The organism is Streptomyces sp. NPDC055013 (assembly GCF_053608645.1).
This window is the reverse complement of the sequence record NZ_JBSGVW010000001.1, coordinates 457477-570067: the sequence shown is the minus strand read 5'-3', so window position 1 is coordinate 570067 and position 112591 is coordinate 457477. Positions and strand designations below refer to the sequence as shown.

At 70.8% G+C, this 112591-nt stretch carries 104 protein-coding genes and 1 riboswitch (1 of these 105 cut by a window edge); of the genes, 53 read left to right on the top strand and 51 right to left on the bottom strand.

The features are described 5' to 3' along the window. Window positions 1-76: 76 nt before the first annotated feature. Window positions 77-916 carry a DUF1206 domain-containing protein gene (locus tag ACWGDB_RS02475; RefSeq protein WP_453820684.1) on the top strand — a complete coding sequence of 280 codons (840 nt, stop codon included), beginning with the start codon at window positions 77-79 and terminating at the stop codon, window positions 914-916. 28 nt (window positions 917-944) lie between these two features. Next, window positions 945-1379 carry a hypothetical protein gene (locus ACWGDB_RS02470; protein WP_453820683.1) on the top strand — a complete coding sequence of 145 codons (435 nt, stop codon included), beginning with the start codon at window positions 945-947 and terminating at the stop codon, window positions 1377-1379. An 82-nt stretch (window positions 1380-1461) separates the two neighbouring features. Here ACWGDB_RS02470 and ACWGDB_RS02465 read toward each other — a convergent pair whose 3' ends face one another. Then, window positions 1462-2130 carry a TetR/AcrR family transcriptional regulator gene (locus ACWGDB_RS02465; protein ID WP_453820682.1) on the bottom strand — a complete coding sequence of 223 codons (669 nt, stop codon included), beginning with the start codon at window positions 2128-2130 and terminating at the stop codon, window positions 1462-1464. Window positions 2131-2194: 64 nt separating this feature from the next. Between ACWGDB_RS02465 and ACWGDB_RS02460 the strand changes: the two genes are divergently transcribed. Next, window positions 2195-3808 (top strand): FAD-binding oxidoreductase, encoded by a 1614-nt coding sequence (locus ACWGDB_RS02460; RefSeq protein WP_453820681.1) that lies wholly within the window; start codon window positions 2195-2197, stop codon window positions 3806-3808. A gap of 42 nt (window positions 3809-3850) precedes the next feature. On the opposite strand, the gene ACWGDB_RS02455 is transcribed toward ACWGDB_RS02460, so the two are convergent. Continuing rightward, complete coding sequence (locus ACWGDB_RS02455; RefSeq protein ID WP_453820756.1) at window positions 3851-5365, bottom strand: monooxygenase; 1515 nt, start codon at window positions 5363-5365, stop codon at window positions 3851-3853. A gap of 64 nt (window positions 5366-5429) precedes the next feature. Between ACWGDB_RS02455 and ACWGDB_RS02450 the strand changes: the two genes are divergently transcribed. Both ACWGDB_RS02450 and ACWGDB_RS02445 read left to right on the top strand, forming a co-directional pair. Beyond that, on the top strand, window positions 5430-6095 hold the full coding sequence (locus ACWGDB_RS02450) for a TetR/AcrR family transcriptional regulator (RefSeq protein WP_453820680.1): 666 nt from the start codon (window positions 5430-5432) through the stop codon (window positions 6093-6095). A 169-nt stretch (window positions 6096-6264) separates the two neighbouring features. Next, window positions 6265-8154: a propionyl-CoA synthetase gene (locus tag ACWGDB_RS02445; RefSeq protein ID WP_453820679.1), complete on the top strand. Its 1890-nt coding sequence runs from the start codon at window positions 6265-6267 to the stop codon at window positions 8152-8154. A 43-nt stretch (window positions 8155-8197) separates the two neighbouring features. Here the strand turns inward: ACWGDB_RS02445 and ACWGDB_RS02440 are convergent, their stop codons facing one another. After that, window positions 8198-8698 carry a PaaI family thioesterase gene (locus ACWGDB_RS02440; protein WP_427845636.1) on the bottom strand — a complete coding sequence of 167 codons (501 nt, stop codon included), beginning with the start codon at window positions 8696-8698 and terminating at the stop codon, window positions 8198-8200. Between the two features lie 93 nt (window positions 8699-8791). On the opposite strand from ACWGDB_RS02440, the gene ACWGDB_RS02435 reads away from it, so the two are divergent. Beyond that, window positions 8792-9259, top strand: a complete 468-nt coding sequence (locus ACWGDB_RS02435) for a winged helix-turn-helix transcriptional regulator (protein WP_383602272.1) — start codon at window positions 8792-8794, stop codon at window positions 9257-9259. Window positions 9260-9302: 43 nt separating this feature from the next. Here the strand turns inward: ACWGDB_RS02435 and ACWGDB_RS02430 are convergent, their stop codons facing one another. Beyond that, on the bottom strand, window positions 9303-10118 hold the full coding sequence (locus ACWGDB_RS02430; RefSeq protein WP_453820678.1) for a DUF899 domain-containing protein: 816 nt from the start codon (window positions 10116-10118) through the stop codon (window positions 9303-9305). Between the two features lie 368 nt (window positions 10119-10486). Between ACWGDB_RS02430 and ACWGDB_RS02425 the strand changes: the two genes are divergently transcribed. Further along, window positions 10487-11134 carry a dihydrofolate reductase family protein gene (locus ACWGDB_RS02425; RefSeq protein WP_453820677.1) on the top strand — a complete coding sequence of 216 codons (648 nt, stop codon included), beginning with the start codon at window positions 10487-10489 and terminating at the stop codon, window positions 11132-11134. On the opposite strand, the gene ACWGDB_RS02420 is transcribed toward ACWGDB_RS02425, so the two are convergent. Then, a complete protein-coding gene (locus ACWGDB_RS02420) occupies window positions 11115-11702 on the bottom strand; it encodes an NUDIX hydrolase (RefSeq protein WP_453820676.1) in 588 nt (195 codons plus the stop codon). The two genes, ACWGDB_RS02425 and ACWGDB_RS02420, sit on opposite strands and share 20 nt — an antisense overlap. A 203-nt stretch (window positions 11703-11905) precedes the next feature. Between ACWGDB_RS02420 and ACWGDB_RS02415 the strand changes: the two genes are divergently transcribed. Continuing rightward, the gene (locus ACWGDB_RS02415) at window positions 11906-12049 is read left to right on the top strand and encodes a hypothetical protein (RefSeq protein ID WP_383602260.1); all 144 of its coding nucleotides are present in this window, start codon (window positions 11906-11908) and stop codon (window positions 12047-12049) included. 98 nt (window positions 12050-12147) lie between these two features. Here the strand turns inward: ACWGDB_RS02415 and ACWGDB_RS02410 are convergent, their stop codons facing one another. From ACWGDB_RS02410 to ACWGDB_RS02390, 5 genes are all read right to left on the bottom strand, one after another. Next, the gene (locus ACWGDB_RS02410) at window positions 12148-12438 is read right to left on the bottom strand and encodes a DUF6355 family natural product biosynthesis protein (protein WP_383602257.1); all 291 of its coding nucleotides are present in this window, start codon (window positions 12436-12438) and stop codon (window positions 12148-12150) included. Between the two features lie 216 nt (window positions 12439-12654). After that, entirely contained in the window at window positions 12655-13212 is a 558-nt protein-coding gene (locus ACWGDB_RS02405; protein ID WP_383602254.1) for a TetR/AcrR family transcriptional regulator, read from the bottom strand. Between the two features lie 10 nt (window positions 13213-13222). Further along, entirely contained in the window at window positions 13223-13804 is a 582-nt protein-coding gene (locus ACWGDB_RS02400; protein WP_453820675.1) for a sugar O-acetyltransferase, read from the bottom strand. Window positions 13805-13884: 80 nt separating this feature from the next. Further along, on the bottom strand, window positions 13885-15090 hold the full coding sequence (locus tag ACWGDB_RS02395; protein ID WP_453820674.1) for an MFS transporter: 1206 nt from the start codon (window positions 15088-15090) through the stop codon (window positions 13885-13887). Window positions 15091-15185: 95 nt separating this feature from the next. Next, window positions 15186-15626, bottom strand: coding sequence for a MarR family winged helix-turn-helix transcriptional regulator (locus ACWGDB_RS02390; protein ID WP_453820673.1), 441 nt, complete (start codon window positions 15624-15626; stop codon window positions 15186-15188). A 111-nt stretch (window positions 15627-15737) separates the two neighbouring features. Between ACWGDB_RS02390 and ACWGDB_RS02385 the strand changes: the two genes are divergently transcribed. Beyond that, entirely contained in the window at window positions 15738-16151 is a 414-nt protein-coding gene (locus ACWGDB_RS02385) for a DUF1398 family protein (RefSeq protein ID WP_453820672.1), read from the top strand. A gap of 85 nt (window positions 16152-16236) precedes the next feature. Beyond that, complete coding sequence (locus ACWGDB_RS02380) at window positions 16237-16881, top strand: DNA alkylation repair protein (protein WP_453820755.1); 645 nt, start codon at window positions 16237-16239, stop codon at window positions 16879-16881. Here the strand turns inward: ACWGDB_RS02380 and ACWGDB_RS02375 are convergent. From ACWGDB_RS02375 to ACWGDB_RS02365, 3 genes are all read right to left on the bottom strand, one after another. Then, on the bottom strand, window positions 16878-17039 hold the full coding sequence (locus tag ACWGDB_RS02375; RefSeq protein ID WP_453820671.1) for a hypothetical protein: 162 nt from the start codon (window positions 17037-17039) through the stop codon (window positions 16878-16880). The two genes, ACWGDB_RS02380 and ACWGDB_RS02375, sit on opposite strands and share 4 nt — an antisense overlap. Before the next feature lie 41 nt (window positions 17040-17080). Beyond that, a complete protein-coding gene (locus tag ACWGDB_RS02370) occupies window positions 17081-17539 on the bottom strand; it encodes an SRPBCC family protein (RefSeq protein WP_453820670.1) in 459 nt (152 codons plus the stop codon). Window positions 17540-17611: 72 nt separating this feature from the next. Next, window positions 17612-18706 carry a carboxylate-amine ligase gene (locus ACWGDB_RS02365; protein WP_453820669.1) on the bottom strand — a complete coding sequence of 365 codons (1095 nt, stop codon included), beginning with the start codon at window positions 18704-18706 and terminating at the stop codon, window positions 17612-17614. A 216-nt stretch (window positions 18707-18922) separates the two neighbouring features. Between ACWGDB_RS02365 and ACWGDB_RS02360 the strand changes: the two genes are divergently transcribed. After that, window positions 18923-19792 (top strand): polysaccharide deacetylase family protein, encoded by an 870-nt coding sequence (locus ACWGDB_RS02360; RefSeq protein ID WP_453820668.1) that lies wholly within the window; start codon window positions 18923-18925, stop codon window positions 19790-19792. A gap of 60 nt (window positions 19793-19852) precedes the next feature. On the opposite strand, the gene ACWGDB_RS02355 is transcribed toward ACWGDB_RS02360, so the two are convergent. The 8 genes from ACWGDB_RS02355 to ACWGDB_RS02320 form a co-directional block, all read right to left on the bottom strand. Then, a complete protein-coding gene (locus ACWGDB_RS02355) occupies window positions 19853-20524 on the bottom strand; it encodes a hypothetical protein (protein ID WP_453820667.1) in 672 nt (223 codons plus the stop codon). A gap of 167 nt (window positions 20525-20691) precedes the next feature. Next, window positions 20692-21831, bottom strand: a complete 1140-nt coding sequence (locus tag ACWGDB_RS02350) for a PP2C family protein-serine/threonine phosphatase (protein WP_453820666.1) — start codon at window positions 21829-21831, stop codon at window positions 20692-20694. Between the two features lie 10 nt (window positions 21832-21841). Beyond that, window positions 21842-24007: an FUSC family protein gene (locus tag ACWGDB_RS02345; RefSeq protein WP_453820665.1), complete on the bottom strand. Its 2166-nt coding sequence runs from the start codon at window positions 24005-24007 to the stop codon at window positions 21842-21844. Continuing rightward, window positions 24004-25422 (bottom strand): MFS transporter, encoded by a 1419-nt coding sequence (locus ACWGDB_RS02340; protein WP_453820664.1) that lies wholly within the window; start codon window positions 25420-25422, stop codon window positions 24004-24006. The genes ACWGDB_RS02345 and ACWGDB_RS02340 overlap by 4 nt, the downstream gene beginning before the upstream one ends. A gap of 201 nt (window positions 25423-25623) precedes the next feature. Beyond that, window positions 25624-26829 (bottom strand): glycoside hydrolase family 64 protein, encoded by a 1206-nt coding sequence (locus tag ACWGDB_RS02335; RefSeq protein ID WP_453820663.1) that lies wholly within the window; start codon window positions 26827-26829, stop codon window positions 25624-25626. 189 nt (window positions 26830-27018) lie between these two features. Next, complete coding sequence (locus ACWGDB_RS02330; RefSeq protein WP_453820662.1) at window positions 27019-27453, bottom strand: hypothetical protein; 435 nt, start codon at window positions 27451-27453, stop codon at window positions 27019-27021. Next, window positions 27422-28126 (bottom strand): hypothetical protein, encoded by a 705-nt coding sequence (locus tag ACWGDB_RS02325; RefSeq protein WP_453820661.1) that lies wholly within the window; start codon window positions 28124-28126, stop codon window positions 27422-27424. The genes ACWGDB_RS02330 and ACWGDB_RS02325 overlap by 32 nt, the downstream gene beginning before the upstream one ends. A 70-nt stretch (window positions 28127-28196) precedes the next feature. Beyond that, window positions 28197-28907, bottom strand: a complete 711-nt coding sequence (locus ACWGDB_RS02320) for a DinB family protein (protein ID WP_453820660.1) — start codon at window positions 28905-28907, stop codon at window positions 28197-28199. 171 nt (window positions 28908-29078) lie between these two features. Here ACWGDB_RS02320 and ACWGDB_RS02315 point away from each other — a divergent pair, with 171 nt between their 5' ends. The 11 genes from ACWGDB_RS02315 to ACWGDB_RS02265 all read left to right on the top strand — a co-directional run bounded on the left by ACWGDB_RS02315 (window position 29079) and on the right by ACWGDB_RS02265 (window position 42692). Continuing rightward, complete coding sequence (locus ACWGDB_RS02315; RefSeq protein WP_453820659.1) at window positions 29079-29735, top strand: TOPRIM nucleotidyl transferase/hydrolase domain-containing protein; 657 nt, start codon at window positions 29079-29081, stop codon at window positions 29733-29735. 132 nt (window positions 29736-29867) lie between these two features. Further along, entirely contained in the window at window positions 29868-31877 is a 2010-nt protein-coding gene (locus tag ACWGDB_RS02310; protein WP_453820658.1) for a spermidine synthase, read from the top strand. 168 nt (window positions 31878-32045) lie between these two features. Then, window positions 32046-32489, top strand: a complete 444-nt coding sequence (locus ACWGDB_RS02305; protein ID WP_453820657.1) for a DUF6325 family protein — start codon at window positions 32046-32048, stop codon at window positions 32487-32489. 91 nt (window positions 32490-32580) lie between these two features. Next, window positions 32581-32871 (top strand): SHOCT domain-containing protein, encoded by a 291-nt coding sequence (locus tag ACWGDB_RS02300; RefSeq protein ID WP_453820656.1) that lies wholly within the window; start codon window positions 32581-32583, stop codon window positions 32869-32871. An 18-nt stretch (window positions 32872-32889) separates the two neighbouring features. Next, the gene (locus ACWGDB_RS02295) at window positions 32890-34338 is read left to right on the top strand and encodes a chloride channel protein (protein WP_453820655.1); all 1449 of its coding nucleotides are present in this window, start codon (window positions 32890-32892) and stop codon (window positions 34336-34338) included. A gap of 321 nt (window positions 34339-34659) precedes the next feature. Further along, window positions 34660-35610, top strand: a complete 951-nt coding sequence (locus ACWGDB_RS02290; RefSeq protein ID WP_453820654.1) for a cyclase family protein — start codon at window positions 34660-34662, stop codon at window positions 35608-35610. Between the two features lie 126 nt (window positions 35611-35736). Continuing rightward, window positions 35737-37317, top strand: coding sequence for a GMC oxidoreductase (locus ACWGDB_RS02285; protein WP_453820653.1), 1581 nt, complete (start codon window positions 35737-35739; stop codon window positions 37315-37317). Between the two features lie 163 nt (window positions 37318-37480). Further along, a complete protein-coding gene (locus tag ACWGDB_RS02280) occupies window positions 37481-38320 on the top strand; it encodes an SDR family oxidoreductase (protein WP_453820652.1) in 840 nt (279 codons plus the stop codon). A 99-nt stretch (window positions 38321-38419) separates the two neighbouring features. Beyond that, window positions 38420-39853, top strand: coding sequence for a cytochrome ubiquinol oxidase subunit I (locus ACWGDB_RS02275; protein ID WP_453820754.1), 1434 nt, complete (start codon window positions 38420-38422; stop codon window positions 39851-39853). Further along, window positions 39850-40887, top strand: coding sequence for a cytochrome d ubiquinol oxidase subunit II (locus ACWGDB_RS02270; RefSeq protein ID WP_453820651.1), 1038 nt, complete (start codon window positions 39850-39852; stop codon window positions 40885-40887). Before ACWGDB_RS02275 ends, ACWGDB_RS02270 begins: the two co-directional genes overlap by 4 nt. 26 nt (window positions 40888-40913) lie before the next feature. Beyond that, a complete protein-coding gene (locus tag ACWGDB_RS02265; protein WP_453820650.1) occupies window positions 40914-42692 on the top strand; it encodes a cation:proton antiporter in 1779 nt (592 codons plus the stop codon). Window positions 42693-42701: 9 nt separating this feature from the next. Here ACWGDB_RS02265 and ACWGDB_RS02260 read toward each other — a convergent pair whose 3' ends face one another. The 5 genes from ACWGDB_RS02260 to ACWGDB_RS02240 all read right to left on the bottom strand — a co-directional run bounded on the left by ACWGDB_RS02260 (window position 42702) and on the right by ACWGDB_RS02240 (window position 47029). Next, window positions 42702-44552 (bottom strand): glycoside hydrolase family 15 protein, encoded by a 1851-nt coding sequence (locus ACWGDB_RS02260; RefSeq protein ID WP_453820649.1) that lies wholly within the window; start codon window positions 44550-44552, stop codon window positions 42702-42704. A gap of 121 nt (window positions 44553-44673) precedes the next feature. Next, window positions 44674-45621 carry a DUF389 domain-containing protein gene (locus ACWGDB_RS02255; protein ID WP_453820648.1) on the bottom strand — a complete coding sequence of 316 codons (948 nt, stop codon included), beginning with the start codon at window positions 45619-45621 and terminating at the stop codon, window positions 44674-44676. A 58-nt stretch (window positions 45622-45679) separates the two neighbouring features. Beyond that, on the bottom strand, window positions 45680-46174 hold the full coding sequence (locus ACWGDB_RS02250; protein WP_453820753.1) for a gluconokinase: 495 nt from the start codon (window positions 46172-46174) through the stop codon (window positions 45680-45682). A gap of 131 nt (window positions 46175-46305) precedes the next feature. Beyond that, window positions 46306-46578 (bottom strand): hypothetical protein, encoded by a 273-nt coding sequence (locus ACWGDB_RS02245; RefSeq protein ID WP_453820647.1) that lies wholly within the window; start codon window positions 46576-46578, stop codon window positions 46306-46308. A gap of 190 nt (window positions 46579-46768) precedes the next feature. Beyond that, window positions 46769-47029: a GAP family protein gene (locus ACWGDB_RS02240; RefSeq protein ID WP_453820646.1), complete on the bottom strand. Its 261-nt coding sequence runs from the start codon at window positions 47027-47029 to the stop codon at window positions 46769-46771. Between the two features lie 230 nt (window positions 47030-47259). Between ACWGDB_RS02240 and ACWGDB_RS02235 the strand changes: the two genes are divergently transcribed. From ACWGDB_RS02235 to ku, 3 genes are all read left to right on the top strand, one after another. After that, window positions 47260-48204 carry a YhjD/YihY/BrkB family envelope integrity protein gene (locus tag ACWGDB_RS02235; protein WP_453820645.1) on the top strand — a complete coding sequence of 315 codons (945 nt, stop codon included), beginning with the start codon at window positions 47260-47262 and terminating at the stop codon, window positions 48202-48204. Between the two features lie 64 nt (window positions 48205-48268). Further along, complete coding sequence (locus ACWGDB_RS02230) at window positions 48269-50383, top strand: GAF domain-containing SpoIIE family protein phosphatase (RefSeq protein WP_453820644.1); 2115 nt, start codon at window positions 48269-48271, stop codon at window positions 50381-50383. A 111-nt stretch (window positions 50384-50494) separates the two neighbouring features. Then, window positions 50495-51478 (top strand): non-homologous end joining protein Ku, encoded by a 984-nt coding sequence (gene ku, locus ACWGDB_RS02225; RefSeq protein ID WP_453820643.1) that lies wholly within the window; start codon window positions 50495-50497, stop codon window positions 51476-51478. Window positions 51479-51521: 43 nt separating this feature from the next. Here the strand turns inward: ku and ACWGDB_RS02220 are convergent, their stop codons facing one another. Together ACWGDB_RS02220 and ACWGDB_RS02215 are read right to left on the bottom strand one after the other, a co-directional pair. Beyond that, complete coding sequence (locus tag ACWGDB_RS02220) at window positions 51522-51737, bottom strand: hypothetical protein (RefSeq protein WP_453820642.1); 216 nt, start codon at window positions 51735-51737, stop codon at window positions 51522-51524. 67 nt (window positions 51738-51804) lie between these two features. Further along, complete coding sequence (locus ACWGDB_RS02215; RefSeq protein ID WP_453820641.1) at window positions 51805-52278, bottom strand: DUF6194 family protein; 474 nt, start codon at window positions 52276-52278, stop codon at window positions 51805-51807. Between the two features lie 21 nt (window positions 52279-52299). On the opposite strand from ACWGDB_RS02215, the gene ACWGDB_RS02210 reads away from it, so the two are divergent. Both ACWGDB_RS02210 and ACWGDB_RS02205 read left to right on the top strand, forming a co-directional pair. Further along, window positions 52300-53097 carry a MerR family transcriptional regulator gene (locus tag ACWGDB_RS02210; protein ID WP_453820640.1) on the top strand — a complete coding sequence of 266 codons (798 nt, stop codon included), beginning with the start codon at window positions 52300-52302 and terminating at the stop codon, window positions 53095-53097. After that, a complete protein-coding gene (locus ACWGDB_RS02205; RefSeq protein WP_453820639.1) occupies window positions 53090-53926 on the top strand; it encodes an alpha/beta fold hydrolase in 837 nt (278 codons plus the stop codon). The genes ACWGDB_RS02210 and ACWGDB_RS02205 overlap by 8 nt, the downstream gene beginning before the upstream one ends. An 80-nt stretch (window positions 53927-54006) precedes the next feature. Here ACWGDB_RS02205 and ACWGDB_RS02200 read toward each other — a convergent pair whose 3' ends face one another. Further along, complete coding sequence (locus ACWGDB_RS02200; protein ID WP_453820638.1) at window positions 54007-57381, bottom strand: pyruvate carboxylase; 3375 nt, start codon at window positions 57379-57381, stop codon at window positions 54007-54009. A gap of 258 nt (window positions 57382-57639) precedes the next feature. On the opposite strand from ACWGDB_RS02200, the gene ACWGDB_RS02195 reads away from it, so the two are divergent. Then, complete coding sequence (locus tag ACWGDB_RS02195) at window positions 57640-59718, top strand: SpoIIE family protein phosphatase (RefSeq protein ID WP_453820637.1); 2079 nt, start codon at window positions 57640-57642, stop codon at window positions 59716-59718. A 151-nt stretch (window positions 59719-59869) separates the two neighbouring features. After that, on the top strand, window positions 59870-62317 hold the full coding sequence (locus tag ACWGDB_RS02190) for a SpoIIE family protein phosphatase (RefSeq protein WP_453820636.1): 2448 nt from the start codon (window positions 59870-59872) through the stop codon (window positions 62315-62317). 51 nt (window positions 62318-62368) lie between these two features. On the opposite strand, the gene ACWGDB_RS02185 is transcribed toward ACWGDB_RS02190, so the two are convergent. After that, entirely contained in the window at window positions 62369-62890 is a 522-nt protein-coding gene (locus ACWGDB_RS02185; RefSeq protein WP_453820635.1) for a PadR family transcriptional regulator, read from the bottom strand. An 85-nt stretch (window positions 62891-62975) separates the two neighbouring features. On the opposite strand from ACWGDB_RS02185, the gene ACWGDB_RS02180 reads away from it, so the two are divergent. Further along, window positions 62976-64415: a carotenoid oxygenase family protein gene (locus ACWGDB_RS02180; protein ID WP_453820634.1), complete on the top strand. Its 1440-nt coding sequence runs from the start codon at window positions 62976-62978 to the stop codon at window positions 64413-64415. A gap of 27 nt (window positions 64416-64442) precedes the next feature. Here ACWGDB_RS02180 and ACWGDB_RS02175 read toward each other — a convergent pair whose 3' ends face one another. After that, window positions 64443-64994 carry a cytochrome b gene (locus tag ACWGDB_RS02175; RefSeq protein WP_453820633.1) on the bottom strand — a complete coding sequence of 184 codons (552 nt, stop codon included), beginning with the start codon at window positions 64992-64994 and terminating at the stop codon, window positions 64443-64445. Between the two features lie 34 nt (window positions 64995-65028). Continuing rightward, a complete protein-coding gene (locus ACWGDB_RS02170) occupies window positions 65029-65823 on the bottom strand; it encodes an SDR family NAD(P)-dependent oxidoreductase (RefSeq protein WP_453820632.1) in 795 nt (264 codons plus the stop codon). Window positions 65824-66077: 254 nt separating this feature from the next. On the opposite strand from ACWGDB_RS02170, the gene ACWGDB_RS02165 reads away from it, so the two are divergent. The 4 genes from ACWGDB_RS02165 (at window position 66078) to ACWGDB_RS02150 (ending at window position 70331) form a co-directional block, all read left to right on the top strand. After that, the gene (locus ACWGDB_RS02165; RefSeq protein ID WP_453820752.1) at window positions 66078-66977 is read left to right on the top strand and encodes a DMT family transporter; all 900 of its coding nucleotides are present in this window, start codon (window positions 66078-66080) and stop codon (window positions 66975-66977) included. Between the two features lie 185 nt (window positions 66978-67162). Next, window positions 67163-68629, top strand: a complete 1467-nt coding sequence (locus ACWGDB_RS02160) for an aldehyde dehydrogenase family protein (protein ID WP_453820631.1) — start codon at window positions 67163-67165, stop codon at window positions 68627-68629. Window positions 68630-68721: 92 nt separating this feature from the next. After that, on the top strand, window positions 68722-68847 hold the full coding sequence (locus ACWGDB_RS02155) for a hypothetical protein (protein WP_453820630.1): 126 nt from the start codon (window positions 68722-68724) through the stop codon (window positions 68845-68847). After that, entirely contained in the window at window positions 68844-70331 is a 1488-nt protein-coding gene (locus tag ACWGDB_RS02150) for an APC family permease (RefSeq protein ID WP_453820629.1), read from the top strand. Before ACWGDB_RS02155 ends, ACWGDB_RS02150 begins: the two co-directional genes overlap by 4 nt. 48 nt (window positions 70332-70379) lie before the next feature. Here ACWGDB_RS02150 and ACWGDB_RS02145 read toward each other — a convergent pair whose 3' ends face one another. Both ACWGDB_RS02145 and ACWGDB_RS02140 read right to left on the bottom strand, forming a co-directional pair. Then, window positions 70380-71876, bottom strand: a complete 1497-nt coding sequence (locus tag ACWGDB_RS02145) for a HEAT repeat domain-containing protein (protein WP_453820628.1) — start codon at window positions 71874-71876, stop codon at window positions 70380-70382. 83 nt (window positions 71877-71959) lie between these two features. Next, window positions 71960-72961: a winged helix-turn-helix domain-containing protein gene (locus ACWGDB_RS02140; protein WP_453820627.1), complete on the bottom strand. Its 1002-nt coding sequence runs from the start codon at window positions 72959-72961 to the stop codon at window positions 71960-71962. A gap of 186 nt (window positions 72962-73147) precedes the next feature. On the opposite strand from ACWGDB_RS02140, the gene ACWGDB_RS02135 reads away from it, so the two are divergent. Both ACWGDB_RS02135 and ACWGDB_RS02130 read left to right on the top strand, forming a co-directional pair. Next, window positions 73148-73591 (top strand): peptidase inhibitor family I36 protein, encoded by a 444-nt coding sequence (locus ACWGDB_RS02135; RefSeq protein WP_453820626.1) that lies wholly within the window; start codon window positions 73148-73150, stop codon window positions 73589-73591. A gap of 19 nt (window positions 73592-73610) precedes the next feature. Next, window positions 73611-73997 (top strand): peptidase inhibitor family I36 protein, encoded by a 387-nt coding sequence (locus ACWGDB_RS02130; RefSeq protein WP_453820625.1) that lies wholly within the window; start codon window positions 73611-73613, stop codon window positions 73995-73997. 94 nt (window positions 73998-74091) lie between these two features. On the opposite strand, the gene ACWGDB_RS02125 is transcribed toward ACWGDB_RS02130, so the two are convergent. Next, window positions 74092-74784 carry a YoaK family protein gene (locus ACWGDB_RS02125; RefSeq protein ID WP_453820624.1) on the bottom strand — a complete coding sequence of 231 codons (693 nt, stop codon included), beginning with the start codon at window positions 74782-74784 and terminating at the stop codon, window positions 74092-74094. A gap of 549 nt (window positions 74785-75333) precedes the next feature. On the opposite strand from ACWGDB_RS02125, the gene ACWGDB_RS02120 reads away from it, so the two are divergent. Then, entirely contained in the window at window positions 75334-76914 is a 1581-nt protein-coding gene (locus tag ACWGDB_RS02120; protein ID WP_453820623.1) for an MFS transporter, read from the top strand. A gap of 86 nt (window positions 76915-77000) precedes the next feature. On the opposite strand, the gene ACWGDB_RS02115 is transcribed toward ACWGDB_RS02120, so the two are convergent. Continuing rightward, complete coding sequence (locus ACWGDB_RS02115) at window positions 77001-77444, bottom strand: hypothetical protein (RefSeq protein ID WP_453820622.1); 444 nt, start codon at window positions 77442-77444, stop codon at window positions 77001-77003. Window positions 77445-77585: 141 nt separating this feature from the next. Here ACWGDB_RS02115 and ACWGDB_RS02110 point away from each other — a divergent pair, with 141 nt between their 5' ends. Beyond that, window positions 77586-78071, top strand: a complete 486-nt coding sequence (locus ACWGDB_RS02110) for a cation:proton antiporter regulatory subunit (RefSeq protein ID WP_453820621.1) — start codon at window positions 77586-77588, stop codon at window positions 78069-78071. A 5-nt stretch (window positions 78072-78076) separates the two neighbouring features. Then, window positions 78077-79336, top strand: a complete 1260-nt coding sequence (locus ACWGDB_RS02105; protein WP_453820620.1) for a cation:proton antiporter — start codon at window positions 78077-78079, stop codon at window positions 79334-79336. 33 nt (window positions 79337-79369) lie between these two features. Here ACWGDB_RS02105 and ACWGDB_RS02100 read toward each other — a convergent pair whose 3' ends face one another. The 4 genes from ACWGDB_RS02100 to ACWGDB_RS02085 all read right to left on the bottom strand — a co-directional run bounded on the left by ACWGDB_RS02100 (window position 79370) and on the right by ACWGDB_RS02085 (window position 83971). Continuing rightward, window positions 79370-80419 carry a PucR family transcriptional regulator gene (locus tag ACWGDB_RS02100; RefSeq protein ID WP_453820751.1) on the bottom strand — a complete coding sequence of 350 codons (1050 nt, stop codon included), beginning with the start codon at window positions 80417-80419 and terminating at the stop codon, window positions 79370-79372. A 112-nt stretch (window positions 80420-80531) separates the two neighbouring features. Continuing rightward, complete coding sequence (locus tag ACWGDB_RS02095) at window positions 80532-81749, bottom strand: cation:proton antiporter (RefSeq protein WP_453820619.1); 1218 nt, start codon at window positions 81747-81749, stop codon at window positions 80532-80534. Window positions 81750-82347: 598 nt separating this feature from the next. Beyond that, a complete protein-coding gene (locus ACWGDB_RS02090) occupies window positions 82348-82635 on the bottom strand; it encodes a DUF3040 domain-containing protein (protein WP_453820618.1) in 288 nt (95 codons plus the stop codon). A 226-nt stretch (window positions 82636-82861) separates the two neighbouring features. Continuing rightward, entirely contained in the window at window positions 82862-83971 is a 1110-nt protein-coding gene (locus ACWGDB_RS02085; protein ID WP_453820617.1) for an acyltransferase family protein, read from the bottom strand. Window positions 83972-84162: 191 nt separating this feature from the next. Here ACWGDB_RS02085 and ACWGDB_RS02080 point away from each other — a divergent pair, with 191 nt between their 5' ends. Next, on the top strand, window positions 84163-84618 hold the full coding sequence (locus tag ACWGDB_RS02080) for a tellurite resistance TerB family protein (protein WP_453820616.1): 456 nt from the start codon (window positions 84163-84165) through the stop codon (window positions 84616-84618). 103 nt (window positions 84619-84721) lie between these two features. Here ACWGDB_RS02080 and ACWGDB_RS02075 read toward each other — a convergent pair whose 3' ends face one another. The 3 genes from ACWGDB_RS02075 to ACWGDB_RS02065 form a co-directional block, all read right to left on the bottom strand. Next, on the bottom strand, window positions 84722-86080 hold the full coding sequence (locus ACWGDB_RS02075; RefSeq protein WP_453820615.1) for an LCP family protein: 1359 nt from the start codon (window positions 86078-86080) through the stop codon (window positions 84722-84724). A 196-nt stretch (window positions 86081-86276) separates the two neighbouring features. Then, entirely contained in the window at window positions 86277-87209 is a 933-nt protein-coding gene (locus tag ACWGDB_RS02070) for a M56 family metallopeptidase (RefSeq protein ID WP_453820614.1), read from the bottom strand. 6 nt (window positions 87210-87215) lie between these two features. Next, on the bottom strand, window positions 87216-87626 hold the full coding sequence (locus ACWGDB_RS02065) for a BlaI/MecI/CopY family transcriptional regulator (protein ID WP_453820613.1): 411 nt from the start codon (window positions 87624-87626) through the stop codon (window positions 87216-87218). A gap of 157 nt (window positions 87627-87783) precedes the next feature. On the opposite strand from ACWGDB_RS02065, the gene ACWGDB_RS02060 reads away from it, so the two are divergent. Next, entirely contained in the window at window positions 87784-88359 is a 576-nt protein-coding gene (locus ACWGDB_RS02060; RefSeq protein ID WP_453820612.1) for a TerD family protein, read from the top strand. 89 nt (window positions 88360-88448) lie between these two features. After that, on the top strand, window positions 88449-88673 hold the full coding sequence (locus tag ACWGDB_RS02055; protein WP_453820611.1) for a twin-arginine translocase TatA/TatE family subunit: 225 nt from the start codon (window positions 88449-88451) through the stop codon (window positions 88671-88673). Between the two features lie 129 nt (window positions 88674-88802). On the opposite strand, the gene ACWGDB_RS02050 is transcribed toward ACWGDB_RS02055, so the two are convergent. The 3 genes from ACWGDB_RS02050 to ACWGDB_RS02040 form a co-directional block, all read right to left on the bottom strand. Then, entirely contained in the window at window positions 88803-89444 is a 642-nt protein-coding gene (locus tag ACWGDB_RS02050; protein WP_453820610.1) for a superoxide dismutase, read from the bottom strand. Between the two features lie 72 nt (window positions 89445-89516). After that, window positions 89517-90674, bottom strand: coding sequence for a HoxN/HupN/NixA family nickel/cobalt transporter (locus tag ACWGDB_RS02045; RefSeq protein WP_453820609.1), 1158 nt, complete (start codon window positions 90672-90674; stop codon window positions 89517-89519). A gap of 449 nt (window positions 90675-91123) precedes the next feature. After that, window positions 91124-92539 carry a short-chain fatty acyl-CoA regulator family protein gene (locus tag ACWGDB_RS02040; protein ID WP_453820608.1) on the bottom strand — a complete coding sequence of 472 codons (1416 nt, stop codon included), beginning with the start codon at window positions 92537-92539 and terminating at the stop codon, window positions 91124-91126. A 386-nt stretch (window positions 92540-92925) separates the two neighbouring features. Between ACWGDB_RS02040 and aceA the strand changes: the two genes are divergently transcribed. The 5 genes from aceA to ACWGDB_RS02015 all read left to right on the top strand — a co-directional run bounded on the left by aceA (window position 92926) and on the right by ACWGDB_RS02015 (window position 101145). After that, window positions 92926-94209: an isocitrate lyase gene (aceA, locus tag ACWGDB_RS02035; RefSeq protein ID WP_453820607.1), complete on the top strand. Its 1284-nt coding sequence runs from the start codon at window positions 92926-92928 to the stop codon at window positions 94207-94209. Window positions 94210-94312: 103 nt separating this feature from the next. Continuing rightward, window positions 94313-95911, top strand: a complete 1599-nt coding sequence (gene aceB / locus ACWGDB_RS02030; RefSeq protein WP_453820606.1) for a malate synthase A — start codon at window positions 94313-94315, stop codon at window positions 95909-95911. After that, entirely contained in the window at window positions 95908-96777 is an 870-nt protein-coding gene (locus ACWGDB_RS02025) for a 3-hydroxybutyryl-CoA dehydrogenase (protein WP_453820605.1), read from the top strand. Before aceB ends, ACWGDB_RS02025 begins: the two co-directional genes overlap by 4 nt. A 218-nt stretch (window positions 96778-96995) precedes the next feature. Next, window positions 96996-97219, top strand: a riboswitch (cobalamin riboswitch). A gap of 168 nt (window positions 97220-97387) precedes the next feature. Continuing rightward, window positions 97388-99706, top strand: a complete 2319-nt coding sequence (metE, locus tag ACWGDB_RS02020) for a 5-methyltetrahydropteroyltriglutamate--homocysteine S-methyltransferase (RefSeq protein ID WP_453820604.1) — start codon at window positions 97388-97390, stop codon at window positions 99704-99706. A 221-nt stretch (window positions 99707-99927) separates the two neighbouring features. Next, entirely contained in the window at window positions 99928-101145 is a 1218-nt protein-coding gene (locus ACWGDB_RS02015; RefSeq protein WP_453820603.1) for a serine hydrolase domain-containing protein, read from the top strand. 22 nt (window positions 101146-101167) lie between these two features. On the opposite strand, the gene ACWGDB_RS02010 is transcribed toward ACWGDB_RS02015, so the two are convergent. The 5 genes from ACWGDB_RS02010 to ACWGDB_RS01990 form a co-directional block, all read right to left on the bottom strand. Beyond that, complete coding sequence (locus tag ACWGDB_RS02010) at window positions 101168-102892, bottom strand: dolichyl-phosphate-mannose--protein mannosyltransferase (RefSeq protein ID WP_453820602.1); 1725 nt, start codon at window positions 102890-102892, stop codon at window positions 101168-101170. A gap of 17 nt (window positions 102893-102909) precedes the next feature. Further along, window positions 102910-103758 (bottom strand): MBL fold metallo-hydrolase, encoded by an 849-nt coding sequence (locus tag ACWGDB_RS02005; protein WP_453820601.1) that lies wholly within the window; start codon window positions 103756-103758, stop codon window positions 102910-102912. Further along, window positions 103719-103901, bottom strand: coding sequence for a hypothetical protein (locus ACWGDB_RS02000; protein ID WP_453820600.1), 183 nt, complete (start codon window positions 103899-103901; stop codon window positions 103719-103721). The genes ACWGDB_RS02005 and ACWGDB_RS02000 overlap by 40 nt, the downstream gene beginning before the upstream one ends. A 20-nt stretch (window positions 103902-103921) precedes the next feature. Next, window positions 103922-104701: an enoyl-CoA hydratase/isomerase family protein gene (locus ACWGDB_RS01995; RefSeq protein ID WP_453820599.1), complete on the bottom strand. Its 780-nt coding sequence runs from the start codon at window positions 104699-104701 to the stop codon at window positions 103922-103924. A gap of 61 nt (window positions 104702-104762) precedes the next feature. After that, window positions 104763-105734 (bottom strand): NAD(P)-dependent oxidoreductase, encoded by a 972-nt coding sequence (locus ACWGDB_RS01990; RefSeq protein WP_453820598.1) that lies wholly within the window; start codon window positions 105732-105734, stop codon window positions 104763-104765. 72 nt (window positions 105735-105806) lie between these two features. Here ACWGDB_RS01990 and ACWGDB_RS01985 point away from each other — a divergent pair, with 72 nt between their 5' ends. The 6 genes from ACWGDB_RS01985 to ACWGDB_RS01960 all read left to right on the top strand — a co-directional run. Beyond that, window positions 105807-106505 carry a TetR/AcrR family transcriptional regulator gene (locus ACWGDB_RS01985; RefSeq protein ID WP_453820597.1) on the top strand — a complete coding sequence of 233 codons (699 nt, stop codon included), beginning with the start codon at window positions 105807-105809 and terminating at the stop codon, window positions 106503-106505. Between the two features lie 107 nt (window positions 106506-106612). Next, entirely contained in the window at window positions 106613-108286 is a 1674-nt protein-coding gene (locus ACWGDB_RS01980; RefSeq protein ID WP_453820596.1) for a purine-cytosine permease family protein, read from the top strand. A gap of 371 nt (window positions 108287-108657) precedes the next feature. Next, complete coding sequence (locus tag ACWGDB_RS01975) at window positions 108658-110247, top strand: ABC transporter substrate-binding protein (protein WP_453820595.1); 1590 nt, start codon at window positions 108658-108660, stop codon at window positions 110245-110247. Between the two features lie 26 nt (window positions 110248-110273). Continuing rightward, on the top strand, window positions 110274-111242 hold the full coding sequence (locus ACWGDB_RS01970) for an ABC transporter permease (protein WP_453820594.1): 969 nt from the start codon (window positions 110274-110276) through the stop codon (window positions 111240-111242). A gap of 5 nt (window positions 111243-111247) precedes the next feature. After that, entirely contained in the window at window positions 111248-112138 is an 891-nt protein-coding gene (locus ACWGDB_RS01965; protein WP_453820593.1) for an ABC transporter permease, read from the top strand. After that, window positions 112135-112591: the start of an ABC transporter ATP-binding protein gene (locus ACWGDB_RS01960; RefSeq protein ID WP_453820592.1), read on the top strand. 509 nt of this gene lie beyond the right edge of the window; 457 of the gene's 966 nt are visible here — the first part of the coding sequence; the start codon lies at window positions 112135-112137; its stop codon lies off the right edge, out of view. The genes ACWGDB_RS01965 and ACWGDB_RS01960 overlap by 4 nt, the downstream gene beginning before the upstream one ends.

Here is a 112591-nt window from a genome sequence, read left to right as displayed (position 1 = left end):
GGAAATTCCCCTGGCCGGCGGCATGGCAGCGTGTGTGACGGCCTTGCCGGGGCATTCGGTCTGCCGGGAGGTCTCCATGGACACGAGTGCGTTGGCACGGACAGGACGGTTTCGGGCGGAGCGGGCCGCGCGAGGTTCGGTCACCGAGGGAGCGGCGCGGGCGGGTCTCGCCGCCCGGGGAGTGATCTACCTGCTCGTCGGTGCGCTGGCGCTGCAGATCGCCTTCGGCAACACCGGCGAACAGGCCGACCGCGGCGGGGCGTTGGAGGAACTGTCGCACCAGCCCTTCGGTGCGGTGCTGCTGTGGGCGCTGGGCATCGGCCTCGTCGGGATGGCCCTGTGGCGGCTGTCCGAGGCGTTGTTCGGCTCCATCGGGAAGGACGGCCGTAGCGCGCGCAAGCGAGCGCTGGCGACCGTCCGCTTCGCCTTCTACGTCTTCGTCGCCTACTCGGTGCTGTCCTTCGCGGCGACCCGGAATCAGAGCGGCGGCGGATCCAGCGACCAGCAGTCACGGGACGCCACCGCCAGGGCACTCGAGATTCCCGCCGGTCAGTGGCTGGTCGCGGCGGCCGGCATCGGCGTCGTCGCGGCCGGCGGCTGGATCGCCGTACGGGCCGTCCTGCGCAAGTACCACGACAAGCTCAAGCTCGGGCAGCTGAGCCGCCGGGCACGGCAGCTGGTGGACGTCACCGGTGTGGTGGGTGGTGTGGCGCGCGGGCTGGTGTTCGCCGTGGCGGGAGTCTTCGCCGTCCGAGCGGCGATCGACTACGAGCCCGACCAGGCCAAGGGGCTGGACGACACTCTGCGTACCTTCGCCGACACTCCGCTCGGCCCCTGGCTGCTGGCCTGCGTCGCGACCGGTCTGGTGCTGTTCGGTGTGTTCTCGTTCGCCATGGCTCGCTGGCAACGTGTGTGAGCGGCGTCGTGCTGGAAACACGAAGCAGATGAGCGATTCCGAGATTCCGAATGACGACGGCCGGCCCGTGGACGCGTACCTGGACCTCCTGCGCATCCGGATGGACACGGAGGACTACCGTCTTCTGCGGCGCCTGGTGGAACCGGTCCTCCAGGCGATCGCCGAGGAGCGCCTCTCCGGCCTCGACGTCGCGCTCGACTCCGGGGGCGGCGACGAGCTGCCCCAGGAGGTGCGCGACGAGGCCGCGCTGGTCATCGCCACCGCCGTCACCGGTCGTATGGACAACGAAGTCGTCGAGATCGACGTCGACGACACCGGCCCGGTCCGCATCGTCACGGACGCGACCACCGCGGCCGACCCCGCCCGCCTCAGCGAGATCGCCGACTACATCAGGGAACGACACAGGGAGACAGAAGAGCTGCGGGGCATTGCCGAGGCAAGCGGGCTGCCCACGGACTTCTGAGCAGCGGCGACAGCGGCGGGCACCACCCGATCGGGCCATGCCCGCCGCACCGCCGCACGGTCCCGGAGCCCGAGTGCGCGCACTACGAGTCAGGTGCGCCCGGTGACGAGGACGATCCGCTGTCGCCCCCCGCGCCCAGGACGCCACGTCCGACGGCAAAGAGCCGCGCACACCGTTGCGCCATGGCCTCGGGCGACTGGTCGGGGTGTTGGATCCACCAGCGGACCAGGGCGGTGCAAAGGCCCCGCCAGGCATGCTTGAGCGCGTCGGCGTCGAGCGGATCGCCGGCCCCGTCCGCGTACACGAGATCGGCGGTGCCGATCGCCGCCAGGTCGTCGATGGCACCGCGGTAGTACGCCGCGCGCTCGGCGGCGTCGCTGTCAGGCGGCAGTGACGCGTCGTACAGGACGAACCACGCCTCGCGCTGCCCGTCCAGAGCCGTGAACAGGCCTTGCAGCACACGCAGGGGCGTGGGCGGCCCACCCTTGTCGCCCGCAGCCATCGCGGCGCGGATCGCTTCGAGCAGCCGGTCGCCGATCGGGGTCAGGCAGGCGAGGTAGAGATCCTGCTTGCTGCCGAAGTACTGGTGCACCAGCGGCTTGGTGACGCCCACGCGCGCGGCGACGGCCGCCACGGTCGTGGCTTCGTAGCCGTGCCGACCGAACTCCTCCGTCGCCGCGGCCAGGACCTGCTGTTCGCGCGCGGCCCGTGGCACGCCCTTGGTACCGGCCCTGGAGCCCAGTCTTGTCATGCACCCCAATTTACCCTACGGTAATTTACCGTTGGGTAAATTCGAGTCCGCTGGGAGCGCCGCCATGCCCGAGTCCGCGATCCACCCGATCGACCCCGGCGCCTCCCGGCTCCGCTCCTGGTGGGGCTGGGGCTACACCGACGCCCACCCGGACGACGCCGAATGCGCCGCCCTGGGCGCCCTGCTGCCGGGCACACTGGCTCGCCCGCTGCCGGTACCCCGGGTCGCCGACCTCGCCATCGACCGCCCGGGCGTGAAGCCGCCGGGCGCCCTGGCGCACCTGGTCACCGACGACCCGGAGGCCCGCGCCGCGCACTCCATGGGCAAGGCCTACCGCGACGTCATCCGGGCCCTGCGCGGCCACCCCCGCCGGATCCCCGACCTTGTCGCCCGACCCACCGCCGACCAGGAGGTGGCCGACCTGCTGGAGTGGGCCGGCGAGCACGGCGTGGCCGTCATCCCCTTCGGCGGCGGCTCCTCGGTGGTCGGAGGCGTGGAGTACCGCGGCGACGCCCACCAAGCTGTGCTGTCGCTGGACCTGACCTCGATGGACCGGGTCCTGGAGATCGACACCGCCAGTCGCGCCGCCCGCATCCAGGCAGGGGCCCTCGGTCCCGCCCTGGAGGCACAGCTGCGGCCCCACAGCCTCACTCTGCGCCACTTCCCGCAGAGCTTCGAGTTCTCCACCCTCGGCGGCTGGCTGGCCACCCGGGCCGGGGGCCACTACGCCACCCTGCACACGCACATCGACGACTTCGTACAGTCCCTGCGCGTGATCACACCCGCGGGAGCGGGCACGTCCTGGCGGCTGCCCGCGTCCGGCGCCGGACCGTCGCCCGACCGGCTGTTCCTCGGGTCCGAGGGCACGCTCGGCATCATCACCGAGGCGTGGATGCGGCTCCAGGAACGCCCCCGGTTCAAGGCCTCGGCGTCGGTGGCCTTCGCCGACTTCCAACGCGCGCTGGACGCGGTGCGCGTGATCGCCCGGTCCGACCTCTTCCCGGCCAACTGTCGCCTGCTCGACCCGGGCGAGGCCGCGCTGTCCGGCGCCTCGCACGACGGTTCCGCCGTCCTGGTCCTGGGCTTCGAGTCCGCCACCGCCCAGGTCGACGATCGCCTCGCGACCGCCCTGGACCTGGCGCGCGCCCACGGCGGTCGCGGCGAGGCACCGACGGCCCACGGCGACACGCCGGCCGACGGGCCGGTGAACGCCTGGCGTTCCGCCTTCCTGCGTATGCCCTATCTGCGCGACGGGCTGGCCCGCATGGGCGCCGTGGTCGAGACCTTCGAGACCGCCACCACGTGGGACAGGATCCCCGCCCTGATCGAGGCAGTCCGCACCGAGGTCGGTGCCGCCGCGTTGAAGGCCACCGGGCACGAGGCCACCATCAACTGCCGCCTGACCCACGTCTACCCCGACGGCGCGGCCCCCTACTTCACCGTGGCCGTGGCCGGCCGTCCCGGCGACGAGGTCGAGGTCTGGGACGACATCAAGGCCGTCGTGACCGACCTCCTGCACCGCCACCGCGCCACGGTCACCCACCACCACGCCGTCGGCCGCGACCACCGTCCCGGCTACGACCTCCAACGCCCGGAGCCCTTCGCGCTGGCCCTGCGCGCCACCAAGAACGCCTTGGACCCCCACCACATCCTCAACCCCGGCGTCCTGCTCGACTGACGAACGGGGGACGCCGGGATCGCCTCGCCCACCGGCAGCGCATCAAGCGGGAGTACCGGCCCAGGCGGTCAACGCGCGCGCCCGCTGATCACCACGCACGTCGGCATCCCAGGTCCGGGTGGCCCAGGCCACGTGCCCGTCGGGTCGGACGAGGACCTCGCGCACGCCGTCCAGCTCCGCATGCTCGTCGTACGTGTCGACACTCACGGCCGTGACCCGGTCGCCGTACCCGGAGTCGACGGCAGCCTTCGAGTCCTGGTCCCCGGCCGGCGAGAGCAGAACGAAGCGGCCCCGGTGGAGCAGCTCGTACACCCGTGTCGCCGCCGATTCCACGGACTTGAGGCCGATGTCGGGCATGCGCCGCCCCACCAGTGGATCGGCGTCCGGGGCCGTCGGCGGATAGACGGTGCCGAGGGCCGAAATCCGGTCGGCGAGCCGTCGGTTGACCTCCGGCATGCCCAGCAGCTGGTCGAGCAACCCGCGCAGCGCGGCGCCCGGCCGCTCGTATCGCGGGACGAGCGTCAGCTCCACGAGCAGGGTCTGGACCTCGGTGTTCTCCGTGACCGCCTGTCCGACCGGCCGACGCTCCGCGTCGTAGCTGTCGAGCAGCCCGGGCGGCGCCCAGTTGTTGATGACGGCCGCCAGCTTCCAGCCCAGGTTCATGGCGTCCTGGAGCCCGGTGTTGAGCCCTTGCCCGGCCGCCGGGAAGTGGATGTGGGCGGCGTCGCCCGCCAGCAGGACGCGCCCGGAGCGGTAGTTCGCCGCGAGCCGGGTCGCGTTGCCGAAGCGCGACAGCCAGCGGGGCTCGGCGATGCCGCAGTCGGAGCCGACGATACGGATGAGGGACGTACGGAACTCGTCGAGCGTCACCGGTTCCAGGGACGGCACGCGCATCCGCTCCGGGTCCAGGCAGACGATCCGGGTCAGCCCTTCTTCGAGCGGCGCGATGATCAGCCCACGGGCCCGCGCGTCGTCGAGCGCGCCCGGCTGCGGGTCCATGACGGCGAAGTCCCCGAGCACTCCGGTCAGGGTCTCGTCCGTGCCCGGGAAGCCGATCCCCGCGGCCTGTCGAACGACGCTGCGTCCGCCGTCGCAGCCGACCGCGTACCGCGCACGCAGTGTCTCGGTACGGTCCCCGGGGCCGCGCACCTCCACCGCGACCCCGGTGCCGTCCTGACGCACGCCGACGGTCTCGTATCCCCGGCTGATCTCCACACCCAGCTCGCGCGCCCGCTCCTGGAGGAGGGCCTCGGTACGGGCCTGGGCCAGGAAGAGCGTGTAGCCGTGCCGGGAGTCCAGGCGGCTGAAGTCCAGGTGTGTGGGCAGCCCTGCGAAGTGCCAGCCCGGCACGGTCCGGCCGAGCCGGAGGAACCGGTCGAGCAGCCCCCGCTGGTCCATCAGCTCCACGCTGCGTGGGTGCAGGCTCAGTGCCCGCGAGTCGCGCTGCGCTTCGGTGCGGCGCTCCAGGATCCGGGTGCGTACGCCTGCCAGCGCCAACTCACAGGCGAGCATGAGCCCGGTCGGGCCGGCACCCACGACGATCGCATCGACGTCCATCAGAATCGCGCCTCCCATTTAGTGAACAGTGTTCACGTGAACGCCGTTCACTATAGTGAGGGCCATGAGTTCCACGTCAACCCCCGCTCGAGGTCGGCCCGCGCGACTCGACCCTGTGCGCACCGTCGAAACGGCACTTGACCTGCTGGATCAATCCGGCCTCGAAGCACTGACCATGCGGCGGCTCGCCGATGCGATGGGCGTCCAGGCCGGTGCGCTGTACCGCTACTTCGCGACCAAGCAGGACCTGCTGACGGCGATGGCGGAGAGGATGCTGGCGGGCTTGGCGGAATCAGGCGGGGAGGCGACTGACGGCGACTGGAGCGAGCAGCTGGCCGCCCTCGCCCACGCTATGCGCGCGGCACTGCTCGCCCATCGCGACGGCGCGCGCGTCTTCGCCGGCACGCACTCCACCGGGGCGAACACCCTGCGCTTCGCCGACCGCCTCGTCGGAGTTCTGCGCGATGCGGGATTCCCCGACGAAGAGGCCGCCCGGGCTCTGTTCGCGGTGGTCAACTTCACCGTGGGACACACCCTGGAGGAACAGGCGGCCGCCCAGCCGCAGAGCGGGGCTCCGGCAGCTCCGGAAGTCCTGCACGCCGCGGTGACAGCAGGCTCGTACCCGCATCTCAGCGCCACCCTGCCCACCCTCACCAGCACCGACTTCACACCCCACTTCGAGTTCGGGCTCGACCTGGTGACGGAGGGGCTGCGAGTGCGTCGGGGCTGAGCTCCAGTTCCGGCTCACCGGGGCCGCTCAACCGGCACTGCACTCCTCGACAGGCCCCGGACCGCCGCGTCCCACTCGATCTTGTCGGTCGGGCGGCATACGGTGTTCGTGTCCCACGCCCCTTTCCACGCCACCGCAGTCAGGCACCGACGGGACGAAGGAGTCCGTGATGGGAATGTACGAGGATGTCTTCCGTGCCAGCACAGAGGACCCGGAGCGCTTCTGGCTGACGGCGGCGGAGGCCATCGACTGGGACGTCGCTCCGCAGCGCGCCCTGGACTCCTCGGGCGCCCCGTTCTACCGCTGGTTTCCCGACGGGCGGCTCAACGTCTGCTTCAACGCGCTCGACCGGCACGTCGAAGCCGGCCGCGGCGACCAGCCCGCGCTCGTCCACGACTCTCCCGTCACCGGCACCCGACGCACGTACACCTACGCGCAGTTGAGGGACGAGGTGGCGGCTTTCGCCGGGGCGCTCGCGCAGCTCGGCGTGGGGCGGGGCGACCGGGTGGTGATCTACATGCCGATGGTTCCCGAGGCCGCAGTCGCGATGCTGGCCTGTGCGCGCATCGGCGCGGTCCACTCGGTCGTCTTCGGCGGATTCGCCCCGCACGAACTCGCCCTGCGCATCGACGACGCCGCGCCCAAGGTGGTCGTCTCCGCCTCCTGCGGCGTCGAGGGCAAGCGTGTCATCGCGTACAAGCCGCTGCTCGACCAGGCGATCCAACTCGCCACCCACAAGCCGCGGAAGAGCATCATCCTGCAACGCCCGCAGGAACAGGCCGAGTTGGGGCCGGACGATCTCGACTGGGCCGAGCTGGTCGCCGCCGCACCGCCGGCCGACTGCGTTCCCGTCGCCGCCACCGATCCCCTGTACATCCTCTACACGTCCGGAACGACCGGGAAACCCAAGGGAGTTGTCCGCGACAGCGGCGGCTACGCGGTCGCGCTGCACTGGTCGATGGGCGCCGTGTACGACGTGGGTCCGGGCGAGACGATGTTCACCGGCTCCGACGTCGGCTGGGTCGTCGGGCACTCGTACATCGTCTACGCGCCCCTGCTCGTCGGCGCGACGACGGTCCTGTACGAGGGCAAGCCGGTCGGTACTCCGGACGCGGGCCAGTTCTGGCGCGTCGCCGCCGAGTACCGGGTCAAGACCATGTTCACGGCGCCCACCGCCTTCCGGGCCATCCGCAAGGAGGATCCGAAGGGAGCGTTCACGGCGGAGTACGACCTCTCCCACCTGCGCTATCTCTTCCTCGCCGGCGAACGGCTCGACCCCGAGACCTACCATTGGGCCGGCGCCCTCCTGGACATCCCGGTGATCGACCACTGGTGGCAGACCGAGACCGGCTGGCCCATCGTCGCCAACCCGGTCGGCATCGAAGCCGCCCCACTCAAGCCCGGCTCCCCCACCCGCGCGCTGCCCGGCTGGGACGTCCGCATCTTCGACGCGTCCGGCGCCCCTGTGCCCCCGGGTGTCGACGGCGCGATCGTCGTGAAGCTCCCGCTGCCGCCCGGCGCGCTGCCCACCCTCTGGAACGACGACGACCGCTACGTCGCCTCGTACCTGTCCGCCTTCGACGGCTACTACCTCACCGGCGACAGCGGGCACATCGACGAGGACGGCTACGTCTTCGTCATGGGCCGTACCGACGACGTCATCAACGTCGCCGGACACCGGCTGTCGACCGGCAGCATGGAAGAGGCCCTGGCGGCCCACCCCGACGTCGCCGAATGTGCCGTCATCGGTGTCGCCGACGCCCTCAAGGGACAGGTGCCGCGCGGCTTCGTGGTCCTGAAGGCGGGTACCGCCCGCGAACCGGGCGAGGTCGAGGCCGAACTCGTCCAGCTCGTACGCGACCGCATCGGCGCCGTCGCCTCCCTCAAGGACGTCACGGTCGTGGCCGCTCTGCCCAAGACCCGCTCGGGGAAGATCCTGCGCAAGACGATGCGGGGCATCGCCGACGGCCACGACGAACCCATCCCCTCCACCGTGGACGACGCGAGCGTCATCGAGGCCCTGCGGCCCGTTCTCCGCCGTTCCGGTCACATCTCGTGAACGGCTGAGTCACCGTCCGGACGACGAAGGGCGCCGCTGCCGCTCACCTTTGAGTGGGCGGCACCGGGAACAGCATGCAGCTACTGGTGGCATGCGCGAGCAGGCGATCCTTCGCGTCGACCAACTGGGCCTGCGCCAGCGCGGTTTGCCGCCCCTGGTTGACGACCGTACCGATGGCGCGCACCGTACCGGTGTCCACGGTGATCCGCCGCAGGAACTTCACCGTCAGGTCGAGCGAGGTGTACGCCATGCCCTGCGGAAGGGTGGACTGAACGGCGCACCCCGCGGCCGAGTCGAGCAGCGTGGCGAAGATGCCGCCGTGCACGCTGCCGATCGGGTTGTAGTGCTCCTCGCCCGGCGTCAGGGAGAACACCGCTCTGCCGGGTTCCACCTCGTCCAGGGTGAAGTCGAGGGTGTGGCTGACGGGTGGTCCCGGCAGCCGCCCGGCCACCAGCTCACGCAGGAAGTCGATGCCCGCCATGCGTCCGGCCGCTTCCGCCAGGACGACGGGGTCGTCCCAGTTGTACGTACGTGTTCGTCCCACGGTCCAGTGCCTTCCCCTCTGACTTCGTCCATTGAAGCTAGCTCCGCCTGCGTCTGACTGTCAATGGCGAAGCCAGGCTCGTACGATGAGGGGATGGAGTGGCTTGAGGCGAGCACGGAGAACTGCCCCGTCCAGCGCACGCTCGACGTGGTCGGAGAGAAATGGACGATGCTGATCCTGCGCGACGCCGCCAACGGAGTGCGCCGCTTCGACGACTTCCACCGCCACATCGGCCTCTCGGAAGCCGTCCTCAGCGACCGCCTGCGCAAGCTGACCTCGGCCGGCATCCTGAAAACCGTCCCCTACCAGGAGCCCGGCAGCCGTGCTCGCAACGAGTACCGCCTGACCCGCAAGGGCTGGGACCTGTGGCCAGCTCTCATGGCGCTTGGCCAGTGGGGCGAGACGTACCTCCTCGACCCCGAGGACACCCTGCTGGACATCCGGCACACCGACTGTGACGCTCCGGTCCGGGTCGTCGTGGAGTGCTCCGCGGAGCACTCCGCCCTCAACCCCTGGGACGTCACGGCCCGCCTGGGACCGGGTGCCCGTCGCCGGTCGTGAGCCGGCGACCGGACCTCAGCCGTGCTGTTTCCGCCGAGACGCGTCAGTGGCCCTGGCCGTGTCGGCCGAGGGTCTTCACGGGAGTCGCGCCGGGGCGGGTCCACTGCGGTACGGGGCGGCCGGTCGGGCCCCAGGTGGCGACGCCGTCGGCGTCCGTGCGCCAGTACCAGCAGATCGGCAAGCCGTGTCCACCGACCGGGGCGCCGGCCTCAGGGGCCTCGGGCCAGCCCTGCGGGTTGTCCTCCCAGCCCTCACGGCGGCCGTAGGCCGTCATGTCGAGCAGGCCGAGGGACCCGTTGACCGGCTCGTTGCCGCGCCCGGTCGTCGAGTAGGTCAGGAACACGCGGTCGCCGTCGCGCAGGTAGCAGGTGAGGTACCCCATGTCTCCGCCGACCGGCTCGTCGGCGTCGCGCACCGAGTACCAGGGCTGGGTGTAACCCATGAAGTCCACGAACGAGGCCACCTCGTCCCACTCGCCGGTGGTCACGATGGCGAAGGAGACGCCGCGGGCGTTGAGGTAGACGGCGTCCTTCATGTGCCAGGCCGTGGTGGTGCAGCCCTCGCACTGTCCCTGGTGCGGCGCGCCGTCGTACCACATGTGCTTGTAGACGATGAGCTCGTCGCGGCCCTGGAACAGGTCCAGGAACGGGACCGGCCCATCGGGTCCGACGACCTCGACCGTCCCGTCGAACTCCACCATCGGCAACCGGCGGCGGGCCGCGGCGATGGCGTCGCCCTCGCGCGTGTGGGCCTTCTCGCGGACCAGAAGCTCGTCACGGGCGGCCTGCCAGGTGGCCGGGTCGACGACGGGCGGGCGGCCCGGCAGCTCGGTGGTCGGGTCGTTCGGCGTGGTCGTCATGGTGTCCTCCGTGGCGTTTCATGGCCGGGCAGCGTCGTACGGCGTCTTTCGGCGGTCACCACAACAGACTCGCAACCCGGACGGAACTCATCGCGGCATGGGCGCGCATGTGGAGCAGCACCGCCTTCGACACCGCGGCCCCACGGTCCTCGGCATCGGTGCGCAGGTTCTCGATCCGATGGCCGTCCTCGACGAGTCCGTGCCACGATGAAAACGTCCCGCGGCGAGGACGCGGCCGAGGCGCCCGCATGACCGGTCTCGGTGGCGGCTTCCAGCGGCCCGAGGTGGTGGCAGACCGACGACTGGGAGTAACCCGGCCAGGTTGCCGATCCGGTCACCGAATCCATTGCGCAAGGGAGTCGCCAGCCATGTCACGCGCCCGCGTCCACAACTTCTCCGTTTCACTCGACGGTTTCGCCACCGGTGAGGGTCTGAGCCGTGACGAGCCGTTCGGCCACGCCGGCGAGAGGCTGCACGAGTGGATGTTCGCCACCCGGTGGTGGCACGAGAGGGTCGGCGAGCCCGGCGGTACCGATGGCGTCGACGACGCCCTCGTGCGGCAGTTCACGCCGGGGATCGGGGCCGAGATCATGGGCGCCGGAAAGTTCGGCTACCCCGGATGGCACGACGACCAGGAGTGGAAGGGCTGGTGGGGACCCAACCCGCCCTTCCACACACCGACCTTCATCCTCACCCATCACACGCGCCCGTCGATCGAGATGGAAGGCGGCACGACGTTCCACTTCCTCGACACCCCGCCCGCCAAGGCGCTCGAGACGGCCCGCGAGGCCGCGGGCGGCCAGGACGTACGCATCGGCGGCGGGCCCACCGTGATCCGCGACTTCCTGGCCGGCGGGCTCATCGATCACGTGCACGTGGCGGTGGTCCCGATCGTGCTCGGCCGAGGGGTACGCCTCTGGGACGGACTGGAGGACCTCGAGAAGGACTACGACGTGGAGGCCACCTCCTCGCCCAGCGGAGTCACCCACCTGACGCTCACCCGATCGGGTCTCTGAGCCCACCCATTTCGCCGGCCCGTCCCTGCACCGGCTCACCTTCCCGCATGCAGACCGCCGTCCCGGAGGTCACCGCAGCGTGAAGTGCCGTCAAGGTACGTACGTCCGCGGCCGTTTGCACGTCCTGGAGTTCGTCCAGGCTGACGAAGGCGTACTGATCGTGCTCGGGACTCAGCCGAATCGGGGTTCCCTCCGCGAGCGTTCCGCCGTCGAAGAAACAGTCGAGCACCGGCCCCGTTCCACAGACATCCACGCGGTGGTCGATGCCGATCAGCCTCAGTTCGGACCGGAGCTCAACTCCGATCTCCTCTTGGGTCTCCCGCCACGCCGCCGCGCACGGGTCTTCGCCGTGATCGAGCATGCCGCCGGGCAGCCACCAGTCCCCGGCAAGCGGTTGACCGGGGGCGTAGCGCACGAGCAGCATCCGCCCCTGACTGTCGAGGAGCATGACGCATGAGGCGATAAGGGCCTGAGGCTGGGTCTTGATCCACTCCTCGCGGGGCACCCACACCGGGGCAGCCGCTCCTCCGGCATCCGCCTGCGGCGATACCACGGCCTCTTCGTTCACGGTCACTTGCAACACTCCCGTAGAGATCGCTCTTTCCGATTTGGTGCGGTCGCGCGGGCCGAGCCCGCCGGCCCCTGTCCTTCGCCGAACGGGCGGCCCCGCCACCAACCGGCTGAATCCGCAGGCTGAGCGGCGTGCCTTCGGGGGCCGAGGCTGCCGGCCCGGAGCAGGGTGGTCGGTGCTGTCGTCGTCGAGGAGGACTTGTGAAGCGTCGCGTCGTCGCCGTACTGGCCACCGTCTTCGCCGGGCTGATGCTGTGCGCCGCCCCGGCCCCGGCTCATGACGACCATGGCACCGTCGAGAGCAACGACTGGAACATCCCACTCACCAGCATCCGTCTGCCCTAGGTCGTGTCCGCCGGGGCCGAACCGGACGGGCCGGCCGGCCCAAGCCGGCTGACCCATTCGTGAACCGCCCGACGCCGCACCACCGAGGTGACTGTCCGTCAGCAGGTACGACCGACGTAGTGGGCGCCCTGGATCTTGGCGGCGGAACCGAGCCAGCTCTTGCCCGGGCCGACGCACCGCTCGTAGTCGGCCGCGAGGGCGACCTCGACCTTGATGACCACCCGCGAGCCGTCGGACGTGCAGTGGTTGTAGAAGGCGTCGGAACCGGTCTCGTAGAAGCCGCACGGGTCGGCTGCAGCTGGGCTCGCCTGGGCGGTCACCGCGCCCAGGGAGGTGAGGACGAGAGCGGCGGAACCGAGAGCACCGGTCAGCATACGGCGAATGCGCAAGGGAGACTCCTTGGCCGGGGCAGGGCTGAAGGGCCCAAGGCCCGGTGCCTGCCGATCAGTTGGATACCCACACCAGGATCGCCGTGCCGCCGCACGCTGCTGAGGGAGTAGCGCGCCGTTCACCTGGCGAATCGTTCTGCCGCTACATCCATGGGGTGATCTTGCCCGGTTCCCCGGTCCGGACCGGTCAAGGCTGTGCAGAGCTCTGAGCTCGGGTCAGGGGGCACGCCTGCCGGTTGCGGTGATGCGGGCGATCGCCTCGACCGTGAGGGCACGGTCGTGGGGTTGCCGGGACAGGGCCCGGTGGAGCGTCAGGCCCTCGATGAGCGCGTCGAGTTGGCGGGCGGTGTCCGGGTCGAAGTGCTTTTCGAGGTGGACGCGGCTGCGGCGCATCCATTCGTGGGTGAGTTCCCGGTAGGCGGGCTGGCGGGCGGCCAGGGTGTACAGCTCCTGGGTGAGCACGAGGTCGCGTCCGCTTCCCTCGGACAGCATGTGCACGAGGTCGGCCACCGCCTGCCGGGCCTGGTCGGGATCCGCCGGGGCGGACAGGTGGGCGTCGAAGACGGCGACGATGTGGTCGGTGAAGCGGCTGAACGCTTCACGCAGCAGGTCGTCCATGCCGCTGAAGTGATAGGTCATCGATCCCAGCGGGACGCCGGCGCGGACGGCGATCTTCCGGTGGGATACGCGCGCGATGCCCTCCTCGGCGATGAGGTCGAGGGTGGCGGCGATGATGCGTTCGCGGCGCTGGGGGTCGGTGTGTCCGGTGGCCATGACGACAGACTTACAGGCTCCGCACCACTCGAGCAGGGTTCCCGACGGCGACGACATTCGCGGGGATGTCCCTGGTGACCACCGCGCCGGCGCCGATGACGGAATTGTCCCCGATGGTGACGCCGGGCAGGACGATCGCGCCACCGCCGAGCCAGACGTTGTCGCCGATGGTGATCGGCCGGGCGGCTTCCAGCTTGTCGCGGCGGGGCTGCGGCTCCAGCGGGTGCGTGGGGGTGAGCAGTTGGACGTTCGGGCCGATCTGGCAGTCCTCACCGATGATGATGGCCGCGACGTCCAGTGCGGTGAGGTTGTAGTTGACGAAGGTGCGCGCCCCGATGGTGATGTTGCTGCCGTAGTCGACGTACAGGGGCGGCCGAAGGTGGGCCTCCTCGCCGAGCGCGCCGAGCAGTTCGGCGAGGATCGGCCGGGCGGCGTCGGCGTCCTCGGCGTAGCCGGCCTGGTAGCGGGCGGCCAGGCGTACGGCCTCCTGCTGCCGACGGGCGATCTCCGGATCGTCGGCGATGTAGAGGTCGCCCGCCTGCATGCGCTCGAGGTTCGTGCGCGGATCCTGCGCGAAATAGTCCGTCGGCATGGGCACGAGCGTACACGGCCGAGTGTACGAGCGTACATTCTGGGGCGTGGGGCCGCCCGGATTCAGAGTCGATACGGGGGTTACCGTCGGCGGTTCTGCAGTACCTGGGCGAGGAGGATGACGAGCAGCCCGGCGAACGGCACCACCAGCAGGCCCACGCGCAGGCTGGTCGCATCGGCGACGAGGCCCACCACGGGCGGGGAGAACAGGAAGCCCAGGCGCATGAGCCAGGACACGATCGTGAGCCCCGATCCCGGCTTGAGGCCGGGCAGTTCGTCGGCCTCCTGCATCGCGGCGGGCACCAGGGTGGCCACGCCGCACCCGGCCGCGGCGAAGCCGAGGATCGTGCCGGGCACCGTGGGCACGGCCAGCGCCAGCCCCATGCCCGCCGCGGTGACGAGCCCGCCGGTGCGCGCCACCGTGCGCTGACCGAACCGGTCGACCAGGCGGTCACCGACGAGACGGCCGAGGAACTGGGCTCCGACCAGGGCGATGAACCCGGAAGCCGCCACGGTGACGGACGCGTGCAGGGAGTCGGAGAGGTAGAGCGTGGCCCAGGAGTTGCCCGCGTCCTCGACGACCGTGCCGGCCGTCGCGATGACGACGAGCGCCGCGAGCACATAGCCCACACGCAGGCCGCGCCGGGAGGGCTGCTGCGGACTCTCGTCCCGGACCTCCGCCTCCTCCCCCACGGACTCGGTGTCGGGACCGGGCAGGCAGTGGCGCAGCGCCACGAGAGAAACGATCCCGAACACCACCGCCGAGATCAGCAGGTGCTGCCCGCGCGACAGACCCAGCGCGATCGCGCCGGCGGCCATCGAACCGCCCGTGACGGCCCCGACGGACCAGACGGCGTGGAAGGAGTTGATGATGGAACGTCCGTAGCGGCGCTGCACCCGCAGACCGTGCGCGTTCTGGGCGACATCGGTGAAGGCATCCATGGCCCCGGCCAGGAACAGCGCGCCGGCGAACACGGCCACCGACCCCGCAAGCCCGGCGGCCAGGGCTCCCGCGCCGGTCAGCAAGGTCCCGGCCACCGCGACACGGGCCGACCCCAGCCGTCGGATGAGCACACCCGCGGCCAGGCCGGCCGCGATGGCACCGGCCGGAAAGGCCGCCACGGCCAGTCCGTACCCGGTGTTCCCGATGCCAAGGTCGGCCTTGATCTGCGGGTATCGCGGAATGAGATTGGCGAAGAGGGCCCCGTTCGTGAAGAACAGCATGGCGACGGCCGCACGGGCATGCCGTTCATGCCGGGTGGGCGGACGCAATACGTCAACTGTCATGCGGCGGAGCCTACAAGCTGGAGCGTACGAACGTACACTCCCCTCGGTGAAGGCCATCGAGCGCCGCCACGGGCCACATCAGCGGACAGGGCATTTCAGCCCTGCTCCTCCTGTTGGCGCCGGACCTCGTCGACGACGCGGCGCAGCAGCTCACGGGCCGCGGTGATCTCATCGGCCGGAATGTCGGCAGCCAACCGGCGATGGACCTCTGCCGCGCGGACCGTGATCTCGTCCAGGACGCGGCGCCCGGTGGGCGTGAGTTCCAGGAGCGGCGAACTGCGGTGATCCGGATTGGGGCGGAAGTCGACGAGGCTCTCGCTTGCGAGGTCGTTGGCGAGGCGCTGCACGCCCTGGCGGGCGACTCCGAGGCGACGGGCCGCCTGGGCCACGGTCAGCGGAGTGCCGGACGCGACGCTCAAGAGCTGCCAGCGCGCCTGCGTCTGCCCCTGGGATGCGGCGATCACCTCCCCCGACTTGCGCAGCGCTCCGGCCGCCTCGAACACGTCCGCCACCAGCAGGGCCACCTCGTCGGACATGCCCGCCCCTCAGATTGACAACACGTTTCCATTTCGAAAACATGTTGTCATATTACAGCTGGGGTCACCGCATCGCGCCCCCCACCGGCCACCGCCCTCCTGGAGGAGATCATGAGCACCGCGATATCGAACCTGCAGGCCACGTTGGAGCGCGCGGCCACCATCCGGCCCAAGGTCGGCGGCTTCCCCTACCTGGCAGAATCGCTGCGGCAGGCCGGCGTTGCCCACTGCCGCATGGCGGTGCCGTCCAACGCCATGCTCTACCTGACCGACACCGGCCCCGTCGCCGTTCAGGGCGAGCCTCTGGTCGCGGGCATGGTCGATGTCCTGCCGTTCGACGGCCAGGCACTCGTGGCGGCTCTGCGCGCCGATCAGGCAGGCGAGACCAGCTTCCCCGAGTTCGTCGAGGGCTGCTGGAGGGCCGGCGTGGTCTGGTACGACGTCGACCTCGCCGCTCGCACCTGCACCTACTACGGCGCCGACGGCGACAGCTACACCGAGACCTACCCCGAGGTCGAGATCTGAGCTTCGCCAAGATGGGGGCCGTCGGCTAGATTCCAGGCGCGACGGCGAGGAGGCCAAGGTGACCGAGACGACAGTGGCGCAGGTCATGGCCGAGTTGGCCGTGCTCGAGGACCCGAAGATGCGCGCGGCGAATGAGAAGCGCGGCGACGATCACGGTGTGAACCTCGGCAAGTTGCGCGCGCTCGCGAAGCAGCTCAAGACGCAGCAGGATCTTGCGCGCGAGCTCTGGCAGACGGACGACACCGCGGCTCGGCTCCTCGCCTTGTTGATCTGCCGGCCGAAGGCGTTCGAGCGGGACGAGCTGGACACCATGCTCCGCGAGGCACGTGCCCCCAAGGTGCACGACTGGCTCGTGAACTACGTGGTCAAGAAGAACCCGCACTCCGAGGAACTGCGGCTCGCCTGGTTCACGGATCCGGATCCAGTGGTCGCCAGTGCCGGCTGGGCGCTGACCACCGAGCGGGTGGCGAAGAAGCCCGAAGGTCTCGACCTGGCGGGACTGCTCGATGCCATCGAGGCAGAGATGAAGGACGCCCCGGATCGTCTGCAGTGGGCGATGAATCACTGTCTGGCTCAGATCGGGATTCAGCACGCCGAGCACCGCGCCCGCGCCATCGACATCGGCGAGCGCCTGGAAGTGCTCAAGGACTACCCGACTCCCCCGAACTGCACCTCGCCTTTCGCGCCCACCTGGATCGGCGAGATGGTGCGCCGTCAGCAGGAGAGTTAGACAACCCTCGGTGCCACCTCGACGGTGAGCGTCACGCTGCCGCCCGGCACGACCGGGCGGTTCAGCGTGCCGCGGGCCGACGATGCATCACCGGAGTGGAGTTGCTCGAATCCGGTGGCACCGCCCGGTCCGCCGTACCCCGGATGGTCCCGGGTCATGATGCCCCTCGGGCTCCCGGGATCCATCGAGGCGTTCGGGCTCATCCGGGGGTGATGCGGCCGCGCCAGCTTCCGGATTCGATCCCGCGGTGCTCGATGTAGTCCTTGAAGCGGCGCATGTCGCCCTTGATGCGGCGATCGATGGTCCCCGTCATGTCCGCTGCCTTCTCCGCGGCTCCGCTCGGTTCGACGTCCATCACGAGCTCCACCCGGGTGTGAGTGTCGTCCACGCGCTGGAAGCGGACCGTGCCCTTCTGACGGGTGTCGCCGCTGACGGTGCGCCAGGTGATCCGCTCGTCAGGGAGCTGGTCGACGATCTCGGTGTCGAACTCCCGCCGTACCCCACCGATCTTGGTCGTCCAGTGGTTGTGGCTGTCGTCGAGCTGCCGGACCTCCTCGACACCCTCCATGAAGTTCGGGAACTCCTGGAACTGCGTCCACTGGTTGTAGGCGGTGCCGACGGGAACCTCGACTTCCACGGATTCCTTGACTGTGCTCATGCTTGATCCTCCATTCACGATGTGCGGCGAGTACCCAGGAGCCGTACGTCTACAAGGGAAAATCCAATGCGGTCACGGCACAGTGCTCCTCACGCCGATCAGATCGGTGACCGCCTCGATACCGCCGTCGGCGAGGGCGGTGCGCTGGCGGTCGGCGCCGGTCCCATCGCGCAGGAGCCGGCGCACCAGTGCCGTGACCTGCCGGGTGTCGCCGGACGCGTCGAGTGCGGGAGAGATGTGGCTCAGGAGCTGGTGCAGCACCGCCGAGGCAGGCTGCAGCGTGCCGCCGAGGCCGACCAGGGTGTCACTGAGACCGTGGCGTGCCGCATGCCACATCGCGGCCCGGAGAAGTTCGGGTTCGAGGGTGAGCGCGGGCGCCCCGGCCGCGGCTTCCCTCAGGGCGGTCTCCACGAGGGCCCGGATGATCCCGGCGAGCATGACGGCCTCGTCCGCGGTCAGCTGAACGTCCGAGCACCGCACCTCGATGGTGGGGAAGCGGGGCGAGAGACGGGCCTGCCAGTACACCTGGCCGGAGTCGACGATCAAACCCGCGTCCTGCAGTCGCTCCACGCGCCGGTTGTAGTCCGCGGCGTCCTCGAAGCACGGGGGCAGGCCGCTGACCGGCCAGCGGCTGAAGATCACCGTGCGCCAGCTCGCGAACCCGGTGTCCTGCCCGTCCCACAGGGGGGAGTTCGACGACATGGCGGTCAGTGTCGGCAGCCATGCCCTGATCCGGTTCAGGACCTGGACGCCCTCTTCACGGCCGGGCACGGCCACATGCACGTGCATGCCGTTGACCAGCTGCTCCGCCACCAGCTGCGGCGCCTGCGTGACCATGGCCCGGTAGCGGGCCTCGTCGGTGACGGCCACGGGGCGAGCGCGTCGCAGGGGCGATGTCCCACAGGCCGCGAGCCGGCAGCCATGTTCCTCGGCGGCCTCCGCAACCGCCTGCCGCAGACGCAACAGGTGTCCCCCGGCCTCGTCCAGCGTGTCGCACACCGGGGTGGCCACCTCGACCTGCGCCTGGAGCAGCTCGTGCTGCACCTCCCGGTCGGCCGCCAGACGCCCCAGCCCCGCCGCCTCCCGCACCTCGGCCCCCTGCGGCACCGGCAAAGCCGTGGCCGGGTCGAGCAGCAGGTACTCCTCTTCAACGCCGATCGTCGTCATCGACCGCCCTATGCTCCGCCCGACTACCGGGCCAGGTCCCGGTGCGTCTGGCCGACGCACCTCACACAGCGATGATCACCCCGCAGGGCACCGTCCATGTGGCTGTCCGAGTGCCGCGGCAATCGCACGACAAACCAACGTTGCCGATCAGAGACGGTGTGCCCGCCGCACACGATCACGCTCAAGGAAGAACACCGGGCAGTCGATGCCGGTGGCATGGAGACTCGTTCCCTCGTCGTCGCGCACCCTCGCGTGCGCCGTCGGCTGATCCCGGTGGCCGCCGCGCTGTTCGCCGCTCTCTGGGGGGCCGTGGTGCCCGGCCCGCAGGCCTTGGCGGCCAGGGCCGTCCCGCCGCGTCCGGTGGCGGCCGCGGACCAGGAAGGCCTGCGGGCACTGTTCGGATCGGAGAACCGTGTGATCCGTACGGACGAGCGGGTGGTCGCCGTGACGTTCAACGCGGCCTGGAACGACGCCGGCTTGACCGGCATCCTCGGTGACCTCGAGCGGCGGCACACCCCGGCCACGTTCTTCCTGACCGGTGACTTCGCTGATCGGTACCCCGAGGTGGTGAAGAGGATCGCCGCTGCGGGGCACGGGCTGGGCAACCACTCCTACAGCCACCCGTACTTCGCGGACCTGCCGGCGGAAGGAAGGCGTCGCGAAGTGCGGGCAGCGGACCGGGCCCTGCGTGCGGCCGGGGCGGGCGGGGCACTGACCCCGTTCTTCCGGTTTCCCTACGGCGAGACCAGCCCTGCCCAGATCAGGGAAGTCAACGGGCTGGGGGTCGCGGACATCGAGTTCACCACCGACACCAACGGGTGGATGGGCTCCGAGGGCGGCATGACCGTCGACCACGCGGTGCGCAGAGCGCTGGACGCCCTGCGCCCGGGCGCGATCCTGCAGATGCACGTGGGCGCGTCGCAGGGCCGCACCGAAGTGATCGATGCCCTAGCCCTGCCACGCATCCTCGACGCGGTCTCCGACCGTGGGTACCGGGTCATCGACCTCCGTGCCCTGCTCGCGTCCCCGCCCACCCCGGCGGCGCCCTCGGGCAAAGGCATCGAGGGCGCCGCGTCCTGGAGGTGAGCCGGGGGTGAGCCGACCGGTCCTCCGGTCGGCTCGTCCGCCTTGCGGTGGTGACCCGGTTCAGCTGTCGCGGGTGAAGACCTCGTTCTTGGTGGCGCCGTTGGAGCAGAGCTTCTTCTCGTCGGCCGTCATCTTGCGGGACTCGACCACGACCGCGTTGTGCTTGCCGTCCGTGCCGTTCGGGGCGGGGCCGGTGATCACGTCGGGCACGAACCAGTAGTAGTGGCCCCACTTGGGGTCGTCGTAGTGGGTCTGCCACGTGCCGGATATCTGCTGCATCACCTGGGCGCGGGAGATCCAACCCACCTCCCCCGGCTGCACGTTCACCGTGAAGGAGCTCGTCTCCGTGTGCGAGCTCTGCCACGTGTAGTTGTACGTCGCGGTGACACTGGCGGTGATGATGCCCTCGATGCCGCCGCCGACGGTGACCGAGGCGCCCACCGAGTGTGAGGAGCCCACGGTGTCGGCCCACGACATCGTCTGGGCGGCGGGCGAGGCGGTGCAGTTGTAGAGCAGTTCGGAGACCTGACGGGGCTTGCCGAGGTAAGCCTCGCCGATCTTGGGGTCGTTGAAGCTGCACTTGCCTTCGCCGGAAGCGCAGTCGGCCAGGATCTGCTCCGCCGTGGGCTGTTCGTCTGCGGCAGCGGGCACGGCCGCCGCGATCGTCCCGAGGGCGGTCGCCGTCAGCGCCAGCGTGCGGCCGCCGTACCGCAGAGCGCGGTTGATCGTCATCGTTGTTGCCTTTCCACCGTGCGTGGGGGGATGGTGACCAGGCCGCTGCACCGTGTTACGGCGGGGTCTGCAGTCACCGCGTGGTGCCCACGAGGCTCACGCAATCCACGGCGGAGCTACACCAAGAAACAGCAAAGTTGTACTTGATGTTCAAAACTGGTGAACAGTCAACTTCCAGCACGGCGGCTTGGTTTGAGCCCATCAGGCGTCAAGGCGAGGCCGAGGACGGCCCGGTCGTCGTTGTCCGACTGCGTCGACCACCGCTCGGCGTCGGTGCGTACGAACGACACGACCGTCTCCGGATCGATGGCGCGCCGGCCCGAGAAGCGTTCACCGAGCCGCTCCTGAACCGGATAGAAGACACCGTCCGCATTGCGCGCCTCGCTCACCCCGTCCGTGTGCAGGACGAGCACCTCCAAGGGCCCGAGCGGGTGGACGGTCGTATCGACCGCACCCGGCGCCATCGCGCCCAGGCCCAGGGGCAGACCGGGCGCCGTGATCAGCCGTCGGGTGCCCTGCGGGCCGACCACGACGGGCGGGGGATGGCCGCGGTCCACGATCCGCACCTCGCCACCCTCCGGCGGGAACTCCAGCACCAGTGCGGTCACGAACAGCTCGGGGTCGCCGTCGCCGCCGGCCGGACTGTTGCGGGCGATGCTGAGCTCCAGGCGCTCGGCGAGGCTGCTCAGGTTCTGCCATTCGTGGGCCGAGACCCGGAAGCTGCCCAGCACCGCCGCGACCGTCTGGACCGCGTCCAGTCCCTTGCCGCGGACGTCGCCGATGATCGCGCGGACTCCGAAGGGCGTCTCGCACACGTCGTACAGGTCCCCGCCGACGAGCGTGCCGCCCTCCCCCGCCTCGTAGAACCCGGCGGCGCGTACCGGGCCGAGCCTGCGCGGTACGGGACGCAGCAGGGTGCGCTGCATGGCCTCGGCGACCGAGTTGGCCCGGATCAGATGCTGCCGGGTGCGCTCCCGCTGCCAGGCCAGCGCAATGCTGGCGATGCCGATGAGGGCCGTGGCGAGGTACATCGCGACATGATGCTGCTCGTCGAAGTGGCCGGGACGCCGGGCGGCCATCCACATCTGGAGGCCCAGGCACACCACCGCCGACATGGCGGTGCCCCGCGGGCCGCGGGTCGCGGCGGCCAGCGGCGGTACGGCGATGAGCATGAAACTCACCGGTTCGCGTCCCCGGACGATGAGTTCGGCCACCACGTCGACGAGCACCGCGGCCAACGGCAGCCACCACACCCACCCTCGCGCGGAGGGCGGCCGCAGTTCGGACCGGAGGTTCCGGCTGGACACGGCGCGCCCCCTAACTTCCGTGGCTTCCACGGGCGGCCGTCGTGCCGCGGGCCGGCCGGCCCAGCGCCTCGAGCAGTCCCGCCTCGATCCGGGTGAGCTGGACGGTGAGGCTGCGCAGCCACATGTCGAGGTCGACGAGCACGGGCAGCGGCGGTCCTGTCGGCTCCGAGGGCGGTGGCCGTGTCCCGGCCGGTGGCGGACGGTCGGCGGTGCACAGGGCGGCCAGCCGGTCGGTGACCTGAGCCAGCGCGCCGGCGCCTGCCCGTGCCCGGTCGGCGGTGTCCGGAGGCAGCGAGCTCGCGGGCACGTCGAAGCGGGCCAGCCACTGGGCGCCGAGCAGGATGTGGTTGGCCGTGATGAGCACGGCATGCCAGTCGGCGCGCGCGGGCGAGTCGACTCCGGGCTCGCTGCGGAACTGGGCGTAGGCGGACTCTGCGAGGCGCAGCCGGTGCAGGGCGGGGAGCGTCGGCGGGGCCAACGCCGATCCGGGTGGTACGGCGGTCAGCATGTCGACGGTGCCCTTGATCAGCGGGCCGCACTCCCGCAGCAGCCCCGCCATGGTTCTGCGCACCTCTGTGCGGGCGCCGGCCGGCCAGGCGAGCATCGCGCACAGCAGGCCGATGGCGCTGCCGGTCACCACGTCCACGATCCGTGCCTCGGCCAGCCGCCAGGAGGCCGGGGCGATCTGGGCGAACGCGGTGGCCACGACCAGTGTGAACAGGCCCTGCGCCCAGGCGATGCCGAGCAGCGGCCCGAGCGCGAAGGCGATGAGCATGGCCGGCGCCAGGATCGCGGCGTACGCCTCGGTGTGCCGGTCGAGCCCGACGAGCAGGGCGCCCGCCGCGACGGCCCCCACGAGGTTGCCGGTGACGGCCTGACGGATGGCCGCCCAGGTCGCCCCGACGGTGGTCCGGCTCAGCGTCAGCACCGCCAGCAGCACCCAGAAGCCGTGGGTCAGATCGAGCGAACCGGCGACGAGCCGTGCGGCGGCGAGCGCCACGGCGATCCGTACGGCGTTCTGGAACTGCACCGAGCGCAGCGTGATGTTGCCGGTGAACCGGCGCGCCCACAGCTGGGGCGCCGCAGCATGCGTGTACCAGAAGAGTTCCCGTGGCCGGATCGGCGGGGTGCGTCGCCCGTCGAGGCCGACCCGTACGGAGATCTCCAAAATGCGCGTCGACTCGGCGACGGCCAGCAGCGCCGCCTGCCGGCGCAGCACCGGCACCGGCGGCACATCGACGGCGGGTCCCGTCGCCTGCCGGACGCGCAACTGCTGGAAGTCGTCGATGGCCTTGTCCATCCGCTGCGGGCCGGGGGTCGGCCGGCCCGTGCGCAGGGCGGCGTCGGTCTCGTCGCACAGGGACGCCACCTGGGGCAGCAACGACCCGGACGGCGTGCCGGTACGGCCCCTGCCGCGCACGCCGACCCCGGCGCCTTCCCGGACGAGTTCGCGCAGTTCGCCGGTCTCGGTGAGATGGGCCAGTTGTTCGAGCAGCCGGCGGGTGGCGGACCCCGCCTGGGCGAGACCGCGGGGCACTCGGCCGGGGCCCGCGGGGCGCTCCGCGGGCGGGAGGCTCGAAAGTCGCAGCCGCGCGCCTGTCTCCCGCAGCGCCTCCGGGGAGAGGTTGCTTCGCCCCGCGATGGTGTCGCCCGCCGTCGCCAGGGCCGCGGCGAGGGTCGTCCGGTACGGCGGGTCCGGTGGTTGCGGGAGCAGGAACAGCTCGCACAGCACCAACGCCAGCACTCCGCAGCTGAGCCCCGCCAGCCGCAGCCCCAGCGTCTCGGGTTCGTACGGCGGGAAGCAGGCCAGGATGTAGAAGAGCTGGAGTCCCGGCGCCGCACCGGCCGGGCGCGGGCCCGCGATCGCCGCGAAGGCGAGGAAGAAGCCCACGACGAGCATCCCGAGCACCGCCGCCCAGGTCTTCACCGCCAGCACGGTCCCCAGCGTGACCAGGAACAGGCCCACGGGCAGCGCCTTCAGCATCACTTCGGCGCGCTGCCGCCCGGACCCGGGGACCGGGGACAGCAGGCCCAGCGAGATCGGCGCGAACAGGGAGTACAGCGCCAGCACCGGTTCGTCGAGCCCGTACACGAAGCTGTAGAAGCCGGCCGCGGCAGCGACAGTCACCCGCACCGACCGGTGCAGGATCTGCGTCCGCGCGGCTTCGCCCTTCACGGCAGGCGCCCGCCACGTGGCGCCCGCGAGCCGAGCGGCGGGACGCGGCCGAGGACCACGAGCCGGTGGCGTACGGCCATGACGGCCACGGAAGCCGCGAGGATCACCGCGCCTCCGAAGCGGAGGATCACGTCGTAGGCGGCCTCTGCCGACCGCTCCGGAGTCATCGCCGTGATCGCGGCGGCGGCACCGGCCAGCGCCACGCCGCCCAGCGTGACCAGGAACGTCAGCAGCACGCCCGAGGCCTCGCCGGCCCGTTCGGGCGCCACCACCTGCTGGGTGGCGACGCTGGCGAAGGTCCAGCCGAGACCGAGGCCGAGTCCGCACCAGGCGAACACCGGGACGTACAGCCACCAGGCCGTGACGAGGCTGAGCACGATCATGCCCGACCCGGCGACCGCCCCTGCAAGGGCCATCACCACCGTCGGCTGCATGTGCAGGGACAGTCTGGCGCCGAGCGGCCCGCTGAGGGCCACGAGCACGGCGGGCGCCAGGAACACCACGCCCGCGACGAGCGGGGACAGCCCCCGTACCTGCTGGAGGTAAAGCGTCGAGACGAAGACGGTGACGGCGTAGCCCATGTTGGTGACGGTCCCCGTGCCGGTGACCAGGACGTAGGGCGTGTTGCGGAAGAGCCGCAGATCGATGAGCGGATGCCGGGCGCGTTGCTCCCGCCGTACGAACAGGGCGCCCGCGACGCCGGCGATGGCCAGCAGGGTGAGCGTGCGGGCGTGGTCCCAGCCCCAGGCGCTGCCCCGCTCCACGGCCAGCGTGAGCGCCGCCAGGGCGCACACGACGGTCAGGCAGCCGGTCAGGTCGAGCTGGCGTGGGGCCGTCGGGTCCCGTGAGTCGGGGACGTACACGTACGCCACGATCAGCGCGAGCACGCTCAGCGGCGCGAGGAGCCAGAAGATCCAGCGCCAGCCGGGCCCCTCGGTGAAGCCGCCGCCGACGAACGGTCCCAGGGCCGTGCCCACGTTGGCGATCCCGAACACCGCCCCGAGCGCCCGGGCCCGGATCGCGTCCGGGAAGGCATTGGTGATCACGGAGACCGACACCGGGAAGACGAAGCCCGCGCCGATGCCCTGCACGATCCGCGCCCCGACGAGTGCCCAGAGCCCCGGCGCGAGCGCACAGCCGACCGACCCGGCCGCGAACAGCGCGGTCCCGCCGAGCAGGGCACCCCTGCGGCCGAAGACGTCGCCCACTCGGCCGCCCACGATGAAGCAGCAGCCGATGGAGAGCATGTACGCGGACAGCGTCCACTGGGCGGCCGAGGCGGTGGCACCGAATTCGTCGGCGATCCCGGGGACGGCCAGGTTCAGGGCGAAGAAGTCGAGCTGGATGCAGAACAGGGCGACCGCCACCGCGATGAACGCCCCCGTCCGCGCGGCCGGCGAAGACTCAGCGCGCATGAGCACGTTCCTCTCGGGCCGACGCCGCCGCGGCGCCTTGGGCGGGCCGGACATGTGATCCACTGCCCATTGTCGGCCGACCCGGTACGAACCGCAGCCCGACGCCTCCGCACGGTGGTGAGGTCCCGCGGGCACAGAATGCACCGGCACCGCGATCGGCTCACGGTGCCGGTGGCTGTCGGACCCATCTGTGACGGGCTGTCAGTTGAAGGGGTCGAGGGTGAGGTAGGCCTGGCGCGGATCGCCGTCGTGCACGAGCGACTCGTGGTGGCCGACGTCGTCGAAGGCGAATGCGTACGCCTTGCCGTCGGCCATCTGCGCGTGGATGTGACGGGCGTAGTGGTTGGTGACGCCGTCCTTGTAGAAGGCGCCGGCGTTGGAGTCGGGCTGGTTGGGGTTGACCAGGAGTGTGGAGCGGTTGAACCCGGCGCACAGCGTGCGCGAGATCGGGCCGCGCACCTGGTCGTTCGGCGCGTCGAGGAGCCGGTGACAGCCGAAGACGGAGGAGGCGTCCGGCTTCTGGAAGCTGGTGACGACGGCGCCGGCGGTGTTGGTGAAGTTCATGACGCCGCCGGAGACCCGGCCGTAGTACTTGGTGTTGGGCTGGTTGGCGAAGGGCGTGACCGTCAGCGTCGAGGAGGAGTATTTCTGCCAGACGCGGTTGATGTAGTCACTCATGACGGCGGCCGGGAGGGCTCCGGTTTCCAGTCCGTACAGCGGCGACAAGGCGCGGAGCACGGTCCCGTCGGGTCGGGTCTGGATGAGGTTGGCCCAGCCTCCGGGCTGTCCTCTGAGGGCGTTGAAGAAGGCGTTGTATCCGCCGGACTTGAGCCGGCCGGTGTTGGCCGTGCTGCCGTCGGCGCGCTGCACTCCGACGGCGTACGGCGCGGAGAACATGTCGACCTGTGTGCTGTTGATCCACAGGCCGGAGTCGTTGAGTGTGTATTCGGACCAGTTGAACAGGATGTTCCGGTTGGGGTCCGTCGGGTTCTGTACGGCGGGCTGGACCAGGCCTCCGGTGGTGAGCTTGAACACCAGTTTCTGGCCGTAGGAGAAGTACACGCGGCCGGAGAACTTCGGCATTCGGATGGTCGTCGACTGACCCGCCGCCGGTCCCGGTATCGCGGCGTCGGGTGCGGGGGTCGGCGGGTTGCCGCCCGCGGGCCAGGGGTGGAAGGTGCCGCCCGCGTCGGCCCAGCCCTGCCGTCCGGTCGACAGTTCGGTGCCGAGGTTGTAGATGTACACCTGCTCGCCGCGGGCGGAGTTGTTGGTGATCTTCAGGGGGATCGTCGCCGGGACGGCGGCCTGGGCCGGCGACTGCGCGCCTGCCGTGAGCAGCCCTCCGGTGAGGACCGTGGCGATGGTCAACCCCACGGCCGAGGCTCTGCGTTTGAGTGTGCGCAGCATGCTCTGTCTCCGTTCGGCTCCGGTCGATCAGGACGCTTTTGAGAGCGCTCTCAGAATCGCGCTCTGGTATGGACCTGTCAATGAGTTGGGCCTTGGCGCAGACCGGTCCGGGAGGCGGGAGAGGCACCGGCGCCACTCGACGGGCCGTCAAATTCTCTTGCGGGCAGGGGTGTCGACGGTGGCGCCGGACTACACGGAGACCGTGGCCTCGGCCGTCTCGTCGACACGCCTCGCCGCGGCCGGCCTCAGAGTCATGGCCGCCGCGGCTCCCGCCGCCAGGCCGAAGGTCAGGGCGGCCGGGACGCCACCGCCCAGGCCGGCGAACAGCTGCAGCAGGCCGTAGCTCATGCCCGTCCTGTCGGTGACCATCCGCAGCAACTGGCTCACGAGCAGCCCCAGGACGGTCGCGCAGACCGCGCCCACCGCCATCGCCGGGACCGTGGCCCGGGTGAGCAGTGCCGGCAACCGCCGTAGCGCCCACCACACCACGGCGAGCAACAGCACGTCGCCGAGACGAACCACGAGCCAGTCGCCGAGAGCCGCCCCTGAGGGGCCCGACCAGGCGCCCAGCAGCAGCCACTGGCGCAGCAGGTCACCCGGTTCGGAGAGCAGCCCGCCGCCCATGGCGGCCGTCTGGATGGCAGCGGCGACCGGCTGGTACGACAGCACCACCAGGGACAACGCGATCACCGCGGTCCCGACGGTGGCGGCGAGGCGGGCCGAGCCCGCCGGAAACGGCCTCCGTCGCCGGCGGCTCGGTCCCCTTGTCGGTGACCCGCGCGGCGAGCACCGTGCCCGCCGCCGCGACCAGCGCCGTCACGACCAGGATCTGCCGCCCGGAGGAGCTCACACTCGCCAGCTGCGGCAGGAAGCGGTAACTGCCGTGCCCCCACGCGGCGATCAGCCACGGCGCCGAGACGGTCACCGCGAGGGTCCCGGCCACCAGACCCCAGCCCCACAGCGCAAGGAACGCTGCCGTCATCCGGCCCCGCACCGGCGGCAGCCGGCGGACCAGGAGCAACGCCCCGAGCACGAAGAAGGCGAAGACCGCGCAGAAGCGGATCTGCAGGGCGGTGGCGTACAACTCGCGGTAGCGGTCGCCGGGCTGAAGCGACGCCGGAGGATCGTACGACCAGGGAGTGAGCCACTGTTCGAGTCCGGCGGCGGTCTGCCCACCCAGCACGCCGTCGGCACCCGGCAGGTCCAGCGCGTGCGCACTCGCGCCCGCCCACCAGAGCAGCGCCGCCAGCAGCACCCCTCCGGCCAACGCCGGTATCACCGCACGCCGATACGTCATGTCGCCCCGTCCCCCGCTTTCGGTACCGCTTCCCCGTCCCCCCGAACAGGCGGAGACTACGGGACGCCGATCATGTACGGCGAGCCCGCCACAGGTCGCGCAGCAGCGCGATCTCGGCCATGTGGTGGATCAACTCGAGGTTGGCACCCCACAGGGCGGAGATGAACGGCTCGTCGGGGTCGGAGCCGTAGGGGTACTGGGAGAGGCCGATCGTGTCGAGTTGCTCGTCGGTCATGGCGCCGACGCTCTCGCGCCAGCGGTCGATCACCGCCCAGAACCGGTGGAGCGTCAGCGCGGCGGACGGGCTGAAGTCGACCATCAGCTTGGGGTCCTGACGCCGTTCGCCGAAGGTCCACTCCCACTGGCCCGCGAACTGGTAGTGCAGATGGCCCAGTCGCCAGGCGATCGTGGTGATCGGCGTCTCGTCCGGCTCGGTCGGGCCGGTGTGGGCGAGGACCTGCTCGACGCGTTCGACGCTCACGCTCCAGTCCTCGGCGATCTTCGCCACGGACATGCCGTCGGCTGCCTGCCGGGCGACCTCGGCGTACTCGTTGGAGGGGATGTCCGGGGCGCCTTGGTCCAGCAGCCACTCCCCCGGCCCGAAGGCTCTCGGCGTCGTCGCCTCGGCCCGGCGCCGGATCGACCAGCTGCCGGGTGCCGGTTCCCACAGGTACTCCTCGTCGCCGAGTCCCGTGAGCCGCACCTCGGCCATCTCCCTGGCGCGGTCGAACTGGTCGAGCAGCAAGCCGAATCGGTCGGTCCGCACGCCACCGGTGTCCATGCCGGGCCCCCTTCGAGGAACCGCATCTCACTGCGTCTCAGCCGGAGGCTAACGGCTCACGCGTGCGGGGCGCGACGGATTTACGTGCCCACGCGTCCACGCGCCCACGGAAAACGTCCGCGCGTACAGGATCTCCGGCGTGTCACGATGGCTTCGGGGAAGCGAGGTCTCGTGGACGAGTTGACGCGATGGCGCCGCGCGGTGGTCGCTTGGGCGGCCGGCGGAGCGGGGGCAGGTACGGCCGCCGCGACGGCGCGGGAGCTGGCCGGCGGCCAGGTGCGGACGATCGTGCTCGTCGAGGGAAGCAGCGATCAGGTCGCGCTCGAAGCGCTGGCCACGCGTCACGGCCGTGACCTCGGAACGGAGGGCGTCGCGGTGGTGCCGCTCGGAGGTGCGACCAACATCGGGCACTTTCTGGATGTGTGCGGTCCGCCGGGGCTGGGCCTCCCGCTGGCGGGTCTCTGCGACATCGGTGAGGAACGGCATTTCCGGCGCCATCTGGAGCGGGTCGGACTCGGGTCCGGTCTCACGCACGCCGGGCTGGAGACACTCGGGTTCCACATGTGTGTCGCCGACCTGGAGGACGAGCTGATCCGCGCTCTCGGCGCCGAGAACGTGCAGGAGGTGATCGAGGCCGAGGGCGAGTCGCGCCCCTTCCAGACCTTCCGGAACCAGCCGGCCCAGCGGGAACGCCCCGTCGAGCACCAACTGCGGCGCTTCATGGGCACGCACAGCGGTCGCAAGGCGCTCTACGCGCGGTCGCTGGTCGCGCACCTGGACCTCGCCCGTGTGCCCCGGCCGCTGGAACGCCTCCTCGCGCACGTCTGACGTCCGGCTGCTCGCACCGTGCCCTGCTCAACCTCCAGGGCTCCCACCGGCAAGGCATCTCGACTCGTCGACCCGAAAATGGCACCGTAATCCGTCATGAAGCTGACCGATTCCGGACAAAAGGTAAGTTCGGTGCGCTGGAGACTGGTACTCGCCAGCACCACCATGCTCTTCGTAGAGCTGGCGCTGATCAGATGGGCAGGCGCCAACGTCATCCATCTCAGCTACTTCTCGAACTTCATTCTGCTGGGATCGTTCCTCGGCATCGGCATCGGCTTCCTGATCCCCGCCGCCCGCGGACAGTGGCTCAAACGCTGGACCCCGATCCCCCTGGCACTGCTCGTCATCCTCGTGAGCACCTATCCGGTCCAGGTCCGGCAGAGCAGCAGTGAGGTCATCTACTTCACCGCCGTGAAGACCACCGGCCTCCCCCAGTGGGTGACCTTGCCGGCCATCTTCCTGCTGACCGCGGTGATCATGGCCGGGATCGGCAAGATCACCGCCGACCTCTTCCGCCAGCTCCCCTCCCTCGACGCCTACCGCTACGACCTGCTCGGCAGCATCGCCGGTTCGGTCTCCTTCGCCGTACTGTCCTGGCTGCGCGCCCCCTCGGTGGTGTGGGGCGTACTCGCCGCCGTGGCCCTGCTGATCCTCGGCGGCCGCCGCAACACCCTCTTCTACGGCATCCCCCTCGCGGCGATGGTCGCCGCGCTGTTCGTGGAGACGGCCACGGCCGGCATCTCCTGGTCGCCGTACTACAAGATCGAGCTGAAGTCATCGCCGACCACCACGCGGACGTACTACATCTCCGCCAACGGCGTTCCGCACCAGAGCACCGCGCCGCTCCCGGTGCTGATGCGGGAGAACTCGCCCTATCGGCAGGCGTACGACCAGACACCCCGCAATCCGCACAAGCGCGTGCTGATCATCGGAGCCGGCAACGGCAATGACGTCGCCGTCGCGCTGGCGCACGGAGCACAGCGCGTGGACGCGGTCGAGATCGACCCCCGCCTGCAGGAGATCGGCGCGCAGTTGCACCCCGCCAGGCCGTACGACGACCCCAGGGTGCACGTCTACATCGACGACGGGCGGGCCTTCCTGGAGCGGACGAACGCCAAGTACGACCTCATCATCCTGGCGCTCCCGGACTCCCTGACCCTGGTGTCGGGCGCGAGCAACCTGCGGCTGGAGAGCTACCTCTTCACCCGGCAGGCCTTCGAGGCCGCCCGCGATCACCTGACGCCGGACGGCGCGTTCGCGATGTACAACTACTACCGCAAGAGCTGGTTGGTCGACCGCTTCGCCGGTGACCTCGACGACCTCTACGGCCACGCCCCCTGCATGACGACGTTCAAACGGAACGCGGCCGTGCTGGTGGCCGGAATGACCCCTGCCGACCAGTCCTGCAAGCAGACCTGGCAGCCCAGCGGCCCGGTCCCGGCGGCCGCGACCGACGACCACCCGTTCCCGTACCTGCTGCACCGGACCATCCCCACGATCTATCTGGGCGCCCTGGGCGCGATCCTGCTGGTGACGCTGCTGTCGGTACGCCTGGCCGGGGTCCGCATCCGAAGCACGTTCCGCTACGCCGACATGTTCCTGCTGGGCGCGGCCTTCATGCTGCTCGAAACGAAGAACGTGATCGGCTTCGCGCTCTACTTCGGTACGACCTGGCTGGTCAACGCCCTGGTCTTCTTCGGAGTTCTGCTCTCCGTCCTGGCCGCTGTCGAGGTGCGGCGCAGATTGCGGCGGGTCAACCTGCTGGTGCTGCAGCTGATGCTCTTCGCCTCCCTCGCGGTGGCCTTTCTCGTCCCGCCGCAGGCCGTGCTCTCCCTGCCCACCGTGGGCCGACTGGCCGCGGCCATCGCGCTGGCCTTCGCGCCCATCTTCTGCGCCAACCTCATCTTCTCGGACCGCCTCGCGCAGGCCTCCGACCCGACCTCGGCGTTCGGCGCGAACCTGCTGGGCGCGCTGACCGGGGGCGCGCTCGAGTACCTGGCCCTGATGACGGGCTATCAGGCGCTGCTGCTGGTGGTCGCCGCGCTGTATCTGGGGGCCTGCATCGCCATGCACTTCGCCGGACGCGGGCCGGGCGGGCAGACGACGCGGATGCCCGACGAGACAGTGAGCGTCAAGACCTGACGTCGGCGGCGGATCCGGTCGACGCCGGGGGCCCGGTCGCCCCGTGAACATGCAGGGCGCCGGGCCGAGTGCTGCAATGGCTGGAGGGGCCGACCCTCCGGCTGCGCCGCGGGCGAACGATGCCCGACGAGGTGTGACCGGGCCCGTACCCACCTCTGAGGAGTGGCCATGCACCAGGACATCGGGGACATGGGGCCCGTCGACTACCTGATCGTCGAGTTCCCCGGCAGCCGTATGACCGGCGAGGGGCTGCCCCTGCTGGTCGACCTGGTCGAGGGCGGCGTCATCCGCATCCTCGATCTCGTCTTCATCCACAAGGGCACCGACGGTTCGGTCGAAGTGCTGGAACTCCGCAATGTCGGGGACGAGGTCGATCTGACGGTGTTCGAGGGAGCCTCCTCGGGACTGCTGGACCAGGACGACCTGGACGACGCCGGTGTGGCGCTGGAGGCCGGCAACTCCGCCGCCGTCGTCGTGTACGAGAACGTCTGGGCCGCGCCCCTGGCGCGTGCGCTGCGGCGCGGCGGGGCCGAGGTGGTGGCCAGCGGGCGTATCCCCGTGGACGCGCTGCTGGCGTCGCTGGAAGCCGCCGAGGCGACGGCGGCGCCCTAGGGGACCGAGGCCGTCACCGCGGTGCCACGCCACCCAGCGCTGCTCCACCCAGGCGCTACTCCATCCACTGATCACAGGGGAGATGACTGACATGCCAGGACTCCTTCGCGGTGTCGCCCGCACCGCCGTCGTCGCGGGGACGGCGACAGCCGTGTCGAACCGCGTCTCACGGCGGCAGGCGGGCCGTTGGGCCCAGCAGGACGCCGAACGGGAAGTCGCCTACCAGCAGGGCGTCGCGCCTCCGACGCCCGCCGCACCGCCGTCGACCGCCGACGAGATGACCAGCAAGATCGACCAGCTGAAGCAGCTCGGCGACCTCAAGGCCCAGGGCGTGCTCACCGAAGAGGAATTCGCGGCCCAGAAGCGCCAGGTCCTCGGTTGACGCGGGGGGAACGGGGTCGTGCCTGAGCCGGGGTCTTCGGCTGCGCCCGCCACCGGTACGCAGCCGGAAGAGGCCGACCGGCTGCGTGAGCTGCTGCGCAGCCCGGCGTATCAAAAGACGCTCGTGTTCTCGGCGCTGATCGGTGTCCCGGTCTCCCTTGCCGCGTTCTGGTTCCTGGCCGCCCTGCACGAGCTCGAGCACCTGATGTGGGCCGACCTGCCCTCGGGGCTGGGCTGGGACACCCCTCCGTGGTGGTGGCCGCTGCCGTTGCTGACGCTCGCCGGTATCGCGGTCGGTCTCGTGGTCCGGTATCTGCCGGGAGCCGGCGGTCACGTGCCCGCCGCGGGTCTGCATGCCGCGGGGCTGCCTCCGGTCACCCTGCCGGGCGTCATCCTGGCGGCCCTGGCCAGCCTGCCGCTGGGCGCCACCCTCGGCCCCGAAGCCCCGCTGATCGCGCTCGGCGGCGGCCTTGCCCTGCTCTTCGGGCAACTGGCGCGTGCCCCGGTGACGACGCAGAGCGCGGCACTTCTCGGAGCGGCCGGTGCCGCTGCGGCGCTTCCGGCGATCTTCGGCAACCCGCTGGTCGGAGCGGTGATCCTGATCGAGGTGGCCGGAGTGGGCGGGCCGCGACTGTTCGCCGTCATGCTGCCGGCGCTGCTGTCCAGCGGGATCGGCTCGCTGATCTTCACCGGGTTCGGCCACTGGACCGGCCTGTCCATCGGCAACCTGACGCTCACGCTGGGGGTGCCCACGCCGCGCCTCGACGCGGGGGACGTGCTCTGGGCGATTCCGATGGCCGTCGCGATCGGCATCGCCGTGCATCTGATGCTGGACGCCGGGCGCCTGGCCGCGGTGTTCGTCTCCAAGAGGCCCATCGTCCACACGGTGGCCTGCGCCCTCGCCGCCGGGGCGTGCGCCACGATCTATACGCTGGCCGTCGACCGGTCACCGGTGGACGTGGCGTCCTCCGGCCAGGCCACGCTGGCCAAGCTGGCCGAGGACCCCCACTCCTGGGGCGTCGGTGCCCTGATCGCCGTACTGCTGTGCAAGGCGGCCGCGTACGGACTGTGCCTGGGCAGTCTGCGCGGCGGTCCCATCTTCCCCGCGCTGTTCCTGGGGGCGGCGTTCGGCGTGCTGCTGGCACCCCTGCCCGGGTTGGGAGTCGTGCCGGGCCTGGCGGCAGGCATGGCGGCCTCGGCCTCGGCCGCGCTGCGACTGCCGGTGAGCAGTGCGGTGCTGGTCGTGCTGCTCATGGGCAGCGGAGCGATGACTCCCGTGGTGCTCCTCGCGGCGGTGGTGGGCTTCGTGACCGCCCAACTCCTCCCACCGGGCCGTCCGGTGCCACCGCTGGGCAAGCCGGCCCCGGCACCGGGCGGGGCCCCGGCCGACCCGAGCTCCGCCCCACCGGACGGGCACCCGGCTGACCGAGGCGCCGGGACGGCGGCAAAACGGGCCGAGGGCGCCTGACACGACGGGGAGCTGTGACCGGTCGTGTCAGGTGCGCGTGCCCTGTCGCTGTTGTGTCCGGCCAGGACGGGCCGCGGCTCCCCGCCGTGAGCTGGGGACACCGCAGCGGGCTCACCCGTCCGGTTCAGCCTCGGCATGCCTCCGAACCCTCGACGCGCCGACATGCGGGTCCGCCCGGCCCGGTCGACAGTAGAAGCCAGAGCCCGGCAGACAAGGAGCTCGCATGGCCGATCGCCGGAAGCGCACCGCTCTCGTAGTGCTCGTTGTGCTCGTCCAGTTCGCCGCACAGCGGAGCCCGGCCGGGCCGGGCTCTGTGTCGCGATGAGTTCGCGTCCCCAGGCATCGGCGCCGGAGCGCATGTCCGAGGCGGCCTTCCGGGCCCTGTACCGCCGGTTGCGTGAGCAGGCGGGCGGCACCGGTGGTGACCGCGGGGCACTCGGCCGGCTCACGCCCGAACGGGTCGTCGCCGCCGCCGGCGAGGTCCGTACCGGGCGTACCGTCTCGATGGCCGCGCCGATCGAGACCGAGCCGGAGCCGGACAATCCGCAGCCCGCGTCCTATCGCATGATCGCGCCGACGGACCAGGAGGAGGCCACCGCCCCGGGGCTGCACTTCGCCCGCGACCGGTTCGCCATGAACGTGCACGGCGACGCCGACAGTCACCTCGACGCGCTCTGTCACGTGATGTTCGACGGCGAGCTCTACGGCGGTGTCCCGGCAAGCACGGTGACGCCGGAACACGCCGGCGCGCTGACGCTGGACCTGGTGCGGGACGGCATCGTCGGAAGCGGTGTGCTGCTGGACATCCCCCGGCTGCGGGGCGTCCCGTGGCTGGAACCCGGCGCGCAGGTGAGCGCCGAGGACCTCGAGGCCGCCGAGGCCGCGCAGGGGGTCACGGTCGGACCGGGCGACCTGCTGTTCGTGCGCGTGGGACATCGCAGTCGGCGACGGAGCCTCGGCGCCTGGGACCCGGCCGAGGCCCGGGCCGGACTGCATCCGGAGGCGATGCGCTTCCCGGCCGAGCGGGGCGTGGCCGTGCTCGGATCGGACGGCAACAACGACGCCGGACCGAGCGCGGTGACCGGCGTCGACTACCCCGTGCACGTCCTGGCCGTGAACGCCATGGGACTGCACCTGCTGGACTGGCTGGACCTCGAGGAGCTCGCGCAGGCCTGCGCCAAGTCGGCCCGCTCACGGTTCCTGTGCGTGGTCTCCCCACTGCGGCTTCCGTCGGCCACCGGCTCGCCGGTGAACCCGATCGCCGTTCTGTGAGCGGCAGCAGGGGCCCCCTTGCGGATGCCGCACCGGCGGCCTCCGTATACGTTCGAAGTGGGCCCCCAGACGTGTCCGGGTCACCGCAACGGCGGGAGACCACCCCAGCCAAGGACGGTGGTCGTCATGGGCGACTCCCCCCAGTACGACGTCATCATCATCGGCACCGGAGCGGGCGGGGGAACGCTCGCCCACCGGCTGGCCCCCTCGGGCAAGCGGGTCCTGGTTTTGGAACGCGGTGACTACCTTCCGCGCGAGCGCGACAACTGGGACTCCACGGCCGTGTTCGTCAAGGGCAAGTACCGGGCCCCGGAGTTCTGGCTCGACAAGCACGGCAACGAGTTCCCGCCCGAGGTCAACTACTACGTCGGCGGCAACACCAAGTTCTACGGCGCGGCCCTGTTCCGGCTGCGTCCCGAGGACTTCGGGGAACTGCGCCACCACGACGGCCTCTCCCCCGCCTGGCCGATCCGGTACGAGGACCTGGAGCCGTACTACACCCAGGCGGAACACCTCTACCGCGTGCACGGCCGGCACGGCGAGGACCCCTGGGAGGGCCCGTACAGCGAGCAGTACGCCCATCCTCCGGTCGAACACGAGCCGCGCATCCAGCAGTTGAGCGACGACCTGGAGAAGCAGGGCCTGCATCCCTTCCATCTGCCCATCGGCGTCGACCTCACCCAGGACGCGAACGGCGGGGCGACCCACTTCAGCGCCTGCATCCGCTGCAACCGGGTCGACGGGTTCCCCTGTCTGGTCCGGGGCAAGTCCGACGCCCAAGTGGTCTGCGTGGAACCGGCCTTGCGGCAGCCGAACGTCGAGATGATCACCAACGCCCACGTCACGCGCCTCGACACCGACCCGACCGGCCGCAGCGTCTCCGCGGTCGTCGCCACGCTCGCGGACGGGCAGGAGGCCCGCTTCGAGGCGGACATCGTGGCCGTGGCGTGCGGAGCGGTCAACTCGGCCGCGCTGCTGCTCGCTTCGGCGAACGACCGGCACCCGGGCGGGCTGGCGAACAGCTCCGACGTGGTCGGCCGTCACTACATGCGGCACAACAACCTCGCGCTGATGGCCGTGTCGAAGGAACCCAACGACACCCAGTTCCAGAAGACGCTCGCGCTGCACGACTGGTACCTCGGCGCGGACGACTGGGAGTATCCGCTCGGCGGCATCCAGATGCTCGGCAAGTCGGACGCCGAGCAGATCCACGGCGAAGCCCCGCGCTGGGCCGGGGCGGTGGCGCCCGACATGCCCTTCGAGGTGCTGGCCCATCACGCCGTCGACTTCTGGCTGTGCGGGGAGGACCTGCCGCTGCCGGACAACCGGGTCACGCTGGAGGGCGACGGCCGCATCCGTCTGACGCTCGACGAGAACAACAACACGGCCGGGCTGAAGCGCCTGCAGCACAAGCTCCGGCACCTGCTCGGCCACCTCGGCATGCACGAGCACCGCCTGCTGTCGCACAGCATCTACCTGCACAAGGGGATGCCCATCGGCGCGACCGCGCACCAAGCGGGCACGGTGCGGTTCGGTACCGATCCGGCGTCCTCCGCCCTGGACGTCCACTGCAAGGCGCACGACGTCGACAACCTGTACGTGGTCGACACGAGCTTCTTCCCGAGCATCGGCGCGGTCAACCCGTCCCTGACGGCCATGGCGAACGCCCTGCGGGTGGGCGATCACCTCCTGGAACGCCTCGGTTGAGCCGGGCCCGGCGACTCGCCTTCGAGCGGGCGAAGTTCCTCCGCCGGTCGGCCCAACACCGGCCCGTGCCACGCGCTGCCGCGCGCCCCCGGTGATTGTGTGACCCCTTGACCTCCGGGCCACGGCCCGGGCGACCCGGCCACGCAATGGAGAGACAGTCATCGTGAGTTCCCCCGAGGGCGCGCCCCGCGACGTGATCCCCGCCCACCTGCTCAAGGGCCAGAAGGCGTTGGTGACCGGGGCGAACTCCGGCATCGGCAAGGCGACGGCCGTGGCCATGGGCCGGGCCGGCGCCGACGTGGTGGTGAACTACGTGGCCGGCCGCGACGCGGCCGAGAAGGTAGTCGAGGAGATCAAGTCCTTCGGCGTGCGGGCGGCGGCATACGAGGCGGACGTCTCCGACGAGGACCAGGTCGTCGCCATGACGAACCGGATGGTCGAGGAGTTCGGCACGATCGACATCCTGGTCGCCAACGCCGGCCTGCAGCGCGACGCCGCGTTCACCGAGATGACCCTCGCCCAGTGGCAGAAGGTCATCGACGTCAACCTGACGGGGCAGTTCCTGTGCGCCCGGGAGGCCACCAAGGAGTTCCTGCGGCGCGGCGTCGTCCCCGAGGTGTCGCGCGCGGCCGGCAAGATCATCTGCATGAGCTCCGTGCACCAGGTCATCCCCTGGGCCGGGCACGTCAACTACGCCTCGTCCAAGGGCGGCGTGCAGATGATGATGCAGACGCTCGCGCAGGAACTCGCGCCCAAGAAGATCCGCGTCAACGCGATCGCCCCGGGTGCCATCGCGACCCCCATCAATCGCGGTGCCTGGGAGACACAGGCGGCCCGCGACGACCTCCTCAAGCTGATTCCCTACGACCGCGTCGGCGACCCTGACGACATCGCGCACGCGGCCGTGGGCCTCGCTTCCGACCTCATGGACTACGTGGTGGGCGCGACGCTCTACGTGGACGGCGGGATGACCCTCTTCCCCGGTTTCGCCACCGGCGGCTGACAGCACACACGCACGACGGCCCCGGACGGAAACCCTGTGCACACGACTCTGTACGTGCTTGCGGACGCGCCGGCGCAACTGCTGCCGGCCAGATCCCTGATGGCCTTCACCCTGGCGTCCCACATCATCCTGGTGCCCCTGGGTGTGGCACTGCCGCTGATCACGCTCATCCTGCACGGCTACGGCCTGCGCCGCGGCGACCGTACGGCCCTGCTGCTGGCGCGCCGCTGGTCGGCGGTGATGGCGGTCCAGTTCGCGATCGGGGTGGTCACCGGCACCGTGCTGTCGTTCGAGTTCGGGCTGCTCTGGCCGGGCCTGATGGGCAGGTGGGGCGATGTCTTCGGCATCGGATTCGGCGTCGAGGCGTGGGCCTTCTTCCTGGAGGCCGTCCTCATCGCGATCTACCTGTACGGCTGGCGCCGCCTCCCCGCCCGGACGCACTTCCTGCTGGCTCTGCCGCTGCCCGCGACGGCCCTGCTCGGCGCCTTCGGGATCCTGGCCGCCAACTCCTGGATGAACACGCCGCGTGGCTTCCGCCTCGACTCGGCGGGCAACCCCGTCGACGTGAACATCTGGAAGGCGATCTTCACCCCGATGTTCGGCCCGCAGTACTGGCACTTCGTCGTGGCGATGCTCGTGACGGCCGGGTATCTCGTGGCCGGCGTCTATGCCGTCGGCTGGCTCCGCGGGCGCCGGGACCACTACCACCGGCTCGGCTTCACCATCCCGTTCACGGTCGCCGCGGTGTTCACGCCGGTGCAGTTCATGCTGGGCGACTCCATCGCGCGGCAGGTCTTCCACAAGCAGCCGGTGAAGTTCGCGGCCATGGAGATCGTCTGGGAGACCGACACCCATGTCCCCGAGTACCTGTTCGGCCGGCTGCATCCGGACGGAACCATCTCGGGCGGCATCAAGATCCCGCAGTTCGACTCCATCCTCGCCGGTTTCAGCCCGGACACCCGGGTGACCGGCCTGACCTCCGTCCCCGCCGACCAGCGGCCGAACCCCACCCAAGCGACCATCGCCCACTGGGCGTTCGACACCATGGTCGGCATCGGCTCCCTGCTCGTGGTGCTCGCCCTGTGGTACGCCCTGGTCTGGTGGCGGCGCCGCCGACTGCCCGCCTCGCCCTGGTTCTACCGGTGCGCCGCGGTGTCCGGCGTGGCCGCCGTCGTGGCCGTCGAATGCGGCTGGATCACCACCGAGGTCGGCCGTCAGCCGTGGATCGTCTACGAGAACATGCGCGTCGCCGAAGCGGTCACCTCGACCCGGTCCGGCACGCTGTGGACCATGTTCGGCCTGGTCGTCGTCGTGTACGTGTTCATCTTCGGGTCGTTCCTCGTGATCCTGCTGCGGATGCGCACCCGTTGGCGGCTCGCCGACGAGGACGACAGGGCGGGAACCGGGAAGCGGACGACGACCGAGGCACCCGAGACGGACACCCCCTACGGGCCGCGTCCTGCTGTCCCGTCCGGCGCTTCGCCGCCGTCCGGGAGTGACGGACCGTCCTCGTCAGCGGAGGACCGACGGTGATCGCCGACGTCATCGCCGTCGTCCTGCTGCTCGCGATCGCCGCCTACACCTGCGCGGGCGGCACCGACTACGGAGCCGGCTTCTGGGACCTGACCGCCGGCGGAGCGGAGCGCGGCAAGCGGCCCCGGTGGCTGATCGACCATGCGATGGCACCCGTGTGGGAGGTCAACAACGTCTGGCTGATCTTCGTACTCGTCATCATGTGGACGGGTTTCCCCGTCCTGTTCCAGCAGTTGTTCCAGTCGATGTGGCTGCCGCTCGCCCTGGCCGTCGTGGGCACGGTCCTGCGCGGCGCGGGGTTCGCGCTGCGCAAGCCCGCCCAGCGGCTGGCCGGACGGCGCCTGTACGGCGCGGTGTTCGCCGTCTCCTCCCTTCTCACGCCGTTCTTCCTGGGCGCTGCGGCCGGCGGTGTGGCGTCTGGCCGGGTGACGGCGGACGCCGAGCCCTCGGACCACGCGTGGGCCCATCCCACCCCGTTGCTGTTCGGGGTGCTCGCCGTGGCGACCACCGCCCTGCTCGGGGCGGTGTTCCTCGCCGCGGACGCCCGGCGCTTCGAAGCACCGGATCTGGACGGCTACTTCCGGCGGCGGGCGCTGGCCGCTCTGGCCGCCGTCGCCGTTCTGTCCGTGGTGACGCTGATCGTCGCGCACGACGACGCGGCGCACGTGTGGCACGGGCTCACGCACGGCGCGGGACTCGTGTTCGTGATCGTGGCGGCGGTGGCCACCCTGGCCACCGCCTGGCTGCTGATCCGCCCGTCCGGCGCCTGGTCCCGGGGCACCGCGGTCGGTGTGGTGGCGTCCGCGGTCATCGCCTGGGGCCTGGCACAGCGGCCGTACCTCGTCCCGACCTCCCTGACCATCGCGGAGGGGGCGGGCGCCGACACGACGCTGCGTTGGCTGGGGGTGGTCACCCTCGTCGCCGTCGTGCTCGTCATGCCCGCGGTCGTCCTTCTCTACTGGCTGGACACCCACGGGGAGTTGGAGGGCCTCACCGACACCGATCTGCGGCTCGGTGCCGGTGACGACGGCTGAGGCCCGCGGCGAAGGGTGAGGGCACCGTGAGCGAGAACGACATCCTGCTGGGGCTCGCCCTGGTCGTTGCCCTCGCCGTCGGCTCCCAGATCCTGGCCGGCCGGCTGCGGATCCCGGCCCTGATCGTGCTCCTACCGGCCGGGTTCACCGCGGGAGCCCTCACCGACATCGTCCACCCCGACCGGCTCGTCGGAGAGGACTTCTCGTCGCTGGTGTCGTTGTCGGTGGCGCTCATCCTCTACGACGCCGGGCTGGGCCTGGACATGCGCCTGCTCAAGGGCGCGACCCGCAACACGGTCATCCGGCTCCTGGTGTTCCAAGTAGTGCTCACCTGGGCGGCGGTGGCGGCCCTGAGTCCGGCTCTGTTCAGCGTTCCGGCGGCCGTGGCCAGCATGATCGGGGTGATCCTCGTGGTGTCCGGGCCGACCGTCGTCGGTCCGCTGCTGGAGCACGTCAAGCCGGCGGACAAGGTGCGGCGCGTGCTGGTGTGGGAGGGCTCGCTCATCGACCCCGTCGGCGGCATCCTCGGTGCCGTCGTCTTCCATTCCATCGTCTCCGGCGGCCTGCAGACCGGCCACTTCCGGGTGGGCTCGTTCCTGGGCAGCATCGCCGTCGGGCTGGCGGGCGGCGTGGTCGGGGCCGCGCTGCTGTGGTTCGCTCTCCGGCTGCTCCGCCTCGGTGAGACCCTCGGCACGCTCGCCCAGTTCGCCGTCGTCGTGGTGGTGGCCGCGGGCTGCGACGCGGTGTACGACGACACGGGGCTCATCGCCGCGATCGTCATGGGCCTCGCCGCCGCGAACCTGCCGGGCTTCGACATGCCCGTGCGGCGGCCGTTCTCCGAGACGCTGGTCCAGCTGATCATCGGTCTGCTGTTCGTCTCCATCTCGGCCTCGGTGACACCCGAGTCGCTCGTTCCGGTGCTGCTTCCCACCCTCGCGCTGGTAGCGGCGCTCGTCCTGGTCGTCAGGCCCGTGATCGCGCTGCTGTCCACCCTCAGGACGGACTTCACGGGCCGGGAACGCGCCTTCATCGGCTGGATGGCCCCGCGCGGCATCGTCGCCGCCTCCACCGCCACCACCTTCTCCGCGGCACTCACCAGCGAGGGTCTGCGCGACGCGGACAAGATCCTCCCGGTCACCTTCCTGGTGATCGTCGGGACGGTCCTCGTCTACGGACTCACCGCGAAGCCCGTGGCCACGAAGCTGGGCGTCGTACGCACCACGCGATTCCGCCCGTTGCTGCTGGGCGACGAGCCCTGGGTCGTGGACCTCGCCCGTGCGCTGCGCACCGCGGGGCAGGACGTGCTGATGTGGGCGGGATCCACCCAGGGGCAGGGCAGGATCGAGGCGGCGGGCATCGAGCAGACAGCCGGGGAACTGATGGCCGTGGCGACCGATCCGCAGGTCCGCCTGGAAGGAATCACATCGGTCTTCCTGCTCACGGACGACGACGACTTCAACGCGCTCGTCGCGGTAGTCCTGCGGGACAGCGTCGACGGTCCGGTCTACCGGGTGGGCCCACCGCCGGACACCCGGGGCGTGGTCGCCCCCTACGCCTCCGGAGAGATCCTCTTCGGCCGGGACCTCGTCCGCCACATCCTCGCGGAGCGCCATGAGCGCGGCGCCCGCTTCCACGTTCAGCCCGCGTCGGCGCCGTATCCGCCGGGGTACGAGACGCTGTTCGTCGTACGGACGGACGGGCGACTGGAGCCGACGACCGAGGCAGGGGCGGTCACGGCCGGGGAGGGCGACACGCTCGTGCTGCTCGGCCCCGCGCCGGCACCGGGCGTGGACACCACTGGTTGAACCGGGGCATCAGGCTCGACGCTCGAGCGCCGCGTTCAGAGTGATGGCGGCGTCGATGAGGGCGAGGTGCGTGAACGCCTGCGGGAAGTTGCCCAGCTGACGGCCCGTCGGGTCGATCTCCTCCGAGTACAGGCCCAGGTGGTTGGCGTACCCCATCATCTTCTCCAGCACCAGCCGCGCCTTGCCGGTCCGTCCCGCACGTGCCAGGGCGTCGACGTACATGAAGGTGCACAGCGAGAAGGTGCCTTCGGAGCCGCGCAGGCCGTCGGGGGACGCGTCGGGGTTGTAGCGGTAGACGAGGCTGTCGCTGACGAGTTCCTGTTCCATGGCGCCGAGGGTGGATATCCACATCGGGTCCTCCGGCGTGATGATCCCGACCGTCGACATGCGCAGCAGCGAGGAGTCGAGGACTTCGCTGCCGTAGTGCTGGACGAAGGCCCCGCGTTCCTCGCTCCAGCCCTTGGCCATGACCTGCTCGTAGCAGTCGTCGCGTGCCCTGCGCCAGCGTGCGGAGGGGCCCGGGCGTCCGTTCGCGTCGGAGAGCCGCAGGGCCCGGTCGAAGGCGACCCAGGACATGACGCGGCCGTAGGTGAAGTCCTGCCGGCCGCCGCGGGTCTCCCACAGTCCTTCCTCCGCCTGGTCCCAGTGGTCGACCAGCCAGTCGAGGTTGGTCAGCAGTGAGTTCCATCCGTGGTGCCCGAGCTGCAGACCGTGCCGGTGCGCGAAGTAGATGCTGTCCAGGGCCTCGCCGTAGATGTCCAGCTGGAGTTGGGTGGCGGCGCCGTTGCCGATGCGTACCGGCGCGGAGCCGGCGTAGCCCGCCCAGTGGTCGAGGATCTCTTCGTCCAGGTCGGAGGAGCCGTCGACCTTGTACATGATGTTCAGCGGACCGGTGTCACCGTGCCGTCCGGCCCGCTCCCTGACCCGGTCGGCGAGCCACAGGATGAACGCCCTTGCCTCGTCGGTGAATCCCAGTCCCAGCAGGGCGTACACCGAGAAGGACGCGTCACGGATCCAGGTGAACCGGTAGTCCCAGTTGCGCTCCCCGCCCAGTTGCTCCGGGAGGGCGGCCGTCGGGGCGGCCACCACGGCGCCGGTGGGTGCGAACGTCATCAGTTTCAGGGTGATCGCGGAGCGTTCCACGGCTTCGCGCCAGCGTCCCGTGTAGCGCGACTGGCCCAGCCAGGTACGCCAGAACTGCACCGTCTCGTCGAAGAGCTGATGGTATTCGGCCAGGCGCATCTCCCTGGGCGGCCCGTCGGCGCCCCACTCCAGCGCCAGCCCCCGCTCCTGGCCCGCCTCCAGGGTCAGCGTGAAGTGCAGGGCGTCCCGCCGGTCGGCGAGCAGGTCGAGCAGTCGCTCGTCGTCCACTTCGCGGACCGGGTGCACGGTGAGGTTCGAGCCGTCCTCCGCCACGAACGCCGCCCCATGCGTGGTGATGTGCAACCGGTGCGCCTGCCGGCCGTAGTCGAACCGCGGCGCTATCTCGACCTCGAACTTCATCTTGCCGCGCACGCAGCGGACCATGCGCACCAGTCGGTGACTTTCCGTGACCTTCGCGCCCGTCACAGGCATGAAGTCGATCACCTCACCGGCGCCCGCCTCGGTCATGAAGCGAGTGACCAGGATGGCCGTGTCGGGAAAGTACAACTGCTTGGTCGCGTAGGCGCCGTTCTGCGGCCGTACCGTGCAGTGCCCGCCCTTGTTCTGGTCCAGCAGGGCCCCGAACACACTGGGTGAGTCGAACCTCGGGGCGCAGAACCAGTCGATGCAACCGTCGGTCGTCACCAGCGCGGCGGTCTGCAGGTCGCCGAGGAGGCCGTGGTTCTCGATCAGCGGGTAGTCGTCCATCGAGGCCACCTCTCGGCGTGCGCTTCACCCGAATGCCCCCCGCCTCAGACTAAGCCGGAGGTCGGAGATCGGCGCGCGGGGATGAGGGCGGCGGGGGTGCGGGGCCGGGCAGGGACCGTCCGGCACTGCCCTAGCGTCCGGATGCCGCGGCCCGTCGGGTCGCGCGGTGCCACAGTCGCCGCTGGGCACGGAGAGCGAGGACGCCGACGGCCACCAGGACGATGACGTTGAGCAACAGCTGGACGAACGAGCCCCACACGTGGTCCCAGTCCCCGAACGCCAGCGAGACCGCCATGTCCGAGGCGGCGGGGATGGTGGTGACGGAGATGAAGACACCCAGCAGGGCGCTGCCGCGCGCCTCGGTCAGCGAGACGATTCCGACGATGCCGGCGAGGAAGGCCACGACGACGGAGAAGAAGTTCGGCGTGCCGATGAGGTTGGACACGGGCCGCAGGCCCAGATCGAAGGCCTCCGACTGAAGGCCGAGGCCCCGGGCCACCGCGGCGAATCCCAAGGTGGCCACGATCGCCAGGGAGAAGCCGACCACCAGCGCCCGCACACCCTCGCGGACCCTGCGTCGGCTACGGCGGTCGAGGCCGAGGGCGACGCTGGTGATGGCGTTGTACTCGGGGCCGACCACCATCGCCGCCACGATGAGGATCTGAGAGTTCGACATGATGCCGACCGAGCCGATGATCCCGGCGATGACCAGGAACAGGTAGAACGACGGTCGGTAGGTGCCCTCCGCCCGGATGCGCGCCTCGACGCCGGCCCACAACGGCGCGTGGACGAGCGCGCTCGGCTGATCGGCCTCGAGCTGCTCGGCCTGCTGCGAGAACAGCACGTCGATGCCGTCCACGGCGATCGACCCCGTACGGTCGACGCCCAGTTCGCGCAGCTGCCCCAGCACGTCGTTGGCGGCGCCCTGCACCACGTCGCACTCCACCGCGTCGCCCTCGGGGACCTGGCCCGACCTCACCACGACGAGATTGAGCACGCTGCCGTGCGAGGAGAGCAGGGCGACGGCCGGCCGGGTGAGGGCGGACGGCATCACCATGCGGAAGTGGACCAGTTCCATACGGGTCTCCTGTGAACGGGAAACGGGACGCCCGTGTGGGCGTGAAGCGGCACGCCCGCTATCCGTCCGGTTCGGCCACCGCTCGCAGCGCCGCCGCCATGACCTGCTCCGGGGTGCCGCTCGCGTCGACGGTGACACCCGGCTCGTCGGCCTGCAGCGGTTCGAGAATCGCGTACTGCGAGTCCAGCAGCCCCGGTGGCATGAAGTGCCCCTTCCTGCGGGCGATCCGCTCCGCGGCCGACCGGCGATCGATGGCCAGGTGGACGAAGCTCACCTTCGCGCCCTCACCCGCGCTCCGTAACTCGTCCCGGTACCGGCGCTTCAGAGAGGAACAGGCGACCACCCCACCACGCCCGCGTGACACGGCCGAGCGGACCCACTGGGCCAGGGCCGCCAGCCAGGGCCGGCGATCGGCGTCGTCGAGGGGGTGCCCGGCGGCCATCTTGGCCCGTTCGGACGCGGAGTGCAGTTCATCGCCCTCCAGGAAGGGCACACCGAGCCGTTGGGCAAGGCGCGCACCGACGGTGGACTTCCCGGACGCCGACACGCCCATGACGATCACGACCCGGGGGTCGTCGACCTTCGCGGTCAAGCTCCCTCCCTGCGGTGACGGTGGAGGTCCGGTACACGCCCACTATCGCCCCGGGTCCGGCGGGGCGCTGCGCGGGTGGTCCTTCCGGGACGTCAACTGGCCAGCTCGTAGACGCTCTTCCCCGTCAGCCACAGGCCGATCGCGACGATGCCGAACACGATGGCCTGGTGGGCGTGGTCCGCCATCCAGGTGCGCAGGCCGAGCAGCCGACGCCGGGCCGATGCCGGTTTCAGTACGACGTACAGATCGGCGGCGAGCAGGCCGGCCGTCGCGACGATGCAGAACGCGACAGCTCCACCCAGGTCGTGACGTGGGAGGTGTCGGCCTCCACCACGGTCACGGCGCCCGCCGCGACGAGTCCCCACGGCTGGATGAGGACGGCCAGTCCCGCCGCCGGCCGGATCGCGCCGCGGTCCATCCGGGTGGCGAGGAAGGAGGACGACTTGCCGCGCGACGGCGAGGCTCCGGCGTCATCGGGCGCAGCGTTCGCTGTGCGGTCGTGGCCAGGTGGCCGGTGCCGGTCTCGCTGTCGATGCGGGTGGAGGCCGTACCCGATCAGCGACACCCCGATGAGGAGTTCGGCCGCGAGGTTCGCCGTGGACGGAGGCGACCTGGGCGCGGGGGCTGCCCGCCGGTCGGCGTCAGGACCAGGGCGATCACCGCGACGAAACACGCCATCCGCCCCGCGATGAAGGCGAGTCCTGTCCGTACCCCCCTGCCGGAGGCCACCACCAGCACGAACGCCATGAGGGGAAGGGGGTCGAGCGTGATGGCGAGGGCGATGAGCAGCAGGTCCACGACCCTGGGCGATCCCATCAGGCGCCGTACGGCACGAGGGTAGGCACGGCCGTGATCCGCCGCGGCTCTCGACCGACGGCCCCGGCGTCCGCATGCGTGCCCCTTGGGCGGGCGACGGAGTGCCGTGTCCCGCCAAGTCACGCAATCTGGAGACCGGGAAGGAGCGGCGCGATGGAGACCTACGCACGGATGCCGTCGACGGCAGGGACCGGGACGCCATGCCCGGGCTCCACGCGCGCCGGTGAGTGATGCCGCGCGGGGGCACGGGCGAGGACCCCGCCGACGGCCACCGGCGGAGCCGCTCCCTGCTGCACGCGCCCTGGTGGCGTGGCCGTATCAGGAAACTGACTGCCCGGCTGAAGACCGTCCACGCGCGGGTGGAGACCCGCTTCCCGGTGGTCACGGGGATCGTGGACCGCATGGTGTCGGTGAACATCTTCGACTCCGCCACCCGCATCGCGGCGCAGTGCTTCCTGACCGCCGTTCCCCTGCTGTTCGTGCTGAGTGCGTACGCGCCCCAGGCGGTGCAGGACCAGGTCACCGCGGCGGTCAGTGCCGTCTTCGGTCTGAACGGGCAGTCGAAGGCCCAGATCGAGCAGGCGTTCCAGCCCCCGACCGACGATCTGCGCCAGGCGACCGGCTTGGTGGGCACACTGATGGTGCTGCTGTCGGCCACCGCGGTCAGCCGTGCGGTGCAGCGGCTGTGCAGACGGGCCTGGCTGCTGCCCCGGTCAGGGGCGAAGGTCGCTCCGTGGCGGTGGCTGGCATGGATCGTCCTGTGGCTCGGGGCACTGGTCGGGCAGGGCCTGCTGCACAACCGGGTCGGCCTTGGGGCGCTCCTGGGAATCCCGGTCATCCTGGTCATGGAGACGGCCCTGTGGTGGTGGACCCAGCACCTTCTGCTGGGCGGCGGCGTCCGCTGGTCACCCCTGTTGCCGGGGGCGGTCATCACGGCGGTCGCGGTCAGCGCCCTGTCCCTGACCGCGCACTTCTACATGCCTCGGGCGCTCAACCGGGCACTGGCGGATTACGGTTCCGCCGGGCCGGTCTTCGTGCTGCTGTCCTGGCTGATCATCGTGTGCGTGGCCGTCGCCGTCGGCCTGAGCGTGGGGGCCGTACTCTCCCAGGAGCCGTTCCTGCGGCGCCGCCTCGGCACGCCGACGTCGCCTCCCGGCACGGCACAGGACGCCTGATCCACATGCCGTGCCGCCGGGTCGGGCTTAGCGTTCTGAACATGGGCGTTGGGTGTTGCGCCGAATGAGCGGGTCCGATGAGCAGCCGGAGGTGGCTGATCCGCTCGGGGACGCCTTGGCGGCGGCTGTGCGGCGCACCGGTGCCAGGTCCGGGGGTGTCTACCTGCTGGACCCGGCCGAGACCGCGATGGGCCTGCTCGCCCTGTGCGGTCTCCCGGTCGATGCCTTCGCACCGTGGTGGCGGATGTCGTTCGCCATCCGCGGGCCGGCACAGGATGCGGTTCGCCACGAACAGCTCGTCTGGGTGAGTTCCCTGGAGGCACTGGCCCGCTCCTACCCGCGTGCCGCGGCGACCATCCCCTACCAAGTCGCCTTCGCCATCGTCCCGCTGAAGCAGATCCGGCACAGCCGGGGTGCACTGCTGCTGATCTGGGCCCCGGACCGGTCCCCCCGCCTCAGCCGCCGCGAGCGCGGCCGCATCGCCATGAGCGCGCGCCGCATCGCCCGCCTGCTGGACGCGGAGGCCTCGCCTCCGGTCATTCCGGACCGGCCCCGCTTCGTGCATCCGCACCGCGAGGAGCCGAGGCCGCAGTCCGAGCTCGCGGCGGCCGACCTGGTGGAACGCCTGCCCCTCGGCACACTCGCCCTTGACCTCGGAGGGCGCATCACCTACGTGAACACCGCAGCCGCCCATCTGCTGGGCAGACCGGCGAAACAGCTGCTGGGAACCCAGCCGTGGCAGTCACTGCCCTGGCTCGACAACATCGCGTACATGGACGCGTACCGCACTGCCATGAGCAGCCGCGAGCACCTCGCCCTGACCGTCCTGCGCCCACCGGACCAGTGGCTGGACCTGCGCCTGCACACGGACGACAGCGGCACCAGCATCCTCATCACCCCCGACCAGTCGTCCAAGCCCCTCGGCACGCAGCCGGCCTCGCCCGCCAGCACTCCGCCGACGAGCCGGATCCATCTGCTGATGGCCCTGACAGCGGCACTGACCGAGGCCGTCGGTGTCCAGGACGTCGTGGACCTGATCGCCGACCAGATCCTGCCTGCCTTCGGCGCCCACGGCATGATCATGTCCGCCGCCGACGCCGGCCGTATCCAGATCATCGGACACCGCGGCTACGAGCCCTCCCTGATCGAGCAGTTCGACGGCCTGCCCACGGACGCCGACCTGACGCCGGCCGGCCGCGCCCTGGCCACCGGCGCGTCCCTGTTCTTCGCCAACCGCGGCGAACTCGCCCGCCTCTACCCGAGGGCACCGCAGATCAGCGACAAACACGCCTGGGCCTTCCTGCCGCTGCTCAGCTCCGGACGTCCCATCGGCTGTCTGCTCCTCGCCTACAACCGGCCCCACACCTTCACCGCCGCCGAACGCTCCATCCTCACGCCGCTGGCCGGTCTCATCGCCCAGGCCCTGGACCGGGCACGCCTCTACGACGCCAAGCACAACCTCGCCCACGCCCTGCAGCAGACCCTCCTGCCGCACGCCCTGCCCACCGTGGCCGGTCTCGAGGTCGCCGCCCGCTACCTGCCCGCCAGCCAGGGCGTGAACATCGGCGGCGACTTCTACGACCTGATCCGCCTCACCAACACCACCGCCGCGGCCGTCATCGGAGACGTGCAGGGCCACGACATGACGGCAGCGGCCCTGATGGGCCAGGTCCGTATGGCCGTCCACTCCCATGCCACGGCCGGGGCCGCTCCCGACCAGGTCCTAGCCCGCACCGACCGCGACCTCGCCGACCTGCACGCCAGCCGTTTCGTCTCCTGCCTCTACGCCCACATCGACCTCGCCCGCCACCAGGTGACCCTCGCCAGCGCCGGACACCCTCCCCCGCTCCTGCGCCTCCCCGACAACCGGGCCCACCCCGTCGACGTCCGCCCCGGCCCTCCACTCGGCCTCGGCTTCGGCACTCCCACCTACCCGCTCACCACCCTGCCCCTGGGCCCGGAGACGCTCCTCGCCCTCTACACCGACGGCCTCGTGGAAGACCCCGGCACCGACATCACCCAGACCATCGCCGACCTCGCCCACCACCTCAGCGAGTCGAGCGATCTGCCCCTGCACCAGCTCGTGGACAGCCTGGTCCGCCATACCCACCGCACCAACCGCCACACCGACGACATCGCCCTGCTGCTGCTTCAGCCCAACCGTCTCGCGGACGCGTGAGGAGGATCCCGGTCCGCTCTCCGCGCGCGAGGCCGGGTGCGGGGTGCGAGCGTGGAGGTGGGACACGGCCCGAGCGGGCCTTCGGCTGCACGCGGGACGGAGCGGGACGGCATGGCTCGTGCGATCTGGACAGGGGTGATCACGTTCGGGCTGGCCAGCGTGCCGGTCGGCCTGTACACCGCGACCGAGGACCACACCGTCCACTTCCACCAGCTGCAGCGCGGCACCGCCGACCGGATCCGCAACCGGCGGGTCAACGAGCGCACCGGCAAGGAAGTGGAGAACAAGGACATCGTCAAGGCCTTCGAGGCGGCCGAGGGCGAGTACATCGTCATCGACCCCGACGAACTGGACGAGATCGCGCCGGGCCGCTCGAAGGCCATCGAGATCTCGGACTTCGTCGACCTGGCCGACATGGAGCCCGTGTACTTCGCCCGCACGTACTACGTCGCCCCGCGCGGCAAGGAACACCTGAAGGTGTACGAGCTGCTGCGCGCGGCGCTGGCCGAGGCGGACAAGGCGGGCATCGCGACCTTCGTGATGCGCGGCAGGCAGTACCTGACCGCGTTGCGCGCGGCCGACCAGGTCCTTGTCCTGCAGACCCTGCACTGGGCCGACGAGGTGCGCGACCCGGGCAAGGAACTGCCCGAGCTGCCCTCCGGCCGAGCCGGGCGCGGCAAGGAGCTGGACATGGCGTTGCAGCTGGTCGACGCACTGAGCTCGGAATGGGAACCCGCCCGCTACCACGACACCTACCAGGAGAAGGTGCGGGAGCTGGTCAAGGCGAAGGCCGAGGGCCGGGACATCGCCGTCGCCGAGGAAGCCCCCGAGGCGACCAACGTCGTCGACCTGATGGATGTCCTCCAGCACAGTCTCGACCAGGCCCGCTCCCCCGGGAGTGGCGCTGCCGGGCAGCGCAAGAAGCCGGCCGCGGACCGCCCGGCGCAGAAGAGCGAGCTGCGGCGGATGAGCAAGTCGGAGCTCTACCAGCAGGCCTCCGACCGGAATGTCCCCGGCCGCTCGAAGATGACCCGCGACCAGCTGATCGACGCCCTCGCCGGGGCGGGCCGCAGAGGAAAGAAGAAGGCCGCCTGACCGGGGAAGCTGTGACGGCGGATGCTGCGGTTGTCCCGCCCCTTCATCGACCCCACGCGTCCGGGCCGCCGCCCCGCCATTCGATCAGGGCGGACTGCCGTACGTAGTCGGGATCGGCGTCCTCGATCCCCGCCCGGCTCAGGAACTCGGCCACGTCCAGGAGCCCGTACGCCATGCCCAGGAACCTGGTGTCCGCACGCACCCGCCGACCGCCGTCCTCGGCGGGCGGATAGATGACGATGAGCTGCGCACTTGCCATAGCACCAGGGTGCGATGCGGTGCGCCCGGCCGCATGCGGGGCGGGAGTGACGCAGCCGCTCGGCTCCTCACGTGGTCGGTGCGCCGCGTCGCTCGTGCCGGGAGCGGGCCAAGTGATGGGCCGCACGCAGCAGCTCACGGGTCGCCGCTGCCGTGCGCGGGCCCGGATTCACCACGGCCAGCCAGCCAAGGGTGCCGTAGACGGGATGGGCGATCAGGGTGTCAGCGGCGCTGGGATCGACCTCGCCGGTGGCTGGTTCGCGGGGCTCGTGACCGGTCCACCGGACGAACGCCTCCTTCCCGGCGTTGACGTTGACGCGGAAGGTGTCCGCCCGGTCCAGCCGTGAGGCCTCGTCGCCGGGGTAGTTCTTGGTCACGATCGTCGCGAACGGCTGGGTCGTTGTCGGGGGCACCCGATCGGGGGCGTAGTAGAAGAACGTGTCGCCCCAGCTGATGTCCGGTGTGCCGTCGCCCGGGGCCGGCCTGAGGGTCAGCACACCGTCCAGTCCGCCCACGTAGCCGATGATCTCGTCCATGGTCATGTGCTCTAGCGTTGCATTGAAGTGCTTGTGGAGACTCTGAGCGGCAGACGAAGGGCTTTCGGGGTGGCAAGTCTCAAATCAGGCGTTCTGCGCACCGCCGATGTCGCGCGGCGCTGCGGGTACTCCGTTCAACAAGTGCGCAACCTCGAACGCGACGGTGTCCTTCCGCCGGCGACACGCACGGCCACGGGCTACCGGATCTACGGGGACCTGCATCTGCAGTCCGCGCTGGCCTACCGCACCCTCGCAGCGGGCGCCGGTCCCACCGAGGCCAAGCGGATCGTCCGGGCCGTCCACCGCTCCCCCGCCTCGCAGGCACTGGCCCTGCTCGACGCGGCCCACGCCCGGCTGGACGCGGAGCGCACGGAACTGAAGCTGGCCCAGGAGGCCGCCCGGGCCATCGCCGGTGAGCCGATCGAAGACGTACGGGCTTCGGACTCGATGAGCGTTTCCGACCTCGCCGCCGCTCTCGGCGTACGTCCTTCGACGCTGCGGCACTGGGATGCGGAGGAACTCGTCGTCCCGAACCGTGACCCCGCGCGTGGCACACGCCGGTACACACCCGCCCAGGTCCGGGATGCGCGGATCGTGCACCAGCTGCGCAAGGCCGGCTACCGCGTCGCGCCCCTGCGCGCTCTCATGCCGGAGCTGCGCAGCGCCCGCCGGTCGGAGGACGTCACCTCCGCGCTGGCGGCCAGGGAGTCAGGTATCGCAACTCGCTCCAGAGCGCTGCTCGAAGGGGCCGTCGCGCTCAGCGCGGCCCTCAATATGGTGGAGGCTTCGGCAGACACGACCGAGAGGACCAGCACCCGTGAGTGAATGGCAGCTGCCCGAGACATTCCGCAGCACGTCGGGCGACATCCGCTGGGGCAGCCTCGGGCAGCCCGGCCAGGATCCGGTCGTCCTCCTCCACGGCACGCCCTTCTCCTCGTACGTCTGGCGCGCCGTAGCCCGCGCGCTCGCCCGCCACCACCAGGTGTTCGTGTGGGACATGCCCGGTTACGGGGAATCGGAGATGTCCACCGACCAGGATGTCTCCCTGGCAACCCAGGGCAGGGTCTTCACCGAGCTCCTGACACACTGGAACCTCGACGAACCTCTCGTGGTGGCACACGACTTCGGCGGTGCCGTCTCCTTGCGGGCGCACCTGCTGCACGGAGCCCGCTACCGCGCGCTCGCCCTGGTCGACCCGGTCGCGCTGGCCCCGTGGGGATCGCCGTTCTTCCGTCTCGTCGGCGAGCACTCCGATGTCTTCGACCGGCTGCCGCCCGCTCTGCACGGCGCTCTGGTGCGCGAGTACATCAGCTCGGCCAGCAGCCCCGGCCTGCACCCCGCCGTCCTCGACCGGCTCAGCCGGCCCTGGCTGGGCGAGGTCGGCCAGTCGGCCTTCTACCGGCAGATCGCCCAGGCCGACCAGCGCTACACCGACGAAGTCCAGGAACGGTACGGCGAGATCGGCTTCCCGACGCTGGTGTGCTGGGGCGAGGACGACACCTGGATCCCCGTGGCGAAAGGCCGCGAGCTGGCCGCCCGGATCCCCGGCGCGCGGCTGGAGCCGATCGCCGGCGCGGGCCACCTCGTCCAGGAGGACGCACCTGCCGAACTCACGGCCGCACTCACGTCTTTCCTCCGAGAACAGAAAAGCTGACGCCGTTCCAGCGGCAGGGGCACGGCCCGGCGGAGAAGTCCGCGGGACCGTGCCCCTGAACTGCCGGCCCTGGAGACCGCTCAGGCGAGTTCGACGAGGAGGTCGCCGCCCTCGACCTGCTGGATGGGATTGATGGCGAGCCTGGCCACCTTGCCGGACTTCGCTGCGGTGATCGAAGCCTCCATCTTCATCGCCTCGATGGTGGCCACCGTGTCACCGGCCGTCACCTCGTCCCCTTCGGAGACCGTGAGGGTCACCACGCCGGCGAACGGTGCCGCGACGTGGCCGGGGTTGGCACGGTCGGCCTTCTCCGTGACGGGAACGTCGGAGGCCGCCGCCCGGTCGCGGACCTGGATGGGCCGCAGTTGGCCGTTCAGGGTGGACATCACGGTGCGCATGCCACGCTCGTCCGCGTCACCGACGGCCTGCAGCTCGATCAGCAGCCGCACACCGCGCTCGAGGTCGACGGAGTACTCCTTGCCGGGACGCAGTCCGTAGAAGAAGTCCTTGCTGTCGAGGACGCTGGTGTCGCCGTAGGTGTCGCGGTGCGTGTCGAACTCGCGGGTGGGGCCCGGGAACAGCAGCCGGTTGAGCGTCGCCCGCCGGTCCTTCGCCAGGCCCTCGCGGTCGTCGGCGTTCAGCTCCTGGACCGGCTTGGCGTCGGCGCGGCCCTGCAACGCCTTCGTGCGGAACGGCTCGGGCCAGCCGCCGGGCGGGGTGCCGAGCTCGCCGCGCAGGAACCCGATGACGGAGTCGGGGATGTCGAACCGGTCCGGCTCCGCCTCGAAGTCCTTCGGGGACACGCCCGCGCCCACGAGGTGCAGCGCCAGGTCGCCGACCACCTTCGACGACGGGGTGACCTTCACCAGGTGGCCGAGCATCCGGTCGGCGGCGCCGTACATCGCCTCGATGTCCTCGAAGCGGTCGCCCAGGCCCAGCGCGACCGCCTGGGTACGCAGGTTGGAGAGCTGCCCGCCGGGGATCTCGTGGTGGTAGACGCGGCCGGTCGGCGAGGCCAGCCCCGCCTCGAAGGGGGCGTAGACCTTGCGGACGCTCTCCCAGTACGGCTCCAGGTCGCCGACGGCCTGCAGGTCGAGGCCGGTGGGCCGGTCGGAGTGGTCGGTCGCGGCCACGATCGCCGACAGGGACGGCTGGGAGGTGGTGCCCGCCATGGACGCCACCGCGCCGTCCACCGCGTCGGCGCCGGCCTGGATGGCGGCGAGGTAGGTGGCGAGCTGACCGCCGGCGGTGTCGTGGGTGTGCACGTGGACGGGCAGGTCGAACTCCCTGCGCAGCGCCGACACCAGGGTCGCCGCGGCCGGGGCGCGCAGCAGGCCCGCCATGTCCTTGACGGCCAGCACGTGGGCGCCCGCCTCGACGATCTGCTCGGCCAGGCGCAGGTAGTAGTCCAGGGTGTACAGGCGCTCCGACGGGTCGGACAGGTCGGAGGTGTAGCACAGGGCCACCTCGGCGACGGCCGTTCCGGTGTCCCGTACGGCGTCGATGGCGGGCCGCATCTGGGCGACGTCGTTGAGGGCGTCGAAGATGCGGAAGATGTCGATGCCGGTGGCTGCGGCCTCGTGCACGAAGGCGTCGGTCACCTCGGTGGGATACGGCGTGTAGCCCACGGTGTTGCGGCCGCGCAGCAGCATCTGCAGGCAGATGTTCGGCGCGGCCTCCCGCAGGGCCGCCAGGCGCTCCCACGGGTCCTCGGCGAGGAAGCGCAGGGCGACGTCGTAGGTCGCGCCGCCCCAGCACTCCAGGGACAGCAGCTGGGGCAGGGTGCGCGCCACCACCGGGGCGACGGCGAGCATGTCCTTGGTGCGCACGCGCGTGGCGAGCAGCGACTGGTGGGCGTCGCGGAACGTGGTGTCGGTGACGCCGATGGTCGGGGACGCGCGCAGCCAGCGGGCGAAGCCTTCCGGGCCGAGTTCGGCGAGCCGCTGCCGGGACCCGGCCGCCGGCTCACCGGCGGGCAGCGCGGGCAGCTTGGTCAACGGCTCGAGCAGGTCGGGCCGTTCGCCGTGCGGCTTGTTGACGGTGACGTCGGCCAGGTAGGTCAGCAACTTGGTACCGCGGTCTGCGGAGTGGCGGGAGGTGAGCAGGTGCGGGCGCTGCTCGATGAACGACGTGGTGACCCGGCCGGCCTGGAAGTCGGCGTCGTCCAGAACCGCTTGCAGGAAGGGGATGTTGGTGGCCACGCCGCGGATGCGGAACTCGGCCACGGCACGCCGGGCACGGCCCACCGCGGTGCTGAAGTCCCGGCCCCGGCAGGTCAGTTTGACCAGCATGGAGTCGAAGTGCGCGCTGATGTCCGTACCGGCGTGGGTGGTACCGCCGTCGAGGCGGATGCCCGAGCCGCCCGGCGAGCGGTAGGCGCTGATGCGGCCGGTGTCCGGACGGAACCCGTTGGCGGGGTCCTCGGTGGTGATGCGGCACTGCAGCGCTGCGCCGCGCAGCGTCACGGTCTCCTGGGCTAGGCCGAGGTCGGTGAGGGTCTCGCCGGCGGCGATGCGCAGCTGCGACTGCACGAGGTCGACGTCGGTGACCTCCTCGGTCACGGTGTGCTCGACCTGGATGCGCGGGTTCATCTCGATGAAGACGTGGTTGCCGTCGCGGTCGAGGAGGAACTCCACGGTGCCCGCGTTGCGGTAACCGATCTGGCGGGCGAACCGCACGGCGTCGGCGCAGATCCGGTCCCGCAGCTCCGGGTCGAGGTTCGGCGCGGGGGCCAGCTCGATCACCTTCTGGTGGCGGCGCTGCACCGAGCAGTCCCGCTCGAACAGATGGATGACGTTGCCCTGCCCGTCGGCGAGGATCTGCACCTCGATGTGGCGGGGCTCGACGACCGCCTTCTCCAGGAACACCGTGGCATCGCCGAACGCGGACGCCGCCTCGCGGGACGCCGCCTCGATGGACTCCCGCAGCTGGGCGGGATCCTCCACGCGGCGCATGCCGCGGCCGCCGCCACCCGCGACCGCCTTGACGAACACGGGGAAGCCGACGTCGTCGGCCGCGCGGACCAGTTCGTCGACGTCGTTGGAGGGCGCGGACGAGCCGAGCACGGGTACGCCGGCCTCCCGTGCGGCGGTCACCGCGCGGGCCTTGTTCCCGGTCAGTTCCAGGATGTCCGCGCTCGGTCCGACGAAGGTGATGCCCGCTTCCTCGCAGGCCCGGGCCAGATCAGGGTTCTCGGACAGGAATCCGTACCCGGGGTACACCGCGTCCGCTCCGGCACGGCGCGCCGCGCGGACGATCTCCTCCACGGAGAGATAGGCCCGCACCGGGTGTCCGGGCTGCCCGATCTCGTAGGCTTCGTCGGCCTTGAGCCGGTGCAGGGAGTTGCGGTCTTCGTGCGGGAAGACGGCGACGGTGCGCGCGCCCAGCTCGTAGCCTGCGCGGAACGCACGAATCGCGATCTCCCCGCGGTTGGCGACCAGCACCTTGCGGAACATTCTTGATCCCTTCAGCCTTGCGGTGACGGAGCACCCATGGTGTCGGCGGCGCCCCTCTCACGCCATGTGAGCCGGGCCACTCGCGATCTCCCCTCTCACCTGCCCAGGTTCCGCAACCTGTCACCACGCACCATCGACGCCCTGAGCGGCCGGACGGGCCTACGCTGTCCTTGAGCCTCCTGTGGTCAAGGGTGGCGGCGGTCCGTCGCGGACCCTGGAGCCGCGGTGGGACCGGTGCCGGGTGAGCGAGGTGCCCCTATGACCAGCGCCAGTCCCCACGGTGCGCATGCGCACGACGCGGTCGGCGAGACGCCGAACCCGGACGCGTCCAAGGTGGGACACCCTGGCGTGTTCCAGGATCTGCTGCCGCTCGCCCTGTGGGTGGCCGATGCCGAGGGACGCATGGCGCAATGGTCGCTCGCCGCCCACGACCTGCTCGGTCACACCCAGGAGCAGGTGGTGGGCCAGGAGGTCAACCGCGTCCTCGTGCCCGAGGAGAACCGCGACCTGGCCGATCGGCTCACCCGGTCCGTACAGGCGGGCGCCGCGGTGGTCGCGAGGCTGCCGGTCCGGCACCGCGACGGGCATCTGGTCGACATGGACATGTGGATCTGTCCCATCGCGGACGGGCCGCAGCGCACGGGTGTCATGGCCATCGCGGCGGAGACCACCGCGGTGGAGCAGATGCGCGACGCGCTGGCGGCTCTGGAGGGGCTGTTCACCCAGTCCCCGATCGGCCTGGCCATGCTCGGCTCGGACCTGCGTTTCCTCCGGGTCAACCAGGCGCTGGCCCGGATGGACGGCGTACCGGTCGCGGAGCACGTCGGCAGGCGTGTGACCGAGGTCGCCCCCGGCACCGACGCGCTGGAGTCGGTGATGCGGCAGGTCCTCGACCGGGGCGAGGCGGTGGTGGACTCCCGCCACTCCGCTGTCAGCAGGAAGAAGCCGGGACTGGTGCGGACGTGGTCCTGCTCCTACGCGCCCCTGCTCGACGGCGCCGGCCGGCGGATCGGACTGATCGCCTCGCTGATCGACATCACGGAGGGACAGCACGCCCATCTCGAGGCGGAGCGGGCGCGGCGGCGGCTCGCGCTGCTGGCGGAGGCGGGCACGCAGATGGGTTCCACGCTGGATCTGAAGCAGACGGCGCAGGAGGTGGTCCGGGTCCTGGTGCCCCGGTTGGCCGACTCCGCCGACGTGCAGTTGCTGGAGGAGGCGGTGGCCCCGGACGAGACCGCGGCATCGGCGCACGGTGTGGTGCGTCGCGCCGCGGCGTCCTTCACCGATCCGGCCGCGCCGACCGACCAGCTCGCCGTCGGCATGACCCAGCAGGTCCCGCTGGGCTCCGTGTACGAGCAGGTCATCACGGAGGGGCGGCCGATGAACCTGTTCCTGTCCGACATCGGCCCCATGATCACCGACCCGGACGTCGACCGGTTGCGCGCCTACCTGCGCACCCATGTGGGCGCGGCGCGCCTGATCCCGCTGGTGGCCCGCGGCAGCGTGCTCGGCGCGGTCGTCGTCACCCGGACCCGGCAGCGCGGGCCGTTCGACGACCAGGACACGCTGCTGATCGACGAACTCGTCGCCCGGGCGGCACTGAACATCGACAACGCGCGCATGTACAGCCGGGAGCGCGACGCGGCCCTCACCCTCCAGCGCAGCCTGATGAACACCGTCCTGCCTCCCGTCGACGGGCTGGAACTCACCGCGCGCTATCTGCCGGCCGGGGACCACGGGGTCGGCGGCGACTGGTTCGACGCCGTCGCCCTGCCGGACGGCCGGACCGCCCTGGTGATCGGGGACGTGATGGGGCACGGCATCCATGCGGCGGCGGTGATGGGGCAGCTGCGCACCGCGGTACGGACCCTGGCCCGCCGGGAACCCGCACCCGAGCAGGTGCTGCCCGCCCTGGACGCCGTGGTGGCGGATCTGGGCGACAACGAGATGGCCACCTGCCTGTACGCCGTCCACGATCCTGCGACCGGCCGCTGTCTGATCGCCAGGGCGGGGCACCCGCCGCCGGTGGTCGCCGACGAGCGCGGAACGGTCACCTTCCTGGACTGCCCGGCGGGCCCGCCCCTCGGCGTGGGCCGGAAGGACTGCGAGGTCCAGCAGGTGGTCCTCCCTGCGCACGGTCTGCTGGTGATGTACACCGACGGCCTGATCGAAACGCGCGGCACGGACCTCGACCAGGGCATGCGCCGGCTGGCACAGGCCGTGGGGCATCCCGGCCGCCCTCTGGCGCAGGTCTGCGACGACCTCCTGGCCCATGTCATGCCCGAGGCGGCCGACGACGACGTGGCGGTGCTCCTGGCCCGGGCGCTGCCCCGATGACCATGTCCACAGGGACCGTAAGGAGCAGTTTCCGAAGCACGCTGTGGCCGTACACCCGATACTGGGACTGAGCCGCTGCCAGGCATGCCGAACGGTAGGAGCGCCCCGGGGCCGCAGCACGGCCCCGCGAACGGCGCGGGACGGGTGGGCGATGGACGACACATCCCCGACGACGCTCAGCGAGAGTCCGGAGGATCCGTTCTCGATCCACCAGTCCGCGTCCGCCGTCGTGGACCGCGGCGGACGGGTCGTCGCGTGGAGCGAGCAGGCCACCGCTCTGCTCGGGTACCGCCCCGACGAGGTGCTGGGCCGGTCGGTCCGCGAGGTGCTGGTCGACAGCGGGGACGAGTCCTTGGTCGCCGAGGTGACTCACGCCTGCCTGCAGGAGGGCGGCTGGTATGGGCTGCTGCCGGTTCGGCACCGCGCAGGCCACCGCGTGTACGTGGGGTTCAGGGCCCGGTGTGTGCGACGCCTGGACTCCAGCGTCGAGTGGCTTCTGGTCGGCTCGCGCGCCGAGGACGTCATCCAGTGGGAGATCGACAGGGCCGTGCTGGACGGCCTCTTCAGCCGGTCCCCCGTGGGTGTCGTGGTTCTCGGGCCGGACCTGCGCGTGCTGCGGATAAACCGGGCGGTCGCGAGGTTCGGCGGACTGCCGCCAGAGGCGTACCGCGGGCGCCGCGCGGGCGAGTTTCTCCTCGGTGCGGACGCGGAGCTCGCCGAGGAGAAACTGCGGTCGGTCCTGGAGACGGGCCAGCCCGTGATCTTCGCCGAGCAGCCGGCCCGGCTGCTGAGCGACACCCGCAAGGAACTGTTCATCTCGATCTCCGCCTTCCGGATGCAGGACCCGTCCGGAAAGGTGCTGGGCGTCACAGAGATCGTTGAGGACGTCACCGACCGCCATCGGGCCCGTCGCCGGCTCGCGCTGCTCAACGAGGCCGGCGCCAGGATCGGCAGCACACTGGATGTGGCCACGACGGCACGTGAGCTGGCCGAGGCGGCGGTTCCAGAACTCGCCGACGCCCTCTCGGTGGATCTGCTGGAGCCCGTGACCCGCGGGGAGGAACCGGCATCCGACGCCAGGGGCCCGCTGCGCAGGATGGCGGTCCGCAGCGTCCGGCCCGAGGCGCAGAAGCTGATGTATCCCGTGGGCCATCTGTTCGAATTTCCGGACCGGACGGCACCTGCACGCTGCCTGGCGGAGCGTCGGCCGATCCTGGAGGCCACTCTGGATCCCGACTCCGGATGGTTCGCCGCCGAACCGGACCGGACCGAAAAGGCGCTCGCGATGGGCGTCCACTCCCTGATCGTGGTGCCGCTGACCGCGCGCGGTGTCATCCTCGGCCTGGTCTGCCTGTGGCGCTCCCAGCGGCCGGAGCCCTTCGAGCAGGACGACCTGACCCTGGCGGAGGAGTTCGCCGCCAGAGCCGCGGTCTGCATCGACAACGCCCGCCGCTACACCCAGCAGCACCAGGCCGCGGAAGCCCTCCAGCGCAGTCTGTTGCCGAGTGAGGTGCCCGAGCACCCGGCGGTCGAGACCGCCCACCGCTATCTGCCCGCGCAGGCCTCCGCCGGCGTCGGCGGCGACTGGTTCGACGTCATCCCGCTGTCGGGACTGCGCGTCGGGCTGGTCGTCGGCGACGTGGTCGGCCACGGCATGCACGCCTCGGCCACCATGGGCCGGCTGCGCGCCGCCGTGCGCACGCTGGCGCACCTCGACCTGGCTCCGGACGAGGTCCTCGCCCGGCTGGACGACCTGGTGGACCAGCTGGCCACCGAACAGCAGCAGATCGATGCGAACATGCCCCAGATCCTGGGCGCGACGTGTCTGTACGCGATCTACGACCCCGTGTCCCGGCACTGCGCCATGGCCCGCGCGGGTCATCCGCCGCCGACCGTACTGGGTCCGGACGGGCAGGTCCGCCCGGTCGACCTGCCCGCCGGGCCGCCGCTCGGCCTCGGCGGGCTGCCGTTCGAGACGGCGGAGCTCGAACTGGAGAGGGGCAGCCTGATCGCTCTGTACAGCGACGGTCTCCTCCTGGCCGACGACCGTGACATCGACCAGGGCCTGGCCCTGCTGCGTACCGCGCTGTCCGGTCCTGCCGAGTCGCTGGAGCACACGTGCAAGGCGGTGGAGGACGCGATGCTGCCCGACCGGTCCGCCGACGACGTCACGCTGCTGCTGGGCCGGACCCGGGTGCTGGCGGTGGAGCAGGTGGCCACCTGGGAGCTGTCGGCCGAGGCCACCGCGGCCGCCCGGGCCCGGTCACTGGTGACGGACCGGCTGACCGAGTGGGGGCTGGAGGAGTGCGCCTTCACCACCGAACTCATCGTGAGCGAGCTGGTCACCAACGCCTACCGTTATGCCGACGGCCCGGTCCTGCTCCGGCTGATCCGTGACGGCCAGCTGATCTGCGAGGTCTCCGACAGCAGCAGCACCTCACCCCATCTGCGCCAGGCCAGCAGTACCGACGAGGGCGGACGCGGCCTGTTCCTGGTGGCCCAGCTGGCCGAACGGTGGGGGACGCGCTACGGCCGCAACAGCAAGACCATCTGGGCCGAGCAGCCGCTGCCGGAGCCCCCCGCGGAGCCGGGCATCTGACCTGCCACGACGGGCGACCGGCAGCGCGGGACGCGCGTGACGCGCGGCGGCTCAGGCCTCGCCGAGGATCCCGGGCAGCTCGTCCATCCACGCCAGGACGGCTTCCTCGTAGCGCAGCCCGAAGGCGAGCGTCGCTCGCTGATACGCGTCGAGTCCGTCGGCCCCGGCGCGTTCCCGGTAGCCGGCCAGCCGGGCCTCGTGCAGGGCACGGTGCTCGGCGACGAAGTCCAGCAGCCGCTCCCGCTCCACAGCTGAACCGAACGCGATGGTGAGCAGCAGCGGGTAGCGGATCTGCTCGGTGCCCGGCGGGCGGGTGACCCACTCGGCGAACGCCTCGCGGCCCTCGTCGGTGAGCCGGTAGGGCTGCCGTGCCCGAGGCCCGGCCGGCCCGGCACGCACCAGGCCACGATCCGCCAGCGTGGCCAGCTCCCGGTACACCTGGCTGCGGGTCAGGGTCCAGAAGTCGCCGATCAGCTTCTCGGCGAGCTTCACCAGCTCATAGCCGCTGGCCTCGCCCGCGTGCAGGAATCCCAGCAGCGAGGCCGCGCTCGCGTTGAGTTCGGTACCGGGCATGAACCTTCCCTTGACATTCCACTGTGGACTGTGCTGGCCTTGATGACGTACACAATAGTCCACTGTGGACTGTGGGGTGATCCGCATGAACACCAAGAAGGGTTACGCGGCCGGGTTCCGCACCCTCGACACCGAGGTCAGCGACCGGAAACTGCCCGTGGAAGGCACCCTGCCGACCTGGCTGCGCGGCAGTCTGCTGCGCAACGGCCCGGCACGCTTCGAGGCCGGGAAGGGAGCTGACGGCAGGGCGTTCCGGCACTGGTTCGACGGCCAGGCGATGCTGCACCGCTTCGCCTTCACCGACGGCCAGGTCACCTACACGAACAGGTTCGTCGACACACCCAGCAGCAGGGCCGCGCGTGAGTCGGGCCGGATCGCCTATCCGGAGTTCGCCACCGACCCCTGCCGCTCGCTGTTCGCCCGCTTCTTCAGCATGTTCTCCCGTCCGGAGGTGACGAACACCAACGTCAGCGTGGCCCGTTTCGGTGAGCGCTTCGTGGCGCTGACCGAGACCCCGCTGCCGGTGGAGTTCGACCCCGAGACGCTCGCGACCGCCGGTGTCGTCGGCTACGAGGACGCGTTGAAGGGCCAGGTCACCACCGCCCACCCGCACCAGGACCCCGGCACCGGCGATCTGGTGAACCAGCTGACGCACTTCGCGCGGCGCAGCGAGTACCGCGTCTACCGCCAGCCGACGCCGGGCACGAAGCGCGAGCTGATCGGCCGTCACCCGGTGACCAGGCCCGGGTACATGCACAGCTTCGCGATCACCGGCCGGTACGTCGTCCTGGCCGAGTTCCCGCTCACCGTGAACCCGCTCGCTCTGGTCCTCAGCGGCAGGCCGTTCATCGAGAACTACCGTTGGGATCCCGAGCAAGGCACCCGCTTCATCGTCTTCGACCAGCGTGAGGGCAGCGTGCGCGGGGTGTACGAGACGACAGCGTGCTTCGCCTTCCACCACATCAACGCCTGGGAGGACGAGGACCACGACGGTGACCTGGTGCTCGATCTGTGCGCCTACTCCGACGCCTCGGTGATCGACGCGCTGTATCTGGACCGGCTGCGGGCCGGCCGGGGCGTTCCGGTCTCGTACCCCACCCGCTTCCGGATCGGCCTGCGCACCGGCCGCGTCGAGACCGGGCGACTGGCGGAGGAGTCCATGGAACTGCCGCGCATCGCCTACGAGCGGCACAACGGACGCGCCTACCGGTACGCGTACGGCGTGAGCTCCCTCGACGGCCGCGGGGACGACTTCATCAACCAGCTCGTCAAGGTCGACACACGGACGGGTGGGACCCGGACCTGGCACGAGGAGGGCTGCTACCCCGGCGAGCCGGTCTTCGTCCCTGCCCCGGACGCGGCCGACGAGGACGACGGTGTGCTGCTGTCCCTGGTCCTCGACTCCGCGAACGGCGCCTCGTCGCTACTGGTCCTGTCCGCCCGGACACTGGACGTGCTGGCCCGGGCGCAGGCCCCGCACATCGTGCCGTACGGCTTCCACGGCCTGTTCACCGGCCGCGCCTGACTCCGGGCCGGACGGTGCGACCGGGCGTCAGAACATGCGGCCGAGCAGACGGTCACGGTTGATCAGCTGATGCTTGAGCACCAGTCCGACGTGCACCGCGAGCGCCACGTAGAGGACGAGCTGGGCCGCGACATGGACGCCGAGCAGGTCGTCATCGCCGGACAGGAGCAGGGCGAGACCGGTGACAGGTACGGCGAACGTGGCCACGTACAGGGCGGTCTCGGTGCCGTGCGCGAGGCGCCGCTCCCGGGCGGTGAGGGTCGGCGCCCAAGGGGGCAGCGGGGTGGCCAGCCGCCAGGCGAGGCGGACGGCACCGAGCAGCAGCACAGTGGCACCCAGCACGACGTGCACCGTCAGCAATGCGTCGTCGCCGAAGGGGTCGTAGCCGTCCTCCCCGCCTCGGCCCCGGCCTCGCCCGCGCCCCGAGCCGTCTCCACGCCTGCGGCCACGTCCCCGCCCGCGGCCGCTGTCGTCCACGTCGAGCAGGTAGCCCACGGCGAACTGCACCACGATGGCGACGAACACCAGCCAGTGGAGCGCCTTCGTGACGAGGCCATAGCCGTGCGGACCGTTGCTCATGTGGTAAGCCATGCCTCCGGCCCCGCGCCTTCCGTCACGGCAGGATGGAGTCGACGTATCCGCCGTCCACGCGCACCGCGCCGCCGGTGGTCGCCGAGGCCTGGTCCGAGCCGAGGTAGACCACCATGTTGGCGATCTCCTCCGGTTCGATCAGCCGTTGCAGCAGGCTCTGCGGCCGGTGCTTGCGCATGAACGCCCGCTGGGCCTCGTCCCAGGGCAGGTCCCGGTCGACCAGTTCGTAGACGAAGTCCTCCACGCCGCCTGTGTGGGTGGGCCCGGCGATGACGGAGTTCACCGTGACGCCCGTGCCCGCGGCGTGCTTGGCGAATCCCCGGCTGACCGCGAGCAGCGAGGTCTTGGACATGCCGTAGTGGATCATCTCTGCCGGGGTGACGATCGCCGAGTCGCTGGCGATGTACTGCACGCGTCCCCAGCCGCGTTCGGTCATGCCCGGCAGGAACAGCCGGGTCAGCCGTACGGCGGACAGCACGTTCACCTCGAAGTAGCGCCGCCACTCCTCGTCGCTGATCTCCAGGGGGTCGGCGGAGCCGAAGATGCCGAGGTTGTTGACGAGGATGTCCACCTCGGGCAGCGTCTCGGCCACCTGGTCCGCGCCCTGTTGCGTGCTCACATCCGCCGGCACCGGCACCCATTCGGCGCCGGGCACCTGCTTGGCCAACTCGGCGACGCCCTGCTCGACGCGCTCCGGGCTACGGCCGTTGACGCCCACGCGGGCCCCCGCGCGGGCCAGTCCGGCGGCGATCGCCGCGCCGATGCCCTGGGTGGAACCGGTGACCAGTGCCGTGCGGCCCTTCAGATCGATCTGCATGCCTGGCAGCCCCTTTCCCATACGGATTCGGTGGCTGTGTACCCAGCGATATTGCTTGCACACGCACACTACACGCAATCGCTCATATTGAATGAACGCAATCGAGTTGTGGAAGGGCGAGACGAGGGCGCGTCGGTGAAGAAGGTGCGCCGGCAGCCCCGGCCTCCGATCGCGCCCGAGCGCCCGTCCGGGCGACCATGGCCGAAGGAAGCCAGTCGGCGTCAGGCGCCCGCCGATCCGGGAGGTGACCCAAGCTGCACACTCCGCTCTCGGTGCTCTTCGCGATCTGCGCGGCATTGAGCAATGCCGTCGCGACGGTGCTGCAGCGCAAGGCGGCGCTCACCGTGCCGAGTTCCAAGGGGTTCCGGGCCGGGCTCATCCTCGACCTGCTGCGGCGCCCCGTCTGGCTGGCCGGCATCCTCGCGGTGATCGCCGCCGCCGTCTGCCAGGCGCTCGCACTGGCGACCGGCCCGCTGACGATCGTGCAGCCGCTGTTCATCCTGGAGCTGCCGCTCACCCTCATCGTCGCGTCACTGCTGATGCACCGGCGTCTGCCGGGCAGGGGCTGGCTGGCCGTGGCGGTGGTGGTGGCCGGGCTGGCGGTCGCGCTCGCCGCCGCCTCCCCCAGCGGCAATCGCACGCACGTGGACCTGGACCGCTGGATTCCCGCGCTCGCCGTCTGCATGGGCTTGGTCGCCGGCCTCGCTGTCGCCGCCCTGCGGCGCCCGGAAGGCCGCGCCCGGGCGGCGTGTCTGGGGGCCGCGACGGCGATCAGCTACGCGGTGACCGCGGCGCTGATGAAGGCCGCCACGCACATCCTCGAGGAGCAGGGGCTCGGAGGCTTCCTCTCCGCCTGGCAGACGTACGCCTTCGCCGCGACCGGTGTGTGCGCGCTGTTCCTGCTGGAGAACGCGATGCAGGCCGGGCCGCTGGTCGCCTCGCAGCCCGCGCTCACCCTCGGCGACGCGCTGGTGAGCCTCGCCCTCGGCATCACCCTGTACGAGGAGACCATCCGTTCCGGGTGGTGGCTGCTGCCCCAGCTGTTCGGCGTCGCGCTGATCGCCGCCGGCGTCCTCGCGCTGGCGCGGATTCCGCTCACCCAGGCGATGGTGGCGCCGGAGGAGGGGGCCCGGGCGGAGGAACGGATGCCGTGAGCGGTGCCCTCCCGGCATACGGCGGCGAAGGGCTCCAGGGGGAAGATCCCTAGCCCACCCGGGTCCTCTGGGTCACCCGGACGCAAGCACGGCGGTGCGCCACGTGGCCGACGCCGTCCCGATGGGCCATGTTGCTGACCGTCGAGCCGTGATCGGCACCGGCCGGATCCGAAGGAGGCCCCGCGGTGGGTGAGCTGTACATCGACGGCGAGTGGACACAGGCGACGGCCGGTGGGCGGCGGGAGGTGCTCAATCCCTTCGACGCCTCTGTCGTCACCACGGTCGACGAGGCCGACGCCACGGACGTGGACCGCGCGGTGCGCGCCGCCCGGCGCGCCTTCGACAAGGGTGACTGGGCGAACGCTCCCTCCCGCGACCGGGCCGACCTCCTGCTGCGCGTGCGTGACCTGCTGATGCGCGATCAGGAGGAGATCGCCCACACCGAGACACTCGACACGGGCAAGACGCTCACCGAGGCCCGAATCGACGTGGCGGACGTGGCGAACGCCTTCCGCTACTTCGCCGAGCTCGCGGGCAAGGACGGCGGCCGGATCGTGGACGTCGGCCCGGACGTCCTCAGCCGTGTCGTCTACCAGCCGGTCGGCGTGTGCGCGCTCATCGCCCCCTGGAACTACCCGCTGCTCCAGGCCTCCTGGAAAGTGGCACCCGCGCTGGCCGCAGGCAACACGTTCGTCCTCAAGCCCAGCGAGATCACGCCCCTCACCACGATCGCGATGATCCGGCTCATCGCGGAGGCCGGCGCACCGCCAGGCGTCGTCAACCTCGTGCTGGGCTCAGGCGCGACCGTCGGCGCGGCCCTGACCAGCCACCCCGAGGTGGACCTGGTGTCCTTCACGGGCGGTCTGAACACCGGACGCGCCATCATGGCCAGCGCCTCCGAGGGGCCCCGGAACATCGCCCTGGAGCTGGGCGGCAAGAACCCCAACATCGTCTTCGCGGACGCCGACTTCGACGCCGCCGTCGACTACGCGCTCGACGCCGCCTTCCTGCACTCCGGGCAGGTCTGCTCGGCGGGTTCGCGCCTGCTCGTCCAGGACTCCCTGCACGACCGGTTCGTCGAGGCCTACGCCGACCGTGCGCGGCAGATCCGGCTCGGCAGCGGCTTGGAGGAGGGCACCGAGAGCGGCCCGCTCAGCTCCGCCGAGCACCGCGAGAAGGTCGAGAGCTACATCGCCATCGGCAAGGCGGAGGGCGCCCGGCTCGTCACCGGCGGCACCCGCCCCGACGACCCCGCCCTGAGCGCCGGCTTCTTCCTGCTGCCGACCATCTTCGCCGACTGCGACCGCTCCATGCGCATCGTCCAGGAGGAGGTCTTCGGCCCGGTCGTCACCGTCGAACGCTTCCGCACCGAGGACGAGGCGGTGGAACTGGCCAACGACACCCGCTACGGCCTGGCGGGCGGCGTGTGGACCTCCGACGCGAGCCGCGCCCAGCGCGTCGCCCAGCGGCTGCGCCACGGCACCGTATGGATCAACGACTTCCATCCCTATGTGCCGCAGGCCGAGTGGGGCGGGTTCGGCCGCTCCGGTGTGGGGCGCGAGCTGGGTCCCACCGGCCTGCGCGAGTACCAGGAGGCCAAGCACATCTACCAGAACCTCGCCCCCGCCCGCTCCGGTTGGTTCAAGGGCTGAGGCAAGGCAGCACGCCGCTCGCCACGCGGCACGAGGACCACCGACGCAAGGCCGCCCGCCCGCGGCACGACGGCCACCGAAGAAAGGCACCCATGGCCCCCACCACCGCGCACCTTGCGTACCACCCGGTGGGTACGCGCCGTTCGGGCGCCCCCGACGCCCCGAAGGCCGTCATCACCGGCCTCCCCGGCCACATCGAAAGAGAGGTGCAGCGGTGACCGGCACGCAGCCTCCCGCACCGGCCTCCGGCGTCCCCGGAGGGGAACCGGGCTCGGAGTTCCGCAAGGACATGGGCCCCTGGGCCAACTTCGCCCTCGGCTTCACCTACCTCTCCCCGGTGGTGAGCACGTACACCCTCTTCGGCATCGCGATCGTCGACGGCGGACCGCCGATGATCTGGGCGTTCGTGATCGCCGGCTGCGGCCAGTTCCTGGTCGCGCTGATCTTCGGCGAGATCGTCGCCCAGTACCCCATCGCGGGCGGCGTCTACCCCTGGGCCCGGCGGCTGTGGGGCAAGCGCTGGGCGTGGATGACCGGCTGGGTGTACATGTGGGCGCTGCTGGTGACCATCACCTCCGTCGCGTACGGCGCCGGCCCCTACATCGCCATCCTCTTCGGCTTCGACGCCACCGTGCACACCACCGTGCTGTGCACCGCCGTGCTCATCGTCGTCGCCATCCTCATCAACTACATGGGCACCAAGGCGCTGTCGGCGGCGGCGCTCATCGGTTTCGGCGGCGAGCTCATCGGCGCCCTCGTCGTCGGCATCTACCTGCTGGCCACGCACCGTCACCACAACGTCGGCGTCATCTTCGACACCTACGGCGTCGAGGGCGACGGCTCCTACCTGCCGGCGTTCCTGGCAGCCGCCATCATCGGCCTCTACCAGTACTACGGCTTCGAGGCGTGCGGCGACACCGCCGAGGAGGTCGCTCACCCGGGCCGGGTCATCCCCCGCGCGATGCGCCGCACCATCTACATCGGCGGCGCGGCGGCCACGTTCACCTGTATGTCGCTGCTGCTGTCGGTCACGGACTTCAACGCGATCATCTCGGGCGAGCAGGCCGACCCGGTGGTGACCGTGCTGTACGACGCCATGGGCGAGACCGGGGCCAGGCTGGTGATGGCCGTGGTGCTGATCTCCTTCCTGTCCTGCACGATCAGCCTCCAGGCCGCGGCCGGGCGGCTCATCTACTCCTACGCCCGTGACGAGATGATCGTCGGGCACCGGCTGCTGCGGCGGTTCGTCCACGCCCGTGCGGTGCCGAGCTGGGCGCTGTTCGTGTCCGCGGCGGTGCCGCTGCTCATCGCCTTCGCCTCCCTGCTCTCCGAGGACGCCCTCACCAACATCGTCTCGTTCGCGATCCTCGGTATCTACGGCTCGTTCCAGATGGTGGTCCTGGCCGCGCTGCGCGCCCGGATCAAGGGCTGGCGTCCCGCGGGGGAGTTCACGCTGGGCCGCTGGGGCATGGCGGTGAACGTCGCGGCGCTGGTCTACGGCATCCTGGCCATCATCAACATCTCCTGGGCCCGCACGCCGGAGAAGAGCTGGTGGGAGAACTGGATCGTGCTGCTGTGCGGCGCGGTGGTCGTGGGCACCGGCCTGCTCTACATGTTCACCACCCACCACTACGGCCGCGGCGACGCACTCGCCGGCGACGCCGTGCCGGAAGACCGGAGCAAGGTCTCCAACGGATCGTGACCAGGAGCTGATCCACCACGACAGGCGCGGTCCCGGCCTGAGCCGCTGTCACGAGGCGGCGGGGCCGCGCCCGTCCAGTGCCCGAAGTGCCTCGTCGGCCGCGGCTCGAGTCTCCGCCTCCGCGGCGTCCGAGGCGAGGGCGGTGAGCCGGGCGCGCAGCCGCTCCTCGTTCTGCGGCCGGGTTCCGGTGTCCGCCAGCCAGTGCGCCAGGCCCTCCGCGGCGTGGAAGCGGACCGTCTCGTCCGGGTCGTCCAGGGCATGGACGAAGCGCGCCAGGTCCTGACCGGTGTTCTCGTCGGTGGCGTTGTACGTGTCCAGCAGCGAGAGCGCGGCGGCCCGCACCTCGGCCGAAGGGGTGCGGTCCACTGTCCGCCGCAGCGCGGGCAGCGCCTCGACGAGGCCGATGAGGGCGTTGTGCGTCTTCCAGATCGTGTTCGGATCGGCGACGAGGTGGGCCACCAACGCCTCGGCCACAGCATGGCGTTCCCACAGGCGAAGCCCCTCCTGCACCAGCGCGTCCAGGCCGGCCACCGCACCCGCTCGCACCTCGCCGTCGGGGTCGTCGAGATGCGGCAGCAATAGCCAGACGGCGTCCCATCGCCCCGCCTCCCCAACGGCTTTCGCAGCGGCGGCACGCGTACGGCCGGGCAGCGTGGCGTCGATGAGAGCCGTGCGCAGCACCACGGCGGCGGTCCGCGTCCCCGCGGCTCCCAGCGCATACGCGGCCGAGGGGCCGACGGCGGAGTGGGCGAGCCACCGCGTCGCCGGCACGGTGACCCGTTCCTCGCCCCGCCGGCCGAGAGCGTCCAGCAAGTAGCCCGCGACGTTCGCGTCCCGTTCGTCCTGCAGTGCCCCCACCAAGGCGTCCTGGGTGTGCGCGTCCTCGACGTCGAGCAGCCGACGTGTCACCGCGATCCGCACCTGGGCGGCCCCGTCGCGCAGTCCGGTGACCAGCGAATCGAGCAGGCGCACGGTCGAGTGCCCGGGCAGCAGCTGGAGAGCCTGCACGCGAGCGTCCGGTGCGCCCTGTTCGGCCGTGCGGATCAGCTCCGCGCCGACGGCCGGGTCGTCCTGGAAGCGCCACACGAGTGCACGGGCACGTCCCCACACGGCTCCGTCCGGGTCGCCCAGTAGCGCCACGAGACCCGGAACATCGCCCGGCACGCCCAGGGCCGCCAAGCCGTCCAGGGTGTTGATCCGCAGGTGATGGTCAGGGTCGCGGAGCAGGCGGGAGTAGGCGTCCACGACCGCCGGACCGTCGAGTCCGAGCCGGATCGCGGCGAGCGAGGCCCGGCGCCGTACCCAGGGATCCTCGTCGCCCATCAGGGCGGGCAGCACCATGCGGCCCGCCTCGGCGACCCCGCTCCGGCCGAGCCCCATGGCCACGGCCTCACGCACCTCGGGCGCGGGGTCGTCAGCCGATTCGACGAGCACCCACGCGTGTTCGTCCCGTCCGACCTTCCCGAGTCCTTTCGCCGCGGCTGCTCGCCGCCACGTGTCGCCGGTCCGCAACGCCCGCAGAAAGAAGGCGATTTGCTGCTCCAATCCCATGAACACCCCGAGGAATCAGACCAGCGAGCGGGCCGTAGGTTGTACGGGCGCACCACGTGGGGCGCCTGCGATCGGCCCTAGCTGCCGACCGTCTGCGCCTCGCGGGACCGGTTCACGGTCAGGAGGCTGTGGCCCAGGGGTGTGAGGACGTGCAGCACGGTGTTCCGGTCGCGGATCGAGGCGACCAGCCCTGCCTCCCGCAGGATCCGCACGTGCTCGCTGACCGTCGCCGGGGTCACCCCCGCGCGCCGGGCCACCTCGCTCGTGGTGCACCCGTCCTCCAGGGCCCGGAGCACGGTGGCCCGCCCGTGGCCGAGCAGCCTCGACAGCGCCCGGGATCCGGTGCCTGCCTGGGGAGGCAGCCACCAGCGGTGCGTGCGGGCGACGGGATAGACGAGCACGGGCGGCAGTTTCGGGTCCGTCAGGGTGATCGGTGTCTGCCAGCAGAAGACGGAGGGCACCAGCAGCAGCCCCCGGCCCTCGAGGCGCAGCTCGCGTTGCAGTGGGTACGCCGTCTCCAGCACAGGTGGCCTCCAGCGCATCGACGGGCCCAGCGTCGACAGCAGCGCGTCGACGCCGCCCCGCAGTATTTCCCGCGCCCGCACCGCACGGTCGGCCTCGATCTGCGCCCGTACGGCGGACCAGTGGGGGGCCAGTGCGGCATGGAAGTACCCGTGCAGTGCATGCCCGAGGTTCTCCATCGCGCAGGGCTCGCCGTCGGCGAGCGGGCGCAACCATCTCGGTGCCGCGGTGAGCACGTTCATCTCCCTGCTCAGCCGTCGGCGAGGCGTGGACAGAATCGCCTGCACGCCCTCCGAGAGCCCCTCGGAAGCCTCTGCCGGATTGAGGAAATCGGGAAAACTCCCGCGCGGCGGTGCCAACGCCCGGACGAGGTGCAGCTGTTGCCGGGGCACCCGGTTGAGCCCGGCTCGCGCCTGCGCACGCCAGGCGTCGAATACGGCACGTCCCTGACGCGTCGCCAACAGGTTCACGCTGAGTACGAGCTCCCACAGCGGGTCGGGTGCGGCGGCGACGCGTGTCCTGAGCAGATCTTGGCGCGTGAAGTGCACTCGGAGCACGGAATTCCATCTCAGTCGGTCACGTGATCAACTGAAGTTTCAGCATGGGATGGTCCTCCCGATGGTCGCGGTATTTCGGTGAATCGCGAAATCTCTTTTCACGCCAACTCGCCCGGCGCGCACCGTCGTCCATACGCGTCAGCAGCGACTTTCGGCGCGCGCCGAATCACCTGGCAGGAACGGTCAATGACGGGCAGCCTGAGAGACGTACGCGACCAAGATCTTCGTCATGCCGATCCAGGGGGAAGAAACGATATGCGCAAACGTGCCGCGATCGGGGCAGTGGCCACTGCCGCCTTCGCCACCGTGCTGGTCACCGCGCCGACCGCTTCGGCCGAACCCAATCCGCCCGGCTGTCCGAAAGAGTACTTCTGCGCCTACAGCGGAGAGAACCAGACCGGTCAACTCGTCGTGAAAACCAAGGGGAACTGGAGCGGCAACGTCGCCTTCCGCTCTGCGTTCAACAACGGAAAGGCCTTCCCGGGCGCCGACCACGTCGACGTGACCTACAGCGTCGAGGGCGGCACGGAAACGGCCTGCCTGCACTACAACCCGGGCCCCGGCGCCTACAAGGCGAATGCCGTTCCGGGCACCCGTGTCGTCAAGGTCGTATGGCGCGGCGAGTGCTGACAACGGAGGGATGCTCATCATGCTGACCGGAAAGCGACTCGCAGCCCTGGGCGCCGGGGCCGTCGCGGCCGCCTTCGCCGGCGTCCTCGCCCTCGCCCCCGCGGCGTCGGCGGAAGCCAACCCGCCCGGCTGCGGGAAGGGTTACTTCTGCGCCTACAGCGGCGCCAACCAGACGGGACGGCTCGTCCTCAAGGTCGCGGGCAACTGGTCCGGCAACCTGGCCGTCGGGTCCATCTTCAACAACGGAGTCGTCTACCCGGGCGCCGACCATGTCGATGTGACGTCGTTCCTCGGCGGTCAGCCGTCCACCGACTGCTTCCACTACAACCCCGGCCCGGGCAAGTACAAGGCCAACGCCGAGCCGGGGCTCACCATCACGCGTGTCGTCTGGCGAGGCGAGTGCTGAGCCGCTGACACCGCACGCACATGCAAGGAGACCTGCCCCGCCTATGAAGGCGGGGCAGGTCTCGCTTCCACGGCCGGGACAGACGTACGGCGGGTCAGGCGTTGCGCGCCCGTCCGGACGCGGGATGAGCCACGTAGCCCCCGATGCCGGCCAGGATCCCCGCGGCGGCGACGAGCAGCGCCACGGTGAGCCCCGCACGCAGTAGCAGCGTGCCGACGGCCGCGCCGGCGAAGACCGCCACTAGAGCAGCTGCGCGGTAGGGCTGGGAGGTGTCCGGTGTGCCGCCGCCCAGCTCCGAGTGTCTGACCAGGGTGACGAGCGTGCCGGTCACCAACGTGGTGTTCAGGGCCGCCCCGAGCCGCCACATCGTCGCGCTGCGTACACCCATGGCCAGCGCGGTCAGGGCGATCACGGCATAGTGCCGCGGCGCCAGGTCGCCTCGCACACTGTCCAGTCCGATCGCCGCCAGCGCAGCGGCCACCAGCAGCGTGGACGCGATCGCGGCGGAGGTCAGCAGCCACCGGCGGAGCCGGGCAGCCGTGGCCGCGCCGAGACGGCTGCCGGCCACCGCGCCGACCGCGAAACCGGCGAGTGCCGTGAGCGAACCCAGAGGTGTCAGTCCGACGCCACCGGCGACCGCGAAGCCGAGGAAGAGGATGTTGCCCGTCATGAAGGCGGTGAAGACCTGCCCCAGGCCCAGGAAGGCCACCGCGTCGACGATCCCGGTGACCGCGGTCAGGGCGATCAGCATTTTCGGCAGCGGATCGGAACGAGCCGGTGCGGACATGTACGTCCCCTTCCGCGGCCTTGCGCGGTCACCTCCTGACAGGCCTCACCTCACCACCCCCTACTCCCCCACGCCACCAGAGAGCGCCCGGTCGGCGTCGGCGATCCGCCCCCGCAGCATGAGGTCCAGGACCAACATGAACCATGGCGAAGATTCCCAGCATCACGGAGACCACGGCCGTCCATCCCCTCAGCGAGGAACGGGGGGACGGGACCGGTGCGTCGACCGAAAGGGCAGTGGTGGTTGGCGACATGACATTCCGTCCGTGAAAGGCAGCGCGTCCGGCGGTCAGTCCAGCAGGCTCCATGGGTGGCCGGCTGGCAGAACTGCGACGGCGCCCTTGCCCGTCACGGGTGATGTCGCATTCCCGCAACCCGCCGGACCTCGGGCGAGCGGTGCCCTGGCCGCGTACCACCCGTACGAGCCGCTGGTGATGCGGCGGCGGCGGGTCGGGCGCAGACTGGACGGGTGAGTGGCACCTCTCTGGGGCGTGGCGAAGCCGCGCCCGAACCTCGGTCCGCACCACGACAGACCTTGGCGCTCACGGCCATGATGTTCGCGGTTGCGATGACGTTCATCGACCAGACCATCGTCGCCATCGCCGCCCCGGACATCGTCCGTGAACTGGGTCTGTCAGCCTCTGGCATGCAGTGGGTCGTGAACGCCTATCTGCTGTCCCTGGCCGCCTTCTTCGCCTTGGGCGGCCGTCTCGCGGACCTCTACGGGCCGCGCCGGGTGGTCGTGATCGGCACCCTGGTCTTCGTCGTCTCGTCGGTGCTGTGCGGCTGCGTCCCCGAGGGCGACGCGGCGCAGAGCTGGCTGATCGCCTTCCGGGCCACCCAGGGATTCGGGGCGGCACTGCTGTTCCCCGCGGCGCTGGCCGTGGTGGTGGCGGTGTTCCCGCGCGAGCGGCGCGGACGTGCCCTCGCCCTGTTCTTCGGGATCTCCGGCGCGCTGACGGCCATCGGACCGCTACTGGGCGGCTGGCTCACGAACTGGACCTGGCGCGCGGTGTTCTGGGTCAACGTCCCCGTGGCCATCGTGGCCCTGGCCCTCACGGTATTCGCCCACATCGCCGACCGGCGACGACCCGGCACGCTCGACGTCCGGGGTGCCGTTCTGATCGTCGTCGGCATGGGTCTGAGCGTCCTCGGCTTTCAGCAGGCGTGGTCCTGGGGGTGGGACAGCCCGGCGACCTGGGCCTGCATCGTCGGCGGTCTCGCGGTGCTCTGCGCGTTCGTCGCGTACGAACGGCGCCTGCACCATCCGCTGATCGACCTGCGCGTCTTCAAGGACCGGGCGTTCACGGTGGACACGGTGGTGCTCTTCTTCGCCATGCTCGCCTTCGTCCCGCTGTTCTTCTTCGCCTCCGTGTACGCCCAGGTGTGCCTGAGTGCCTCGCCGAACCAGGCGGCGCTGTTCCTGCTCTACTTCTTCGCGGGCTTCGCGATCGCCTCGCAGTGGGGCGGCCGGATCCTCGACAAGCAGGGCGCCCGGCCGGCGCTGAAGATCGGCTGCGTCCTGGGCTGCGTCGGCTTCGCCCTGTGGGCCGAGAAACTCACCGATCTGAGCATGCACGACCAGTGGCCGTACGCCGCCCTTGCCGGCGCGGGCATCGGCTTCATCCTCGCCCCCGCCTCCACGGACGCCGTCAACCGGGCGATCGGCCCCTCCTACGGGGAGGTCACCGGAATCACCCAGACGGTACGCAATTACGCGGCGAGCGTGGGCCTGGCCGTCCTCGGCACCGTGCTGACGCACCGCACCAACTCCAACGTGACGCAAACCCTGGAAGCCCGCGGCTTCCCGCCCGACGTGGCGGAAAACGTGGCCCGCAACATCAGTGAGTCCATCACGGGCACGGGCGACAACAGTTCACCCACCGGCACGGGACCCGCCGCCACGGCTCTGCGCGATTCGATGGACGCGGTGCGCATGGACTTCGCCGAGGCCAACCAGTGGGTGTTCTACGGCATGGCCATCGCCCTGGGCATCGGCTTCCTGTGTGCCCTGCGCCACCCGGGCGGGCGCGCGGAGACGCCCACCTACGCCGAATCATCGGCGACGGCACCACCACAGGAAGCGACACAAACCCCCGCAGGACAGCCTGACCGGCGAACAGGTCCGTGACGTAACGGTCGGGTCCACCTTCGCCGTGGGGCCGGCCGGATCCCGTTACTTGAGTGACCGCCGGTCAGTCGTCACACGTCGTGCCGTCACACGTCGTGCGGCCCATTGCCGATGCCCGGCGCCGTCGGGCCGAGACCGCCGGTGAGACGGCGGTAGGCGGCCCGGGCGTGAAGCAGGCGGGCCAGAGCCGTACCGACCAGGGCCGCGGCCAGGAGGCAGGTCAGCCAGAAGGTGTCTCGGTGCCCGACCCAGGTGAGGATTCCGGCGGGCGGGATGGCGAAGCCGTTCAGGAACAGCCAGCACAGGAGGGCCGTGCCGGGAGCCGCGGTGAAGCGGGCGCACAGGCCCAGCAGGGCGGCCAGCAGGGACAGTAAGGCCAGGGCGAGCCCGGGTCGGTCCGTGCCCACGAGGGAGTTGAGCAGTGCCACCAGCACCAGCGCCCCGCCGAAGGCCGCGGCCCACACCAGCGGGGTGGCGACGGGCCGGGGAACGGGCCTGGCACCGGAGCTGAGGGACACCCACTCGATCATCCTGACGTTCCTCCCCGATCTCCCGCGACCCATTGTTCCAGGCAGCCCTGGGTCACCTGCCCGGCCTTCGGTTCCGGGCGCTCGTTAGGGTGTCATTAAAGGTTGTCCAAAGAAACACTCGAACCAGACAGGGGGACCGTGGTGGGCGCTCCACGCCTGAGCAGTACGCCGTTGCCGGGGATCGGGGTCCGTTACGACCTCACCACCCGGGAGCAGCGTCGCGTGTCCGTGGTCGCGCACCGGGACGGGTCGCGGACGCTGAACGCGTACCAGCAGGACGATCCGGACGCGTGTGCGCTGTCGGTGCGGATGACGTCGGGAGAGGCGGAGGCCCTCATCGACGCGCTGATGCCGGCGCACCACAGCCCGAACCTGCTGTCCACCACCGACCTGGGCCTGGTGGCCGAGCGGGTCGAGCTGTCGGCCACCTCGCACTGGAACGGGCGGGTGCTGGGCGAGACCCGGATGCGTACCGAGACCGGTGTGTCCATAGTGGCCGTACTGCGCCGCGCGGAGGCCATCCCCTCGCCGGCACCGGACTTCCGGCTGGCGGGCGGTGACACCCTGATCGTGATCGGCACCCGCGAGGGCGTGGAGGCTGCCGCCGCGATACTCGGACAGGAGTGAACGGCGTGCACTCCTCCGCTGTCTTCCTCATAGAGTTCGGCGCCATCATCCTCGGCCTGGGCCTGCTCGGCCGGTTCGCCGCACGTTTCCAGTTCTCCCCGATACCCCTGTACCTGCTGGCCGGACTCGCCTTCGGCGAAGGCGGGCTGCTCCCGCTCGGCACCAGCGAGGAATTCGTCGCCATCGGCGCCGAGATCGGCGTGATCCTGCTGCTGCTGATGCTCGGCCTCGAGTACACGGCCAGTGACCTGGTCTCCAACCTCAAGACCCAGTACCCGGCCGGCCTCGTCGACGCCGCGCTCAACGCCCTGCCCGGCGCGGCCATGGCCCTGCTGCTGGGCTGGGGCCCGGTCGCCGCCGTAGTCCTGGCCGGTGTCACCTGGATCTCGTCGTCCGGCGTCATCGCCAAGGTCCTCGGCGACCTCGGACGGCTCGGCAACCGCGAAACCCCGGTCATCCTCAGCATCCTGGTCCTCGAGGACCTCTCCATGGCCGTGTACCTGCCGATCATCACCGCGCTGCTCGCGGGGGCCGGTCTGGCGGCGGGCAGCGTCACCCTCGCCATCGCACTCGGCGTCGCCGGACTCGTCCTCCTGCTCGCGGTGCGCTACGGGCGCCACATCTCCCGCTTCGTCTCCAGCGACGACCCCGAGAAGCTGCTCCTGGTCGTGCTCGGCCTGACCCTCCTGGTCGCGGGCATCGCCCAGCAGCTCCAAGTGTCGGCGGCGGTCGGTGCCTTCCTGGTCGGCATCGCGCTGTCCGGCGAGGTCGCCGAGGGCGCGCACAATCTCCTGGCGCCTCTCCGGGACCTGTTCGCCGCGGTGTTCTTCGTCTTCTTCGGCCTGCACACCGACCCCGCGAGCATCCCGCCGGTGCTGCTGCCCGCGCTGGCCCTGGCCGTCGTCACCGCCTTCACGAAGATCGCCACCGGCTACTGGGCGGCCAAGCGCGCGGGAATCTCCGCCAAGGGCCGCTGGCGCGCGGGCGGAACGCTGGTGGCCCGCGGCGAGTTCTCCATCGTCATCGCAGGACTCGCCGTCACCGCGGGCATCGAGCCGTCCCTCGGCCCGCTCGCCACCGCCTACGTCCTCATCCTGGTCATCCTCGGCCCGCTCACCGCCCGCTTCACCGAGCCGGTGGCCATGCTCCTGACGGCCCGTCTGGGCCAGCCCGCGCCGACGGCGCACGTACCGGCCACGAGAGAGGCAACTCCTGCGGCGCCGCTCGAAGCGGTGGACGATCAGGACACCGTCGGCCGGTCATGAGCGAGCGCAGCCACCGGGGCTGAACCCGGATGCTCACAGAGGTCTGTTCGGCCAGTCCAGGAGGCGGGCGCCGATGACCGCCGTCTGCAGGGCGTGGCGGTGGGCGGGATCGGTGGGGTCGCTGCCGGTCAGGGTGCGGACGCGGGCCAGCCGGTACGTCAGCGCGCGCACGCTGAGCGACAGGTGCCGGGCCGCGGCGGCTGCCACACAGCCGGTGTCGAAGTACACGGTGAGCGTGTCGAGCAACGGCTGCGCGCCGCCGCGCGCCTGCTCCAGCGGGCCCAGGGTGTTGTGGACCAGGTCGACCAGTGCCTGCCGGTCGCGGGCCAGTACGGGGAAGACGAGCAGGTCGGCGGCCCGCAGCAGGGGATCGTCGAGGCCCATGCGCCGGGCCACGTCGAGGGCGTTGAGGGCCTCTTCGTAGCTGTGGCCGATACCGACCGCGCCCTGCCGGGGCCGGCCCACGGCGACCTGGCCGACGCCGGTGGCGGCGTGCGCGAGCCTGGCGAAGTGAGTGAGGACGCCGTCCTGATCGCCGGGGGCGATGCATACCATCCGCCCGTCCTTCGTGGTGAACAGGATGCGCCGGTTCTCGAAGCGTGCGAACAGCTCCCCCGCCACCTGGCGGGGTACCGGGTCGGTCTCGTCGTACTTCTGCGGCCCCTCGGCAACGGCGACGGCGTGAGCGCGGGACAGCCGCAGCCCGAACCGTTCGCAGCGCGCGGCGAGATGACCCGGATCGCCGCGTCCGTGGAGCAGGTCGTCGATGAATTCGCGGCGGGCGGCCTCTTCCTTGCGGATGATGAGCCGCTGCGCGCGTTCGTATCCGTCGGCGAAGGCGTCCACCGCCTGCTCGATGACGGCGAGGACGCTGTCGGGGTCGGCCTGGACGGGCCGGTCGCGGCGCCCGGCCGCGAGATGGGCGCGCACCAGGGCACGCCAGCCGTGCCCCGCCTCGGCCGCCCTGGCGCCGAGGGCACTGCGGGACTCGACCTCGTCGCGGGTCAGACGGCGGCCCGTGACGGCGGCGTCCGCAAGGATCCGCTCGAAGCCTTCGAGGAACACGTCGGTGGCGCACTCCATCGTCGTCACGTTCTCCCCCTTCGCCGACGGCAGTTGTCGTCGGCCGGCGGCGCCGGGCGCGGGCGGCGGCGATCCGGCCGACGTCACGCCCACGCACCCCGGGCTGTGCGGCTCAGCCGTTCGCATGCGCGACCTCGGCCGATTCGGCCACCTTCGTCGCGGCCGGCGTTTCGCGCGGTGAGCGGCGAGCGAGACCGCGGGTCAGGGGCTCGGTCCAGCGGGCGGCGAGCGGTCCGAGTACGACCAGGATCAGGACGTAGGCCGTGGCCAGCGGGCCGATGCGCGGCTCGACGCCGACGGTGAGCCCGGCGATCACGATGGAGAACTCGCCCCGCGCCACCAGGGTTCCGCCTGCCCGCCAGCGTCCCTTGCGTGAGATGCCGGCTCGGCGGGCGGCCCAGTAGCCGGTGGCGATCTTCGTCAGGGTGGTGACGGCGGCCAGGGCGAGGGCGGGTACCAGTACGGGCGGGATGTCCGCGGGGTCGGTGTGCAGGCCGAAGAAGACGAAGAACACCGCGGCGAACAGGTCCCGCAGTGGGGTGAGGAGATTGCCGGCACCTTCGGCGACCTCGCCGGACAGCGCGATGCCGACCAGGAAGGCACCGACCGCCGCCGACACCTGGAGCTGCTGGGCGATGCCCGCGACGAGCAGAGTCAGGCCGAACACGACCAACAGCAGCATCTCCGCGCTGTCCGAGGAGACCGCACGGCTGACGAGGCGGCCGTGGCGCAGCGCCACGTACAGCACCGCGCCGACCGTGCCGAGGGCGATCAGCAGGGTCAGGGCGCCGCCCGCGAGGCTTACTCCGGCCAACAGGGCGGTGAGGATGGGAAGGTAGACGGCCATGGAGAGGTCTTCAAGGACGAGTACGCCGAGCACGACCGGGGTTTCGCGGTTGCCGAGTCTGCGCAGATCCCCGAGGACCTTGGCAATGACGCCGGACGAGGAGATCCAGGTGACCCCGGCGAGGGCGACGGCGGCGACCGGGCCCCAGCCCAGCAGCAGGGCCATCGCGGCGCCGGGGGCGGCGTTCAGGACGAAGTCGACCGCGCCGGAGGGGTATTGGGTCTTGAGGGTGTCGACGAGTTCGGAGGCGCTGTACTCCAGGCCGAGCAGGAGCAGCAGCAGGATGACGCCGATCTCTGCGCCGGTGGCGACGAACTCCTCGCTGGCCTGAAGAGGAAGGATGCCGCCGTGGCCGAAGGCGAGTCCGGCGAGCAGATACAGGGGTATGGGCGAGAAGCCCACCCGGCCGGCCAGGCGGCCCAGCAGCCCCAGGGCGAGGATGATCGCGCCGAGTTCGATGAGCATGGCTGTGGTGTGGTGCACGGGCGTCTGACCTCCGTGATCGGTTCGGTGGCGGCGTCTGTGCCAGGTGCGGTGCCGGCGGCCGGAGTTGAGCTCCGGGAGTGCCTGGGCGCGGTCGCGGGTGCGGGCAACCGCTCGGGCCGGTCGGCTCGGTGGCGTCGTACGGCGAGACGGTGTTGAGGTCCGTCTGCGCGAGCCGAGTGAGCGGCTGCGCGCATGGCTAGGTGAAGTGGTGTCCTTGCGGCGGGACTGGGACGGGCCTGCCGGTGGGCCCGGAGCGCGGCATGCCGGGTGACGGGCCGTGCTGTGGCCGGTTGTCCTCGTCGGGCGCGGTGCGCGTCAGCGCGCGGCGCGGCCCTTCAGGCCGACGGCGCTGTCGGTATCAGGAACGCCGTCGCGGGCGGCGTTCTCGACGCGTGCGGGGATCTCGACGCGCGCACGGATGACCGGACCCATGTCACGCCCCCCATCACGTCGGCCGGAATCGGCACGACCACCAACGACTGAGCAACCCCTCGCTCAACGGAGCGTAAGGGCTCGGTAAAGAATTCTAGCGCATGCCAAATTCCGATGATCATACGGAAGTTGTCGTACCCGTGGCCGCCCCGCTCCGGGCGCGTCAGCGTCGCGGTGGGCAGTGGCGCCCTGTTCGCGGGCGATGCGGGTCGAAGAGCTGCCCGGCGATGCCGGTGAGGACCAGGCCGGCGGCGATGAGCAGTCCGTCGGCAACGACGATTCCGGTGATCAGTACGGCCACCGCACCCGTCAGCATCCACCAGGCGCCGGTGCGGCGGTACTCGCGAGGGCTGGTGGGCCGTCCGGCGCCCAGCGCCCGGGCGAAGCGAGGGTCATCACGCGCGAGTCGTGCCTCGAGCGCGCCCAGACCCTCGTCGTCGGACTGAGGCATGGCTCCCCCTTCCCCGGGGCCCGACATCCGCACCAGCTCCGCGACGGGAGCGGCCCGCTCCGGCATCGTCCCGGCCGCTCCCGCCATCAGGCCCAACTCCCATCTTTCCTGGGGGTGGACCTGCACAAACGCGTGGTGACGGACCTGCACGAACACTGCCGACAACGTCCGTGCCACGCGCACGGACTCTGATGAGCGAAGGCCGTCAGGCCGGCGCCGGCCGCAGTCAGCCCGGGTAGCGGGCGGGCCGGCCCACGGGCGGCGGCGGTGCCAGTGGTTCCGTCACACGGCGGAAGACTCGCTGGACCGCGGGAGCGCAGAGCACGGAAATTACCGCGACCGCGATCAGTGTGACGGTGATCTCACCTGCGGGTTCCCGGATCCAGGCGTGGTCGTACCAGCCGAAGTACTTGGCCGCCTGAGCCACGAACCCGTGCAGCAGGAAGCCGGACAGGGTGCCGGCGCCCAGCACCGTGAACCAGGTCCGGCGCCCGGGCACACAGGCGAGGAAGGCGGCTACCAGGACGACCGAACAGCCGAAGGTGGCCAGGGTCATCAGAGGGCCGTACCAGGCGGGTGCGGCAAGCCCCTGGGCGCTCTCACTGTGGAAGAACCAGCCGTAGTCCATCCTCGAGACGGCCCAGTACGCCACCACGAGGGCGCAGCCGAGGACCGGCAGGGCGAGGGTGCGCGCCTCACGGCGGCGGGCCAGGAGGAAGTGCCCCGGCTTCAGTTGCAGGCCGAGCACGAAGTACGGCAGGAACTGCAGGACCCGCTGGAGACCGAGGTCGTTGCCGATCGAGGGCGAGAGGGTGGCCAGCATCGCCACGCCGAGAGCGAGCGGCAGCGGCCACCGCACCAGCCGCCAGATCGGGGCCGTCAGCCGCCAGACGAACAGGGCCGCCAGGAACCAGGTCAGGTACAGCGGGTCCAGCAGGCTGATCGGCCGGTCCGGATCCTGGCTGGTCCACCGCGTGAAGAGGGTGTACGCCACCTCGAAGACCACATACGGGACCATCACGCCGGTGAGCAGCCGCCCGATCTTCCGGGGTTCCGCTTCGAACCCGCGCGAGAAGTAGCCCGAGATGACCGCGAACACCGGCATGTGGAAGGCGTACACGAGCATGTACAGCGCGGTGACGGTCCGGCTGCCCTCCCGCAGCGGCTCCCAGGCGTGACCGGCCGCCACCAGGAGGATCGCCAGGTACTTGGCGTTGTCGAGGAAGGGATCCCGCCGCTCGGCCCGTCTCTCCGCCATCTCCGCGGACGGCAGCGGTGACTGCCTTCGCTCCGGTGCGAGTGTGACAGTGGGTGCGGGTGTGGCGTCAGCGGACATCGCCAGCACCCTAAGCACATTCCCCCACGCCGGTTCAAGCACACCGTGTGCTGACACACACGTATGAGCCACCCCTCACGACGGCCGCCACTCCGGTCCCTGCCGGAACTGCTAACTTCTACATTACTGTAGAAGATGCGGCCGCCTGCTTGGCGGCCGCAAAGCAGCCCCGTACCCCGTTTGGAGTTCTCATGGCCCTGTGGGACCGCGTCAAGGAGTCCGCATCGACGATGCAGACCCAGTTGATGGCGAAGAAGAACGACCTCAAGAGTGGCGCCTTCCGCGACGCGAGCATGGCGATGTGTGCGCTCGTCGCCGCCGCAGACGGCACCGTCGACCCTTCCGAGCGGCAGCGGGTTGCCCAACTGATCGCCACCAACGAGGTGTTGCAGAACTTCCCCGCCGAGGAGCTGCGCCGGCGCTTCGAGGAGAACCTGAACCGGCTCACCACCGACTTCGACTTCGGCAAGGTGAGCGTCATGCAGGAGATCGCCAAGGCGAAGAAGAAGCCCGCCGAGGCGCGCGCCGTCATCCAGATCGGCATCGTCATCGGCGGCGCCGACGGCGACTTCGACAAGGACGAGCAGGCCGTGGTGCGGGAGGCGTGCTACGCGCTCGACCTGCCGCCGCACGAGTTCGGCCTCTGAGGATTCGGCCTCGCCCTCAAAGGGCGGACGCAGCCGGCCACCGGTTGTCGCCGGGGCGGGCGGCGTCAGCCCTATGGGCTCGCGTCCGCCCCGGCGCTGCGGATCAGCGGATGTCGTCGAGGTCGAGGTCCTTGCCGACGACCAGGGTGACCGCACCCGCCCCCGCGGCCGAGTCCGGCGTGGCCCGGACGCCTGGCAGCCGGGCGGCGAGCGCCTTGGCCTGCTTCTCCAGGCCCGCCGGGTAGGTGACCTTCGTGGTGCCGCTGTTCTGGGGGGCGTTGCCCGTGCCCGCGACGGTCACGCCGGCCGCGCGCAGCTTCTCCGCGACGGTGCCGGCCAGCCCCGAGACCCCCGTGCCGTTGAGAACCTGGACGCGCACGGAGGAGGCGTACACGGGATTCTTCGCGTCCGCCTCAAGGCGCTTCTTGTCGACCTCCCTGTCCCTGGCCAGGGAGTTGAACAGCTCGGTGGCCTGCGGGAACTGCCAGACGACGTTGGCCTTGTCGGAGGGCACGTCCGCCTCGCGCGGGTAGTTGGGGACCGTGAGGAAGGTCAGACGGTCGCTCGGGATTCCCTTGAGCTCCGACGCGAGGCCGTACAACGGCTTGATGCCGGCGAGATCGGGGTCCGTGGTCAGGGACTTGGTGGCCGACTGCAGGAAGCCGTAGAGCGCCTTCGGGCTGGTCAGTTTGGCCTGTGCCTTCTCGGCGAGGGCATCCATGAACTCCTGCTGGCGCCCGATGCGTCCGATGTCGGAACCGTCGCCCACTCCGTAGCGGACGCGCACATAGCCGAGCGCCTTCTCGCCCCCGACCGTCTGGCAGCCGGGCTCCATGTCCAGTCGGGCCTTCTTGGAGTGGATGGCCTGCTCGGGGCAGACCTCGATGCCGTCCAGGGCGTCGACCATGCCCTTGAAGCCCTGGAAGTCGACGGACATGAAGTGGTCTATGCGCAGGCCCGTGTTGGCCTCGACCGTCTTGATGGAGCAGGCGGCCGCACCGGCGACCTCGCCGCTGGTGCCACCGAGCGCGAACGCCTCGTTGATCTTGTAGTGGTGTGGCTCGGAGGTGCTGCCGTCGCCCTTGTCGCAGGCCGGTACCTCCACCCAGGAGTCACGGGGGAACGACACCACCGTGGCCCATTTCCGGTTCGCGGGGACGTGCAGCACCATCAGCGTGTCCGACTGCATGGTGGTCAGGTCCTTGCCGTACTCGGCGTTGGCGCCGTCGCGGCTGTCGGAGCCGACGACCAGGATGTTCTTCGACCCCGGGCTGAGGTTCTCCGGCCGGTCGCCGCCGATCTTGTCATCGACGTCGGCGGACTTGATGTTGTCGTTGAGGTCCTGGTAGACCCAGGCGCCCACCCCGGCTACTCCGAGGACGACGGCCGACGTCACCCCCACCCCCCACGCCAGGATCCTCCCCCGCCGCGTCAACCGGGTCTTCCCCTCGCCGCCCGGCATGCGTCGGCGTTTCCCCGTCCCCGTCACCTGCGCCCCCTCGATAGATGAATGGCCGAAGCCCGAACCCCTCACCCCGAACAGACGACGATCTTCGCAACATCCGTTGCCTGGATCGCAGGAACCGCCAAAATTCCCGTGCCGGCACCCTGGTGCTCGGTCTACCGGGAAGCCCAACGCCCGCTCGGAAACCCACCGTTCACAGAGGCGTCGCCGCGCGCAGAATGAGGACCATCGTCACCGCCGAGTTCGCGGATGACATCGCCGAGACGGCCGTACCCGCGGCCGCGCACCACGCCGCCAGGCCCACCGAGGTGAACAGCGACGGCCAACGACGGCCCTGCGGGGCGGGCGCAAGCAGTGCGGCCACCCGGCGCGGCACCGGTCCCGCCGCCGCGAAGCCCGCCAGCGTCGCGACCGGAGTGCCCCGGGACACCAGCGCCGCCTTGCCGATCGCGCTCGCCACCGTCCGGCGGCTGCCGATCGCCCGGGCAGCCTCTTCGTCCGCCCAGCGTTCCGTGGTGTACGACACCACTGTGCGCAGCGGGCGCAGGAAAGGGTTGGCCCGCGCGGCCAGTTGGACGGCGAGCAGGAAACGGTGGTGCCGCGCGGCCAGATGGGCCCGTTCGTGAGCGAAGAGCGCCCGGCGTTCGGCGGGTTCGAGGCAGTCCAGCAGCCCCGTGGTCACCACCACCCGGTCCCGCCGGCCACCCGGCAGCGCGTACGCATACGGCGCCTCGTCGGGGAGTACGACCACCCCCGTGCCCGGCAGCCCGGTGAGTGCCCGGTGGGCGTGGCGGCGCACCCGGCCGTGCCGCCACAGCGTCCGTCCCCAGGCGACGACCACCGCGCACAGCGCCGGGATGGCCGCCTTGCCGACGATCTCGTCGTACGGCACGGCCGCCCGCACCTCCGGGTCCGACCAGCCGTCGGGCAGCGGATTGCCGGGCAGTTGGGCGGTGCCGACCACCATCGCCAGGCCCAGACAGACCGTGCTGCACACCGCCATCACGGCGGCGACAGCGGTGAGCAGCCGGGTCGCGGTGCGGGGATGCAGGTGCTGCTCGGCGAGGCGTGCGATCGGCCATGCCGTGAGCGGCAGAACGAGCGGGAGAAAGACGACGACCCCCATGAGGTGTCAGTGGTCCCCTTCACTCCGGGTCCCGCCCGGTTCGCTTCCCTGCTGACCCAGCAGTTCACGCAGGAGCCGCTCGTCGTCCGGCCCCAGGCTTGTGACGAAGCTGGCGAGCACGGCCCCGCGGTCGCTCTCGGCATCCAGCACCCTGCGCATCCGGTGCGCCGCGAGGCCCGCCTGGTCCGAAGCCGACGTCCACGCGAAGGAGCGGCCCGCACGCTCCCGGGTCACCGCGCCCTTGGCCAGCAGTCGGGTCAGGATCGTGATCACCGTCGTATAGGCGAGGTCATCGCCGAGCCGTTCCTGTACCCAGCCGGCCGTCGCCGGACCGTCCGCCTCCCGCAGCGCCGACAGGACCAGCGCCTCCAGTTCGCCCTGTCCCCGGCGCCGGGAACGCTGCCGGTCATCCGCCATGCCCTGTCTCCCTTCCGCTGACCTGCGCGTCATGTGCGATACATCGAGCGGTACATCGTAAGGAAAGCAGAAGGCGGACTTCCATTCCTTCTACAGTGATGTAGATTTCAGAGGACCGCAAGCAGCGCGACCACCTCACGCGAAGGGGAGAGCATCAGTGGGAGTTTCCCTGTCCAAGGGCGGCAACGTCTCGCTCAGCAAGGAGGCACCGGGCCTGACGGCCGTCCTGGTCGGACTGGGCTGGGACGTGCGCACCACCACCGGCACCGACTACGACCTCGACGCCTCCGCCCTGCTAGTGAACGCCTCCGGCAAGGTCCTGTCCGACCGGCACTTCGTCTTCTACAACAACCTCACCAGCCCGGACGGTTCCGTGGAGCACACCGGTGACAACCTCACCGGTGAGGGCGAGGGCGATGACGAGTCCGTCAAGGTCGATCTGGCGGCCGTGCCCACCGACGTCGACCGGATCGTGTTCCCGGTCTCCATCCACGACGCCGAGAACCGCGGCCAGAGCTTCGGGCAGGTCCGCAACGCCTTCATCCGCGTCGTCAACCAGGCCGGCGGCGCCGAGATCGCCCGCTACGACCTGTCCGAGGACGCCTCGACCGAGACGGCCATGGTCTTCGGCGAGTTGTACCGCCACGGCGCCGAGTGGAAGTTCCGAGCCGTCGGACAGGGGTACGCCTCCGGGCTCGCCGGGATCGCCGCCGACTTCGGTGTCGACGTCTGACAGCGGGCCCCGCTCGGCCGTGGGACCCTGATCCCCCTGCTCCACCTGCGCCAACACCTCACCCAGCCCACCAGAAGGACGGGACCCACATGTTCGGACTGAGCGAATTCGCGATCATCCTCCTCGTCGTCATCGCCGTCCTGTGCGCGAAGAAGCTCCCCGAACTCGCCCGTTCGGCGGGCAAGTCGGCGCGCATCCTGAAGTCCGAGGCCAAGGCGATGAAGGACGAGGACACTCCCGGGGCGCCCCGCGTGATCCAGGGGGAGACCGTCGCGCCCGAGGGACCGCGGCCCCAGAGCTCGGGTGCGCAGTAGGGCGGAGCGGCACGAGAGAGCGAAAGGGCTCCCACAAGGCACTTCCTTGTGGGAGCCCTTCGCCGTGCTGCCTGCCGGTGAAGGTTGAGAAGACGATCACGAGCAGGACATCCGCGGCGTGTTACGGCATCACGGCGCCAGAAGCAGGCTGTCGCCCCGCTCCTTGGCGGCGGCGTAACGCTTGGCAACGTCCTGCCAGTTGACGACCTGCCACATGGCCTCGATGAAGTCGACCTTCTGGTTCCGGTACTGGAGGTAGAAGGCGTGCTCCCAGGCGTCGAACACCAGGACCGGCGTCGAGCCCTGGCCGACGTTGCCCTGGTGGTCGTAGACCTGCTCGACGATGAGGCGGCCACTGAGCGGCTCGTAGGCGAGCACGCCCCAGCCGGAACCCTGGGTCGTGGCCGACGCCTTGGACAGCTGGGTCTTGAAGTTCGCGAAAGAGCCGAAGGACTCGGCGATGGCGTCCGCGAGTTCGCCCACGCCGTCCTTCTCCAGCGGCTCGCCGCCGCCCTCGCCCGTCATGTTGTGCCAGTAGATCGAGTGCAGGATGTGGCCGGAGAGATGGAAGGCCAGATTCTTCTCCAGGCCGTTGATCGAGCCCCACGACTCCTTGTCCCGCGCCTCGGCGAGCTGCTCCAGCGTGTCGTTCGCGCCCTTCACGTACGCCGCGTGGTGCTTGTCGTGGTGCAGCTCGATGATCTCGGGGCTGATGACCGGGGCGAGCGACGCGTAGTCGTACGGAAGCTCCGGGAGCGTGTAAGTCGCCATGTCCAACGTCCTCCGACGTTATTGCGAATGGTATGCAGCTGCACGTTAACAGTAGGAGCGACGGCTTTTCGATCAGGCATTGGACCTAGGACCTGCGCCGTGTCGCAGGGCAGCACCACTGCTCGCCGAGCCCTCCACGGCGGGCCGGGCCAGGCCCGCCGTCCACTTCTCCTCGATGCGGCCGACCTTCCAGACCAGCAGGGCCAACGCCCAGGTGGCGAAGAAGAGGCCGACGATGAGGTAGCCGATGATGTTCAGGTCGAGGCCGGTGACCCAGTCCCAGAACGGGCCGTGCAGGTCCGCCTTCTCGGCGATCAGGCCGAGCAGTTCGACGGTGCCGATGATGAGGGCGACGGCGACCGACAGGCCCGTGATGGTGAGGTTGTAGTAGACCTTGCGGACCGGCTTGGAGAACGCCCAGCCGTAGGCGAAGTTCATGAACGAGCCGTCGATGGTGTCGAGCAGCGACATGCCGGCCGCGAACAGGAGCGGCAGGCACAGGATCGCGTACCAGGGCAGCCCCGATGCCGCGCCCGAGCCGGCCAGGACGAGGAGCGCGATCTCGGTCGCGGTGTCGAAGCCGAGGCCGAAGAGGACGCCCAGGGGGTACATCTGCCAGGGCTTGGTGATCGACTTCATCAGACGGCCGAGGAGGCGGTTCATGAAGCCCCGGTTGTCGAGCTGCTCTTCGAGGGCGGCCTCGTCGAAGTGACCGGTGCGCATCTGCCGGAACACCTTCCAGATGCCGGCCATGATCACGATGTTGATGACCGCGATGAGGTAGAGGAACGTCCCCGAGACCGTCGTGCCGATCCAGCCGGTCACGCTGTGCAGTGCGGAGTCGTCGTTCTGCACCGGGTCGGCCAACGCCTTGACGCCCAGGGAGAGCAGGAAGGCCAGGGCGAAGACGATCGAGGAATGACCGAGGGAGAACCAGAAGCCGACCGACAGCGGGCGCTGCCCCTCGCCCATCAGCTTGCGGGTGGTGTTGTCGATGGCGGCGATGTGGTCGGCGTCGAAGGCGTGGCGCATGCCGAGGGTGTAGGCGGTGACGCCGATGCCGATTCCGAAGGTCTTGCTGCCGAGGCTGTAGTGCTCGGGGGCGACGATGACCACGAGGGTGAACCAGCCGATGACGTGCAGCGCGAGGATGAACGCGGCCATTCCGCCGAGGCTCGCCCACTCCTTGCGGGTCATGGACGTACGGATGCGATGCCACGAGGAAGTCATGGAGTGGGGGCCTCACTACTGGTCCGATGGCTGTTCTCAGCCGCGCAGCCCAGGTTTCTGCCGGCCAGTTGCAAGAACAACGCAGGGGCGGCAAAGCCCACGTCAGGATTGAGTCAGCGTGCCGGTGCCGAACCGGCGCCGCTGGACGTGTCGATCGATCCGTCCGCGCCGTTGATGGACATCCGCGTCTTCTAGGACTGGGCGCTGCTCCCCCACACCTCCCTGCGGTCCGTGTACGCCAACGCCCTCTGCGACCCACCCTGGGACGAGGACGAGGAGCCGACCTGCTGGAAGCGGGCCCCGCAGACGCTCCCGAAGGCCGTTCCTGGCTGCTCACCTCCGTCCAGTCGGGGCGAGCCATGACCTTCCACCGCCCCCAGGGGTGGACCCAGTCCACCCACCCCTCCCCCGACGGCAAGGGCATCGTGAACAGCAAGGTCCGAGCCCGGTCACGCCCGCCCGTCGTTCTCGACCTCGACCGGATACGGCACGAACGTGCTGCTGTGCTCGTCGACGGCGAGTGCCCGGCCCAACGGAGGAGCCGCCCGCTGAGGACAGTCGAGGCGTTCACAGACGCGGCAGCCCATGCCGATCGGGGTCGCGGCGGAGGCGTTGGTGAGGTCGAGGCCGTCGGAGTAGACGAGCCGATGGGCGTGGCGGATCTCGCAGCCCAGCCCGATGGCGTACGTCCTGCCGGGCTCGCCCCAGCCGCCGCGGTGCCGGGTGACCGCGCGGGCCGTCCACAAGTAGCGCTGCCCGTCCGGCATTTCGGCGATCTGGACATGGATGCGACCGGGCGCGGCGAACGCCTCGTAGACGTTCCAAAGGGGGCAGGTGCCGCCCGCCCGGGAGAAGTGGAAGCCGGTGGCCGACTGGCGTTTGGACATGTTCCCGGCGCGGTCGACACGGACGAAGGAGAAGGGCACACCGCGCAGCCGGGGGCGCTGGAGGGTGCTCAGGCGGTGGCAGACGGTCTCGTAGCCGAGGCCGTAGCGGTCGGTGAGGCGCTCGATGTCGTAGCGGAACTCCTCGGCCGCCGTGTGGAAGGCGGTGTACGGCAGGATCAGCGCGGCCGCGAAGTAATTGGCGATGCCGATGCGGGCGAGGGCGTGGGCGGGGGAGCCGGGCGGGAAGTCCTCGGCGGCCTGCCGGTCGAGTTCGTCGCCGTACTCGAGGAGCGCCAGTTGGGTGGCCATCCGGAACGCTCGCTGGCCGGGGCGCAGGCGGCTGGACAGGTGCAGGGTGCGGGTGCCCGCGTCGAAGTGGTGAAGACGGTCCCCGGTCCCGGCGGCCGGGCGGACATCGTGCGCGTCGGCCAGCCTCGCGGTGAGGGCGCCGATGACCTCGCCGGGCCGGATGCCGATCTCCTCGGCGAGGCGTTCGGCGGCGAGGTCGGTGTCGTGCAGGTAGTTCTGGCGGCGGTAGAAGAAGTCCCGGATCTCCTCGTGAGGTGAGCGCGGTGACTCGATGGCGGTGTCCCGGCCGTCCGCCGCTCCCGCGAGCCGCTCGGACAGGAGCTGGTTGCGGCGGCCCAGGTCGAGCAGGACCCGCGCGACCGCGGGCATGCGGGAGGCGAGCTCCGTGAGGTCGGACGGGGAGACGCGGGACTCGGCGATCTCGCCGGTGAGGGCCTCGCGCAGGTCCGCCATGAGGCGGGTCGTGTCGCGCTCGGAGAAGAAGTTCGGGTCGAGCCCGAAGGTCTCGGTCAGCCGGAGCAGGACGGGGACGGTGAGCGGGCGGGAGTCGTGCTCCATCTGGTTCAGATAGCTGGGCGAGATGGCGAGGACCCGGGCCAGCTCGGCCTGGCTCATCCGGCGCTCCTCGCGGAGCCGGCGCAGCCGCGCGCCCGCATAGGTCTTGCTCACCGCGTGCGTTCCTCCATGTCAGGACGGCCTGAGACGCGGTCAGCGTACGCGAATCGGCGCCTCCCCCACCCTTCGCAAGATTGGCAAAAGGCGGCGAGAAGATTCGCAAAGCTTGGCAGGCTTCCACGGTTGATGGCACTGAGTGCCAGTGCCAGAGTGTGAGTGCGGCCCGCCGGACCCGGCAGGCACCGCCCGGAACCGGGGCGCGATTCATGCCCTGACGTCGGAGATCCCGGCAGGACGGCAGCCCGTACCGGCAGCATTGCTCACCTTTGCCCCTTCGGGGTGACGGCGGGCCGCACCTTTGAAAGAGACACGCAGTGCCATTCGTGCGGAGATCAGCACACGATTGGCAGACGCAACAGACCGAGGAGACGGTGACAGTCATGGCAGAGGCGAGGACGCAGGCGGCCGAGGAGCTCGCACGGCGCTGGGCCACCGACCCGAGGTGGCAGGGCATTGAGCGCACCTACAGCGCCGAGGACGTCGTCCGGCTGTCCGGGAGTGTCCGTGAGGAGCAGACCCTGGCCCGGCGCGGGGCCGAGCGGCTGTGGCGCCAGCTGCACGAGCTCGACTACGTCCACGCCCTGGGCGCGCTGACCGGCGGCCAGGCGGTGCAGCAGGTCAAGGCCGGGCTCCAGGCGATCTACCTGTCCGGCTGGCAGGTCGCCGCCGACGCCAACCAGGCCGGGCACACCTACCCCGACCAGAGCCTGTACCCGGCCAACTCGGTGCCGCAGGTGGTGCGCCGGATCAACAACGCGCTGCTGCGCGCCGACCAGATCGCCACCGCGGAGGGCGCGGGCGACACCACGGACTGGCTGGCGCCGATCGTGGCCGACGCCGAGGCCGGCTTCGGTGGTCCGCTCAACGCCTTCGAGCTGACCAAGGCGATGATCGCGGCGGGCGCGGCCGGCATCCACTACGAGGACCAGCTCGCCTCCGAGAAGAAGTGCGGCCACCTCGGCGGCAAGGTCCTCGTCCCGACCTCGCAGCACATCCGCACCCTCAACGCGGCCCGTCTGGCGGCCGACATCGCCGACACACCGACGGTCATCGTCGCCCGCACCGACGCCCTCGCCGCCAACCTCCTCACCAGCGACGTCGACGAGCGCGACGCCGAGTTCGTCACCGGCGAGCGGACGGCGGAGGGCTTCTACCGGGTGCGCAACGGCATGGCGCCGGTCATCGCCCGCGGCCTCGCCTACGCGCCGTACGCCGATCTGATCTGGGTGGAGACGGGCACTCCGGACCTCGCCCAGGCCCGCGAGTTCGCCGAGGCCATCCAAGCCGAGCACCCGGACCAGATGCTGGCGTACAACTGCTCGCCCTCCTTCAACTGGAAGGCCGCGCTGGACGACGACCAGATCGCCAAGTTCCAGCGTGAACTGGGCGCGATGGGCTACAAGTTCCAGTTCATCACGCTGGCCGGCTTCCACTCCCTCAACCACGGCATGTTCGACCTCGCCCGCGGCTACGCCGAGCACGGCATGACCGCCTACGTCGACCTGCAGGAGAAGGAGTTCGCCGCGCAGGCCCAGGGCTTCACCGCCGTCAAGCACCAGCGCGAGGTCGGTACCGGGTACTTCGACCTGGTGTCGACGGCCGTCAACCCCACGTCGTCCACGACCGCGCTGGCCGGGTCCACGGAGGAAGAGCAGTTCCACTAGGCCACCCGGCCGGGAGCCTCGCCCACGGCTCCCCATGACCGAGCGGAGGGGACGGACGACCGTCCCCGTCCGCCCCTCCGCTCCCACCCGTCAGGAGATCCCGATGTCCACGACCGCACTGACCCATCACGTCCGCGTCCTCGTCGGTGCGGGGCACCGGCACGAGGAGATCCTCACGCCCGCCGCACTGGACTTCGTGGGCCGGCTGGCCGACGCCTTCGGCAAGCGCCGCCTGGACCTCATGAAGGAGCGCCGCAGGCAGGTGCTGAGACTGGCGTCCGGCTCACCACTCGACTTCCCGATGGTCACCTCCACCGTCCGTGCCGACCCCACCTGGCGGGTCGCGCCTCCCGCCCCCGGGCTGACCGACCGGCGCGTCGAGATCACCGGCCCCCCGGACCGCCGTATGGCCGTCAACGCGCTCAACTCCGGCGCCAAGGTCTGGATGGCGGACTTCGAGGACGCCACGGCCCCGCTCTGGGACAACGTCGTCGGCGGACAGCTCACCCTTCTCGACGCCGTCGAGCGCCGGATCGACTTCACCACGCCCGAGGGCAAGGAGTACCGGCTCGCGGACCCGGACAACCTCGCCACCATCATGGTGCGCCCACGCGGCTGGCACCTCGACGAGGAGCACCTGGAGTTCGACGGGCGGCCCGTGCCCGCCGCGCTGATCGACTTCGGCCTGTACTTCTTCCACTGCGCCCAGCGCCAGATCGACGCCGGGTACGGCCCGTACTTCTACCTGCCGAAGCTGGAGAACCGGTACGAGGCGCGCCTGTGGAACGACGTCTTCGTCCTCGCCCAGGAACTGCTCGGAATCCCCCGCGGCACGATCCGCGCCACGGTCCTCATCGAGACGATCACCGCAGCCTTCGAGATGGAGGAGATCCTCTACGAGCTGCGTGAGCACAGCGCGGGTCTCAACGCGGGCCGCTGGGACTACCTGTTCAGCCTCATCAAGACGTTCGGTCACCGCACCGACTTCCTCCTCCCCGACCGGGCGAAGGTGACGATGACCGCCCCCTTCATGCGGGCGTACACCGAACTCCTCGTCCGCACCTGCCACAAGCGCGGCGCCCACGCCATCGGCGGCATGGCCGCCCAGGTGCCCGGAAAGGACCCGGCCGCGAACGAGGCCGCACTCGCCAAGGTCCGGCTCGACAAGGAGCGGGAGGCCGAGGACGGCTTCGACGGCTCCTGGGTGGCCCACCCCGGGCTCGTCCCCACCTGCCACGAGGTCTTCGGCGGTGTCCTCGGTGAACGGCCCCACCAGATCGACCGTACCCGCGACGACGTCGAGGTGACCGCGGCCGACCTGCTGTCGGTGCGCAGGATCAGCGGGCCGCCGACCGCGGAGGGCGTGCGCACCAACATCGCCGTGGCGCTGCGCTACTTCGCCGCCTGGCTGCGCGGCCAGGGCGCCGTCGCGCTGGACGGCCTCATGGAGGACGCGGCCACCGCCGAGATCGCCCGTGTGCAGGTCTGGCAGTGGCTCCGGCACCGGGTGATCGACCGGGAGACGGTGCTGCGGCTGCTCGACGACGAGGTCGTCGCGCTCGGCGCCGAATACCCGTGGGCGCCCGTCGACGAGATCCGCGCGCTGTTCGAACGGACCGCGCTGGCGGGCGAGTTGCCGCTGTTCTTCACCCCGGACGCGTACACGCGGCACCTCGTCAAGCGGACGGAGGCCGGGGCATGAGCGGGGGCATCCAGCGCGTCGGCGTGGTCGGCGGCGGGCAGATGGGGGCCGGGATCGCCGAGGTGTGCGCACGGGCCGGACTCGACACCGTGATCTGCGAAGTGGACGCGATCGCGGCCCGCGCCGCCCGGGACCGGGTGGCGGCGTCACTCGACCGTGCCGTGCACCGCGGCAAGCTGGAGGAGGCCGCGGCGCGGGACGCCCTCGCCCGCCTGGTCTTCAGCGGCAGCCTGGACGAGCTCGCCGACCGGCAGCTCGTCGTCGAGGCCGTCATCGAGAACCCGGCGGCCAAGACCGAGGTCTTCGCCGCCCTCGACAAGATCGTCGAAGACCCCGAGGCGGTGCTGGCGACCAACACCTCCTCACTCCCCATCATGCGGCTCGGCATGGCGACCGGCCGGGCGGACCGGGTGGTGGGCCTGCACTTCTTCAACCCGGTGCCGGTGCTGCCGCTGGTCGAGATCGTGACCTCGCTGCACACTTCGGAGGCGACGATCGCCGCGGTCGAGGACTTCGCGACCCGAGCGCTCGGCAAGACCGTGATCCGCTCCCAGGACCGGGCAGGTTTCGTCGTCAACGCCCTGCTCGTCCCGTACCTGCTGTCCGCGGTCCGGATGGCGGAGTCCGGCTTCGCCACCGCCGCCGACATCGACACGGGCATGGAGCTGGGCTGCGCCCACCCCATGGGCCCGCTCAGGCTCGCGGACCTGATCGGCCTCGACACCGTCGCCTCGATCGCCGAGTCGCTCTACGACGAGTTCAGGGAACCCCTCTACGCCCCTCCCCCGCTGCTTCAGCGAATGGTGGAGGCGGGGCTGCTCGGCCGGAAGGCCGGCCGCGGGTTCCACATCTACGACCAGGACTGAGGGCCTGGTACGACGCGGGCTGAGGGGCCCGCGTCGCCGCCGGGGATGAGGGTTCCCGCGCGGTGGACACAGGGGAAGGGCGGGAAGCGCGTATGCGGCGCGCTTCCCGCCCGGTGGCGTTGGGACCCACGGGCGCTCGGCGCAAACGCGGCACTCGGGTGTCCCATTTCACCATCCGAATGACGGACGCCGTCCTTCCCTCCGAGGTGCCACCCCGTAGGCTGACCGGTGCAGCTGGTTCGCCCCGCCCGCCAGGTGGGATGCGTCGCAAGAGGGAACCCGGTGGGAATCCGGGACTGCCCCGCAGCGGTGAGTGGGAACGACCGCCGTCATGAGCACTGGGCCCGACGAAAAGGGCTTGGGAAGCGACGGCCAGTAGGTGTCCTCCGGTCAGGAGGACGTGCCCGCGAGTCCGAAGACCTGCCAACTGCCCGTGTGCGGACCATTCCGCGCATGGAGATCTCGGTGACCTCGAGGGCGGGTCGGCGTACATACCAGGCGGACGACCGCGCTTTTGCCGCGCGGGGTCGGTTCCGTCCGGTTCGTCACCCCTTCGCGCTCTCGTCCCGTCCCCGGGATCTCAGGGATTCATCTCGCGAAGGAGATCTCCGTGACCAGCAAGTCCGCAGCCGCGGCAGCACGGGCCACCGTGTACGGCTACCCCCGCCAGGGCGCGAACCGGGAACTGAAGAAGGCGATCGAGGGCTACTGGAAGGGCCGCGTCACCGCCGACGCTCTCCGCTCCACCGCCGCCGAACTGCGCGCCGCCAACTGGCAGCAGCTCGCCGAAGCCGGCGTCCACGAGGTCCCGACGGGCGACTTCTCGTACTACGACCACGTCCTGGACACCACCGTCATGGTCGGCGCGATCCCCGAGCGCCACCGGGACGCCGTCACGGCCGACACCCTCGACGGTTACTTCGCCATGGCGCGCGGCACGCAGGACGTGGCGCCGCTGGAGATGACGAAGTGGTTCGACACGAACTACCACTACCTGGTGCCGGAGTTGGGCCCGGGCACCGTCTTCACGGCCGACTCGGCCAAGCAGGTCGCCGAGCTGAAGGAGGCCCTGGCGCTGGGCCTGACCGCCCGCCCCGTCCTGGTCGGCCCGGTCACCTACCTGCTGCTCGCCAAGCCCGCCCCCGGTGTGCCCGCGGACTTCGAGCCGCTCACCCTCCTGGACCGCCTGCTGCCGGTGTACGCCGAGGTCCTCGCCGACCTGCGCGCGGCCGGCGCCGAGTGGGTGCAGCTCGATGAACCCGCACTCGTCCAGGACCGCACCCCGGCCGAGCTGAACGCCGCCGAGCGCGCCTACCGTGATCTCGGTGCCCTCACCGACCGTCCCAAGCTGCTGGTCGCCTCGTACTTCGACCGGCTCGGCGACGCCCTGCCCGTACTGGCCAAGGCCCCGGTCGACGGGCTTGCCCTGGACTTCACCGAGTCCGCCGCCGCCAACCTCGACGCACTCGCCGCCGTGGGCGGGCTGCCCGGCAAGCGCCTGGTCGCCGGCGTGGTCAACGGCCGCAACATCTGGGTCAACGACCTGGAGAAGTCCCTGTCCACCCTCGGCACCCTGCTCGGGCTGGCGGACCGGGTCGACGTGGCCGCCTCCTGCTCCCTCCTCCATGTGCCCCTGGACACGGGCCTGGAGCGGGACATCGAGCCACAGGTCCTGCGCTGGCTGGCCTTCGCGAAGCAGAAGACCGCCGAGATCGTCACCCTCGCCAAGGGCCTCGCCCAGGGCACCCACACCATCGCCGCCGAACTCGCCGCCAACCGGGCCGACCTGGCGTCCCGCGCCGGCTCGCCGATCACCCGTGACCCGGACGTCCGCGCCCGCGCCGCCGCCGTCACCGAGGCCGACGCCCGCCGCTCCCAGCCGTACTCCGAACGTGCCGCCGCCCAGCGCGCCCACCTCGGCCTTCCCCTGCTGCCGACCACCACCATCGGCTCCTTCCCGCAGACCGGCGAACTGCGCACCGCACGCGCCGACCTGCGCGGCGGGCGCATCGACGCCGCGGGGTACGAGGAACGCATCAAGGCCGAGATCCAGGAGGTCATCTCCTTCCAGGAGAAGACCGGGATCGACGTCCTCGTGCACGGCGAGGCCGAACGCAACGACATGGTCCAGTACTTCGCCGAGCAGCTCACCGGCTACCTCGCCACGCAGCACGGCTGGGTCCAGTCCTACGGCACCCGTTACGTCCGTCCGCCGATCCTGGCCGGCGACATCTCCCGACCCGAGCCGATGACGGTGCGCTGGACCCAGTACGCCCAGTCCCTCACCGACCGCCCGGTCAAGGGCATGCTCACCGGCCCGGTCACCATGCTCGCCTGGTCCTTCGTCCGCGACGACCAGCCACTGGGAGACACGGCCCGGCAGGTCGCCCTCGCCCTGCGCGACGAGGTGGGCGACCTGGAGGCGGCCGGGACTTCCGTCATCCAGGTCGACGAACCCGCGCTGCGCGAGACACTGCCCCTGCGCTCCGCCGACCACCCGGCCTACCTGGCCTGGGCGACGGAGGCGTTCCGGCTCAGCACGAGCGGCGTGCGTCCGGACACCCAGATCCACACCCACATGTGCTACGCCGAGTTCGGTGACATCGTCCAGGCCATCGACGACCTCGACGCCGACGTCATCAGCCTGGAAGCCGCCCGCTCGCACATGCAGGTCGCCCTCGAACTCGCCGCCCACGGCTACCCGCGCGAGGCCGGCCCCGGCGTGTACGACATCCACTCCCCGCGCATCCCCAGCGCCGAGGAGGCCGCGTCCCTGCTGCGCACCGGCCTCAAGGCCATCCCCGCCGAGCGGCTCTGGGTCAATCCCGACTGCGGCCTGAAGACCCGCGGCTGGCCCGAGACCCGGGCCTCCCTGGAGAACCTGGTCACCGCGGCCCGCACGGTCCGTGAGGAGCTCTCCGGAGCCTGAGACCGGGAGCGATCCGCCGGGGAGGGGACGCACGTGTTCCGTCCCCGGCAGATCCTCGACGTCGAGCCCGGCAGGGGGTTAACCCCACCACCGATCCGGTTGATCCCCCCATCGCGCCTCCCGCTCCCGGGCAGTCATCGTGGGACACGCAACGGGCACAGGGAGGCGGAGCACACCGCACTCCCTGGCACGACAGCGCTCACAGTCAGGGGGAAGCACACGTGACCAACCGGAATCGTGCGATCGGCGGCTTACTCACCCTGGCCGTGGCGGTCGGTGTCGCGGTGTGCCCGCCGACCGGTGACGACGGGCCACGCCAGAGCGCCGGCGCCACGGTCGCCGCCGCCAAGTCCACCCACGCCACCGACCACGCAAGGCTGCGCGCGATCCTGCATCGCCTGACCACGGTCGACGGTGGTCCCGGAGCGCTCGTCGAGGTGCGGAACCGGACCGGCCGCACAGTGCTGACCAGCGGTGTCGCAGATGTGAGCACACGCGCGCCGGTACACCGTGACAGCAGGTTCCGGATCGGCAGCATGACCAAGATGTTCGTGGCCACGGTCATGCTCCAGCTGGCGGGAGAGCGTCGCGTCGCGCTGGACGCGCCGGTGGAGCGCTATCTGCCCGGCGTGGTCCGGGGACACGGCAACGACGGACGGAAGGTGACCGTCCGTCAGCTGCTGCAGCACACCAGTGGCATCCCCGACATCCTGGACCACCTGAGCCCGCAGGAAATCCTCGAGGACCCGCTGGCCCACCGCGAGATGCGTGACCTCGTGGACATCGCGCTCGCCCACCCCCCGACCTTCGAACCGGGCACCGGCTGGCGCTACTCCAACACGGGCTACTTCCTGGCCGGCATGATCATCGAGCGGGTGACCGGCCGTACGTACGGCGAGGAGATCCGCCGGCGCGTCATCACGCCGCTGGGTCTGCGTGAGACGTTCGTGCCGGGTGACTCCTCGGAGATCCCCGGACCGCATCCGCGCGGGTACGTCCGGCCCGGCGAGGACGCGCCGCTCAGGGACATCACCGCGATCAACCCCACGGTCGGGGGCCCGGCCGGCGAGATGATCTCCAGTGGCGGCGACGTCAACCGGTTCCTGGCCGCTCTCCTGCGCGGCAGGCTGCTGCGCCCGGACCAGCTGCGGGAGATGACGAGGACCCGCCCGACGGGCAACCCGGACGGCCGGGCGTACGGTCTCGGCCTGGAGAGCAGGCCGCTGCCCTGTGGCGGCCGCTACTGGGGGCACACCGGCGACATCCCCGGGTACGAGACGGCGGGCGGTGCCACGGTCGACGGCAGGCAGGCGACGGTCATGGTGAACCTCGGCCCGGGTGGTCCGGACGCACAGAGCGACGACATCAAGGCGGCCGTACGGGCGGCGCTCTGCGAGGGACGCGGGGGGCACGAGGAACGCCCCGCGAATACCCGGTAGCCGGGCAGGGCCCCCGTCGGACTCATATCCAGGTGTCGAGCCACATCCTGGCGTGCCAGTCGGCGTACGGGATCGTCTGCCCGCTGTAGATCGGGAAGAAGTAGATGAAGTTCCAGGCGATGAGCAGGACCAGCGCGCCCGCCGCGACCGCACCGCCCGTACGGCGCACCTCGCCGGCCCCCGGCGGGCCCAGCAGCGCGCCGAGCAGCATCGCCACGGCCAGACACAGGTACGGCACGAAGACGACCGCGTAGAAGGAGAAGATCGTGCGGTCCTGGTAGAGAAACCAGGGCAGGTAACCGGCGCCCACCGCACACAGGACGGCGCCGGCACGCCAGTCGCGGCGCAGGGCCCATCGGTAGAGCAGATAGACGAGGGCGAAGCACGCCGTCCACCACAGCAGTGGAGTGCCCAGGGCGAGGATCGTCTGCGAGCAGTCGACCGTCGTGCGGCAGCCGTCCGTTCCGGGTTTCGGGGACTCGTAGTCGAAGAGCACCGGGCGGCCGAGGACCAGCCAACTCCAGGGGTTGGACTCGTACTTGTGGAAGCTGTGCAGCCCCACGTTGAACTGGTAGACCCCGTACTCGTAGTGCCACAGACTGCGCAGCGGAGCGGGGATCCACGACCAGGGGCCGCCACGGCCGTCGGCCCAGTGGCGCGCGTAGCCGTGGTCCGAGCGGAACCAGCCGGTCCATGTGGCCACATAGGTCACCACGGCGACGGGGACGACGGACAGCACCGACCATCCGAGGTCCTTGCGCAGGACCGCCCGGTACGGGTGCCGCGCCCCTGCCACACGGCGGGAGCCGACGTCCCACAGCAGGGTCAGGACCATGAAGAAGGCCAGGAAGTACAGGCCGTTCCATTTGGTCGCGGCCGCGAGTCCCAGGAAGACACCGGCCGCGAGCCGCCATGGACGTGCTCCCGTCCCGGCGTGGTCGCCGGTGTGCCGGTCCGGGCGCGCATGGCCGTCCTCGCCGACCGGCAGGGCGGCCGCGAGTCGGGCCCGGGCGTGGTCCCGGTCGATCAGCAGGCTTCCGAAGGCGGCCAGTACGAAGAACATGACGACCAGGTCCAGCAGCGCCGTTCGGCTCATCACGTAGTGCAGACCGTCCACGGCCAGCAGCGCTCCGGCCAGGCAGCCCAGCGCCGTCGAACGGAACAGGCGGCGGCCTATTCGGCACAGCATCAGCACCGACAGCGCGCCCAGGACCGCCGTCATGAAGCGCCAGCCGAAGGGGTTCAGGCCGAACATCCACTCGCCGACGGCTATCACCCACTTCCCCATCGGCGGATGGGCGACGAAGGCGCCGGTGTCGGAGAGCGGGATGATCTGGGGGTCCGCGAGGATCTGCGGGTCGGCGATCTTGCGGTCCGGCCAGGTGCCCTCGTAGCCGAACTGCAGCAGGGACCAGGCGTCCTTGGCGTAGTAGGTCTCGTCGAAGACGACGTCCCGCGGACGGCCGAGGTGCCAGAGGCGGATCGCCCCGGCCAGGGCGGCGACGAGTACCGGCCCCAGCCATTCGATCACCTTCGCCAGGGCGTGCGCGCGTGCCGGGCTGAGGCGCGTGCGGTACGGGATACGGGTTGCGGGCTTGGGGAAGGGCGGAACGAGACGTTCGCGGGTGTCGGTCCGAGGGCGGCCGACGTATCCGAACCGGCGCAGACGGGCCTGCCAGTCGTGGGGAGTCGTCGTCGGCGGGGTGCCGTCGAGGACCTGGGCCCGCGACACGCTGCTACTCGTCATCGGATGACCTTAAACGGTCACCGTTCGTTGACGGCGCCCTGAGCCGGCCATGCCCGCGGGAACGGCACCGCGCGCAGGGACCGCGCGGTGACGGGGGTGTGCTCGGCCGCCGCGTGGAGCCTCCCGGCGCGCAGGACGATGGCACCGCTGCGGAGCATCGTGTCGACCAGCTCGGTGGCGAAGTCCTCGCGCTTCCGGTCCAGTTGTCGTGCCGCGTCGGTCAGCCATGCCCGTGCGACCAGGTAGGACTCGACCTCGGCGGAGGGCACTCCGTCTCGGATCATCAGGGCGAAGGCGAAGATTCTCCGGGCGCCGTACCAGACCGCTCCGGCCGGATCGTCGACGAGGCGCTGTGCGCGGCGCAGTGCGGTGGCGAAGGCGACGCCGGAGTCGGTGGGGATCGGTCCGTGGGCGGGCAGCAGCACCTTCGGCTTCAGGTCCGCCAGTCGGCGCAGGGAGTTGAGCGCGAGGGCAGCGGCGTCGGGTCCGTCGAGGGCGAGGTTGACCCAGCCGACGTCGTAGTCGGACAGCGCGTCACCGACGGCCAGCAGCCGTTCCTCCGGCTGCCACAGGGCCAGATGGCCCGGCGTGTGCCCGGGCGTGGACACGACCTGCCAGTCGGCATCGCCCAGGCGGAGCACCTGGCCGTCCTGGAGCGGCATGTCGACGGTGTAGGGAGCGACCGGCTGGTCGAGGTACTCCGCCAGACAGCACCCGGGGTCGCGGCGGGCAAGGGCTCTCGCGTCCGGGGCGTCGGCGGCGATGGCCGCGCCGCCCGACTGGAGCAGCGCGTTCGCGCCGACATGGTCGGAGTGCCAGTGGGTGTTCACGACCATGGCGAGGCTGCTCTCCCGGTGTGCACCCATGCGGCCGTCTCCTCGGCGTGGCCGACGAAGCCGCTGTCGACGAGGGCCGCTCGACGGCCGTGCAGCAGGAGCGGGTTGGCGTCGGGGAACGGCCTGCGCTGCCATGTCACCCAGGCCGGGAGACGCTCTGTGCCGCGGTCCATCGAGTCCTCCCTGCGGCCCGTCACCACGGAGCCGGGCTGCCCTTGAGCTGCTGCCAGTACCGCCGGTGGGCATGCCGCGCCCCGTCGCTCGTCATCCCGGCAGGCAACTCCTTGTCGAGCGGATCGGCCAGCTCCGCGATGTCCCGCAGCGCGGCGGCCTGGCAGGCCCGCTTGGTGAACGCGTACTGCTCGACGCAGTCCTCCGGCGTCGTCCCGGCGACCGCGACCGCCCGCTCCACCACCTCGTCGGCATCGGCCAGTTCGTGCACCATCCCCAGCGCATGTGCCTGCGCCGGGCTGAAGATCTCGCCGAGCAGACAGGTGCGGGCCGCCACCGGTTCACCCCACGCGTACGCGAGCATCCGCACGTACACCGACGGCATCGGGATCCCGATGGGCACCTCGTTCAGCCCGAATTTGGCTCCCTCCGCCACCGATACGCGGTAGTCGCACACCGCCGCGGTGATCAAACCCCCTGCAAACGCATGCCCGTTCACCGCCGCCACCGTCGGACGCGGGTAGGTGAAGAGCCGCAAGTTCGTCGCCCGGTAGTCCTCGAACCACGACGCCACGGCCGTCCGGTCCCCCGCGAACAGCGGAAAGTGCTCACCCAGGTCCAGGCCGGCGGAGAACCGGCCGCCCGTGCCCGTCAGAACGACAGGGCACTGATCATGATCGCGCTCGAGGCGGTCGAACGCCTCATGCAGATCGGCGAAGAAGGCACGGCCCTGCGCATTCACCGGATTCGTCGTCATCGTCACCACGGCCACCCGGCCCCGCCGCTCGATCGTCCAGCTCATAGCCGTACCTCCGAGTGAAATCGGGCCGTGCGGCGGGCAGGATTCGGCGCCAAGTCGCCGTTCATGGCGTGGTGTTGTCGACGGTGGGGCGTGGATCAGCCCTGTGGTCCGGGGAGCCGGCAAGAGCGGAGCCGTCCGTACGGGCCTCCAGCGCATGCAGTACGGCCACCATGTCCTCGCCGCCGTGCCCCTGGGCGACCGTCTCGCCGTACAGGGCGTGGCAGACGTCGAGGAGGGGCGACACCACTGTGGCCTTGCGGGCGGCCTCGGCGATCAGGCGGTTGTTCTTGAGGACGTCCGCGGCCCCGGCCTGGACCGCGAAGTCCCGGGCCAGCAGCTTGGGCCCCTTCACCCGGGAGACGGCGCTGGCCATCGGTCCCGCGTCCAGGACGTCGCGGAGCAGGCGTTGGTCGAGCCCGTGCCGGTCGGCGAAGTGGAACGCCTCGGTCAGGCCGGTGACGAGGGTGATCAGGAACAGGTTGACCGAGAACTTCATCAGCAGGGCGCCCGGCACGCCGCCGCAGTCGAACGTCTCGCGGCACATCGGGGCGAGGATGGGACGTACGGCCGTGACGGCGTCGTCGTCGCCCGCCAGCATCGCCACCAGGTCGCCCTGCTCGGCGGGGACGCGGGAGCCGGAGACCGGCGCCTCGACGTAGCGTCCGCCCACGGCCCGGACGGCGTCCTGGAGGGCGGCCGAGTACTCCGGCGCGGTCGTGCCCATGTGGACGACGGTACGTCCGGCGAGGTGCGCGGCGAAGTCCGGGGTGCCACGCCCGAGGACCGTGTCCACGGCGGCCTCGTCGGCCAGCATGAGGATGACCGTCTCCGCCCGCGCGAAGACCTCGGCGGGTGTGTCCGCGATGTGGGCGCCTGCGGCGCGCAGAGGTTCGCTGCGGTCACGGCTGCGGTTCCACACGACGAGGGGCGTTCCGGCGCGAGCCAGGTTGAGCGCCATGGGCTGTCCCATGACCCCGAGACCGATGAATCCCACGTACACGATGCACCGCCGATCCTCTATGACCGTGGTCATAGTAACCCGACACTATGACCGCTGTCATAGAATGGACTCCGGATCATTGGGGAACGGGCGCTGGAGGTCGGGATGGCGGTGTCCGAACGAGGCCCGCGCGAGCGGATGGTCTTCAGCGCTGCCCAGCTCATCCGGCGCGACGGGGTCGCCGCCACGGGGATGCGTGAGGTCGCCGCACACGCCGGGGCGCCGCGCGGCTCGCTGCAGCACTACTTCCCCGGCGGCAAGGAGCAGTTGGTCAACGAGGCGGTCGGCTGGGCGGGCCGGTACGCGGGCAACCGTGTCGCCCGGTTCCTTGCCGCGCTGGACGAGCCGACGCCCAGCGGGCTGTTCGCGGAGATGGTCCGCCAGTGGACCGACGAGTACGAGGCCGCCGGGTTCGCGGGCGGCTGCCCTGTCGCGGCCGCCACGGTGGACTGGGCCGAGTCCACCGAGTCGACGCGGGAGGCGGTGGCCGCCGCGTTCGGCACCTGGACCGGGCCGGTGGCCGGGGCTCTGGCCGACATGGGTGTGCCGCGGGAGCGGGCCGGTGCGCTCGCCACGCTCATGATCAGCGCGCTGGAGGGGGCGATCCTCATGGCCCGGGCGGAGCGGGACGTCCGGGCGCTGACGACCGTGGCGCGGGAACTCGGTCCGCTCCTGGACGCCGCGGTGCACAAGGCGGGTCGACACGAACCGGCGCCCTTTGAGGCCGTGGGCCGTCGCGGCCTCGCCCTGCGGGAAACACGCCCTTCATCCACGGAGTCCTCAGGGGAAACGACTCCTGCCTAACGTTCCTGCCTCGCCGACGTTCGTCACGCGGATCGCCACCCCTCGCACCGCTCCCGAACCGAGGCGCCCCCCACGGCAGTCCCCAACCCGCAGCAAGGAGGCGTGGCGTGAGCACGGAGCCACGACTGGCAGAAGTCACCGAGCCCGGACCCGAGCAGCAGGCGTCGCCGGGTACCGACCAGGCCGGCAAGGAGACCCTCGAGGACTACACCCTCCGCTTCGCACCCCGCAGTTACCGCCGCTGGACCCCGATGGTCGTGGCGACCACGGCACTCGGCGGCATCGCGTACATGGCCGACTTCTCCATCGGCGCCGGCATCGGCCTGGCCCACGGCACCGGAAACGCGCTGCTCGCGATCGTCGTCGCGGCCGTCGTCATCTTCGTGACCGGCTTCCCGCTGGCCTACTACGGCGCCCGCTACAACATCGACCTGGACCTCATCACCCGCGGCTCCGGATTCGGGTACTTCGGTTCGGTCCTCACCAGCGTCATCTTCGCCAGCTTCACCTTCATCTTCTTCGCCCTCGAGGGCTCGATCATGGCCCAGGGCCTCAAGCTCGGCCTCGGACTGCCGCTGTGGCTGGGCTACTTGGTGTCCACGCTGATGGTGATCCCGCTCGTGATCTACGGGATGACGGCGCTGAGCAAGCTCCAGGTGTGGACCACGCCGATCTGGCTGCTGCTGATGGTCGCCCCGCTGGTCCACCTGGTCGCCACCGACCCGGGGACCGTCGACCGGTTCCTCGCCTACGCCGGCACCGACGGCGAGGGCGGCGTCAACACCGCCGCCGTACTGCTGGGCGCGGGCGTGTGTCTGTCGCTGATCGCGCAGATCGGCGAGCAGATCGACTATCTGCGCTTCATGCCGCCCAAGACCGAGGCGAACAAGCGCGCCTGGTGGACGGCCGTGGTGATGGCCGGTCCCGGCTGGGTCGTGCTGGGCGCGCTGAAGCAGGCCATCGGCGTCTTCCTCGCCGTCTACATCCTCGCCGAGGTCGGCCCCGGCGCCGCGCCCGAGCCGATCCAGCAGTTCAAGGGCGCCTTCGACGCGATGATGCCGTCCTGGCTCGTGGTCCCGCTGGCCGTGGTCCTCGTGGTGATCAGCCAGATCAAGATCAACGTGACGAACGCCTACTCCGGCTCCCTCGCCTGGACCAACTCCTTCACCCGGGTCACGAAGCGCTACCCGGGCCGGATGATCTTCGTCCTGGTCAACCTCGCCTTCGCGCTCGCGCTGATGGAGGCGGACATGTTCAGCTTCCTCAACGGCATTCTGGGCTTCTATTCGAACTGCGCGATCGCCTGGGTGGTCACCGTCGCCACCGACATCGGCGTCAACAAGTACCTCCTGAAGCTGTCCCCGCACGCCCCCGAGTTCCGCCGCGGCATGCTCTACGCCGTCAACCCGGTCGGTGTCGTCGCCTTCGTCGCCGCCTCCGGGCTCTCCATCGCCATGTACTTCCACGGGCTGGGCGACACCCTCCAGCCGTACTCCCCCGTCGCCGCCGCCGTCATCGCCTTCGCCCTCACCCCGCTGATGGCCGTGGCCACCAAGGGCAAGTACTACCTGCGCCGCGCCGACGACGGCATCGCCGAGCCGGTCCTGGACTCGGACGGCAACCCCAGCGGCGTGACGTACGAGTGCCACGTGTGCCGGCAGCAGTTCGAGCGCCCCGACGTGGCCGCGTGCCGGACACACGACGCCGTGGTCTGTTCCCTGTGCCTGAGCACCGACAAGGCCGGCGACCACGTGCTGCCCCCGGCACCCGCCATCCCCTGACACGCGACATCCGAGGGCTCCCGCAAGCCACGTACTTGCGGGAGCCCTCAGGCATGCCGTCCGCCGTGCACGCGGACCCCGGGTACACAGCACCGCCTCCCCTATTGCATACTCATCGCAATAACGAGATGGATGCAGAGGGGGCAGGGCCGCATGGGGACGCCGGACCGCTGCCGCACCCAGGCCGCCTCCCTGCGGTTATGACCACCCCGCAACTCCGCCTGCACACCCGCGAGATGCTCCCGCGCCCAGGATTTCTCCCCCGTCGGCCCCGCCGATCCGCAGCGGACTGATGCAGGCCGGGCCTGGGTAGCCCTCCTATCGCACTTCATACGCAACAACTGTTCACAAGCAACAAGGGTGTGACGCTCATGACGACCCGTCGAATACGTAGTGCTGCCGTGACGGCGGCGGCAATGGTGGCCGGGGTCGCCGCCTGCTCCGCACCCGGCAGCGGCGGCAGCGACAGCCAGGCCGCCGACTCCGTCGTGATCGGGGTTGCCTCGGAGCCGGACACCCTCAGCCCGCTGCTCGGCTACGGCAAGGACGGCAACTCGAAGCTCTTCGACGGTCTGCTCGCCCGCGATGCCGACCTGAAGCTCAGACCCGCCCTCGCGAAGGCGCTGCCCGAGATCGGGGCCGACGGCCTCACCTACACGTACACCCTCCGCGACGGCGTGAAGTTCAGCGACGGCGAGCCGCTGACGGCCGACGACGTGGTCTACACGTACCGGACGATCCTGGACGAGAAGACCAACAACACGGCCCGCAGCGAACTGGACGCCGTCAAGGACGTGCGGGCCGGCGGTGACGACAAGGTCGTCTTCACGCTGAAGTACCCCTACGCGCCGTTCGCCGGGCGCACGGTCCTGCCCATCGTCCCCGAGCACGTCGCGGGCGAGCAGGACCCCAACACCGGCTCCTTCAACACCAAGCCCGTCGGCACCGGCCCGTACGTCCTGTCCGCCTGGCGCAAGGGCGAGAAGCTCACCTTCAAGGCCAACCCGGACTACTGGGGCGGCGCTCCGAAGGTGAAGACGTTCACCATGGCGGTCATCGCCGACGACAACGTGCGCGCGACCCGACTGCGCTCCGGTGACCTGGACGGCGCGGTCCTGCCGCCCAACCTCGCCGCCACCTTCAAGAACGACGACGGCACGAAGTCGTACGAGGCGCGGTCCTACGACTTCCGCACCGTGACCCTCCCGACCGCCGGCAAGGTCACCGGCGATCGCGCGATCCGGCAGGCGCTGGATGCCGCCGTGGACCGCGAGGCCATGGTCGACAAGATCCTCGACGGCGCGGGCACCCCGGCGTACGGGCCGCTCCCCGTCGACGATCCCGCGTTCGCCGAGGACATCGAGCGCAAGCAGGACCTGGACAAGGCCAAGCGGATTCTGGACGCGGCGGGCTGGAAGGCAGGCGAGGACGGCATCCGCGCCAAGGGCGGACAGCAGGCCGCGTTCACACTGCTCTATCCGTCCGGCGACAAGGTCCGCCAGGACCACGCCCTCGCCTACGCCTCCGACGTCAAGAAGGCCGGCATCAAGGTGACGGTGGAGAGCGCCACCTGGGAGGTCATCGAGCCGCGGATGAAGGACACCGCGGTCCTCGCGGGCTTCGGCAGCACCGGCGACCCCGACTTCGGCCTCTACACCCTGCTGCACTCCTCCCTCGCCGGAGACGGCTTCAACAACATGGCCCGCTACGACAGTCCGGCCGTGGACAAGGCCCTCGACACCGGCCGCCGCACCCAGGCCCCGGCCAAGCGGGAAGCCGCGTACGAGGCGGTCCAGCGCGAGCTCGTGAAGGACCCGGGCTACACGTTCCTCACCCACATCGACCACCTCTACGTGCTCGCCGACCGCTGGGACGGGCTGACCACGCAGCTCGAACCGCACGAGCACGGCTTCGCCAGCGGACCCTGGTGGAACATCGAGGACTGGCAACCGAAGAAGTGAGCATCAGGTCCCTGCCCTGGGGAGCGATGGCACGCCTGGCGGGACGGCGGACCCTGTTCGCCGTCCCCGTCCTGATGGTCGTCACGTTCGGCGTGTTCGCCATCGCCGCCGCATCCCCCTTCGACCCCGTCAAGGCGTACGCCGGCACGGCCGCCCTCGGTGCGGACCAGGAGACCCTGGACCGGCTGCGGGACAACCTCGGTGTGGACCAGCCCTTCACCGCCCGCTGGTGGCACTGGCTGACCTCCGCCCTCGGCGGCGACCTGGGGCACTCCAGCGTGCTGCGGCAGCCCGTGGCGCAGGTGATCGGTGAGCGCCTGGTGTGGTCGACGCTTTTGTGCACGGTCGCGTTCGTCGCCGCCGTGCTGATCGGCACCCTGCTCGGAGTGCTGGCCGCCCGGCGTCCGGGCTCGATGCTGGACCGTGCCGTCAGCTCGCTCGCGTACACCTTGGAAGCGGCGCCGGTCTTCTGGATCGCCCTGCTCGCCGTCTGGCTGTTCGCCCTCCAGTTGGACGTCCTCCCGGCCGGCGGCCTCACCGACACCGCCAGCGAACAGGTCACCCCGGGGCAGGTGGCGAGCCATCTGATCCTGCCCGCCGGGGTGCTCGCCGTCTCCCAACTCCCCTGGTTCGCCCTGTACGTACGGCAGGGAGTCGGCGACGCCCTTGCGGAGGACCCGGTACGGGGCGCCCGGGCCAGGGGTCTGAGCGAGAGCACCGTCCTGCTCGGCCACGCGCTGCGCTCCGGTCTCCTGCCGGTCCTCACGCTGATCGGCTCCCGCGTCCCCGAACTGATCACGGGCGCCCTGCTCGTGGAGACCGTCTTCAGCTGGCCGGGCATCGCCGCGGCCACCGTCGAGGCGGCCACCGCCGTCGACTTCCCCCTGCTCGCGGCCCTCACGACGCTGGCTGCCGTCGCCGTCCTCGTCGGCAACCTGCTCGCCGACCTCCTCTACGGACTGTTCGATCCGAGGGTGAAGCTCAGTGAAATGTGACTCCCATGACCCCAGTTGACACCGACGTACGGTCCGGGCCCGCATGGCGCTCCCCCGGCACCGAGCGCCGCTCGACCCGCACGCTGCGGATCCGCACCTCGGCCGCGCTGGTCGCCGTGACCGTCCTCGCCGTGCTGCTCGTGCCGCCGCTGGTGCAGCTCGACCAGCAGGCCGTCGACCTGGCCGCCAAGCTGCAACCGCCGTCCTGGGACCATCCCTTCGGCACCGACGACGTCGGCCGGGACCTGCTGCTGCGCTGCGTCTACGGCCTTAGGGTCTCGCTGCTGGTCGGCGTGGCCGCCGCGCTCACCGCGACCGTCATCGGCACGGCCGTCGGCGCCACGGCGGGGGCGGTGGGCGGCTGGGCCGACCGCGCGCTGATGCGGGTGGTCGACACGGTCTCCTCCGTGCCCCACCTGCTGCTGGGCATCTTCATCGTCGCGATGTTCCGGCCGGGCGTCTGGCCGGTGATCGTCTCGGTCGCGCTCACCCACTGGCTGTCCACCGCCCGGATCGTGCGCGCCGAGGTCCTGTCCCTGCGGTCACGCCCGTACATCGACGCCGCCGTCTCCGGCGGTGCGTCGCGGTGGCGGGTCGCGGTACGGCACCTGCTGCCCGCCGTGCTGCCCCAGGCCGCGCTGGCCGCCGTACTGATGGTGCCGCACGCCATGTGGCACGAGTCGGCGCTGTCCTTCCTGGGACTCGGCCTGCCCACGCACCTGGCCAGCCTCGGGAACCTCATCCAGGGGGCGCGGGGCTCGCTGCTCGCCGGACAGTGGTGGCCGACCCTGTTCCCGGGCCTGTTCATCATCGTCCCCACCCTCGCCATCGCCGGACTGTCCGGGGCCTGGCGGGAGCGGATCAACCCGCGCCGCCGATCGGAGCTGATGCTGTGACCGAGCGACCTCCCGTGCTGTCGGTGCGTGGGCTGTCCGTGCGCTTCCTCATGCCCGGCGGCCGTCGTGTCGCGGCCGTCACCGACGCCCGCTTCGACGTGGCGGCCGGCGAATGCCTCGCCCTGATCGGTGAGAGCGGCTGCGGCAAGTCCGTCCTCGCCTCCGCCCTCCTCGGCCTGCTGCCCGCCAACGCCCAGACCGCCGGCGAGGCCCGGCTCGGCGACCTCGACCTGCTCGCCGCCGACGAGCAGACCCTCGCCCGCACGGTACGGGGCCGCCGCATCGGCCTGATCCCGCAGAGCCCGGCGGCACACCTCACCCCGGTGCGCACCATCCGCTCCCAACTGGAGGAGACGGTCACGGCGTTGACGGGCGTGCGCGGGCGAAGGGCCGTACGGGCCGCTGCCGAGGCGGCAGCAGAGCGCACCGCCTTCCCCGTGGACCATCTCGACC

Excerpts from the sequence above, each read along its gene's own strand:
- ACWGDB_RS02055 (WP_453820611.1), top strand. The coding sequence starts at position 88,449 with ATGTTCGGACTGAGCGAATTCGCGATCATCCTCCTCGTCGTCATCGCC.
- ACWGDB_RS02115 (WP_453820622.1), bottom strand. The coding sequence starts at position 77,444 with ATGATCGAGTGGGTGTCCCTCAGCTCCGGTGCCAGGCCCGTTCCCCGG.
- ACWGDB_RS02155 (WP_453820630.1), top strand. The coding sequence starts at position 68,722 with ATGGCCCCCACCACCGCGCACCTTGCGTACCACCCGGTGGGTACGCGC.
- ACWGDB_RS02320 (WP_453820660.1), bottom strand. The coding sequence starts at position 28,907 with ATGGACACCGGTGGCGTGCGGACCGACCGATTCGGCTTGCTGCTCGAC.
- ACWGDB_RS02005 (WP_453820601.1), bottom strand. The coding sequence starts at position 103,758 with ATGGGTGCACACCGGGAGAGCAGCCTCGCCATGGTCGTGAACACCCAC.
- ACWGDB_RS01970 (WP_453820594.1), top strand. The coding sequence starts at position 110,274 with ATGGCACGCCTGGCGGGACGGCGGACCCTGTTCGCCGTCCCCGTCCTG.
- ACWGDB_RS02025 (WP_453820605.1), top strand. The coding sequence starts at position 95,908 with ATGAGCGGGGGCATCCAGCGCGTCGGCGTGGTCGGCGGCGGGCAGATG.
- ACWGDB_RS02435 (WP_383602272.1), top strand. The coding sequence starts at position 8,792 with ATGGAGTGGCTTGAGGCGAGCACGGAGAACTGCCCCGTCCAGCGCACG.
- ACWGDB_RS02230 (WP_453820644.1), top strand. The coding sequence starts at position 48,269 with ATGAGCGGGTCCGATGAGCAGCCGGAGGTGGCTGATCCGCTCGGGGAC.
- ACWGDB_RS02100 (WP_453820751.1), bottom strand. The coding sequence starts at position 80,419 with ATGGAGTGCGCCACCGACGTGTTCCTCGAAGGCTTCGAGCGGATCCTT.
- ACWGDB_RS02220 (WP_453820642.1), bottom strand. The coding sequence starts at position 51,737 with ATGGCAAGTGCGCAGCTCATCGTCATCTATCCGCCCGCCGAGGACGGC.
- ACWGDB_RS02065 (WP_453820613.1), bottom strand. The coding sequence starts at position 87,626 with ATGGCGGATGACCGGCAGCGTTCCCGGCGCCGGGGACAGGGCGAACTG.
- ACWGDB_RS02275 (WP_453820754.1), top strand. The coding sequence starts at position 38,420 with ATGGCCTTCACCCTGGCGTCCCACATCATCCTGGTGCCCCTGGGTGTG.
- ACWGDB_RS02050 (WP_453820610.1), bottom strand. The coding sequence starts at position 89,444 with ATGGCGACTTACACGCTCCCGGAGCTTCCGTACGACTACGCGTCGCTC.
- ACWGDB_RS02190 (WP_453820636.1), top strand. The coding sequence starts at position 59,870 with ATGGACGACACATCCCCGACGACGCTCAGCGAGAGTCCGGAGGATCCG.
- ACWGDB_RS02215 (WP_453820641.1), bottom strand. The coding sequence starts at position 52,278 with ATGACCATGGACGAGATCATCGGCTACGTGGGCGGACTGGACGGTGTG.
- ACWGDB_RS02000 (WP_453820600.1), bottom strand. The coding sequence starts at position 103,901 with ATGGACCGCGGCACAGAGCGTCTCCCGGCCTGGGTGACATGGCAGCGC.
- ACWGDB_RS01990 (WP_453820598.1), bottom strand. The coding sequence starts at position 105,734 with ATGACCACGGTCATAGAGGATCGGCGGTGCATCGTGTACGTGGGATTC.
- ACWGDB_RS02075 (WP_453820615.1), bottom strand. The coding sequence starts at position 86,080 with ATGCCGGGCGGCGAGGGGAAGACCCGGTTGACGCGGCGGGGGAGGATC.
- ACWGDB_RS02305 (WP_453820657.1), top strand. The coding sequence starts at position 32,046 with ATGCACCAGGACATCGGGGACATGGGGCCCGTCGACTACCTGATCGTC.
- ACWGDB_RS02175 (WP_453820633.1), bottom strand. The coding sequence starts at position 64,994 with ATGAGCAACGGTCCGCACGGCTATGGCCTCGTCACGAAGGCGCTCCAC.
- ACWGDB_RS02470 (WP_453820683.1), top strand. The coding sequence starts at position 945 with ATGAGCGATTCCGAGATTCCGAATGACGACGGCCGGCCCGTGGACGCG.
- ACWGDB_RS02475 (WP_453820684.1), top strand. The coding sequence starts at position 77 with ATGGACACGAGTGCGTTGGCACGGACAGGACGGTTTCGGGCGGAGCGG.
- ACWGDB_RS02380 (WP_453820755.1), top strand. The coding sequence starts at position 16,237 with ATGGCCGAGTTGGCCGTGCTCGAGGACCCGAAGATGCGCGCGGCGAAT.
- ACWGDB_RS02240 (WP_453820646.1), bottom strand. The coding sequence starts at position 47,029 with ATGGGATCGCCCAGGGTCGTGGACCTGCTGCTCATCGCCCTCGCCATC.
- ACWGDB_RS01985 (WP_453820597.1), top strand. The coding sequence starts at position 105,807 with ATGGCGGTGTCCGAACGAGGCCCGCGCGAGCGGATGGTCTTCAGCGCT.
- ACWGDB_RS02120 (WP_453820623.1), top strand. The coding sequence starts at position 75,334 with ATGATGTTCGCGGTTGCGATGACGTTCATCGACCAGACCATCGTCGCC.
- ACWGDB_RS02340 (WP_453820664.1), bottom strand. The coding sequence starts at position 25,422 with ATGCGCGCTGAGTCTTCGCCGGCCGCGCGGACGGGGGCGTTCATCGCG.
- ACWGDB_RS02135 (WP_453820626.1), top strand. The coding sequence starts at position 73,148 with ATGACGGGCAGCCTGAGAGACGTACGCGACCAAGATCTTCGTCATGCC.
- ACWGDB_RS02200 (WP_453820638.1), bottom strand. The coding sequence starts at position 57,381 with ATGTTCCGCAAGGTGCTGGTCGCCAACCGCGGGGAGATCGCGATTCGT.
- ACWGDB_RS02355 (WP_453820667.1), bottom strand. The coding sequence starts at position 20,524 with ATGACGATCAACCGCGCTCTGCGGTACGGCGGCCGCACGCTGGCGCTG.
- ACWGDB_RS02430 (WP_453820678.1), bottom strand. The coding sequence starts at position 10,118 with ATGACGACCACGCCGAACGACCCGACCACCGAGCTGCCGGGCCGCCCG.
- ACWGDB_RS02090 (WP_453820618.1), bottom strand. The coding sequence starts at position 82,635 with ATGCCTCAGTCCGACGACGAGGGTCTGGGCGCGCTCGAGGCACGACTC.
- ACWGDB_RS02465 (WP_453820682.1), bottom strand. The coding sequence starts at position 2,130 with ATGACAAGACTGGGCTCCAGGGCCGGTACCAAGGGCGTGCCACGGGCC.
- ACWGDB_RS02335 (WP_453820663.1), bottom strand. The coding sequence starts at position 26,829 with ATGCTGCGCACACTCAAACGCAGAGCCTCGGCCGTGGGGTTGACCATC.
- ACWGDB_RS02010 (WP_453820602.1), bottom strand. The coding sequence starts at position 102,892 with ATGACGAGTAGCAGCGTGTCGCGGGCCCAGGTCCTCGACGGCACCCCG.
- ACWGDB_RS02395 (WP_453820674.1), bottom strand. The coding sequence starts at position 15,090 with ATGACAGTTGACGTATTGCGTCCGCCCACCCGGCATGAACGGCATGCC.
- ACWGDB_RS02325 (WP_453820661.1), bottom strand. The coding sequence starts at position 28,126 with ATGACGTATCGGCGTGCGGTGATACCGGCGTTGGCCGGAGGGGTGCTG.
- ACWGDB_RS02360 (WP_453820668.1), top strand. The coding sequence starts at position 18,923 with ATGGAGACTCGTTCCCTCGTCGTCGCGCACCCTCGCGTGCGCCGTCGG.
- ACWGDB_RS02300 (WP_453820656.1), top strand. The coding sequence starts at position 32,581 with ATGCCAGGACTCCTTCGCGGTGTCGCCCGCACCGCCGTCGTCGCGGGG.
- ACWGDB_RS02405 (WP_383602254.1), bottom strand. The coding sequence starts at position 13,212 with ATGGCCACCGGACACACCGACCCCCAGCGCCGCGAACGCATCATCGCC.
- ACWGDB_RS01975 (WP_453820595.1), top strand. The coding sequence starts at position 108,658 with ATGACGACCCGTCGAATACGTAGTGCTGCCGTGACGGCGGCGGCAATG.
- ACWGDB_RS02290 (WP_453820654.1), top strand. The coding sequence starts at position 34,660 with ATGAGTTCGCGTCCCCAGGCATCGGCGCCGGAGCGCATGTCCGAGGCG.
- ACWGDB_RS02255 (WP_453820648.1), bottom strand. The coding sequence starts at position 45,621 with ATGGAACTGGTCCACTTCCGCATGGTGATGCCGTCCGCCCTCACCCGG.
- ACWGDB_RS02330 (WP_453820662.1), bottom strand. The coding sequence starts at position 27,453 with ATGGGCGGCGGGCTGCTCTCCGAACCGGGTGACCTGCTGCGCCAGTGG.
- ACWGDB_RS02250 (WP_453820753.1), bottom strand. The coding sequence starts at position 46,174 with ATGGGCGTGTCGGCGTCCGGGAAGTCCACCGTCGGTGCGCGCCTTGCC.
- ACWGDB_RS02045 (WP_453820609.1), bottom strand. The coding sequence starts at position 90,674 with ATGACTTCCTCGTGGCATCGCATCCGTACGTCCATGACCCGCAAGGAG.
- ACWGDB_RS02195 (WP_453820637.1), top strand. The coding sequence starts at position 57,640 with ATGACCAGCGCCAGTCCCCACGGTGCGCATGCGCACGACGCGGTCGGC.
- aceB (WP_453820606.1), top strand. The coding sequence starts at position 94,313 with ATGTCCACGACCGCACTGACCCATCACGTCCGCGTCCTCGTCGGTGCG.
- ACWGDB_RS02455 (WP_453820756.1), bottom strand. The coding sequence starts at position 5,365 with ATGGACGTCGATGCGATCGTCGTGGGTGCCGGCCCGACCGGGCTCATG.
- ACWGDB_RS02130 (WP_453820625.1), top strand. The coding sequence starts at position 73,611 with ATGCTGACCGGAAAGCGACTCGCAGCCCTGGGCGCCGGGGCCGTCGCG.
- ACWGDB_RS02365 (WP_453820669.1), bottom strand. The coding sequence starts at position 18,706 with ATGACGACGATCGGCGTTGAAGAGGAGTACCTGCTGCTCGACCCGGCC.
- ACWGDB_RS02460 (WP_453820681.1), top strand. The coding sequence starts at position 2,195 with ATGCCCGAGTCCGCGATCCACCCGATCGACCCCGGCGCCTCCCGGCTC.
- ACWGDB_RS02285 (WP_453820653.1), top strand. The coding sequence starts at position 35,737 with ATGGGCGACTCCCCCCAGTACGACGTCATCATCATCGGCACCGGAGCG.
- ku (WP_453820643.1), top strand. The coding sequence starts at position 50,495 with ATGGCTCGTGCGATCTGGACAGGGGTGATCACGTTCGGGCTGGCCAGC.
- ACWGDB_RS02170 (WP_453820632.1), bottom strand. The coding sequence starts at position 65,823 with ATGCAGATCGATCTGAAGGGCCGCACGGCACTGGTCACCGGTTCCACC.
- ACWGDB_RS02445 (WP_453820679.1), top strand. The coding sequence starts at position 6,265 with ATGGGAATGTACGAGGATGTCTTCCGTGCCAGCACAGAGGACCCGGAG.
- ACWGDB_RS02390 (WP_453820673.1), bottom strand. The coding sequence starts at position 15,626 with ATGTCCGACGAGGTGGCCCTGCTGGTGGCGGACGTGTTCGAGGCGGCC.
- ACWGDB_RS02080 (WP_453820616.1), top strand. The coding sequence starts at position 84,163 with ATGGCCCTGTGGGACCGCGTCAAGGAGTCCGCATCGACGATGCAGACC.
- ACWGDB_RS01995 (WP_453820599.1), bottom strand. The coding sequence starts at position 104,701 with ATGAGCTGGACGATCGAGCGGCGGGGCCGGGTGGCCGTGGTGACGATG.
- ACWGDB_RS02450 (WP_453820680.1), top strand. The coding sequence starts at position 5,430 with ATGAGTTCCACGTCAACCCCCGCTCGAGGTCGGCCCGCGCGACTCGAC.
- ACWGDB_RS02085 (WP_453820617.1), bottom strand. The coding sequence starts at position 83,971 with ATGTCCGCTGACGCCACACCCGCACCCACTGTCACACTCGCACCGGAG.
- ACWGDB_RS02425 (WP_453820677.1), top strand. The coding sequence starts at position 10,487 with ATGTCACGCGCCCGCGTCCACAACTTCTCCGTTTCACTCGACGGTTTC.
- ACWGDB_RS02370 (WP_453820670.1), bottom strand. The coding sequence starts at position 17,539 with ATGAGCACAGTCAAGGAATCCGTGGAAGTCGAGGTTCCCGTCGGCACC.
- aceA (WP_453820607.1), top strand. The coding sequence starts at position 92,926 with ATGGCAGAGGCGAGGACGCAGGCGGCCGAGGAGCTCGCACGGCGCTGG.
- ACWGDB_RS02385 (WP_453820672.1), top strand. The coding sequence starts at position 15,738 with ATGAGCACCGCGATATCGAACCTGCAGGCCACGTTGGAGCGCGCGGCC.
- ACWGDB_RS02400 (WP_453820675.1), bottom strand. The coding sequence starts at position 13,804 with ATGCCGACGGACTATTTCGCGCAGGATCCGCGCACGAACCTCGAGCGC.
- ACWGDB_RS02125 (WP_453820624.1), bottom strand. The coding sequence starts at position 74,784 with ATGTCCGCACCGGCTCGTTCCGATCCGCTGCCGAAAATGCTGATCGCC.
- ACWGDB_RS01965 (WP_453820593.1), top strand. The coding sequence starts at position 111,248 with ATGACCCCAGTTGACACCGACGTACGGTCCGGGCCCGCATGGCGCTCC.
- ACWGDB_RS02180 (WP_453820634.1), top strand. The coding sequence starts at position 62,976 with ATGAACACCAAGAAGGGTTACGCGGCCGGGTTCCGCACCCTCGACACC.
- ACWGDB_RS02185 (WP_453820635.1), bottom strand. The coding sequence starts at position 62,890 with ATGCCCGGTACCGAACTCAACGCGAGCGCGGCCTCGCTGCTGGGATTC.
- ACWGDB_RS02070 (WP_453820614.1), bottom strand. The coding sequence starts at position 87,209 with ATGGGGGTCGTCGTCTTTCTCCCGCTCGTTCTGCCGCTCACGGCATGG.
- ACWGDB_RS02375 (WP_453820671.1), bottom strand. The coding sequence starts at position 17,039 with ATGACCCGGGACCATCCGGGGTACGGCGGACCGGGCGGTGCCACCGGA.
- ACWGDB_RS02235 (WP_453820645.1), top strand. The coding sequence starts at position 47,260 with ATGCCGCGCGGGGGCACGGGCGAGGACCCCGCCGACGGCCACCGGCGG.